This is a genomic window from Acetobacter oeni (assembly GCF_011516825.1).
In the GTDB taxonomy this organism is placed as follows: domain Bacteria; phylum Pseudomonadota; class Alphaproteobacteria; order Acetobacterales; family Acetobacteraceae; genus Acetobacter; species Acetobacter oeni.
Genome location: NZ_WOTA01000004.1, coordinates 57,172 through 172,514 on the forward strand (window position 1 = coordinate 57,172; position 115,343 = coordinate 172,514).

Annotated in this window: 104 protein-coding genes, 1 tRNA gene and 1 pseudogene (1 of these 106 running past the window's edge); 59 read left to right on the plus strand and 47 right to left on the minus strand. The window is 60.1% G+C overall.

The features are described 5' to 3' along the window. From GOB90_RS03820 to GOB90_RS03850, 7 genes are all read right to left on the minus strand, one after another. A protein-coding gene (locus GOB90_RS03820) for a class II aldolase/adducin family protein (protein WP_146885910.1) crosses the window boundary here: on the minus strand, positions 1-53 show its beginning. It extends 700 nt beyond the left edge of the window; only the first 53 of its 753 coding nucleotides appear in the window; it begins with the start codon at positions 51-53; its stop codon lies beyond the left edge, outside the window. After that, positions 50-1,102: an isopenicillin N synthase family dioxygenase gene (locus GOB90_RS03825; protein ID WP_146885912.1), complete on the minus strand. Its 1,053-nt coding sequence runs from the start codon at positions 1,100-1,102 to the stop codon at positions 50-52. The genes GOB90_RS03820 and GOB90_RS03825 overlap by 4 nt, the downstream gene beginning before the upstream one ends. Before the next feature lies 1 nt (position 1,103). Beyond that, positions 1,104-1,973, minus strand: coding sequence for a sugar phosphate isomerase/epimerase family protein (locus GOB90_RS03830; protein ID WP_146885914.1), 870 nt, complete (start codon positions 1,971-1,973; stop codon positions 1,104-1,106). A gap of 17 nt (positions 1,974-1,990) precedes the next feature. Beyond that, on the minus strand, positions 1,991-4,291 hold the full coding sequence (locus GOB90_RS03835) for a TonB-dependent receptor (protein WP_146885916.1): 2,301 nt from the start codon (positions 4,289-4,291) through the stop codon (positions 1,991-1,993). A gap of 119 nt (positions 4,292-4,410) precedes the next feature. Continuing rightward, entirely contained in the window at positions 4,411-5,169 is a 759-nt protein-coding gene (locus GOB90_RS03840; RefSeq protein WP_146885918.1) for an amino acid ABC transporter ATP-binding protein, read from the minus strand. Continuing rightward, positions 5,159-6,712 carry an ABC transporter substrate-binding protein/permease gene (locus GOB90_RS03845; protein ID WP_146885920.1) on the minus strand — a complete coding sequence of 518 codons (1,554 nt, stop codon included), beginning with the start codon at positions 6,710-6,712 and terminating at the stop codon, positions 5,159-5,161. Before GOB90_RS03845 ends, GOB90_RS03840 begins: the two co-directional genes overlap by 11 nt. Further along, positions 6,712-7,674, minus strand: coding sequence for a LysR family transcriptional regulator (locus GOB90_RS03850; RefSeq protein WP_242011773.1), 963 nt, complete (start codon positions 7,672-7,674; stop codon positions 6,712-6,714). Before GOB90_RS03850 ends, GOB90_RS03845 begins: the two co-directional genes overlap by 1 nt. A 206-nt stretch (positions 7,675-7,880) precedes the next feature. On the opposite strand from GOB90_RS03850, the gene GOB90_RS03855 reads away from it, so the two are divergent. From GOB90_RS03855 to gabT, 3 genes are read left to right on the plus strand one after another with little or no spacing between them, the layout of a single operon-like run. Continuing rightward, positions 7,881-8,753, plus strand: a complete 873-nt coding sequence (locus GOB90_RS03855) for a dimethylarginine dimethylaminohydrolase family protein (RefSeq protein ID WP_146885925.1) — start codon at positions 7,881-7,883, stop codon at positions 8,751-8,753. Positions 8,754-8,777: 24 nt separating this feature from the next. Beyond that, positions 8,778-9,719 (plus strand): 2-hydroxyacid dehydrogenase, encoded by a 942-nt coding sequence (locus GOB90_RS03860; RefSeq protein ID WP_146885927.1) that lies wholly within the window; start codon positions 8,778-8,780, stop codon positions 9,717-9,719. 49 nt (positions 9,720-9,768) lie between these two features. Continuing rightward, complete coding sequence (gene gabT, locus GOB90_RS03865) at positions 9,769-11,040, plus strand: 4-aminobutyrate--2-oxoglutarate transaminase (RefSeq protein WP_146885929.1); 1,272 nt, start codon at positions 9,769-9,771, stop codon at positions 11,038-11,040. Between the two features lie 255 nt (positions 11,041-11,295). On the opposite strand, the gene GOB90_RS03870 is transcribed toward gabT, so the two are convergent. Both GOB90_RS03870 and pdxH read right to left on the minus strand, forming a co-directional pair. Continuing rightward, positions 11,296-12,171, minus strand: a complete 876-nt coding sequence (locus tag GOB90_RS03870) for a universal stress protein (RefSeq protein WP_146885931.1) — start codon at positions 12,169-12,171, stop codon at positions 11,296-11,298. Between the two features lie 228 nt (positions 12,172-12,399). Continuing rightward, positions 12,400-13,026, minus strand: coding sequence for a pyridoxamine 5'-phosphate oxidase (gene pdxH / locus GOB90_RS03875; RefSeq protein WP_146885933.1), 627 nt, complete (start codon positions 13,024-13,026; stop codon positions 12,400-12,402). Positions 13,027-13,172: 146 nt separating this feature from the next. Here pdxH and fabI point away from each other — a divergent pair, with 146 nt between their 5' ends. The 5 genes from fabI (at position 13,173) to GOB90_RS03900 (ending at position 17,972) form a co-directional block, all read left to right on the plus strand. Further along, the gene (gene fabI, locus GOB90_RS03880) at positions 13,173-14,027 is read left to right on the plus strand and encodes an enoyl-ACP reductase FabI (protein ID WP_146885935.1); all 855 of its coding nucleotides are present in this window, start codon (positions 13,173-13,175) and stop codon (positions 14,025-14,027) included. Between the two features lie 35 nt (positions 14,028-14,062). Continuing rightward, complete coding sequence (gene aroC / locus GOB90_RS03885; RefSeq protein WP_146885937.1) at positions 14,063-15,133, plus strand: chorismate synthase; 1,071 nt, start codon at positions 14,063-14,065, stop codon at positions 15,131-15,133. Between the two features lie 90 nt (positions 15,134-15,223). Beyond that, a complete protein-coding gene (dcm, locus tag GOB90_RS03890; protein ID WP_146885940.1) occupies positions 15,224-16,285 on the plus strand; it encodes a DNA (cytosine-5-)-methyltransferase in 1,062 nt (353 codons plus the stop codon). Between the two features lie 2 nt (positions 16,286-16,287). Then, positions 16,288-16,740, plus strand: a complete 453-nt coding sequence (locus GOB90_RS03895) for a very short patch repair endonuclease (protein ID WP_146885942.1) — start codon at positions 16,288-16,290, stop codon at positions 16,738-16,740. 269 nt (positions 16,741-17,009) lie between these two features. Then, positions 17,010-17,972, plus strand: coding sequence for an aldo/keto reductase (locus tag GOB90_RS03900; RefSeq protein ID WP_146885945.1), 963 nt, complete (start codon positions 17,010-17,012; stop codon positions 17,970-17,972). A 19-nt stretch (positions 17,973-17,991) separates the two neighbouring features. Here the strand turns inward: GOB90_RS03900 and GOB90_RS03905 are convergent, their stop codons facing one another. From GOB90_RS03905 to GOB90_RS03920, 4 genes are all read right to left on the minus strand, one after another. Beyond that, the gene (locus tag GOB90_RS03905) at positions 17,992-18,381 is read right to left on the minus strand and encodes a hypothetical protein (protein WP_206752465.1); all 390 of its coding nucleotides are present in this window, start codon (positions 18,379-18,381) and stop codon (positions 17,992-17,994) included. Next, entirely contained in the window at positions 18,381-19,463 is a 1,083-nt protein-coding gene (locus tag GOB90_RS03910) for a glycosyltransferase family 4 protein (protein WP_146885949.1), read from the minus strand. Before GOB90_RS03910 ends, GOB90_RS03905 begins: the two co-directional genes overlap by 1 nt. Further along, positions 19,463-21,673, minus strand: coding sequence for a GumC family protein (locus GOB90_RS03915; RefSeq protein ID WP_146885951.1), 2,211 nt, complete (start codon positions 21,671-21,673; stop codon positions 19,463-19,465). The genes GOB90_RS03910 and GOB90_RS03915 overlap by 1 nt, the downstream gene beginning before the upstream one ends. Positions 21,674-21,777: 104 nt before the next feature. Further along, positions 21,778-22,446 (minus strand): sugar transferase, encoded by a 669-nt coding sequence (locus tag GOB90_RS03920; protein WP_146885953.1) that lies wholly within the window; start codon positions 22,444-22,446, stop codon positions 21,778-21,780. Between the two features lie 453 nt (positions 22,447-22,899). Between GOB90_RS03920 and GOB90_RS03925 the strand changes: the two genes are divergently transcribed. The 5 genes from GOB90_RS03925 (at position 22,900) to GOB90_RS03945 (ending at position 28,693) form a co-directional block, all read left to right on the plus strand. Continuing rightward, positions 22,900-24,228: an outer membrane beta-barrel protein gene (locus GOB90_RS03925; RefSeq protein WP_242011774.1), complete on the plus strand. Its 1,329-nt coding sequence runs from the start codon at positions 22,900-22,902 to the stop codon at positions 24,226-24,228. A 150-nt stretch (positions 24,229-24,378) separates the two neighbouring features. Further along, complete coding sequence (locus GOB90_RS03930) at positions 24,379-24,966, plus strand: polysaccharide biosynthesis/export family protein (protein ID WP_146885955.1); 588 nt, start codon at positions 24,379-24,381, stop codon at positions 24,964-24,966. 523 nt (positions 24,967-25,489) lie between these two features. After that, positions 25,490-26,674: a glycosyltransferase gene (locus tag GOB90_RS03935; protein WP_261765913.1), complete on the plus strand. Its 1,185-nt coding sequence runs from the start codon at positions 25,490-25,492 to the stop codon at positions 26,672-26,674. A gap of 28 nt (positions 26,675-26,702) precedes the next feature. After that, positions 26,703-28,121, plus strand: coding sequence for a hypothetical protein (locus tag GOB90_RS03940; protein ID WP_146885957.1), 1,419 nt, complete (start codon positions 26,703-26,705; stop codon positions 28,119-28,121). Further along, a complete protein-coding gene (locus GOB90_RS03945) occupies positions 28,118-28,693 on the plus strand; it encodes a phosphatase PAP2 family protein (RefSeq protein ID WP_146885959.1) in 576 nt (191 codons plus the stop codon). Before GOB90_RS03940 ends, GOB90_RS03945 begins: the two co-directional genes overlap by 4 nt. 25 nt (positions 28,694-28,718) lie before the next feature. Here GOB90_RS03945 and GOB90_RS03950 read toward each other — a convergent pair whose 3' ends face one another. Further along, on the minus strand, positions 28,719-30,218 hold the full coding sequence (locus GOB90_RS03950; protein ID WP_173571910.1) for a carboxypeptidase M32: 1,500 nt from the start codon (positions 30,216-30,218) through the stop codon (positions 28,719-28,721). A 36-nt stretch (positions 30,219-30,254) separates the two neighbouring features. Next, positions 30,255-31,991 carry a SulP family inorganic anion transporter gene (locus GOB90_RS03955; RefSeq protein ID WP_146885961.1) on the minus strand — a complete coding sequence of 579 codons (1,737 nt, stop codon included), beginning with the start codon at positions 31,989-31,991 and terminating at the stop codon, positions 30,255-30,257. Between the two features lie 48 nt (positions 31,992-32,039). Between GOB90_RS03955 and GOB90_RS03960 the strand changes: the two genes are divergently transcribed. Further along, complete coding sequence (locus GOB90_RS03960; RefSeq protein WP_146885963.1) at positions 32,040-32,507, plus strand: NUDIX hydrolase; 468 nt, start codon at positions 32,040-32,042, stop codon at positions 32,505-32,507. Positions 32,508-32,536: 29 nt separating this feature from the next. Beyond that, positions 32,537-33,394, plus strand: coding sequence for a nucleoside triphosphate pyrophosphohydrolase (gene mazG, locus GOB90_RS03965; protein WP_146885965.1), 858 nt, complete (start codon positions 32,537-32,539; stop codon positions 33,392-33,394). A 126-nt stretch (positions 33,395-33,520) separates the two neighbouring features. Here mazG and GOB90_RS03970 read toward each other — a convergent pair whose 3' ends face one another. Beyond that, the gene (locus GOB90_RS03970) at positions 33,521-34,300 is read right to left on the minus strand and encodes an SDR family NAD(P)-dependent oxidoreductase (RefSeq protein WP_146885967.1); all 780 of its coding nucleotides are present in this window, start codon (positions 34,298-34,300) and stop codon (positions 33,521-33,523) included. 119 nt (positions 34,301-34,419) lie between these two features. Here GOB90_RS03970 and GOB90_RS03975 point away from each other — a divergent pair, with 119 nt between their 5' ends. Then, entirely contained in the window at positions 34,420-35,142 is a 723-nt protein-coding gene (locus GOB90_RS03975) for a GNAT family N-acetyltransferase (RefSeq protein WP_146885969.1), read from the plus strand. An 8-nt stretch (positions 35,143-35,150) separates the two neighbouring features. On the opposite strand, the gene GOB90_RS03980 is transcribed toward GOB90_RS03975, so the two are convergent. Continuing rightward, positions 35,151-37,037 carry a tetratricopeptide repeat protein gene (locus GOB90_RS03980; RefSeq protein ID WP_242011789.1) on the minus strand — a complete coding sequence of 629 codons (1,887 nt, stop codon included), beginning with the start codon at positions 37,035-37,037 and terminating at the stop codon, positions 35,151-35,153. A gap of 126 nt (positions 37,038-37,163) precedes the next feature. Here GOB90_RS03980 and GOB90_RS03985 point away from each other — a divergent pair, with 126 nt between their 5' ends. Beyond that, the gene (locus GOB90_RS03985; protein ID WP_146885971.1) at positions 37,164-38,312 is read left to right on the plus strand and encodes an acyltransferase family protein; all 1,149 of its coding nucleotides are present in this window, start codon (positions 37,164-37,166) and stop codon (positions 38,310-38,312) included. Positions 38,313-38,389: 77 nt separating this feature from the next. Continuing rightward, on the plus strand, positions 38,390-40,060 hold the full coding sequence (locus GOB90_RS03990; RefSeq protein WP_146885973.1) for an NAD(P)/FAD-dependent oxidoreductase: 1,671 nt from the start codon (positions 38,390-38,392) through the stop codon (positions 40,058-40,060). Between the two features lie 13 nt (positions 40,061-40,073). Here the strand turns inward: GOB90_RS03990 and GOB90_RS03995 are convergent, their stop codons facing one another. The 4 genes from GOB90_RS03995 to GOB90_RS04010 form a co-directional block, all read right to left on the minus strand. Then, positions 40,074-41,105, minus strand: a complete 1,032-nt coding sequence (locus tag GOB90_RS03995) for an NAD(P)H-quinone oxidoreductase (RefSeq protein ID WP_242011775.1) — start codon at positions 41,103-41,105, stop codon at positions 40,074-40,076. Between the two features lie 194 nt (positions 41,106-41,299). After that, the gene (locus tag GOB90_RS04000; protein WP_146885975.1) at positions 41,300-42,454 is read right to left on the minus strand and encodes a 5-(carboxyamino)imidazole ribonucleotide synthase; all 1,155 of its coding nucleotides are present in this window, start codon (positions 42,452-42,454) and stop codon (positions 41,300-41,302) included. 10 nt (positions 42,455-42,464) lie between these two features. Continuing rightward, positions 42,465-43,016 (minus strand): 5-(carboxyamino)imidazole ribonucleotide mutase, encoded by a 552-nt coding sequence (gene purE, locus GOB90_RS04005; protein WP_146885978.1) that lies wholly within the window; start codon positions 43,014-43,016, stop codon positions 42,465-42,467. 76 nt (positions 43,017-43,092) lie between these two features. Then, on the minus strand, positions 43,093-43,293 hold the full coding sequence (locus GOB90_RS04010; RefSeq protein WP_146885980.1) for a YdcH family protein: 201 nt from the start codon (positions 43,291-43,293) through the stop codon (positions 43,093-43,095). 259 nt (positions 43,294-43,552) lie between these two features. Between GOB90_RS04010 and GOB90_RS04015 the strand changes: the two genes are divergently transcribed. After that, the gene (locus tag GOB90_RS04015) at positions 43,553-43,723 is read left to right on the plus strand and encodes a YdcH family protein (protein ID WP_146885982.1); all 171 of its coding nucleotides are present in this window, start codon (positions 43,553-43,555) and stop codon (positions 43,721-43,723) included. A gap of 55 nt (positions 43,724-43,778) precedes the next feature. On the opposite strand, the gene GOB90_RS04020 is transcribed toward GOB90_RS04015, so the two are convergent. Together GOB90_RS04020 and rpmE are read right to left on the minus strand one after the other, a co-directional pair. Beyond that, complete coding sequence (locus GOB90_RS04020; protein WP_146885984.1) at positions 43,779-44,354, minus strand: DUF1013 domain-containing protein; 576 nt, start codon at positions 44,352-44,354, stop codon at positions 43,779-43,781. Positions 44,355-44,606: 252 nt separating this feature from the next. Then, positions 44,607-44,837 carry a 50S ribosomal protein L31 gene (rpmE, locus tag GOB90_RS04025; RefSeq protein ID WP_146885987.1) on the minus strand — a complete coding sequence of 77 codons (231 nt, stop codon included), beginning with the start codon at positions 44,835-44,837 and terminating at the stop codon, positions 44,607-44,609. Between the two features lie 340 nt (positions 44,838-45,177). Here rpmE and mscL point away from each other — a divergent pair, with 340 nt between their 5' ends. From mscL to GOB90_RS04085, 12 genes are all read left to right on the plus strand, one after another. Beyond that, positions 45,178-45,642 carry a large-conductance mechanosensitive channel protein MscL gene (mscL, locus tag GOB90_RS04030; RefSeq protein ID WP_146885989.1) on the plus strand — a complete coding sequence of 155 codons (465 nt, stop codon included), beginning with the start codon at positions 45,178-45,180 and terminating at the stop codon, positions 45,640-45,642. A 281-nt stretch (positions 45,643-45,923) separates the two neighbouring features. Continuing rightward, the gene (locus GOB90_RS04035) at positions 45,924-48,560 is read left to right on the plus strand and encodes a TonB-dependent receptor plug domain-containing protein (RefSeq protein ID WP_146885991.1); all 2,637 of its coding nucleotides are present in this window, start codon (positions 45,924-45,926) and stop codon (positions 48,558-48,560) included. A 70-nt stretch (positions 48,561-48,630) separates the two neighbouring features. Then, complete coding sequence (locus GOB90_RS04040; protein WP_173571911.1) at positions 48,631-50,235, plus strand: flavin monoamine oxidase family protein; 1,605 nt, start codon at positions 48,631-48,633, stop codon at positions 50,233-50,235. Further along, positions 50,235-50,654 (plus strand): c-type cytochrome, encoded by a 420-nt coding sequence (locus tag GOB90_RS04045; RefSeq protein ID WP_146885994.1) that lies wholly within the window; start codon positions 50,235-50,237, stop codon positions 50,652-50,654. Before GOB90_RS04040 ends, GOB90_RS04045 begins: the two co-directional genes overlap by 1 nt. A 575-nt stretch (positions 50,655-51,229) precedes the next feature. Beyond that, positions 51,230-52,000 (plus strand): IclR family transcriptional regulator, encoded by a 771-nt coding sequence (locus GOB90_RS04050; RefSeq protein WP_146885996.1) that lies wholly within the window; start codon positions 51,230-51,232, stop codon positions 51,998-52,000. After that, the gene (locus GOB90_RS04055; RefSeq protein WP_242011776.1) at positions 51,990-52,946 is read left to right on the plus strand and encodes a 2-dehydro-3-deoxygalactonokinase; all 957 of its coding nucleotides are present in this window, start codon (positions 51,990-51,992) and stop codon (positions 52,944-52,946) included. The genes GOB90_RS04050 and GOB90_RS04055 overlap by 11 nt, the downstream gene beginning before the upstream one ends. Beyond that, positions 52,943-53,560 carry a 2-dehydro-3-deoxy-6-phosphogalactonate aldolase gene (locus tag GOB90_RS04060; RefSeq protein ID WP_146885999.1) on the plus strand — a complete coding sequence of 206 codons (618 nt, stop codon included), beginning with the start codon at positions 52,943-52,945 and terminating at the stop codon, positions 53,558-53,560. The genes GOB90_RS04055 and GOB90_RS04060 overlap by 4 nt, the downstream gene beginning before the upstream one ends. Before the next feature lie 35 nt (positions 53,561-53,595). Next, positions 53,596-54,744: a galactonate dehydratase gene (gene dgoD, locus GOB90_RS04065; protein ID WP_146886001.1), complete on the plus strand. Its 1,149-nt coding sequence runs from the start codon at positions 53,596-53,598 to the stop codon at positions 54,742-54,744. A 94-nt stretch (positions 54,745-54,838) separates the two neighbouring features. Further along, entirely contained in the window at positions 54,839-56,116 is a 1,278-nt protein-coding gene (locus GOB90_RS04070; protein WP_261765915.1) for an MFS transporter, read from the plus strand. Between the two features lie 5 nt (positions 56,117-56,121). Next, entirely contained in the window at positions 56,122-57,093 is a 972-nt protein-coding gene (locus GOB90_RS04075) for an SMP-30/gluconolactonase/LRE family protein (RefSeq protein WP_261765916.1), read from the plus strand. Between the two features lie 112 nt (positions 57,094-57,205). Further along, positions 57,206-58,348 carry a glycosyltransferase family 2 protein gene (locus tag GOB90_RS04080; RefSeq protein ID WP_173571912.1) on the plus strand — a complete coding sequence of 381 codons (1,143 nt, stop codon included), beginning with the start codon at positions 57,206-57,208 and terminating at the stop codon, positions 58,346-58,348. Between the two features lie 139 nt (positions 58,349-58,487). After that, on the plus strand, positions 58,488-59,270 hold the full coding sequence (locus tag GOB90_RS04085) for a meso-2,3-butanediol dehydrogenase (RefSeq protein ID WP_146886007.1): 783 nt from the start codon (positions 58,488-58,490) through the stop codon (positions 59,268-59,270). A gap of 76 nt (positions 59,271-59,346) precedes the next feature. On the opposite strand, the gene GOB90_RS04090 is transcribed toward GOB90_RS04085, so the two are convergent. Together GOB90_RS04090 and aceA are read right to left on the minus strand one after the other, a co-directional pair. Beyond that, entirely contained in the window at positions 59,347-61,566 is a 2,220-nt protein-coding gene (locus tag GOB90_RS04090; RefSeq protein ID WP_146886009.1) for a malate synthase G, read from the minus strand. A gap of 137 nt (positions 61,567-61,703) precedes the next feature. After that, complete coding sequence (gene aceA / locus GOB90_RS04095; RefSeq protein ID WP_146886011.1) at positions 61,704-63,014, minus strand: isocitrate lyase; 1,311 nt, start codon at positions 63,012-63,014, stop codon at positions 61,704-61,706. 134 nt (positions 63,015-63,148) lie between these two features. Here aceA and GOB90_RS04100 point away from each other — a divergent pair, with 134 nt between their 5' ends. Both GOB90_RS04100 and GOB90_RS04105 read left to right on the plus strand, forming a co-directional pair. Further along, positions 63,149-64,579 (plus strand): helix-turn-helix domain-containing protein, encoded by a 1,431-nt coding sequence (locus tag GOB90_RS04100; RefSeq protein WP_146886013.1) that lies wholly within the window; start codon positions 63,149-63,151, stop codon positions 64,577-64,579. A gap of 29 nt (positions 64,580-64,608) precedes the next feature. After that, positions 64,609-64,938, plus strand: coding sequence for a hypothetical protein (locus tag GOB90_RS04105; protein ID WP_261765917.1), 330 nt, complete (start codon positions 64,609-64,611; stop codon positions 64,936-64,938). Positions 64,939-64,967: 29 nt separating this feature from the next. On the opposite strand, the gene GOB90_RS04110 is transcribed toward GOB90_RS04105, so the two are convergent. Next, on the minus strand, positions 64,968-66,326 hold the full coding sequence (locus GOB90_RS04110; protein ID WP_146886016.1) for an FAD/NAD(P)-binding protein: 1,359 nt from the start codon (positions 66,324-66,326) through the stop codon (positions 64,968-64,970). 469 nt (positions 66,327-66,795) lie between these two features. On the opposite strand from GOB90_RS04110, the gene GOB90_RS04115 reads away from it, so the two are divergent. Further along, positions 66,796-67,197, plus strand: a complete 402-nt coding sequence (locus GOB90_RS04115) for a VOC family protein (RefSeq protein WP_146886019.1) — start codon at positions 66,796-66,798, stop codon at positions 67,195-67,197. Between the two features lie 95 nt (positions 67,198-67,292). Here GOB90_RS04115 and GOB90_RS04120 read toward each other — a convergent pair whose 3' ends face one another. From GOB90_RS04120 to GOB90_RS04140, 5 genes are all read right to left on the minus strand, one after another. Beyond that, positions 67,293-67,835, minus strand: a complete 543-nt coding sequence (locus GOB90_RS04120; protein WP_146886021.1) for a DUF3035 domain-containing protein — start codon at positions 67,833-67,835, stop codon at positions 67,293-67,295. Between the two features lie 11 nt (positions 67,836-67,846). Beyond that, positions 67,847-68,386, minus strand: coding sequence for a signal peptidase II (lspA, locus tag GOB90_RS04125; protein WP_173571913.1), 540 nt, complete (start codon positions 68,384-68,386; stop codon positions 67,847-67,849). Then, the gene (gene ileS, locus GOB90_RS04130; RefSeq protein WP_146886023.1) at positions 68,383-71,319 is read right to left on the minus strand and encodes an isoleucine--tRNA ligase; all 2,937 of its coding nucleotides are present in this window, start codon (positions 71,317-71,319) and stop codon (positions 68,383-68,385) included. The genes lspA and ileS overlap by 4 nt, the downstream gene beginning before the upstream one ends. Positions 71,320-71,514: 195 nt before the next feature. Further along, a complete protein-coding gene (locus GOB90_RS04135) occupies positions 71,515-71,757 on the minus strand; it encodes a GNAT family N-acetyltransferase (RefSeq protein ID WP_146886025.1) in 243 nt (80 codons plus the stop codon). Between the two features lie 24 nt (positions 71,758-71,781). Beyond that, positions 71,782-72,936, minus strand: coding sequence for a PepSY-associated TM helix domain-containing protein (locus tag GOB90_RS04140; RefSeq protein ID WP_146886028.1), 1,155 nt, complete (start codon positions 72,934-72,936; stop codon positions 71,782-71,784). Positions 72,937-73,420: 484 nt separating this feature from the next. Here GOB90_RS04140 and GOB90_RS04145 point away from each other — a divergent pair, with 484 nt between their 5' ends. Then, a complete protein-coding gene (locus tag GOB90_RS04145) occupies positions 73,421-73,561 on the plus strand; it encodes a hypothetical protein (protein ID WP_173571914.1) in 141 nt (46 codons plus the stop codon). A gap of 114 nt (positions 73,562-73,675) precedes the next feature. On the opposite strand, the gene GOB90_RS04150 is transcribed toward GOB90_RS04145, so the two are convergent. Continuing rightward, positions 73,676-73,885 (minus strand): TOBE domain-containing protein, encoded by a 210-nt coding sequence (locus GOB90_RS04150; protein ID WP_146886030.1) that lies wholly within the window; start codon positions 73,883-73,885, stop codon positions 73,676-73,678. A 41-nt stretch (positions 73,886-73,926) separates the two neighbouring features. Further along, complete coding sequence (locus tag GOB90_RS04155; RefSeq protein WP_146886032.1) at positions 73,927-74,517, minus strand: TlpA family protein disulfide reductase; 591 nt, start codon at positions 74,515-74,517, stop codon at positions 73,927-73,929. A gap of 3 nt (positions 74,518-74,520) precedes the next feature. Between GOB90_RS04155 and argH the strand changes: the two genes are divergently transcribed. Further along, positions 74,521-75,972: an argininosuccinate lyase gene (gene argH, locus GOB90_RS04160; RefSeq protein WP_146886035.1), complete on the plus strand. Its 1,452-nt coding sequence runs from the start codon at positions 74,521-74,523 to the stop codon at positions 75,970-75,972. Then, positions 75,969-76,106 (plus strand): hypothetical protein, encoded by a 138-nt coding sequence (locus GOB90_RS04165; protein ID WP_173571915.1) that lies wholly within the window; start codon positions 75,969-75,971, stop codon positions 76,104-76,106. Before argH ends, GOB90_RS04165 begins: the two co-directional genes overlap by 4 nt. 44 nt (positions 76,107-76,150) lie before the next feature. Here the strand turns inward: GOB90_RS04165 and GOB90_RS04170 are convergent, their stop codons facing one another. The 4 genes from GOB90_RS04170 to GOB90_RS04185 form a co-directional block, all read right to left on the minus strand. Continuing rightward, the gene (locus GOB90_RS04170; protein ID WP_173571916.1) at positions 76,151-77,719 is read right to left on the minus strand and encodes a methyl-accepting chemotaxis protein; all 1,569 of its coding nucleotides are present in this window, start codon (positions 77,717-77,719) and stop codon (positions 76,151-76,153) included. Between the two features lie 352 nt (positions 77,720-78,071). Further along, a tRNA-Met gene (locus GOB90_RS04175) sits at positions 78,072-78,146 on the minus strand. 61 nt (positions 78,147-78,207) lie between these two features. Next, positions 78,208-79,755, minus strand: coding sequence for an amino acid permease (locus GOB90_RS04180; RefSeq protein WP_146886039.1), 1,548 nt, complete (start codon positions 79,753-79,755; stop codon positions 78,208-78,210). Between the two features lie 234 nt (positions 79,756-79,989). Next, the gene (locus GOB90_RS04185; protein ID WP_146886041.1) at positions 79,990-80,856 is read right to left on the minus strand and encodes an undecaprenyl-diphosphate phosphatase; all 867 of its coding nucleotides are present in this window, start codon (positions 80,854-80,856) and stop codon (positions 79,990-79,992) included. 227 nt (positions 80,857-81,083) lie between these two features. Here GOB90_RS04185 and GOB90_RS04190 point away from each other — a divergent pair, with 227 nt between their 5' ends. Further along, positions 81,084-81,587, plus strand: coding sequence for an MlaD family protein (locus GOB90_RS04190; protein WP_242011777.1), 504 nt, complete (start codon positions 81,084-81,086; stop codon positions 81,585-81,587). Positions 81,588-81,610: 23 nt separating this feature from the next. Here the strand turns inward: GOB90_RS04190 and GOB90_RS04195 are convergent, their stop codons facing one another. Continuing rightward, positions 81,611-82,675 carry a D-alanine--D-alanine ligase gene (locus GOB90_RS04195; protein ID WP_146886080.1) on the minus strand — a complete coding sequence of 355 codons (1,065 nt, stop codon included), beginning with the start codon at positions 82,673-82,675 and terminating at the stop codon, positions 81,611-81,613. A 214-nt stretch (positions 82,676-82,889) separates the two neighbouring features. Beyond that, a complete protein-coding gene (locus GOB90_RS04200; RefSeq protein WP_173571917.1) occupies positions 82,890-83,495 on the minus strand; it encodes a DedA family protein in 606 nt (201 codons plus the stop codon). A 221-nt stretch (positions 83,496-83,716) separates the two neighbouring features. Here GOB90_RS04200 and GOB90_RS19095 point away from each other — a divergent pair, with 221 nt between their 5' ends. From GOB90_RS19095 to GOB90_RS04230, 6 genes are all read left to right on the plus strand, one after another. Then, positions 83,717-84,241 (plus strand): hypothetical protein, encoded by a 525-nt coding sequence (locus GOB90_RS19095; protein WP_242011778.1) that lies wholly within the window; start codon positions 83,717-83,719, stop codon positions 84,239-84,241. A 144-nt stretch (positions 84,242-84,385) separates the two neighbouring features. Further along, positions 84,386-85,381: a lytic murein transglycosylase gene (locus GOB90_RS04210; protein WP_146888110.1), complete on the plus strand. Its 996-nt coding sequence runs from the start codon at positions 84,386-84,388 to the stop codon at positions 85,379-85,381. Continuing rightward, complete coding sequence (locus tag GOB90_RS04215) at positions 85,378-86,265, plus strand: septal ring lytic transglycosylase RlpA family protein (RefSeq protein WP_146888082.1); 888 nt, start codon at positions 85,378-85,380, stop codon at positions 86,263-86,265. The genes GOB90_RS04210 and GOB90_RS04215 overlap by 4 nt, the downstream gene beginning before the upstream one ends. Positions 86,266-86,274: 9 nt before the next feature. After that, a complete protein-coding gene (locus tag GOB90_RS04220) occupies positions 86,275-87,636 on the plus strand; it encodes a D-alanyl-D-alanine carboxypeptidase family protein (RefSeq protein WP_146888080.1) in 1,362 nt (453 codons plus the stop codon). A gap of 103 nt (positions 87,637-87,739) precedes the next feature. Further along, entirely contained in the window at positions 87,740-88,420 is a 681-nt protein-coding gene (tmk, locus tag GOB90_RS04225) for a dTMP kinase (protein WP_146888078.1), read from the plus strand. A gap of 3 nt (positions 88,421-88,423) precedes the next feature. After that, positions 88,424-89,440, plus strand: coding sequence for a DNA polymerase III subunit delta' (locus tag GOB90_RS04230; protein WP_146888076.1), 1,017 nt, complete (start codon positions 88,424-88,426; stop codon positions 89,438-89,440). A 57-nt stretch (positions 89,441-89,497) separates the two neighbouring features. On the opposite strand, the gene GOB90_RS19755 is transcribed toward GOB90_RS04230, so the two are convergent. Further along, complete coding sequence (locus GOB90_RS19755; protein ID WP_375790356.1) at positions 89,498-90,079, minus strand: DUF4070 domain-containing protein; 582 nt, start codon at positions 90,077-90,079, stop codon at positions 89,498-89,500. A 33-nt stretch (positions 90,080-90,112) separates the two neighbouring features. Next, positions 90,113-91,096: pseudogene (locus GOB90_RS19760) on the minus strand (B12-binding domain-containing radical SAM protein); the annotation flags it as partial. Positions 91,097-91,567: 471 nt separating this feature from the next. Between GOB90_RS19760 and metG the strand changes: the two are divergent. The 7 genes from metG to GOB90_RS04270 all read left to right on the plus strand — a co-directional run bounded on the left by metG (position 91,568) and on the right by GOB90_RS04270 (position 101,620). Beyond that, the gene (metG, locus tag GOB90_RS04240) at positions 91,568-93,115 is read left to right on the plus strand and encodes a methionine--tRNA ligase (protein WP_146888108.1); all 1,548 of its coding nucleotides are present in this window, start codon (positions 91,568-91,570) and stop codon (positions 93,113-93,115) included. Next, a complete protein-coding gene (locus tag GOB90_RS04245; RefSeq protein ID WP_146888072.1) occupies positions 93,112-93,903 on the plus strand; it encodes a TatD family hydrolase in 792 nt (263 codons plus the stop codon). The genes metG and GOB90_RS04245 overlap by 4 nt, the downstream gene beginning before the upstream one ends. A gap of 33 nt (positions 93,904-93,936) precedes the next feature. After that, complete coding sequence (locus GOB90_RS04250; RefSeq protein ID WP_173571923.1) at positions 93,937-94,740, plus strand: MBL fold metallo-hydrolase; 804 nt, start codon at positions 93,937-93,939, stop codon at positions 94,738-94,740. Positions 94,741-95,212: 472 nt separating this feature from the next. Further along, positions 95,213-97,159 (plus strand): PrkA family serine protein kinase, encoded by a 1,947-nt coding sequence (locus GOB90_RS04255; RefSeq protein WP_146888070.1) that lies wholly within the window; start codon positions 95,213-95,215, stop codon positions 97,157-97,159. Between the two features lie 30 nt (positions 97,160-97,189). Beyond that, entirely contained in the window at positions 97,190-98,506 is a 1,317-nt protein-coding gene (locus GOB90_RS04260) for a YeaH/YhbH family protein (protein ID WP_146888068.1), read from the plus strand. Continuing rightward, on the plus strand, positions 98,503-100,062 hold the full coding sequence (locus tag GOB90_RS04265; protein WP_242011779.1) for a SpoVR family protein: 1,560 nt from the start codon (positions 98,503-98,505) through the stop codon (positions 100,060-100,062). Before GOB90_RS04260 ends, GOB90_RS04265 begins: the two co-directional genes overlap by 4 nt. Positions 100,063-100,462: 400 nt before the next feature. After that, complete coding sequence (locus tag GOB90_RS04270) at positions 100,463-101,620, plus strand: glycosyltransferase family 32 protein (RefSeq protein WP_194300839.1); 1,158 nt, start codon at positions 100,463-100,465, stop codon at positions 101,618-101,620. Positions 101,621-101,689: 69 nt separating this feature from the next. Here GOB90_RS04270 and GOB90_RS04275 read toward each other — a convergent pair whose 3' ends face one another. Continuing rightward, positions 101,690-102,496 (minus strand): transglutaminase-like domain-containing protein, encoded by an 807-nt coding sequence (locus GOB90_RS04275; protein ID WP_146888064.1) that lies wholly within the window; start codon positions 102,494-102,496, stop codon positions 101,690-101,692. A gap of 366 nt (positions 102,497-102,862) precedes the next feature. Between GOB90_RS04275 and GOB90_RS04280 the strand changes: the two genes are divergently transcribed. Genes GOB90_RS04280 through dnaQ form a run of 4 tightly spaced genes read left to right on the plus strand, consistent with a single transcriptional unit; the run spans position 102,863 to position 105,939 of the window. Beyond that, positions 102,863-103,696: an N-formylglutamate amidohydrolase gene (locus GOB90_RS04280; protein WP_146888062.1), complete on the plus strand. Its 834-nt coding sequence runs from the start codon at positions 102,863-102,865 to the stop codon at positions 103,694-103,696. Beyond that, the gene (locus GOB90_RS04285; RefSeq protein WP_146888060.1) at positions 103,693-104,598 is read left to right on the plus strand and encodes a shikimate dehydrogenase; all 906 of its coding nucleotides are present in this window, start codon (positions 103,693-103,695) and stop codon (positions 104,596-104,598) included. The genes GOB90_RS04280 and GOB90_RS04285 overlap by 4 nt, the downstream gene beginning before the upstream one ends. Before the next feature lie 7 nt (positions 104,599-104,605). Beyond that, the gene (gene coaE / locus GOB90_RS04290; protein WP_146888058.1) at positions 104,606-105,259 is read left to right on the plus strand and encodes a dephospho-CoA kinase; all 654 of its coding nucleotides are present in this window, start codon (positions 104,606-104,608) and stop codon (positions 105,257-105,259) included. After that, on the plus strand, positions 105,256-105,939 hold the full coding sequence (dnaQ, locus tag GOB90_RS04295) for a DNA polymerase III subunit epsilon (RefSeq protein WP_146888056.1): 684 nt from the start codon (positions 105,256-105,258) through the stop codon (positions 105,937-105,939). The genes coaE and dnaQ overlap by 4 nt, the downstream gene beginning before the upstream one ends. Positions 105,940-105,955: 16 nt before the next feature. Here the strand turns inward: dnaQ and GOB90_RS04300 are convergent, their stop codons facing one another. Together GOB90_RS04300 and GOB90_RS04305 are read right to left on the minus strand one after the other, a co-directional pair. Then, positions 105,956-107,545 (minus strand): sensor histidine kinase, encoded by a 1,590-nt coding sequence (locus GOB90_RS04300; RefSeq protein WP_146888054.1) that lies wholly within the window; start codon positions 107,543-107,545, stop codon positions 105,956-105,958. Positions 107,546-107,607: 62 nt separating this feature from the next. Continuing rightward, entirely contained in the window at positions 107,608-108,324 is a 717-nt protein-coding gene (locus GOB90_RS04305) for a response regulator (RefSeq protein ID WP_146888052.1), read from the minus strand. Positions 108,325-108,460: 136 nt separating this feature from the next. Between GOB90_RS04305 and GOB90_RS04310 the strand changes: the two genes are divergently transcribed. From GOB90_RS04310 to GOB90_RS04320, 3 genes are all read left to right on the plus strand, one after another. Next, entirely contained in the window at positions 108,461-109,309 is an 849-nt protein-coding gene (locus GOB90_RS04310; protein ID WP_173571920.1) for a PRC-barrel domain-containing protein, read from the plus strand. Positions 109,310-109,393: 84 nt separating this feature from the next. Further along, entirely contained in the window at positions 109,394-110,656 is a 1,263-nt protein-coding gene (locus GOB90_RS04315; protein WP_261765957.1) for an MFS transporter, read from the plus strand. 198 nt (positions 110,657-110,854) lie between these two features. After that, a complete protein-coding gene (locus GOB90_RS04320; RefSeq protein WP_146888046.1) occupies positions 110,855-111,010 on the plus strand; it encodes a DUF3309 family protein in 156 nt (51 codons plus the stop codon). A 134-nt stretch (positions 111,011-111,144) separates the two neighbouring features. Here GOB90_RS04320 and GOB90_RS04325 read toward each other — a convergent pair whose 3' ends face one another. Beyond that, positions 111,145-112,185, minus strand: a complete 1,041-nt coding sequence (locus GOB90_RS04325; RefSeq protein WP_146888102.1) for a cysteine synthase A — start codon at positions 112,183-112,185, stop codon at positions 111,145-111,147. A gap of 190 nt (positions 112,186-112,375) precedes the next feature. On the opposite strand from GOB90_RS04325, the gene GOB90_RS04330 reads away from it, so the two are divergent. Continuing rightward, entirely contained in the window at positions 112,376-112,783 is a 408-nt protein-coding gene (locus GOB90_RS04330) for a rhodanese-like domain-containing protein (RefSeq protein ID WP_146888044.1), read from the plus strand. 39 nt (positions 112,784-112,822) lie between these two features. On the opposite strand, the gene GOB90_RS04335 is transcribed toward GOB90_RS04330, so the two are convergent. Further along, positions 112,823-113,737, minus strand: coding sequence for a DUF2272 domain-containing protein (locus GOB90_RS04335; RefSeq protein WP_373322147.1), 915 nt, complete (start codon positions 113,735-113,737; stop codon positions 112,823-112,825). Positions 113,738-113,911: 174 nt separating this feature from the next. Next, positions 113,912-115,015, minus strand: a complete 1,104-nt coding sequence (mtnA, locus tag GOB90_RS04340; RefSeq protein ID WP_146888042.1) for an S-methyl-5-thioribose-1-phosphate isomerase — start codon at positions 115,013-115,015, stop codon at positions 113,912-113,914. Between the last annotated feature and the right edge of the window lie 328 nt (positions 115,016-115,343).

Below are 115,343 nucleotides of genomic sequence, written 5' to 3' on the forward strand. Positions count from 1 at the left end.
TCTTCGCGCAGGGACTGCTCATCCTGACCGTCATAGGGATAATCGGGACTCATGAATGCGGCGCCTTTCGTCTGAAATGCCCGAAGGTTGCCGTACCACGGGCACCGGAAGGGAGAGAAAGCTCGCCCGATTCCACTTTCTGCACAAGGTACTGGTAAGTTTGCAGAGCCTGCGACCACATATGGTCACCAATCCGGATCGTTTCATAGTCCTGACCGCCTTTGTCAAAGACGGCAAGCGGGCGGATCTGCGTATTATAATCGCAGGCATAAAACAGCGGGAATGAATAACGCTCTTCCCTGACACTACGGACACGATGCGCCGTGGCGACAAAGGTGCCGGCCGTCATGACCTCAAGCATATCCCCGATATTGACGACGAACGCACCCGGCAGAGGTGGCGCATCGATCCAGTCGCCGTTTCCGTTCATGACTTCAAGACCCGGCTGATCCGCGAGCAGAATAGTAAAACATTCATAATCGGTATGCGCGCCAATGCCTGGCGCATCCCGCACATCTTCGTCGAACGGGTAGTGAATCATCCGCAGCTTGGAAGGCGGAAATTGCGCCATATCGTCGAACGCATTTTCCGGCAGACCGAGCGCCAGGGCAAAGCCCTGAAAAAGCAGGCGTCCCAGTGAAAACACCGCCTGATAATAAGCCTCCGCCCGGTTCCGGAACTGCGGAATGTCCGGCCAGTTATTCGGGCCAAGCAGCGGCGTCCCGGCCTGCACGAGCGGATTGTCGGCCGGGACCTCAAATCCTATATCAAACGCCTCTTTATGATCGGGACGGCTCTTATTGTAGACTTCTTCGCCTTCCGGAACGAAACCCTTATGGGTTGCAGACGTGCCGATGTAATAGTCCATCTTCTGTTCGAACGGCATGGCGAAGAAGTCTTTTGCCGCTTCCCTGACGCCGTCGATCAGGTTCTGTGGAACGCGATGTCCTGAAATATAGAGAAACCCGACATCCCGGGCCGCTTCACCGAGTTTTTCAGCAACGGCCTGCCTGGCGGCCAGATCCGACGAATAAAGTCCGGAGATATCGACGACCGGTATCGCCGTGAATGTTTCGGCGGGCGTCTGTGTTTCTGTTGTCATGTCAGATACCTTCTGAGGTCGAAATCACGGCGCGTTGCTGCCAGGATGCGAAATGCCGCCGCTCATTATGACCGATCCATTGATTCAGCTCCCACAGATCGGCGACGGGCGCGTTTGTGAAGGGCAGGGTGTGGAGATAACCGTCCGGACCGCATTCGGGCGTGAGAGTTGTCACCTCGTAACCGCGAGTGCGTTGTGAAGCCCAGACTTTCTCCCAGAACTGCTGATGAAACAGCAGAGCATTCCGATACTCCGGCGCCGCGGGATGAGGTACCTGAGGTCCCTGGTCATAACCGATCCGGGCCTGGATATGATGAACACGCTCGATAAAGGCGCTGAAATCATCCAGCGGATCATCGGGGAGACGTTCACAGGTCACAACCCAGTGGCTGATATCCGTCGTAAATACGGCATCAGGGCACTGGCGAATAACGTCGAGCGTAATCCAGGGCGATGAAAGGATGCGCGACCGGTGCGTTTCAAAACTGCAAAGCAACCCGAAACGCCCGGACAACGTCTGCGCCTGATTGATGAAATCAGCCTGCTGAACGGTGCTCCAGCGATCATTGCCTCCCAGAACATTGACGAAGCGCGGCTCCATCACGGCTGCCCGTTGCAGGGCAGTTTCAAGATCGTTCAGATGGTCTGCAACACTCGCCGCCTGCCTGGGGATAACGCCACCACCTGTCATGGCGATCGCAATAAAAGGTAGATTTTCACGACGCAGAACCGCCACTTTGTTCTGTGCTTCGGCCACGGTTTCCGGAATCCGCGCCTCGATTCCGTCAAAAGCAGCAGCGCGGATGTCGGGAACAATATCCTCCCACGGACGCTGATCTCCCCACAATGTTTTAAAAACACTAAGACGCATCAGGTCTGTTTCCCGGATCAGAAATTGTAGCGCAGATCGCAGCCCACCCAGCGCGGTGTCTGGAGGTATTGCACCCGGCTGTTGTCGCTCCCGGTAAAAGAATAGGTGTCGCTGTGCTCGTTGAGCATGTTGTCGACATAAACGGCAGCTGTCCATTTTCCGGTTTTCGGGCCGACCTCCATTCGCAGCCCCATGGAACTGACCTTGCCTGTTTTCCCGTTCGGGTCTCCCAGAGCGACCAGCATGTTATCTTTCCACGTGTAACTCGCCTGCAATGCAACGCTGTAATCACGGCTGACATCGATGTTGTAGCGTGCGTAAGCGCTCCATGAGAAACGGGGCGCGAAGGGCAGGGCGGAATGACGATCGACAGTGCCAAGGATCGGCAGACCACCAATCGAAGAGACAGGTGATATGGTCTGTGCATCCAGATAGGCGAACGATCCGTGAACATCGAGATTTTGGATCAGGTTATGCAATGTACCAGACAGTTCGCCGCCACGGGTCCGGGCGCGGGGGATCGACCCAAGACTAAGTGACGTAATGCCCGCTGGCATTTCTGCCACAAACAGCGTCTGGCGATTATGATATTCGTAGTCGAACAGAGCGCCTTCAAGCTGAAGTTTATTGTGAAACAGGCTTGTTTTCGCACCGACTTCATAAGCAATCAGATTTTCTGGACGAACATAATCGAGTGCCTGAGGCGCCGTCACCGGAGCAGCGAAATAAGCTCCCGCCTTATAACCGTTTGAGATCGTGCCATACACAATCGTCCCGGGGGCAATTGTGTAACGCAGTCCCACGCGTCCCGTATAACGCTCATAAGTATGGTTCTGATTGACGTACGACAGAGAGCTGCCGGCAGTACCGGTCACAGCCCCTGAATCATCCCGGGTGCCACCGTTAAACCCACGCTCGTCATATGACAGACGGCCGGAGGCAATAAAATCCAGCCCTTTGACGATGTTGGTTACCGTATTGATATACAGGCCGGTCGAGAGATTCTGCTGGACGAAGTGATCCGTCAGATTGGCATTGGGCGCTCCGAGAATGAAACTGCGAAAACTCGTGTAAGCACCGTTGATCTTGTCGTAAGATTCATAAACACCGACGGTAAGATGCAGACGTTTCGCAAGGTTCATGCGGAGATGCATGTCATGGGACTGGACGATATAAGTGTCGTTCCAGTGATAATCGCCGACATGCACGGACTCACCGTCATAATTGTCGTAATCGTCACGACGATAGAAATCGATGCCAGTCGCCGACGTAAAGGTTCCGAAACTGAGGTCGCGTGTATAGTTGACCCCGACCCCGCCGCCGTTCTCCTTGCGACGCGCCTGATTATCACCCACGTTCACGGCATTGTATTTCGCGTTTGACCCGACCCCGATAGTGCGGTCGGGAAGACCGTTTACGGAATCGCCATTCGTGTCCTGCGGCGACATCGGCGTCCCGCGATCACGCGTATAATGCAGGTTCAGCATGACCGACGATTTGTCGTCGATCACGAACTGGGTGAGGTTACGCAGCGACAGAATATCCTGAGAGCCGTAAAGCTTTCCCGTATGAATGTCGTGCTGCCAGCCGTCACCCTTGATGTAACTGAAGGCGAACCTGTTATAAATATGGTCCGAGACCGGTGTATTGACGGCACCACGAGCCGTATTGGTGTTGTAACTGCTGTAGCCCCAGTTCAGATAGCCACCGAAATGATCGGCCGGTTTGACGGACTCGATATTCATCGTGCCGCCGGTTGTGCTGCGACCATACTCAAAACCCTGCGGACCTTTTTCAACGCTCACGGTCTGCACATCGAACATCTGCCCGTTGTAGAAAACCGGGTAGGGCGCAAAAACCCCGTCCATATAAATGCCGATACCACCCATATTCGTGCCGATGTAATCGTCCAGCCCGATGCCGCGTATGGAAAAAATCGGCGTGCTGCCCGATGTTGCATTAACAGCCGTCACGCCGGGAATGAAGGCCGCGATTTCTTTCGGGCTGACGATATGGAGCTGCTGTAATTCACGTCCGCTCAGGGTGTTGACCGTGTTCGCCATACTCCCGAAGCGGCGACTTCGCGCACTGGTCACGGTAATGGCTTCCAGAGCCGGAGGCGCTTTCGGACGTGCGTGCGGTCTGACAGATGCCTTTCCGGTTCTCGCGGTAAGCGGGGCGCTCTGTATCTTTTTTCCGTACACCGTGGCGGCATGGGCCGTCACGTTACCGGTGCCCGCCAGAAGGAGCGCCGTCAGCAGAACCGGACGATTCCGGGTTAGCGAAGCAGGGCGGAAAAAACCGATACGACTGGTCATGCTGGGAGCTCGCTTCGTTGCTGTCATTTCTATTCAAGAATGAAACGGCTCCGGTTTCGTTCGTAAGATGCCAAAGCTTACTTTGATAAAACTTTATATATCGATCAGCAGCCTTCCGCTCAGTACCGGATCATGCGGTCGAGAAAGTTTCGCGCACGGTCGGTTTTCGGGGACGTGAAGAAATCTTCGGGCGGAGCCACTTCAAGAATGGCGCCCCGGTCCATGAAGACAATCCGGTCCGCTATCCGTCGCGCAAACCCCATCTCATGTGTGACACAGACGGTAGTGATCTCCTGGGCTGCCAGATCGTCCATGATGCTGACAATGCCTGAAATTGCTTCAGGATCGAGCGCCGCCGTCGGTTCATCGAACAGAATAATTTCCGGATTCATGCAGAGAGCGCGCGCGATGGCGACACGCTGCTGTTGTCCTCCCGAAAGCTGGATCGGATATTTGTCAGCCTGTTCCGCAATGCCCACCTGCTCAAGATAACGCCGTGCGGCAGCGTCCGCTGCTTCACGTGCGGTGCCGCGCACAAGACGCGGCGCAAGTGTGCAGTTATCCACCGCACTGAGATGCGGAAACAGGTTGTAATTCTGAAACACCATTCCGACTGTTCCTCGCAGTTCAGTCAGATCGGTCTTTCCGTCGATGATTTTTCCGTCGATCATCAGCACGCCACTGTCATGTGGCTCAATACGGTTGAGGCAGCGGATCAGCGTCGATTTTCCTGAACCTGACGGCCCCAGAACAACAATTTTCTCACCTCTGGCGATATCGAGGCTGATACGGTCGAGTGCCAGAAAATCTTTGTAGAATTTGCTGAGATTCCGAATGGAGATCCTTGAGGCGGGATCGGGCAGGAGACTATGCGACATTGGCGGAGGCCTTGTTGCGATCGGCCCAGGCAAAACGGCGTTCAATCCGTTTTTGCAGATAAAGGAAGAAAAACACCATCGCGAGATAATAGATCAGCGCGGCAGAGTAATATTCGGTGAACTCGAATGTCCGGGCAACCTGGATCTGAGTGACGGCAAGAAGCTCCTGCAACGAAATGACGGAGGCCAGGGATGTTGTTTTCAGAAGACTGATGAACTCATTGATCGTCGGTGGCAGCGCGATACGCAGAGCCTGCGGGAAAATGACATGTCGATAGACCTGCGCAGATTTCATACCAAGCGCATCGGCGGCCAGGCGTTGACCCGGGTCTACGGCCCGCAGCGCGGCGCGGTTGATTTCCACCTGATAGGCGGATTCGTTGATGGAGAGCGAGAGCCAGGTCGCGAGAAAGGGCGTAAACCAGTGCTCGCGGAAGAAAGGCAGGAATTGCGGCAGGGCATTCCAGATGAAAAGAAGCTGAAGAAGCGTTGGCGCGCCGCGAAAAACAGCAACATACGCCGAGAGTATAAATTTCAGCGGCGAATCAGGCCCGTTGAGCCGCATGGCGATCGGGATCGAAATGACAATCGCCATCATATGCGAGAGCACCGCAATCGTCAGCGTAAGAGCAGCGCCTTTCAGGAAAGCCACGGACGTCAGCGCAGAGAAAAACGTCGCAAAATCGAAGCGGGCCGGTGCATTTTTTTCCGAGAAAACCTGCTCGTGCTCGCCTGAAACACCCCATTTCTTCTCAAGCCCGGCAATCTCGCCTCCCGATGTCAGATCGTCGATGGCTCGTTGCAGTTGCACCCTGTCTTCTGCGTTCTTACGAATATAAATCGCGAATTGTCGGTAATCCGGATAATCCGGCTTGAAAATGATGCTGACTTTTCCACCGAGCTGCTTCTGACGATAATACAGCTCAACGTCCTGACTGATAAAGGCATTTACCCGTCCGATCAGAACCTGCTGAACGACCTGATCTTCGGTCGGGTATTGCTGCACGATAATCGGCGTGCGCCCTTCAGCCCTGAGCGTGTCATTCTCTTTTTCAATCCGTGCGGCATAACTTGTGCCGGACTGAGTCGCGATCGTCTTGCCTGACAGATCCGTCATCGCGGTAAGCTTCGGGGCGCCGGCGCGGGCGACGACAACCAGCGCTGAGTCCGCATACGGAACCGCATCGTAGTTCTTCTCGCGTCCGCTCTGGCGCAGAACACCGCTGATTACCATCCCGCACCGCCGGGCCGCGAGACTGGGAAACATACCCTCGAAATCCATGGTGTCAGGAACGAAGGTTGCATGCCAGCGGGCCGCCAGCAGGCGGGCAAGATCGATGTCCATGCCCGCCAGGGCAGTCGTGTCGCTGCCGTTGACGAATGTCATCGGTGGCAGAGTCGGATTGGTACACAGCGTCAGCTGACCGTCCTGAATAAACCCGGGCGTTTCATCGGCCCGGGCGGCGGGATGATGCAGGACCAGCCCGGTCAGCGTGAACAACAGACACAACAACACGGACAGGCCGCGTGACCCCGGACTCATCAGCAGACCTCTTCGAGAATAGCGCGAAACGTCTCTGCCAGAAGGCCGTTTTCCGGGGTGGGACGCACAAGGAGATGGAATGTATTTGTCAGGTGCAGATCACTGAAATCGACATGACGCAGCTTATTTTCAGAAACCATTTGGCGGGCGAACAGCTCCGGCAGAAAGCCCAGATAGGACCCCGAAAGGATCAGCAGCGCCCGTGAGTCGACGTTTTCGGCGGTCGCGCAGAAATTTACCGTATCGCGGATCTCATCCCATCGGGGAGAACTGGAGGCATCCGATACTTCAATCATCCGTGCGGCCGCCAGGATTTCCGGCGTGATATTCGCCTCCGCACAGCCGAAGAGCGGGTGCCTGTGGCCGCAATACAGCCGCGAGCGCTCGTTAAAGAGCGCCGTCGTCTGCATCCCGGGCCGGTCCGGCGGATAGAGCGTAAGCCCCGCCGTCGCTGTTCCGTTCAGAACGGCGAATTCGACATCCCGCGTGGAAGCCGAACGCACCTCCATGTAGACATCCGGATGACGCGAGGTAAAGCAGCTCAGGGCGCGGACCAGAACCGTTTCCCCGTGAATCTGGATATTATCTGTAAGATACAGGCAGAAACGCCCTGAAAGATGGCCGCTGACCTGGTTGAGACGTTGCCGGAAGCCGTCGATATCCCGAAACAGCGTGCGTGTCGCATCCAGCACACCCTGTCCCTCCGGCGTCAGGCAGAAACCACCGCGACCACGCTGACAGAGAGACAGATTCAGACGTTTCTCAAGCGAGGAAATGTCGATGCTGATGGAGGATTTGCTCTTCCCCAGCATGATTTCAGCCGCCGCAAATCCACCCTGTTCCGCAACAGTCGTAAAAACCCGAAGCAGACGCAGATCAACTTCCGCGATCCTGCCCTGAAACCCGGTGCTGCGGATAACACGGCGCGGTGCCTGAGAACTGGTCTGCGGGCTGCGGGGCAAGCTGGCTCCTGGCACTGTTGAACATCGGACTTTTGTACACTTATCAGAACGATGTTCGCCGGTCCGGTCAACCTTATGTTGCAGTGTTTGCTTTGGCAGATTTGAAAGTGAACTCCAGCACATTCAAAACGTGCTGCCCTGGTCGCGCCGATACGTTATGAAGCAGAAACGGACCGGGACGCCCGGCAGGCTGAGGAATGTGTCGCATGAAACAGAACAGATGGTTCATTGACAGTGAAACCGGCGATCTCGCCGATGTTCTGCTTTGTCCTCCGGATTATTACTCGTGGATTCCAAGCAACGACATCGCCATCCAGACCATGGCCAATGGCGGAAAGATCGACCACACCGCCCTGAAAGCCCAGTTCGGCGAACTGGTGTCAGCCCTCCGGGGCGCCGATGTCAGTTGTCACTTCCTCAAAGCGCATGAAGGCATGCCCTACGAGGTCTATACCCGCGACAGTTCACAGACCACGCCGTTCGGCACCGTCGTCACAAAGCTGATGCGGAAGGAACGCGTCGCCGAGGAAGCCGAAATCCGCTCTTTCTACGCCGAAGACGAAATCTGGAGGACCTGCACGAAAGGCCATATCGAAGGCGGCGACATCCATATCATCCGCCCCGGCCTCGTCGCCGTCGGCGTGACCGGAGGCCGCACGGACGAGGCCGGGGCCAAGGAGTTTCTGAGCTGGTTCGAGGAAGCCGGCTGGACAACCCGTATGATCCGCTTCCCGGAACATTTCCTGCACCTGGACGTCATCTTCGCCATGGTTGCGGAAAACCTCGCCCTCGCCGCCGTCGATGTCCTGTCCGACGAGGATCTCGACTGGTTCCGTGCCCAGGGCATCCGCCTCCTGCCCGTGAGCTACAAGGAAGTCATGCGCGACATGGGCTGCAACGTGCTGGCTCTTGGCCGGGAGCGCGTCGTCAGCCCACATCACTCGACACGGATCAACGGAGTGCTCCGCACCGAAGGCCTGACGGTCATCGATCCTGAACTCAACCAGTTTTCTCAGGGCGGCGGCAGCGTGCATTGTATGACCATGCCACTGCGTCGTAAGTCTCTTCTGGCTGGCTGAAAACACGCAGATTCGGGGCATATCATGGTCAGACTCGTCATCAGTGCGGATGGAAAAGACGCTTACGAGGGCTGGCGTGCCAGCTTCGCGGAAATCGCGCCGGATATCGAAGTTTGCCCTTGGGCCGGCTCGAAAACCGATCTGGCAGGCGTCGATTACGCGCTGGTCTGGCAGCCCGGCCCCGGTGAACTGGCGAAAATGGGAAACCTGCGAGGCATCCTCTGCACCGGCGCCGGCATAAATCACCTGCTCCGCGATCCGGATTTCCCCCACCATGTTCCGCTGGTGCGTATGGGCGGCGAAGAGACCTGCACGCTCATGGCCGATTATGTGCAGTGGGCCGCCATCGGCCTCATCCGCGATGCCAGAACCTGGGCACGAAATCAGGCCACCGGCACCTGGCGAAACAATCCGGTTTTCCGCACAAGCGCGGCGACGCGGATCGGCATCATGGGCTACGGCAATCTCGGTTCGGCCGTTGCCCGGCACCTGGCGCGGACAGGATTTCAGGTATCGGCATGGTGCCGGACCCTGCGGGAAGCCGGGGAAACAGCCCTGTTTGCCGGACAGGACAGGCTGCCCGCCTTTCTGGGACAGACCGACATTCTCGTAAATCTTCTTCCCAGCACGCAGGAGACGCGAAACCTGATCGATTTTGCGTTCCTCTCCCTTCTGCCCCGTGGCACCGGACTGATTAACGTCGGCCGGGGCGATCAGGTGGTCGAGGTGGATTTACTCCGTGCCCTGGACGAAAACCAGCTCTCCGGAGCCGTGCTCGATGTTTTCGTTCAGGAACCACTGCCCGACACATCTCCGTTCTGGTCGCATCCGAAAATTACGGTTACACCGCATGTGGCGTCGGAAGCTTCCCGCCCGGCTCAGACAGAGTATGTGGCGAAGGCAATCCGTCAGATGGAGGCCGGAGAAACACCGCCTCTTTTGTACAAGCCCGGGCGCGGATACTGACTGCCGTTACCGGTTTATTTAATCGCACTGAGATAAAAGAGGTTCAGTGATGGCGTCCACTAATTCAGGCCTGTCCGAACGCCGCGCGGCGGCTGTCCCCGTCGGTGTAGGGTCCTCCACGACAATCCACGCAGATCGTGCTCAGGGCGCGGAACTCTGGGATGTCGAAGGACGCCGCTATGTCGATTTCGCGGCCGGTATCGCCGTGGTGAATGTCGGCCACCGGCATCCACGCATCATGGCCGCCGTCGAAGCGCAGATGCAGCGTTTCACGCATACATCTTTCCAGGTGGCGCCCTACGAAAGCTATATCGAACTGGCCGAACGGCTGAACGCTCTGGCCTTTGTCGAAGGCCCGGCAAAGAGTATTTTCTTCACCACCGGCGCTGAAGCGACCGAGAACGCCGTCAAGATCGCCCGCGCCGCAACAGGTCGTCCGGCTGTCATCGCCTTTACCGGCGGCTTCCACGGACGCACGCTTCTCGCCTCGGCGATGACGGGTAAGGTCAATCCATACAAAACGCAGTTCGGACCGATGCCCGGCGACATCTATCATGTGCCGTTTCCGGCAAGAGACGTTTCGGTCGAGGACAGCCTGCGTGCTCTGGATCTGATGTTTGCCGCAGATATCGATCCGTCACGTGTCGCCGCCATCATCATCGAACCTGTTCAGGGAGAGGGCGGTTTCCGTGTTTCCCCCTTCGCTTTGCTGAAGGGACTGAGAGAGCGTTGCGATCAGCACGGTATTCTCCTGGTCGCCGATGAGGTCCAGAGCGGATTTGCCCGTACCGGCAGACTCTTCGGTATCGAGCATTCAGGCGTAAAACCGGATCTCATCGCCGTCGCGAAAGCTCTCGGCGGCGGATTTCCGCTTTCGGGTGTCGTCGGCCGGGCCTCCGTCATGGACGCCGTGCGCCCGGGCGGCCTCGGGGGCACTTACGGCGGATCACCGCTCGCCTGCGTCGCGGCCCTCGCCGTGCTCGATGTGATTAACGAGGAAAAGCTGGTCGACCGCGCGCATCAGATCGGCGAACGGATTTCCAGCCGGATCAGAACGTGGAGCGGGCGCGATGACCTGATTCCGGTCGGCCAGCCACACGGCCTCGGCGCGATGACCGGCTTCGACATTCTCGAAACCTCCGGCGGCACGGTAAAAAAAGGCGGTGCCAGCGCAGTATGTGCGAAAGCAGCGGATCTGGGTCTGATCGTTCTGTCCTGCGGCGTCCACGGTGAAACCGTGAGGCTGCTGCCCCCACTGACCATCAGCGACGCGTTGCTGGACGAGGGGCTTGGTCTGCTTGAAAAAGCGTTGCAGGCATAGAAACAGACCCGGACAACAGTTCGCCCGGCACGGAAAAACAGAATTCCGCTGCCGGGCGATGCTCCGCAATAAACTGAAGCCATGAATACCATGAGCCGGCCCTGGCCGGTTCAGATAATACCCGCAGTCTGTCCTCACTGCACGAATAGCCAGCGCGCGTTTCCCCGCATGTTGGCGACAACACATACCCCATCGAAGCAAGCGATCTGTGGCGCCTGACTCCGGATGGTCCGGACAACCACGGATCGGACTACCTTACCGGCTCATGATAACAGGAAGCGTCGCTTCTTCCAGAACATGCCTCGTGACACCGCCCAGAATAAGCTGGCGCAGACGGGAGTGAGAATAGGCGCCCATCGCAAGCATATCGGCGCCGAAATCCTGACACGCTGTCAGAAGTCCGCGCCCCACATCGCGGTCAACAGGAGAAAACTCAACCCGGTCAGCCGTGATGTTGTGCATCGAGAGATAGTCCACCACTTCGCGGCCAGTCGGCCCCCGACGCTGATAGTCTCCACAATGGAGTACCCGAACCCGCTCGGCGGTGCTCGCCCAGGCCAGCACCCCGCGCAGCGCCGATGCAGCCTCGGCCGTGCCATTCCACGCAATAGCAACACGTTTTACCATATGGGTCATCGGCTCCCGTGGCGCGATGACAGCCGGACGACCACTGTCGAACAGGACAGCATGCAACGCCTCCGAGGATGAAATCTCGTCACCGCTGTCCGGATGCGGGACAAGCGTGAAATCCGACAGCCGCGCATGCCATGGCACAACTTCGCTTTCGGAACCCTTGATAATATTGAAGCTCATGCTCGCCTCTTCCTGCGGAAACGGGATTCGCGGCGCCACAACCGCAATTCCGCTCCGCTCCGCAAAGGCTTCGAACGCATGATGAACATCCCGCGTCCGCTTACTACCTTCGCGCTCGGCCGCCGACATCAGTTCCTCAACCATTCCGCCCGTAAGGCCTTCGCCCGCCAGCGGCGCAATGTCACGACCGTCCGGGCTGACATGAAGAACTGCCAGATGAGCATTAAAACGCCGCGCCATGTTGCGGCCCAGTATAAAAGCGGCCTCAACATTCCGGACACTGCTGATGGGGAGCAGTATTTTTCTGACTTCTTTCATGGCTCTCTCCTGACCGGCGTGATGACGAAACCCTGGCTTACGGGGAACAGGATCCAGACTGCCTTTTTTATACATCAATAACGCGCCGGCGTGCAGTTAGTTACATCAGTTACATCCGCGTGCCTCTGGCCCGGACATCCCTGTCGCAGAAAAGCCCTGACCGAAGCCGGAAAAACGGTTATCCCTCCGGCTTTCAGAGCAGAGTCTTTATTCCACTGAAACCTTTATTCACGGATAAAGGCGCGTAACATCCCACGCGTGTCTGCCGCGCATCACCCAGATCGCACGGTCATGCAGCCGGTAAGGCCGGTCCTGCCAGAACTCAAACCGCTCGGGCCGGACGCGAAATCCAGACCAGTTCGCCGGGCGCGGAACCGGCCTCCCCGCATATTCCGTTTCCACCTCTTCCAGGCGCTGCTCGAAAACAGCCCGGTTCGGCAACGGACGCGACTGGTCGGACGCAATGGCGCCAAGCTGAGACATGCGGCGCCGGCTGGCAAAGTAATCGTCGGCTTCCTGAGTGGTAACCGGAAAAACCGGCCCTTCGATGCGAATCTGCCGCCGAAGGCTCTTCCAGTGGAACAGAAGGGCGGCAACCGGCGTGGCCTCGAGTTCCAGCCCCTTGCGACTTTCGAGATTCGTGAAAAACGTAAACCCCTTACGATCCGCTCCCTTGAGCAGAACAATACGGGCATCCGGCCGCCCTTCCGGGCTGACAGTCGCCAGCGTCATGGCATTCGGGTCATTAGGTTCGCTGGCTTCGGCGTCCTTCATCCACGCATGGAAAAGATCGAACGGATCAGATGAAAGGTCGATAAGAGGCGATGTCACGGTTTCCGATGCTTTTGCTGTCATTGTTTTTCTTCCACTGTCTGTGATGCCAGCGCATGTCGCCTGCGCAATACGCTGCTCTGTCGCTCGTTTGCGGGGTTGTTCCGGTCGTCTGGTTGTGCAACGACCCGTGCCATATTGTCATCTCCCCAGCCAGTTGAGGTTTCTGCATGTCTGACGGCGCTGCCACTCCTTCCTCCGGTGATTACCCGGTGAAAGGTCATCTGATGCGCGGCAAAAAAGGCCTCGTCATGGGCGTCGCGAATGACCGCTCGATTGCGTGGGCGATTGCCCAGGCCGTGGCAGCCCAGGGAGGTGAGGTCGCATTCACCTACCAGGGCGAGGCTCTGGGCAAACGGGTCCGTCCCCTTGCCGAAAGTATCGGGTCCACGCTGGTACTGCCATGCGATGTCTCGGACGATGCCGCTATTGATGAAACATTCGCCGTTCTTGAGAAAGAGTGGGGAACGCTTGATTTCGTGGTTCACGCGATCGGATGGGCGGATAAGAAATACCTGCGCGGCCGTTATGTCGATACGCCGCGAGAGGCATTCCTGACGTCCATGGATATCTCGTGTTATTCGTTCACGGCCGTCGCCGCCCGCGCGTCAGCGCTCATGAAAAACGGCGGCTCGTTGCTGACCCTGTCCTATCTCGGCGCCGAACGCGTCATGCCCCATTATAACGTCATGGGCGTGGCCAAGGCCGCGCTTGAGGCCTCCGTGCGCTACATGGCGGCCGATCTCGGGCGGGACGGCATCCGGGTGAATGCAATTTCAGCCGGGCCGATCAAGACACTGGCCGCAAGCGGTATTGGTGACTTTCGTTATATTCTGAAGTGGAATCAGTATAATTCCCCGCTGGAACGTAATGTCGCGCTTGAAGAGGTCGGCGGCGCCGGGCTCTACATGCTGTCCGACCTGTCCAGAGGCGTCACGGGTGAAGTCCATCACGTCGATAGTGGGTACCATGTTGTAGGAATGAAAAATCCGCTGGCTCCGGATATTTCTGTTGCCGGGGACTGAACCGGCGAGCCACCGGACGGAAAAATAGGTGAAGGATGTCGCATAACAGTTTCGGTCATCTGTTTCGGGTGACCACCTGGGGCGAAAGCCACGGACCCGCAATCGGTTGTGTGATTGACGGCTGCCCGCCACGTATTCCTCTGAGCGTGGACGACATTCAGCCATTTCTGGATCAGCGGCGTCCCGGACAGTCCACGTTCACGACCCAACGTCGTGAACCGGACGAAGTGAGAATTGAATCCGGCGTCTTTGAAGGGCTGACAACCGGAACACCGATCTCACTGATCATCCAGAACACGGATCAGCGCTCGAAAGACTATGGCGAGATCGCCCATACCTTCCGGCCCGGCCATGCCGACCTCACCTACCAGATGAAATACGGCATTCGTGACTACCGTGGCGGCGGACGCTCCTCGGCGCGCGAGACAGCGATGCGCGTTGCCGCCGGTGCCGTGGCGCGGAAAGTCCTGGGGAACACGGTCAGCATTCGCGGCGCACTGGTCCAGGTCGGCCCGCACGGAATCAACCGGAGCCACTGGAACCAGGACGAGGTCCGCAACAACCCGTTCTTCTGCCCCGATCCCGAGGCTGTGCCACTATGGGAACAGTATCTGGGCGAAATCCGTAAGTCAGGCTCTTCAGTGGGCGCTGTGGTCGAAGTCGTGGCGGAAGGCGTCCCGCCAGGACTTGGCGCCCCGATTTACGCCAAACTCGATTCCGATATCGCAGCGGCGCTGATGAGCATCAATGCCGTGAAGGGTGTTGAAATCGGCGACGGATTTGCCACAGCCGCCTATACCGGCCCCGACAATGCGGACCCGATGCATATGGAAGGCTCCCGGATCGCCTTCGAATCAAATCATGCCGGCGGTATCCTGGGAGGCATTTCCACAGGTCAGCCCGTCGTGGCGCGATTTGCCGTGAAACCGACAAGTTCGATGCTGACACCTGTGCCGTCCGTAAACCTGGCCGGCGAAGACGTTCAGGTCGTCACGAAAGGGCGTCACGATCCCTGTGTCGGTATTCGCGCGGTCCCGGTCGGAGAGGCGATGCTGGCCTGCGTGCTGGCCGATCATCTGCTGCGGCACAGAGGACAGGTCGGATAACCGGGCGGCGACCTGCGTTACGTGGCCGCTGCGTCCCGCAAGAAAGCAGCCTCGCCCGCTGCCGCTGTCCAGGTCGGACCGGAGTGACGGATGATGTTTACATTCATTGATCTTTTCGCGGGCATCGGTGGCCTCCGGCGGGGATTCGAAGCAGCCGGCGGCCGTTGCGTCTTTACGTCGGAATGGAACAAATTCGCTCAGAAGACATACACAGCGAATTTTCACGATGGCCGGCCGCCTCAGGGAGACATCACCGCGACAGAAACATCCGACATTCCGGACCACGATGTGCTGGTCGCCGGTTTTCCATGTCAGCCGTTTTCCATCGCCGGCGTCTCCAAAAAGAACTCGCTGGGACGCCTTCACGGTTTTGCCTGCGAAACACAGGGCACGCTGTTTTTCGATGTCGCCCGAATTCTCAAGGATAAAAAACCAGCCGCGTTTCTTCTGGAAAATGTGAAAAATCTTCGAAGCCATGACAGCGGCCGCACATTCGACGTGATCCTCCGCACGTTACGTGACGAACTGGGCTATAATGTTTCTTATCGCGTCATTGATGCCGGACATTTTTTGCCACAACACCGGGAACGCATTGTCATCGTCGGGTTTCGCGAGCCTGTGCCATTCTCCTGGAACGATCTGAAGCTGCCCGAGAAGGGACAACGCCGCCTGAAAGACATCCTCCACCCCGAGGACGGGAGTGAGCCGGCGGAAGAGGCCTACACATCCGGTGCTGCGGGTACAGTAAACCCGAAATATACGCTGAGCGATAAACTATGGGCTTATCTGCAAACTTATGCGGCAAAGCATCAGGCCGCCGGCAATGGTTTCGGCTTTGGCCTTGTCGGCCCTGATGACGTGGCCCGAACACTTTCCGCCCGGTATTATAAAGATGGTTCGGAAATTCTGATAAGCCGGGGACCGGGGAAGAACCCCCGTCGCCTGACCCCGCGTGAATGCGCACGCCTGATGGGCTATCCCGATGATTTTCGCATCCCGGTCTCAGACACCCAGGCGTATAAACAGTTCGGCAACTCGGTGGCCGTTCCCGTTTTTGAGCATGTGGCGCGTATGATGCTGCCTTCCATCGAGACGCTTTTGTCAAAGAAGGCCTCCCCGGAACGAAATATTGAAATGGCGGAGGCTCTCTGATCTTGGCGGACGTCCACGATCAGATAACCCGCAGCCGGAATATGGCGGCCATCCGTGGCAGCCATACGAAACCGGAGCTTCTGATCAGAAAGCTTCTGCACGCAGCCGGTTTTCGTTTTCGCCTGCATGTCCGCGATCTTCCGGGAAAGCCGGATCTGGTTTTCCCTAAATATAGCGCCGTTATTTTTGTAAACGGTTGTTTCTGGCACCATCATGACTGCCATCTTTTCAAATGGCCGGCGACGCGCGAGGCGTTCTGGCGCGAAAAGATCGGACGCAATGTGGAAAACGATCGCAAAGCCAGCGAGCGTCTGCGCGAAGCCGGCTGGCGGGTCGCCACAGTGTGGGAATGTGCGCTCAAGGGCCGAACGCGGCTCGCTCCGGCGATGGTGGGAGAACGTCTGGGAACCTGGCTGCGCTCAGATAACCCGACTTTGTCGCTTCGTGGCGAATAAAGCTCCTTATATAATACGACGGAACGAAACGTAGCCGGGAGCCAGACCGCTTTTCACCACAAATCATTCCCGAAAATCCATTGCGCCGGGCATGAGAAAACCTCGCGTCGCCGACGAACTTCTCCGACAGACAGAACTCTCCCTCATCCACGCTGCCCTCTTTCCATGATAAGATTACAAATCGTACCCTTCGGCACCGGCTGGCGGGAACACCTGGCCCGCCACATTCGTTACTGCGAAAAACGATTGCAGACAGGAGATCCGACATCATGAAAAAGCGTGCGCTCGGTAAAACCGGTTTCGATATTGCCCCCATCGTGTTCGGCGGCAATGTCTTCGGCTGGACAATCGACAAAAAGACCGGCTTCGAGGTCCTCGACGCCTTTGTCGCCAACGGTTTCAATGCCATCGACACGGCTGACGTCTATTCCGTCTGGGTTCCCGGCAACAAAGGCGGCGAGTCTGAGACCATTATCGGGCAATGGCTGAAAGCCCGGCCAGGCACGCGCGACCGTGTAAAGATTTTCACAAAAGTCGGCATGGATATGAAGCAACCCGGCAAAAATGGCCTGTCGGAAAAATACATCCTCCAGGAAGTCGACGACTCCCTTTCCAGACTCGGAATCGAACGGATCGATCTGTATTTCTCACATCGTTTCGATCCGGACGTGCCCCAGGAAGAAACCCTCGGTGCTTACGATAAACTCCTGAAGGCCGGAAAAATCCGTGCGATCGGCGCCTCCAACTTCAATGCCACCCAGCTTGAAGATGCTCTCACCATCGCGCGCAAAAACAGTCTGCCCGTCTATCAGGTGCTTCAGCCGGAATACAATCTCTGCGACCGTGAGGCCTATGACGGCGCCCTCCGCGACCTTTGCCTGCGTGAAGGTCTTGGCGTTGTGCCTTATTATTCGCTTGCCTCCGGGTTCCTGTCCGGAAAATACCGCGACAAAGACGACCTCGCCGGCAGTAAACGTGGCACAAAAGTTGAGAGCTATCTCAATCCGCGCGGCATAAAAATTCTCGAAGCCCTGGATAAAGTCGCAGACCGCCACAATGCGAAAGATGCCGAGGTGGCACTCGCCTGGCTGATTGAACGTAAGGGCGTCACAGCCCCCATTGCCAGCGCAACAAAGGTTTCGCAGGTCGAAAGCTTTGCAAAAGCAGCCAGCCTGTCACTCTCGGCAGAAGATATGGAGATTCTGGAACAGGCCGGCGCTGTCGCCGCGTAACACCACGCGGGAAGTCCGGTCAGAAAATACCCGGGTCGCGAATCCTCAGAGCATCTTTCGATGCCCTGGTCACCAGCGCGGCCCGGGCCGCTTCCGACGCCGCGGCATTCCGAAACACCCTGCAATGAGGCGCGCTCATGATCAGATGCGTGCCAAACCGCGCATTCACTGTCTGCGCGAAATGCCCGCTGAGCGAACCGACCACAGCAGGGGAGGCACTGTGTAGCGTGCGCGGCGCGGTCAGATAAAACTCGCCACGCTCACCGTTCGAGGCCGAACACCACGCCGTTATCCCGGCAGAAGGCGTTTCCATCACATCGTCCGAAAAATCCTGGGCGACGACAGGACGTGAAACACAAAGCAGGATGAGAGCAGCGGCACCGCCCCACAGACAAACGCGACGTCTCATCATGCAACTCCGGCCCCTTCTGTCAGCGCCAGCAAAGCCCGTGCCGCCCTGTCCCATGTATACAGTGCGGCACGGGCAAACCCCTGCTCGCGAAGCTGCGCGCTCAGACCCGGCTCATCAAGAACGCGCTGCACACCAGCCATAATGTCGTTCTCATCCGCCGGATCTGCGTAGCACGCCGCGTCGCCACAAACTTCCTGCAAAGCCGGAATCGACGATGCCACAACCGGACATCCGCAGGCCATGGCTTCCAGAGCAGGCAACCCAAATCCTTCGTAAAGAGAAGGAAAAACAAAGCACGATGCTGCCTGATACAGCGCATGCAACTGCCCGTCCGTGACCCGTCCGACATACAGCGCCGGGTGCGGAAGCACAGCCGCCGCCCCGAAAACAGACGGATTGGCGCCGCCGCTGATCACAAGGGGAATCCCACGCTCATCCAGCGCCCTGGCCAGCGTGGACAATGCCCGAAGATTCTTGTGCGGCGCCAGATTCCCGACCGCGAGAACAAACCGCTGCCCTGTCAGATGATGCTGATCCAGAATCGACGTATCAGCCGGTGTCTGCCGGATATGCTCCCCGCCCTCGGGAATAACGCTGATCCGGTCAGCACTGATGCCGAGATGGCGGGCGATCTCACGTTGAGAAAACCTCGAAACAGTGACAAAGCGCGCCCCTGTCCGGCAGAGCACCATCTGCAAAATCTTATACCACAGACGGAACTTCCACGAATAACCCTGCGGCTGAGCGAAGACAGCCGCGTCATGCAGCACAACAAACTGCCTGCGCACGAAAAGCGGCGCTGTATTCCCAAGGTTAAGCAGAACGCGCTTTCCGGCCAGTCGCGGCAGATCGATCTGCTCCCAGAGCTGCCCCTTCAGCCGCCCGGCCTGCTCCACAGCAAACCCGAATCCATCGCTTTCCGTAAGCCGGCCCGGCGGGGCCAGGAGGCGAGGGGAGGGGGCGCCTTCCGGCCATATCCGCGCCAGCGCACGGGTGATTTCACCGGCAAAGCGCTGAACCCCACTGAGCGACTGCACAGTAAAACGTCCGTTGATGACCAGGCCGGAAGAGGTCGTCATCAGGAGGCCAGTAACCCATAATGCTGATAAATCTGAATCGGACGGGCTGAAACACCGTCCGGCCCGCGCAGCGGGGCCTGCGTCAGCACACCGCCCAGAACACGCGCATCATACGTTTCCATCTGCCGCATGGCTTCTTTCATTGCTGCGACCGTGGTCACTCCCCACTTCGCGACAAGCACGACACCATCCGTCTCATGTGACAGAACCGCCGCATCGGGAAAGGCCAGCACAGGGGGGGTATCAAGCACGATCATATCGTAATGCGGACTTAGTTCAGTCAGAATGAGCTGGATCACCGAGGGCGACACCATCCGGTCAGTCGGTGATTTCCATCCCGCAATGGTCAGAACATCCACCCCGGGCAGAACGTCACGCGCGAGCTGGTTTTCATCAAAGGTCACCGGAAGACGGCTTTCCCGGTCGCGCCCAGGTGTCCGGTTGAGCACTTCCAGCGCCGAAGGACCTCGTGTGTCACAATCAATTACAAGAGCTTTTTTGCCCGCCCGTCCCGTATTTCCGGCCAGCGACAGCGCAAAGATCGTTTTACCTTCATCAGGACCGGGTGATGTGACCACAACGGTCTTCGCCCTGAACCGGTTCTGACCAAATGAGAGAATCGTCCGGATCGACTCGACCATTTCAAGATAAATGGACTGCGCCGGAATCCGATAGAGATTTATCAGTCTCCCGGTGAAGACCGGCAGCAGCCCGAGTGTATGAAGCCCCGGCACCGAATCCATTTCGGAGGGGCTGCGAATCCCCTGCCGCGTGCGATCAAGCATCAGAGCGGTCCCAACGCCGACAACCCCCGCAAACAGCAACGCGATCGCCATGTACTGCGTGCGGGGAGGCCCTGAAACACCGAGCGGCGACTCCGCCCGGGCGATCAGCTCCGCATCCGGTTCCTGAAGAGTCGCCTCGGTGGAGGTCTGCGCAAAGCGGCCAAGATAGTCCTGATAGACCGCCCGGGCCGCGTTCGCTTCGCTCTCAAGCTGTTTCAGCGTGACATTCGCCTCATTTTCCTGGCCGACCCGGGTCTCAAGACGGGCTACCTCCGCAGTCAGTTCCGCAACACGGGTTTCAGCGCTTTGAAGGTCTTTGTCGCTGCTGCTTGAAATCCGGCCCATGGTAATGGCGATCTGCTGATGCACATGAGCCGCCGCGGCACGCGCCGCGAGGAGCTCCGGATTTGCGTCCCCCGCGGTGCTGGCGATACTGGCCACATGCGCATTCAGCTGCGCTTCCTGAGCCTGAAGCTGTTGAATAACAGGAGAGGACAGAGCATTGGTCGTGCTGGCTGCTCCGCCCTGTTCCCGCATCTGACTCGCACGGGAGCGCTTCTCATCCAGATCTGCCTGAGCCCGGATCAGTTCCCGGTTCGTTTCCACCAGCTGCTGGTCAGCGACCGTGATACCACCATCCTGCGTGCTCGATGATCCCGAATGCTCCATCTGCGCGGAAATAAGGCCGTTTTTCTCCCGATATTCCTCAGCCGCCTGCTCAGCTTTGCGAAGCCTTTCCTTCAATGGAATGATCTGTTCATCAAGCAGCCCGTTTGCACGCCATGTGGCGTCAATTTTCATATGCCGTTTGAAATCCAGAAAGACATCCGCATAGGTGTTCGCAATCGCCTGACTAAGTTCAGGGCGATTGGTCCGGGCCGTGATCGTGATGATGTAAGAGCGACCGTCATTGAGTATGGTCACGTGATTCATCAGGATATCCCGCGCAACCTGGAGACGCTCGGCCGGCGTAAGCGGCTTCGTCGCAGGCAGGCTGCCCAGTTTTGCCTGAAACCACCTGATAATGCGGGCTTTGAGCGGCACAGAATCCGTAAGCCTGCGGATATACGGGTCGTTCACGAGATCAAGACGCCCGGCCACGGAAATCGCAGTCGCCGGACTTTTCAGGATGCCAACTTCGGTATTGACCGCAACCGTATCGACATCCAGCGAGGACTGCGTCGCCTGCAGGTCCCGAAACTGAGCCTGATGCGTCCCGACAATCAGCGAGGCGGACGAGTCATAATAGGGCGTCATCATCACTATGCCGGCACATGCCGGCACACCTGCGACGAGAAATACAATCAGGACCGCAAGCCAGTGCCTGCGCACAACCGCAAAAATTTTCCATGGCGAGACGTGTGACGGATCCTGACTCTCCTGCTGGGGAGGGCCGTTGAACGCAGACAACTGAACGGCATTCATCAGAAAATTTCCATACGACAGACAGTGATGAAGGGGATCATATCTCCGGATGTCGTATCACGATGAAAAAAGACAACCACACAGTCTCTCCCGCAGGAGGCCCTTTATCTGGCACCTCTCTGCGAAAGAACAGCAGGCAGCGTACGAACCAGGATAACCAGATCCAGCCACAGACTCCATTCGCGCACATAACGCGTATCAAGGGCTACCCTGTCATCGTAACTGGTGTCGCTTCTGCCACTGATCTGCCACAGACCGGTAATTCCCGGACGCACAGTTTCATAATAATACAAATTCTGTCCGTAATATCTAAGTTCTTCCTGAACAACAGGGCGAGGTCCGACAAGACTCATTTCGGCACACAAAACATTCAGAAGCTGAGGCAGTTCGTCAAGACTTGTGCGTCTCAGGAATTTGCCAATCCGTGTGACCCTCGGATCTCTGGTCAGCTTTCTGGAAGCAAGCCATTCCCTGGCCGCTTCCGGGTTCGAAGCAAGATGTTCGGCGAGCACCTGATCAGAATTTGACAACATTGTCCGAAATTTGAGACAAGAGAAAGGAACGCCATGCTGGCCGATCCGGCGGTGCTTATAAAAACCGGGACCACCATCGTGGCGAACCAGAAGCCATATGATTGCGAAGACAGGGAAAGTGACGAAAATCAGCAGCGCCGCGCTCGTAACATCCAGGATCGTTTTTACAAGATGCGCTTTGCCTGACACGAACACCGGCTTCAGTGGCTCTGCCTCGCCTGCAGCAGAAAGATTTTCCATGGATAAGCAGGGCTCCGGGGTTGCCTGTCTGCTTCCGAATACAGACGGTTCAACCGGCACGCCCCTTTTTACTGCCCCGGACAATGATGCACGCATTAACTAACCTCCGGACGCAGATAGCGCAGTCCATAGATTTAAATAGATCGAAAATACCGTATTTCCAGCAAATCTGATGCCGATATTGCCATTCGCAGGGCTCTCAGAAGTCTGATCGCGCCTTAACCACTGCCCTGCAAAACCTGACAATGATCTCATACGCCGAAGCTTTAACATGAAAATGCCAGAATACACAATTAATGCTTTGACGTGCCTAAAATAGTTAAAATACCATTAATTTACGCGACTCTCGTTTTGTAATGGACTCCCGGTCAGACGCTGCGCTAATCCGGCGGCTGCCGCATTACTCAGGAATAATCCCGGCCTGTGACTGAATTAAAAGGAGACCGGCCCGGCATGACTGGACGCATGTCAATATTCTGCCGGGTTGTCGGGGTAACAGCACTGTCATTTCCCCTGAGCGCTTATGCTCAGGTCGTGGACCAGTATTTACCGGCGATGGGGACGGGAGCCGGAGAACTGAGCGAAGAGCCCGCTCAGGTTCGCGCGCTTGAATCATATCAGCCTCTCGGCGCACGATGGGGACCTCTCTCTGTGCAGGCCGACGGCGGTGAAAGCATCGGCTACAGCAGTAATGTCGATCTGCTGCCTCAAAACCGACACGCCAGCCCGACTGTGGAGACAACCGGGCATGTCGGAGCTGTCGCGCTTTTCGAACACAATAATCAGGTACATGCTGATCTCAGCGTGGACGATACGCGCTATACATCACGCTCGCTCCAGAACAGAACGAACTGGACCGGAAGCGCGGGCACGACGCATTATTTCGGACGCGATGAACTGGGAGTCGCATTCACTCATCTGACTCTTGTTCAGATGCCGACCGAATCGGGCGCGCTCATTCTGGTCGGACCGGTTCCCTATAATCTCGACGACGGGCGGATCAGCTATCTCGTGCGCACGCACGGACGATTGAGTTTCCTGCCGGAATTCAATGTCCAGCATTATTACTTTGGAAAACCGACTTACACTGGCGGCGTATCGCCATTTCAAGATCAGTCATACCGGGATCGCGTTATTATAAATGAAGAGCTCACCGCCCGTTATGAGCTTCTGAAAAACAGTAACCTGCTGCTGCTCGGAAGAGGCACAGAAATCCGGTACAGTAATGACAATCAGGGATATCCAACCCGAAACTCCAACGGTTTTTCAGTTCTTGGCGGGTACGATTCCAATGAGGCCGGTCCGATCAGATTTCGCGCTGTCGTCGGCTATCAGCTACGAACCTATGCTGCGGCACTATATCCAAAGGTCACATCGCCGATTGCCGAAGCATCGCTGCGATGGGAGCCGACACGTCTGACCTCTGCGGTCCTGAGCGTGACACACGGCATTGAAGACTCGGCGTTCGATGCCGTGCTCGGTTACACCAACACGCAGGCAAAGCTCGTCGTGACCCATGCGTTCGCGCGAAATATCGTATTCGGATTTCATGGCGTGGTGATGCAGGCAAATTATCCTTCGACCTCATCCGCTCTGGCCGGAACATCGATTGCTCAGCAGGCCCACGAACAGGATATGTACGGGTTCGGAATTAACGGGACGATGTACCTGAATCGCCACCTGTCTCTCAGCCTGGCATATGACTATTCCAGTGAGAGCGCCTATCTTGGCCCGATGTTTCCGGTGCATTACGTACAGGTCGGGGTTCACTTTGCGCTATAGAACTGTAGCCACGACACCTGTAACAGCGCTGCCAGCTTTCCGAAGCACAGCCAGAAAAAGCAGACAGTCGGCTTTCAGCCTCTCCCCGATGACGTGGCAGTCAGGTAAAGCGGGCAGATCGTTATTAACGCCGGGGACAGGATTTTAAGTATGGCGTCGTCGCATTTCAGTTTTCGCCGGATGGCGCGCCCGACAGCGCTTATGGGCTGCCTGGCGCTCTCTCTCGCCGCCTGCGCGGACGGGTCAGGCCTCAGCCCGGTTCCGCCTTACGATCCAGGACAGTATAAGCTCGGCATTGATGACCAGCTCCGCGTCATGACCTACGGGCAGGACCAGCTGACGTCTGATTTTCGCATCGACAGCAATGGCAAGGTTGCCTTTCCGCTGACAGACGGCCTCCAGGCCGCAGGCCTGACGACAAAGGAATTTGCTGACGAAGTCCGCGAGGCTCTTGAAAAATCTCGCATGCTGCGTGATCCGAAAGTGTCCGTGGAAATCACGGCCTATCGAATGATCTCAGTTCTCGGCGAAGTCGCCCGTCCGGGCGAGTATCCTTATCAGCCCGGCATGACAATGCTGACCGCGATTGCTGCAGCCGGCGGGTTTACATATCGCTCATTGGAAAGTCGTGCCTACGTCGTTCGCCAGGAAGGCGACCACACAGTTGTCGGTAAGCTGAAACCTCAGGATTACGTAAAGCCTGGTGACGTTTTGAAAATCTATGAGCGCCACTTTTAAGAAAGCGTCGGTTCAGGAAAATACACTCAGGTCCGCAAATACAGTAAAACTGCGCGGACCAGTATTGATCTCCGAATCCCGTCCGCCTGTGAAGCCGTTGTGTTCACCGGATTCCGTTAAAGGGTTATCATCGAAAAACACTGATACCGGCAGCAATGACGGAAGCCCATATCGCAGCCCCCAGAGCGGCAGCCAGCATGATGCCACGTGCCGGGCCCGCAGGATTGTCCGCTATAACAGGGGTAACCCTGTCAGGAGTGCTGTCCTGAGAGAGAGGGCATACCGGATTCATTGCGCGCATAACGTGAACACTTCTCTGGTGGTTTCCTGGATTGTCGGCAATAATCGTTAATAGCGTCCTAACAGATATGTGTTTGCCGGAACCGAAGCCGTGAAACACCACGCGTATCCGGCCGGGGTCGCCATGACACTCAGGCTGCCGATCAGCGACGAGAGTTACTGCATGTCAATGCAGGTCATGACGCAGGTGAAAAATTGCGGAAAGCCGCGGGAGAGTAATTGAGTGAAAGCGGAAACGGCCGGCAGGGAACTGAAAGTCGCCATCGCCCATGAATGGCTTGAGCATTACGCAGGGTCAGAACGAGTCGTGGGTGAACTACTGAAGATTTTTCCGCAGGCAAAGGTCTTCGCTGTCGTCGATTTCCTGCCGAAGTCCGATAGAGCCTTTCTCGGCGGCCGCAAAGTCACGACAACGTTTATCCAGAAACTTCCCTTCGCGCGACGTTATTTCCGGCACTACCTCGGGCTTATGCCGTTCGCTGTCGAGCAACTGGATCTGGCAGGGTTCGATGTGGTCTTTTCCAGCCATCACGCCGTGGCAAAAGGGATCATCACCGGGCCTGACCAGCTTCATATCAGCTATGTTCATTCCCCCATGCGCTACGCCTGGGACATGCAGTCATCCTATCTCCGGCAGAGTGGCCTTGAAACCGGGCTGAAAGGATTGCTCGCCCGCTGGCAGCTGCACCGGCTTCGTAACTGGGACGTGCGCACAGCCGCCGGTGTCGACGCATTCATCGCGAATTCCGCTTATATCGCCCGCCGTATCCGCAAAGTGTATCGGCGCGACGCCACCGTCATTCACCCGCCCGTGGACGTTCACACATTTTTCCCCGCGCAAAATGCCCCGGAACGCAGTTGCTACGTGATCGTCGCGCGACAGGTGCCTTACAAGCGTGTCGATCTGGTCGTGGAGGCTTTCCGGCGCATGCCCGACCGCAAGCTCATCGTCGCCGGCGATGGCCCGGAACATGAAAAAATCGTCGCACTCGCAGCAGACGCTCCCAACATCACGCTGCGCGGCAAAGTCTCCGATTCTGAATTTCTGACGCTGATGCAGCAGGCAAGAGCGTTCGTGTTTGCCGCCGAAGAAGATTTCGGCATTACCCTCGTTGAAGCGCAGGCCTGCGGCACACCGCTCATAGTCTACGGACGCGGCGGCGCCCTGGACATCGTGCGCGGAAAAAACCATACCGATGAGCCAACCGGCGTGCTGTTCGGAGAACAGAGTGCCACCTCCATCATCGAAGCAGTCAACCGCTTCGAAACAATCCGGGATCGGATAACGCCGGAGAACTGCCGTGCCAATGCAATGAGATTTTCCGAAGAGGCCTTTCAGAACCGTATCGAAGGCCTCGTCACGCGTCTGCTCGAAGAGGAAATCCCGGAAGCAGAGCTACAGGCATGATACGAAGGCCGGCAGAAAGGCGGAACTGATGTCACTTCCGCTCATGGGCATCATTCTGTTTCCGCTCTGTCTCATCTTCTGGATGAAACCCGCCCGTCTTCTTGAAATCCTGCTCATCGCCGGCATTTTTCCGGCCGCCTCGGCCCTTACACTCGGCGGACTGGCCGTCCAGCCCTCTCTCGTCCCCGGACTGGCCTTCCTGTCCTACTTCTTCCTGCAAAAACTGCTCGGAGCAAAATATCCAGGCGAGACAGACGTCATGCGCTTATGCATGCCGATGATTTTCGCCACCGCCTGGGCGCTTTTCGGCTCAATTGCGATGCCACGCCTGTTTCACAATCAGGTCCTTGTCTGGCCGCAAAAACAGGACGCTGTCGGCGCACAGACTCTCCTCGCCCCCAGCTTCGGCAACATCACCCAGGACATCTATCTTTTCCTGAACGTGCTTTTAATGGTGTGTGCGGCACAATATCTCACGCGATACCAGGTCAGGCTCTCCCGACTGTATTACGCCTACCTGATCGCCGGCTGGATGGTCGTCTTTCTCTGCGTCTGGCAGTTCGCCTCCCGTACCGCAGGCGTTCCGTTCCCGAAAACCTTCCTCTACTCCAATACCGGGTGGGCCGTCCTCGACAGCCAGGTCGCCGGTCCCGTACCCAGAATCAATGCCAGTTTTTCAGAACCTGCAGCCTGCGCTACCTATCTCGTCGGTGTGCTGTTCTCCACAGTGTGGGTCACGCTCAAGGGATATCGGGTCCCCCGCATGAAACCGCTGATCGCCGCCTCCGCACTGAGCATTTGCCTCACCACGTCTACTACAGGATTCGCCACCGTCGCTGCCGGCGCCCTGCTGCTTCCCATCATGGTCATCGTCACCGGCGCATCGCGACTGCTCGGGCGCCTCGGACAACTGGGCATGATCGCCGCCGTGCTGCTCGGCATCGGAGGCCTCGTCGTGGCAACTTTCGTGCCGAAAGTCGTGACCGCCGCTCAGAACGTCGCTGCCGGAACCGCCGAAAAGAAAGACAGCGCCTCTTATAAGGAGCGCAGTCAGGCCGATGCCGACTCCCTCACCGAATTTTTCCAGACCTACGGGCTCGGCGTCGGCTGGGGAAGCAACAGATCATCGAGCCTCATTCCCGGCCTCCTCGCCACCGTAGGCATTATCGGCGTGGCGGGGCTGATGATGTTCGACTGGCGGGTCGTTCGCGCCGCCGGGCAGGCCATGCAAATGGCCCCGGGCTCAGCCGACTGCCTCGTCATCGAAGGTATGCTGGCAGCCGTGCTCGGACGCCTGATCGCCGCCATCATGTCGGCGCCGACAATCGGAATGCCTGATTTTTACGTCATGATCGGTACCGTGATCGCCGCCATCACACGTATCCGCCTGGCAGCCCGCAACACGCGCCAGAGCACCGCGCCATCCGCCGGACCCACCGCCGTATGATCGGAACGTTTACTGACTTCGCCGATCAGAGCATCCTGCTTCCCATCGAAATCGTGGTTTTCCTCTCCCTCTCGCTCTCTGGCCGCAAACGCGACGCTGCTGCCTGGGGGCTGGCCATGCTCTCAGGGTGCGTGGCCATCGTCTGCCTGAAACTCTGGTTCGAACGCTGCGGAATCCCGCATCATCACCGCTTCCTCTACAGCCCGAGCGGACATTCCATGGGCGGAACCATGGTCTATGGCGGCCTGCTCGCCCTGTTCTGTCGCCGGACGGCCCTGTTCCTCGCCGGAACCGTCGCCCTCGCCGTCGCCTTCTCCGCCTCGCGGGTTCTGCTGGGCGCGCATACGATGCCCGAAGTGATCACAGGCGCAACCGTGGGATTCTGCGTTGCCTGCGCCCTCAGATTCGCGCTCGGCCCCCGGCAGACCATCGGACTGCGAACACACACCACTCTGATCACACTGGCGCTCGTCTGCGCCATCGGGTTCGGCCTGCACGGATATCGTCTCGGTTGTGAAGTCTGGATTCAGGAGGCCGCCCGCCGGATGCTCGGCTCAGTTCTCTGCCACTAATCAGCCTCTGAATCCCGGCAGGACTTCAGCCCGCATCCTCCAGATAACGCCGGCGCACATGCGCCAGATAACTCTCCGCGCCCAGCGGACGGCCCGTCGCATCCTCCACAATCCGCACCGTCGAAGCACTGCTCGCCCGCTGATGCACAGCCTGCCGTAGCCACGTCACCAGCGGGCCGAAATCACCCTGCCTGATCGTCCCGGCAAGCCCCGGAACCGCCGCTCCCGCCGCCTCGAAGAACTGCGCCGCTGCCAGCGCCCCCAGCGCGTAACAGGGAAAATAACCCCACAGACCAAGCGGCCAGTGAATATCCTGCAAACATCCCCGCCGGTCATCCGGAACGTCCAGACCCAGCAGATCCTTCACACGGGCATTGAACGCCTCGGGCAGATCCCGCAACGAAAGCCGTCCTTCGATCATCGCGGTCTCAAGCTCATAACGCGTGATGATATGCGCCGGATACGTCACCTCATCGGCATCCACCCGGATAAAGCCCGGCTCAACCCGCGTCATATGACGATAAAGAGCCCCGGAACTCCAGTCCCCGCCATCATCGAACGCACCCGCCATCACCGGCGCCGCATACTCCGCAAACGCCCGCGACCGCACCACCTGCATCTCGATCAGCAGCGACTGACTCTCGTGCAACGTCATCCCGCGCGCCCGTCCCACCGGCTGATTCAGCCACGCCGCAGGCAATCCCTGCTCGTAAAGCGCATGCCCCGTTTCATGCATGACGCCCAGAAACGCCGGCAAAAAATCGCTCTCATCATAGCGCGTCGTAATCCGGACATCGTTCGTCGCCCCGCCACAGAACGGATGCGCGCTCACATCCAGCCGACCCCGCATCATATCGAACCCGGCGCGCCCCATCATCATGCGGCCCAGCCCTTCCTGCCGGGCAACAGGGAAGGGGCCTCTGCCGACAGAAGCCGGAACGGCCCCGGATGCCTGCCGCTCAAGCACCTGCGTCAGAAGCGGCGGCAGGTCCCGCGCCAGCGTCGCAAAAACCGGCGCAATGGTCGCCTGCCGCATCCCCGGATCAAATCCGTCCAGCAGCGCATCGTAAGGTGACAGCCCGAGTACCCCGCCAACCGCCTGTGCGCTCTCGCGCGTCAGATCCAGCACCACCTGAAGATCAGGACGCAGTGCCGCGAAATCGCTCTCTTCCCGCGCGGCCCGCCATGCCATCTCCGACCGTGAACACGCCTTCGACAGCGCCTCGACCAGAGCACCCGGAACCGCGACCGCCCGCATGTGAAGACGCCGCATCTCAGCAAGATTCGCCTCCCGCCACAGATCGCCCCCGGCATCCGCCTCTGCCAGCAGATCCGCCACCGCCGGTGCCGTCAGCAACTCATGCCGCAGCCCCTCCAGTGTCGCCACCCCGCTGCCACGCCGGTCAACCGCGCCAGAAGGCATCATCACATCCCGGTCCCAGGACAGAATGCCCAGCGCATCGTCCAGCGCGGATAACCGGCTGAAAAGACGTTCAGCAGTGTCATAGGCGGTCAGTGCGGTCATGATCGGTCCTGTAAAGCCGGAGAATGAAAAACGAGCTTACCCGACAGAAGGGGGCGGCGGGAGTGGCGGCTGATGCGTCCCGTTAATCACCGCCCGCGCCGCGTTCACCGCCTTGTGCAGCGTCGGAAAAAAATGCTGCGGCTCCAGCACCGTCGTAATCCGATGCCGCGTCATATCCGCCATCAGATAAGGACTGACCCGCCCGAACCAGACCGAAATGCCCCGGTCCTTCAGGCCGGACAGCAGCCCCCGCAACGCCTCCGCCGCCGAATAATCGATGTCCGTCATCGCACTGGCATCCACAACAATGCAGCGGACCGGGTCAGGCGCATGGTCGATCAGCGTGGTAATATCCGCTTCAAACCGTATGCAGTTCGCATAAAAAAGATCAGCGCTGAAACGATAGATCAGAAGCCCGGGCTCCGTCTCCTCGCCTGGGGCAACCGGATCGGCTTCAAACCCGCGCGAATCCTGTTCCTGACGCAGAACCGTCGTATGCGGCTCATAGCTGTGCCGCACATGCCGGAACAGCGACAGAGCAATGGCCAGAAAAATCCCCTGCTGAACCCCGATCCCCACAACCGCCGCCGCCGTGACAAGCGCCAGCCGGAACTCACCGGGACTCTCCGGACGAATCGCCCGGATCGTCCGCACATCAATCATATCGACCGCTACCAGAAAGACGACCGCCGACAGAACGCAGCGCGGCAGATACTCCAGCGGCCCGGTCAGAAACAGCAGCACCCCGAAAGCCACCGCCGCGAACGTCACCTGTGCAAGCTGACTCCGCGCCCCGGATCGCACCGCCATCGCCGTCTGCGTCGGGCTGCCGTTCACCGTGAACGTGCCGCTGACCGCCGCCGCCAGATTGGCCGCGCTCAGCCCGAGAATATCCGCGTTCGCATCGGTTTTCTCATGAAACACACCGGCAAAACTGCGCGATGTCGCAATGCTCTGCGCAATGATCACAAACACGCACGACGCCGCCGCCGGCAACAGCACCACCGTCTTGTCCCAGCCGATAAACGGAAGATGAATATCCGGCAGTCCGCCCGCCACCGGCCCGATCGTCGCAACGCCCTGAGAGCCGAGATAGAGCACCCGGCTCGCAATAATCGACGCCACAACAACCAGTAACGGCACCGGCACCCGCGGCAGAAAACGACGCCCCGCCACAAGACTCAGCACCGTCAGCAGAGCAATCCCCGCCGTCAGCTCATGCAGATGCGTGACGTTCTTCAGCATCTCAAACAGAATCACCACCGGATTGCGGGACGCCGTGGCAATCCCCAGCATCTCCGGCAGCATCGTCACCGAAACCTGAATTCCGACCCCGGCCAGAAACCCGGCCAGAACTGTCCGCGACAGAAAATCAGCCAGAAACCCCAGCCGGAACAGCCGTCCGACCAGCAGAAACGCCGCGCAGAGCAACGCCACCACACTGACCATCTGCACATATTGCGGCGATCCGGGAGCCGCCAGCGGCGCCAGCGCACTCGCCAGAATGGCCGCCGTGGCGGAATCGGCGGCCACGACAAGATGTTTCGAAGACCCGAGCAGCGCAAAGGCGAGGGGAGGGAGCAGAACCGTATAAAGCCCCGTCACCGCTGGCATGCCGGCAATCCGCGTGTAACCCAGAACCTGCGGGATGTTGACGGAAGCCAGCGTAATCCCTGCCAGAACGTCCCGGCAGACTGCCGTCACTGACCGGCGTGGTGATGCAGGCGGGGTGGTCACGCGGGCAGGCCTCGTTTTAAGTTGCGGATGTGGCATCCGGTCACAGTGTAACGAAACAAACATAAAAGTCCGAACGGCAGGTTCATGACCGAACGTATCATCCGCATTGCAACAGCCCTGATCCGCGATGCAGACGGAAAAATACTGCTCGTCCGCAAACGCGGCACGCGGGCCTTCATGCAGCCCGGCGGCAAAATCGATCCCGGCGAAACCCCGCTCCAGGCCCTGCTGCGCGAACTGCAGGAAGAAATCGCCCTGCACCTGAAACCCGCCGACCTCGTCGATCTCGGAACCTTCGCTGCCCCGGCCGCGAATGAGCCCGGCTTTACCGTCGAAGCCGCCCTGTTCGCCGTCACCCGCACCGTCAGCCCCTCCGTTCAGGCCGAAATCGAGGAAGCAGCCTGGGTCGATCCCGCCGATCCCGGAACCATCGTGCTCGCCCCGCTGACCCGCGACTACGTGCTCCCGCTCTGCGCGGCCCTGAACGCGGAAGGCCCGATGGCCGAAACCGACTGCGGCGACGTCCTGACCCGCCTGCAAAACCCGCTGTAAATCCCGCCACCTGCTCCGGAGTCCGCCCGATGACCTTCCCCGCGACACCCACCGACGAACTCAGCAACGCCGCCGCCGAAGAGGCCGCGCGCGAACTCGTCCGTCTCATCGACGTCATGGCCAGACTCCGCGATCCTGAAACCGGCTGCCCCTGGGACCGCGAACAGACACCCGAAACCATAGCGCCATACGCCATCGAGGAAGCCTATGAAGTCGCCGACGCCATCGACCGCGGCGCATGGGATGACGTCGCCGACGAACTCGGAGACCTCCTGCTCCAGGTTGTCTATCAGGCCCGTATGGCCGAAGAAGAAGGCCGCTTCGCCTTCGCCACCGTCGCCCGTATGATCGCCGACAAGATGATCCGCCGCCACCCGCACGTCTTCGCCGACGAAACCCGCACAACCAGCGGCAGCGCCGGCATGCTGCAACAATGGGAAGCCCGTAAGGAACAGGAACGCATCGCCCGCGCCGAAAGCGGCGCCCTCGCCGGCGTGCCCCGCTCCCTGCCAGCCCTGCTGCGCGCCCGGAAAATAGCCGCCCGCGCCGCCCGCGTGGGCTTCGACTGGCCGGATGTCGAAGGCGTCGTCGAAAAAGTCCGTGAAGAACTCAGCGAAGTCGAAGCCGAAATCCGGTCCGGAGACCGCGCCGCCCTGCAGGACGAAATGGGCGATCTCCTCTTCTCCGTCGCCACCCTGGCCCGCCGCCTCGACCTCGACCCCGAAGCCTGCCTGAGACAGGCGACCGACAAATTCACCCGCCGCTTCAATGCCCTTGAAGCCATCCTCGCCTCGCGTGGCTTCACTCCCTCCGATCAGTCCGTCGAAGAACTCGATCAGGTCTGGCGGGACGTGAAAAAACGTGATGCAAAATCAAAGGGTCTCTGAAACTCAGGAACAGGACGCAACCATCGCCCGTCCGGCGGGGATCACAAATCACCCGCGTGCCCCGCCGGCAGAAAAGCCAGCGCGTCTGTTTATCAAAACCGCCGTCAAAACCACGAACCACCCCGATCACATCGTCGAATTAAACGCCCCGCCATCCAGCAGCACATTCTGCGCCACCATAAACCCGGCATGCTCGCTGCACAGAAACGCCGCCGTCGCGCCAAAATCCCCCGGTCGCCCGATATGCCCGGCCGGAACACTCTTCGCGAGTTCCCGCTCCGCTTCCTCCACACTGATCCCGAGCCGGTCTGCGTCCTTCCCGATCCGCCCTTTCAGACGATCCGTCTTATGCATCCCGGGCAACAGATTATTGATAATCACCCCATCCGACGCCGCCTGTCGCGCCGTCCCCGCCACAAATCCCGTCAGCCCGCAACGCGCCGCGTTGGAAAGACCAAGATCCGGAATAGGGTTTTTCACCGCCGCCGACGTAATGTTGACGACCCGCCCCCATTTCCGCCCGATCATCCCCGGCAGCACACTCTTCATCATCATAATCGGCGTCAGCATGTTCCCGTTGATCGCCGCCAGCCAGTCCGCTTCATCCCAGTCCGACCACACACCGGAAGGCGGCCCGCCCGCATTGTTGATGAGAATATCAGGCGCCGGCTCCGCTTCCAGCACCGCCTGGCGCCCCTCCCGCGTGGTGATGTCCGCCGCCACAACTTTCACCTCAACGCCATAACAGATCGTCAGACGGTCCGCCGCATCCTGCAATACCTCCGCATTACGGGCATTGATCGTCAGATGAACACCCGCCGCCGCAAGATGCTCCGCAACGGCATAGCCAAGGCCCTTCGAGGCAGCGCACACAATCGCCCTGCGATCGGCAATTCCAAGATCCATCGAAAATCTCCCGTTTTTCTCATAACGATACCGGCGCGGCAGAGTTGACCCGAACCATGTCCGACGCAAGGATCGACGTCAGTGCGAGCCAGCCAGATTCACAGGACATCCCCACGCCGATGACTGAAAGAAACGATACCCCCGGTCACCCGCTGGATCGCCCCGTCTGGTTCGCACTCAACGGATGCCAGGCCGGACTCGCCATCCATGCACCGGGCGCCCTGCGCTTCGATCCCGCGATCAGCCCGCTCGCAGCGGCAAAAAATGCCGCATCGCTGACCGGACTCCGCAATCTTGCCTGTGAGAACGAGGAGCTCTGGCAACTGGAAAAAGATCCCGGACCCGTTCCTCCGGGTATGAGCCTGGTCCGCGAAGCCATCTGCGTGCAGATGACGGCTCACACCCTGACCGCCTCCACAAAGTCGTTCCACGCCACCCCGCTCGGCGCGGACGACGCTGAAGACATGTTGGCCCTCGCAACCCTCACAGCCCCCGGCCCGTTCCGAAAAGATACTTACCGAATCGGCAGGTTTATCGGCATCCGCGAGAACGGCCGACTTATCGCCATGGCCGGCGAGCGCACAAAGCCAGACCATTTCACAGAAATCAGCGGCGTCTGCACCCATCCCGCTTTCCGGGGACGCGGCTATGCCGGGTTTCTGATGCGCGAAGTCGCGTCAGCCATCCTGGCCCGGGGCAAAACGCCGTTCCTGCATTGTTACGCCAGCAATCACGGCGCAATCGCTCTTTATGAATCCCTGGGATTCCGCACATTCCAGTCCGTCACCGCCCGAATCATCCGTCGCGACACAGACCCGGTTCCCGTTCCGGAAGAACCATAACCCGCATTTCACCCCAGACCCGTCGCCCGAAGCGCCTCCGCAACATCCCCGATCGGCGCCGCCCACGCCACATCCGGCAGGTCCGGCGCCCGCTGATCGAACAGCCTGACTCCCGGATACCAGAGACTGCGCGGCTCACCACCCGGCCCGGAGCACCGGTTTCCCGACGTCCAGCGCCAGTCTCCCCCGAAACGGTTCAGAAGCCACACCGGCCGCCCCACAGCGCCCGCCAGATGAGCCATCGCCGTATCGACACTGATAATCAGATCAAGCTCCGCCATCACCCCGGCCGTCGTCGCCATGTCGCCATCCGGTAAAGGCTCGAACCCGTCAGGCGTTTTCCCGGGTTGCAGCGAAACCCACCGGATACCCGGCACCTCCAGAACCGGCGCGAAAGCATCAAGCGGCACCGACCGCCGCCGGTCGAAACGATACGTCGCACTCCCCGCATAACAGAGCCCCACCCGGAGCCCCGGATGAAGCCGGTTCGCCACACCCGCTTCCCGTGACCGAAGATACGGCGCGAAAGAGGGCGGAGCCGCATCCCCAAGCAAAAAAGGCAGACTAAGAAGTGATGCTTTTGCACCGCATCCGTCCGCCGCATCACTTTCGGTCACGATCAGCCGCCCGGATCGGAAATAGTCTTTCCACACAGGAAGACTCTGCGATTCTACAACCAGACGGGCGAGGGAAGGCGGCACAACAAGACACACCGGAGCCCGTTCCGCCACAAACGGCACATAACGCAGAAACTGAATGAAATCGCCAAGACCCTGCTCGCCGCAAAGCAGAACACGTCCCTCCGCCTCCCGGCCGTCCCAGTCCGGCAGATCCGCCCGCGGCAACGGCCCGAGCACCGCCCGCCGCGCCTCGAAATCCCGCCACCCGTCCGCGAACCGCCCTTCCGCCAGCGCAACCGTCCCCCGGTTGAACCGCGCCCGCTCCGCATCCATCGTTCCCGGCGCCACCGCTATTACCCGATCAAACAACGTCTCCGCAGCCCGTCGCCGGCCAAGCTCGTTCAGCAGCGTCCCGCGATTCAGCGCCACCCGCGCATCATCCGGCCGAAGCCGCGCCGCCTCAGAAAATGCCAGATCAGCACGCGTCAGATCGCCAAGAGCCATCTCCGTCAGACCCAGATTATTCAGCGTCTCCGCCGTCGGCGCCCCCAGCAGAACCGCCCGGTCCAGCTCCGTCTTCGCCTCATCCAGCCGCCCGTCGCCGAACAGAACCGCCCCGTGATTGGCCGCCGCCGCAGGATCGTCCGGCAGAATGTCCCGGATCTCAGCCGAATGACGCACCGCTTCGTCAACTGCCCCGACACGCGCCAGAAGCCCCACCTGGTGCTGTCGCAGAACGACATCGTCCTTCGCCGCCAGCCGCCGCCCGTCCGCCAGCACCTTCAGCGCCTCTTCAATCCGGCCCCGTCGCTCAAGAAACCGGGCCAGAACCAGCCGTAATCCGGCCTCAAGCGGCCGTAGCCGGGTCGCCTCCCGCAATTCCGCTTCTGCCTCATCACATCGTCCCAGAGCCTCCAGCGCCTCACCATACGCCAGCCGCGCCTCCGGCAGATCCGGCGCCCCGAGCACCGCGACATGCAACGCGCCCCTAGCCGGTTCCGCATGACCCAGCGCCAGAAGCGACAGCCCCAGCGTGATATGAAACTCCGGACGCGGATCGGACCGGGCCGCCTGACCGGCAAACCCCGCAGCAAGATCGTACCGCCCCAGCGCATGCGCCGCCCGGGCCAGCGCATGCAGCACCACCGGATCGTCCGGTGCCCCGGCACGCAGCGCGAGCAGGTCCGCGAAAGCCGCCTGCGCCTCGCCACGCTCCAGCCGGCCCAGCGCGTCCAGCACACGCGCTTTCATGCCATTTCCACCCGACCGTGTCATCACGATATCTCCCGCTTCGCAGCCATGGTCATAAGAGGCGAGGGGCCATCCGCAAAGTTCCCGGCGCCACAGTCCGGCCCGATTTTCAATGCACTAAAAGAATGAAAACCATTTTCCGGAGCCCGCATGATGACGATGTCAGCCACCCCCGGACGCAACGCCGGCATCGATGTCCTGCGCGGCCTGTCCATCGTCCTCGTGGTCATCCATCATATGGCCATCCGCATCCCGCTGGCCCGGACCGGCCTCGCGGATATCCTGCCGCTTCCCGTGCTGAACGCCCTTGCCCGGAACGGTCAGACAGCCGTCACCATGTTCTTCGTGATCTCCGGCTTCCTCATTACCGGCACAACCCTCCGCCGATGGGGGAGCCTGTCCGCCGTCAGCCCCGTCGCCTTCTCGCGCCGCCGCGCCGCGCGGATCATGCCCTGTCTGCTCGTCCTCATCGTTCTGCTGAGCATCCTGGATCTGCTCCACATCCCGGATTACACCATCACCCACAAGGACCAGACGCTTCCCCGCGCCATCTTTTCCGCCTTCGCCATGCACCTCAACTGGTACGAAGCGCGAACCGGTTATCTCCCGGGCGGCTGGGACGTGCTCTGGTCCCTGTCCATCGAAGAACTGTTTTACTGCCTCTTCCCCGTCGCCTGCCTCACCGGCGCCTGGTTCCCGCGTCTGCTGCCCGCCTTCTGCGCCGCTCTCGCCCTGTCCCTTCCGATCCTTCTGAACAGCCTCAGCTCCGCCTCCGAAATCTGGCAGGACAAAGCTTATCTTCCCGGCATGGCCACCATCGCCACCGGCATCTGCGCCGCCCTCATCGCCAGCAGAATGTCCCCGGAAACAGGGCGCCAGCTCCGGGCGCCCCTCGGCATCATCGGCTCACTCACCCTCGCCGTCTGCCTGATCTGGCATCACACTCTCTGGGTTGCCCTGGGCAACAGCATCTCCCTGCTGCTGACTTTCTCCGTCGCCGCCCTGCTCATCGCCTTCCATCAGGGGTGGGTCGAAAACCGCATCGGACGCGGAACCGGCTGGCTCCGCTCGTTCGGAAAAATGAGCTACGAAGTCTATCTCTCTCACATGTTCATCGTGTTTCCGGCCATTGCCCTGTTTCATCGCACGGGAGGCGACATACGCACAGGCTGGCTCTGGTTCATCCCGGTTCTGGCGCTCTCCTGGTGCCTCGGGCGCGCTGTGTATCTCGGCTTGTCCCGTCCCGCCGATAAATGGTTTCTGAAACAGGCCCGTCCGGTCATCCACGCGCCTGCCTGAGCCGCCATGCCGGGTCGCGGTGACCGCTCCGGCATGATATGCAGCGGCCGCCCACGGACGACTTCAAGGACCACGTCATGATCCGACTGACAGAACTCAGACTGCCTCTGGATCATGTCCCGGAGGCGCTCCCCGAAGCCATTGCCACCCGTCTCGGCATCCCACCCGAAAATCTGCGCGGCTTTACAATCGCCCGACGCGGCTACGACGCCCGCAAACGCGGACGGATCAGCCTGGTCTACAATGTGGACTGCGATGTCACGGACGAAGCCGCGCTCCTCGCCCGCTGCGCCGGCGATCAGCGTATTCGCCCCACACCCGACACCACCTACCGTTTCCCCGGCGCCGATGGCTCTGTCCTGGCCCGCTCACCCGGCTTCATCCGTCCGGTCGTGATCGGCGCCGGCCCCTGCGGCCTGATGGCGGCCCTCATCCTCGCACAGGCCGGTCTCCGTCCCCTGATCCTGGAACGCGGCAAGGAAGTCCGCGAACGCACCGTCGATACCTTCGCCCTCTGGCGCAAATCCATCCTCACCCCGGAGAGCAATGTCCAGTTCGGAGAAGGCGGGGCAGGGACCTTCTCAGACGGAAAACTCTACAGCCAGGTCAGCGACCCCCGACACCTGGGCCGAAAAGTGCTGGAGGAATTTGTCCGGGCCGGCGCCCCCGAAGAAATCCTCTACGTCTCCAAACCCCATATCGGCACCTTCCGGCTCGTCTCCATGGTCGAGCATATCCGGCGCGAAATCGAAGCCGCCGGCGGCGAATACCGCTTCGGCGCCCGCGTGGAAGACCTCCTGCTCGACAGCGCCCGCCACGTCCGGGGCGTCCGCCTCGCTTCCGGAGAGGACATCGCCGCCTCTCACGTCATCCTCGCCGTCGGCCACAGCGCCCGCGATACCTTCGCCACACTCCATGACCAGGGCGTCGCCATGCAGCCCAAACCCTTCTCGATCGGCGTCCGCATCGAACACCCGCAATCCCTGATCGATGCCGAACGCTTCGGCCCGCAGGCAGGAACCGAAATCCTCGGCGCGGCGGATTACAAACTCGTCCACCACGCCACAAACGGACGCGGCGTCTACTCTTTCTGCATGTGCCCCGGCGGCACCGTCGTCGCCGCCACCTCCGAAACCGGACAGGTCGTCACCAATGGTATGAGCCAGTATTCCCGCGCCGAACGAAACGCGAATGCCGGCATCGTCGTCGAACTGAGGCCCGGCGAGGACTATCCGAACACCCCCCTCGGTGGCATCGCCTTCCAGCGCCACTGGGAACGACAGGCCTTTCTTGCAGGCGGCAGCATCTATAACGCCCCCGCCCAGCGTGTCGGAGATTTCCTCGCGGGCCGCCCCTCAACCCATCTCGGCGACGTCCTCCCGTCCTACCGCCCCGGCGTCACCCCCACGGACCTCGCAACCTGCCTGCCGGATTTCGTCACCGAGGCCATCCGCGAGGCCCTTCCTGCCTTCGCACGAAAACTTCACGCCTTCGCTCTCGAAGACGCCGTCCTCACAGGTGTCGAAACCCGCACCTCGTCGCCACTCCGCATCGCCCGCGAACCCGATGGCGCAAGCCCGAACACTCCCGGCCTCTACCCGGCAGGCGAGGGAGCCGGATACGCGGGCGGCATCCTGTCCGCCGCCATCGATGGCATCCGTATAGCCGAAGCCGTCGCCCTCTCCCTGTCCGGCCAGAAAGCAACCGGCCTCCTGCGCGGCTCAGCAGGGCTCGAACAGGCCGGCTGAAGACGCCCGTCTGTCAGCCGGCGGTCTGAGCGTGAGACAGAACGATCTTCCCCGAATGCGATCCGGATTCCATCATCTCATGGGCCGCCACAACCTCACCAAACGAAAAAACCTTGTGAATTAAAGGTGAGATTTCCCCGGACGCCAGCTTCGGCCAGACATGCTCCAGAAGCTCCGCCGCAACCCGCGCCTTATACGCCGAGCTCTGCGGACGAAGCGTCGTCCCTTTTATCGTAAGATTTCGCGTCAGAATGCGGGCGACATTCACATCCTTCGCCTTAGCGCCGGATTGCAGCGCGATAACGATCAGACGCCCTTTTACGGCAAGACACCGGAGATTCCGGTCCAGATAATCTCCGCCCAGAATGTCGAGAACAACCTCCACACCGTTTCCGCCCGTCAACTCCTTCACTCTTTCGACAAAATCTTCCTCGCGATAATCAATCGCTGTCGCCCCGAGCTTCTCACAAAGCTGACATTTCTCCGGACTTCCCGCCGTGGCGTAAGGCACCGCCCCGAACACCTTCGCCAGCTGGATCGCCGCCGTTCCTATCCCTCCGGCCCCGCCGTGAATAAGAACCCGCTCTCCGGATTGCAGCCCCGCCGCGATAAACAGGTTCGACCAGACCGTGAAAAAGGTCTCCGGCAACGCCGCCGCCCGAACTGCGTCAAAACCCTCCGGCCACGGAAGACACTGACCGGCCGGTACCGCGCAATACTCCGCATAGCCGCCACCATTCGTCAGAGCGCAGACCCGCGACCCCACCGCCGGAAACCGCACGCCCGCAACCGCCGGCCCCGCCGCAACAACTGTTCCCGCAACCTCAAGACCCAGTAACGGGCTCGCCCCAGGCGGCGGCGGATACAGCCCCTTGCGCTGCATGAGATCAGGCCGGTTTACTCCGCTCGCGGCAACCCGGATGAGAACCTCTCCCGCCTGCGGCGACGGAACCGGAACCGGTGCCAGATGCAGCACGGAAGGCGCTCCGGGTTCGTCAAAAACCACAGCCTGCATGACCAAAGGTAAAGCCGTTTGTTCCGACATCTCAGTCATCCTCCCCGCCACCCGGTCCGGCGCAACTCCAGGCCGCACGCGCAATACGATGTGATTCAGAGACCACGCGAACATCTCTCAGATGCCCGGACGTCTCCGTTGCGTGGCATAGCCTATCTCACTTTATTCAAAGACCACGATCAAAGAAAAATGACCGGAGGCACCCGCCGGAAAAACGCAGCGGTTCAGTCAGCCTTACAGGACACAAGATCCGCAACAGGCTCGGCCAGAGGACCAAGAGCCGCACGCATCCCGAACTCACCCGGCAGCGCTCCACGCGCAAACAGCACATTCACATGCCCCATTTTACGCCCTTTCCGGGCTTCCCGCTTACCGTAAAGATGTGGAATCAGCCCCGGCGCGCCGGTAATCTCCGGCCACAGCGCCATATCGTCCGGCCCGACCAGATTCTTCATCACCGCATCCGAATGCCGCACAGGCTCCGGCAGGGGCAGCCCCGCCACCGCCCGGATATGCATCTCAAACTGGTCAAAAGGACAGGCATCCATCGTCCAGTGCCCGGAATTGTGAGGGCGTGGCGCAATCTCGTTCACGAGAACCTCGCCACCGCGCCCGATAAACATCTCCACACCCAGAATCCCGATCAGATCCAGCCCCACAGCAATACGCCGCGCGGTTTCCCGTGCCTTTGCGGCAAGCGCCGGCTCAATCCGGGCCGGCGCAAAACTCAGATCCAGAATCCCGTCCCGGTGACGGTTCTCGGTGACATCGAAACAGCGCACCGTCCCGTCCTGCCCGCGCGCCACCATCACGCTGACTTCCATGCCGAAATCAACCAGCGCCTCCGCAACCAGCGGCTTCGGCGCCAGCGCCTCAAACGCAGCTTCAAGCCCGGCAGCCCCGGTCACGCGCCGCTGCCCCTTGCCGTCATAGCCCAGCCGCGTGGTCTTCAGAATAAACGGATACCCGAGCGCATCGGCCGCTTTCCCGAGACTCTCCCGGTCCGTCACCAGCCGCCACGGCGCGACATCAACCCCGATCGATTCCAGAAAAGTCTTTTCCTGCTCACGATCCTGACTGATCCGCAGAACATGGCCCGACGGATGCACCGGGCGCAGCTCCGAAAGAAGATCAAGCCCCTCAGCCGGAATATTCTCAAACTCAAAGGTGATAACGTCCACGGCTTCGGCAAAGCGCCTCAGAACAGCAGGGTCGTTATACGCACCCACCGTCACCGCGTGCGAAACCTGCGCCCCCGGATCATCCGGCCCGTGCGCCAGAATATGCGACCGGAAGCCCAGCCGCGCCGCCGCCATGGCCGACATGCGACCAAGCTGCCCGCCACCGACAATGCCGATCACTGCATTGGGTGAAAGCATGCCGCCGTCCTTATTCTTCCGGTTCATCGCGCACGGAGGCCGTCTGAAGAGCGCGCCACGTATCAAGCCGGGCCGCCAGATCCGCATCAGTCAGCGCCAGGATCGACGCCGCAAGAAGAGCCGCGTTGATCGCCCCGGCTTTCCCGATCGCAAGCGTCCCCACAGGCACGCCGCCCGGCATCTGAACGATCGAAAGCAGGCTGTCCATGCCCTTCAGCGCCTTCGATTCAACCGGCACACCCAGCACCGGCAGCCGCGTCCAGGCCGCACACATGCCCGGCAAATGCGCGGCCCCGCCAGCCCCGGCGATAATCACCGACAGTCCGCGCTCGACAGCCGTCCTCGCATACTCAGCCAGCCGGTCCGGCGTGCGATGCGCCGAAACGATCCGCGCCTCGAACGAAACCTCCAGCGTGGTCAGCATGTCAGTCGCATGACGCATGGTTTCCCAGTCCGACTGGCTGCCCATAATCACGCCGACACGGGCCGAGCCTCTGTCTTCGGCAGCGGCTTCCACATCGCCATTCGGTGCGGTCAGAGGCGCGTTTTCAATATCATTCATTACTCAGCGGTTCCCCCGAAAGCTCGCCGAGCTCCCGGGCCTTTCAGGTTTCATCAGGCCCCGACTCACAGCCCGGTCAGGCAATGCTGTCCGGAATGAGGTGACTCTCAATCCAGGAAATCTCATCTTTCAACAGAAGTTTTCGCTTTTTCAGTCGCTGGAGATGGAGCTGATCCATCGGTTCAAGGGCCAGACGGTCAATGACCGTATCCAGGTCCCGGTGTTCGCTCCGCAACTCATGTAGCTTGCGCAGCATACTGTCCCGGTCACGCAGCATTGCACCTCCGGCCTCGCAAGGCGATCTCAGTCAAGGGTCCGTGGCCTCCCGCCTTAATCGTCCATCGTTCACGCATACGACATCCCGGCCACGTTATGATACGAAGCGCCGTTGCGCCAGTATCCCGCATGCATGGCTTAACGGAAGAAGCCGGCAACGCAGTCCCGCTTATGTCAAACATGAGCAAATTTTCATGAAAAACCGGCGAAAGACGCGTTAGCGTCATTTTATCGCAGCCACAGACTGAAGGAGCGAGACCATGAGCAAACAGTCCCGGATCGAAAGCCTGCACCGCCGGCACTCAACCCTCGACGCGAAAATCCACGACGAAGGACACCGGCCGATGCCGGATCAGCGCGTGCTCATGTCTCTCAAACTGCAGAAACTTCGCGTAAAAGAAGAAATGGACAGACTGCGCACAACCCTCTGATCCATAATCCGTCGTCGCGGCCCGCCGGAAAGGCAGGCCGAGCGACAGCGGAAACTCAGTCTTCCTCGCTGATTTCAACCCGGGGAGGAACTTCCCGGCCTTCACGAACCAGACGATCATTGCCGGCCGTTACGGCAGCATTGAGGTCCGTCTGGCTGCACAGACCCAGCGTAACCGGATCGCGGGGCTTGATGTTCGGGCTGTTCCAGTGCTGCTTGTCCCGCACCTTGGCAATCGTGTCCTTGGTCGTGCCCAGCAGCTTGGCAACCTGCTGGTCCTGCAACTGCGGGAAATTGCGGAGAAGAAAGGCAATCCCGTCCGGACGGTCATTGCGCCGCGCAACCGGCGTATAGCGGGCACCTTTTGCCCGACGCTTCACCGGGTTGCTGGCTGCAAGAATTTTGAGACGCGCGTTAGTATCTTTTTCGCAACGGTTGATTTCCGCCTGCGTCACCTGATGATTCGCAACCGGGTCGTAACCCACAATGCCCTGAGCGACTTCACCATCCGCGATGGCCTGCACCTCAAGCGGATGCATGCCGCAGAATTCAGCCACCTGCTGGAACGTCAGAGCGGTTTTCTCGATCAGCCAGACGGCCGTCGCTTTTGGCATTAAGGGAAGCGTCGTCATCGATCGGTCCTGTTGCTGCGTGGTCGTTCGGCGCTCACGCAGGCACCGGGTCCGGTCTTCGGGACGAAGCGAGGCTCCGGCCCTGCGTGCCTGCCGGCGCGCTCTTGGGGGACGGTAATGGCCGCGACCCGCCTTCGGGTCAAGCCAAAATCACCGTCACCAGAGACAGGCAGACCATCATAAAAAAAACCCTGTTCCCGGTATGTTGCCGGAAACAGGGCTTTTCGGGCGCTTCCCGACGGGATCGCGCAATCAGTCTTCCTTGCGCTTGCCAATACCCGCAAAACGCTTGTTGAACTTTGCCACCTGGCCGCCCGTATCAAGCATGCGCTGCACGCCGGTCCACGCCGGATGAGATTTCGGATCGATGTCCAGACGCAGCGTGTGACCGGGCGTGCCGGCGCAGGAACGGGTCTTGAACTCGGTGCCGTCTGTCATGACGACATTGATTTCGTGATACTCAGGATGGATACCGGACTTCATGTCAGAAAAATCTTTCGATGGAGAGAGTCCCGATGCCGACCGGGACAGACTGGCGCCTGCTATACGGATATCATTCGCGCGTTGCAATGCCCCTGTGGAAGAGAAAACTGCCGCCTGGCAGTCAGTTTGCCACCAGATAACGCCGCTGTTTATCCCGTAATGTAAGTGCCCGTTACGACTATGCTGGACCTGAAACGCATTGTCGCATGAATATCTGTGAAATATACGATAATAATCTGAATATGTCAGCAATATGTTGCGAATGGTTTAACATTACTGTTGTAAAATGGCCGGAAAAGCCGGATAACACCTGCCCAACATTAAATTTTCTGAGGGTCCAATGGCCGAGACTAAGCTGAAAGTACATACTCCGGGTTGGGTTGCCGACTTCAGAGCCTTCATTATGCGTGGCAACGTGGTCGATATGGCCGTCGGTGTGATCATCGGCGCGGCATTCACCGCCATCGTCAACAGCCTGGTGAAAGACGTCTTCAATCCGTTCCTCGGACTGCTCATCGGCGGTATAGATTTCAGCAACCTCTTCGTGACCCTGAAAGGCCCGGTCGAGCCAACCCTCGCGGAGGCCCAGAAAGCCGGTTCCGTCACAATCAATTACGGCGTGTTCCTCAACGCGGTCATCCAGTTCCTGATCGTCGCAATGGTCATCTTCTGGGTCGTGCGCCTGCTGAGCAAAATGCACACGACAAAAGACGATGCCCCCGCCGCGCCGCCTCCGCCAACCAAGAGCGAAATTCTGCTGCAGGACATTCGCGATCTGCTCGTAAAGCAGCAGACACACGGCTGATTCTCTCAGTTACAGTTCAGACCGGAAAAAGGGAGGCTTCGGCCTCCCTTTTTTTATGCTGCGTTCTCTCGGCGCCACATCTTTATCATCGGACTGATGTGTCCGCCCCGCACGATTTCAGGGCCGGTTAACCCCATCGTTCAGTTCAGCATGTGTCGAAGCGGCAACAAACCGGCAGCTTTAATGTTTCGTAATCAAAATTATATTGAAACAAAAATAAATTTAGCGTTACTTCGCGAAGTTGCCCAATCGTAACGGTTCTGCGGAGAAGACCCAATTTCATGAAGCTAAGAACAAAGCTCATCGCAGCGACAATTCTGGCAATGCCGTCTGCAATCACGACGTCTGAAGCCGCCTCCACCGTCGTCAGACATCATACCGGGCTGAAAGGAAAAACCACCCGGCCAGCAACAGCACAATCCGTCACCACAAAATCACAGGCACGGACCCCAACAGCCACGCAGCAACCCTATGTCGCATCCGCCGATTCCGGCGAAGCCGTCATCGTGACGGGAACGCACGCCACCAATCGCCATGCACGGCAAAGCTCATCCCCGGTCACCGTCGTCTCCGCCGCCACCCTGGCCCGTTCCGGGCAGGTCAATCTGGCGGACGCCCTGACGCGGACCTACGCCTCAATCAACGTCGTTGCGATGGGCGCCGATTCAGCAGCCCTGACATCATCCATCCAGATGCGCGGCCTGGGACCAAACGAAGTCCTCGTCCTTATCGATGGCAAACGCAGGCACTCCACAGCCAATATCGTCGCGGATTCAGGCCCGCAGTTCGGCTCGACAGGCGCGGATCTCAACATGATCCCCGCCAACATGATCGACCACATCGAAGTACTGGAAGACGGCGCGGCGGCCATGTACGGCTCGGACGCCATCGCCGGCGTGGTCAACATCATCACGAAGAAAACAAATCACGGCGTCAACATGAGCGCCCAGACCGGCGCAAACGCCTATAACGGCGACGGCTGGCAATACCAGCTCAATGCCGATGGTGGCGTCAAATGGGGCGATAACGGCTTCCTGCACCTCAGCGGCCAGATGTACCACACCGACCACATGACCGTCGGCGCCAAAGATCATCGCCTGCTCGGTTACTGGCCGGAAGGCGCCTCAACGAGCGCCTATTACACAGGTGTTCAGTCAAACACGATCAATGTCCCGGCTAACTCTAACAAGATCCTCGGTCGCCCTGAAGAAACCCGCGAAAATTTCGGCATGGAGTGGGGTAAGGACATTATCAATGACCGCCTGCAGTTCTACGGAAACCTGACCTACGCTCACCGCCACGGCGAAGCCTATGAGAATTACCGTATCCCGAGCAGCGCACCTGGCATGTATCCTTACGGTTACTCACCGCTCGAAACCAACGAAGAAAACGATTATGCCGTAACAATGGGCCTGAAAGGCGACAAACTGTTCGGAAGCTGGGACTGGGACGCCAGCTCAACCTACGGCGCCGACGGCACCAAAATCGGCAACAAAAACACAGCCAACACCGGCATGCTGGCCTCCACCTGCTCAACCAGTCCGTCCAGCGCCTATTATTCAACGGACGGATGCGGCTGGTCGCCCTCGTCAACCCGCGCCGAAACGTATCGCATGGCGCAGTGGACGAATAATCTGGATTTCCGCCACCACTTCAACATCGCCCATGCCGTGCCGATGACCCTCGCGGTCGGCGGCGAACACCGGCTGGAAACCTACCAGATCCTGGCCGGCAACCCGAACTCCTACCAGCTCGGCGGCACGCAGGGTTATGCCGGCCTCGGCCCGCAAAGCGCCGGCAACTGGCATCGCGATATCTTTGCAGCCTATATCGACGGCGATTTCCGTCTCCTGAAGAACTGGGACCTGGACTTCGCCGGCCGCTTCGAACACTACACCGATGTCGGCAACGCCCAGAACGGCAAGATCTCCACACGCTATGATATCACAAAACGCATCGCGGTTCGCGGCACGATCAGCACCGGCTTTCGGGCGCCAACACTCGCTGAACAGCACTACAGCGCCATGAACGTCGGTCCGTCCAGCGCCTCCGGTATGCTCGCGGTCGATTCAGCCGCCGCACGCTCCCTCGGCGCCTCGAAGCTGAAGCCCGAACAGTCCGTCAGCGCCAGCGGCGGCATCGTCCTGGAACCCGTCAACGGCTTCCATGTCGAGGCGGACGTTTACCAGATCAATCTCCGTGACCGCATCGTCGGCGGCGGCACCGTCAACGGTCAGGCCGCGGTGAACGCCATCGAGGCCATGGGCTATACCCTTGCCGGCCCGGCACTCACCGATACCTCGCAGGACAGCGCCTATTATCTGACCAACGGCGCCAGCACCCGCACACAGGGGCTCGATATCAAGGCCGATTACACCTTCCGCATGCATCGCTACGGCAATCTGATGCTGACAATGGCGCTCGATCTGAACCGCACCCGCCTGCACCATAACGGACTGGATTCAACCGGGAATCCCATTCTGAACGCACAGAATATCGGCTATATCACCACCGCCTATCCACGCAGCAAAATCATCCTCAACGCCTATTACACCGTCGGTAAATGGGACGTGAACGTGCGCCAGACACGTTACGGCGAAACCACCGACATGCTCGAATATCAGGACTGGACCAACGGCGCTCTGACCTGCGGCGCGGACGGAAAAGCTCTTCGCTACTCGAACAGCTGCTTCATGCAGTTCAAAAACACGCCGCGCTGGCTGACAGATCTCGAAATCGGTTACCGGTTCAACCAGCACTTTCACCTCGCCGTCGGCGCGAACGACATCTTCAACGTCCGCCCCCGCAAAGTGCCCCAGGTCGCCAACGCTTACGGCGCACAGGTCTACGATCAGTTTTCGCTCCAGGTGCCCGTCACCGGCGGGTATTATTACGGCCGCCTGAACGTTACCTTCTGAATCAGAAAACAGGCGGAGAACACTCAAACCTCCGTCTGCCCTGTTTGCCGAAACCACCTGAGGACAGATTATGACGACGGAGTCCCGCTATCCGGCACAGACACGCAGACAACTGCTGACCCGGATCGGTATCCTCGCCGGCAGCGCCGGCCTCTATCAGGCCATGACCAGCCTGGGCCACGCCATGGGGACCGACTTCAAAGGCCCTCCACACCTCACCGGAGCCAGACCCGGAACCACCGTCCTCGTCCTGGGCGCCGGCCTCTCCGGCATGCTCGCCGCTTACGAACTCCGCCGCGCCGGTTACAGCGTGCGTATCCTCGAATTCCAGAACCGGGCCGGCGGTCGCAACATCACCCTTCGCGGCGGCGACACCCTCACCGAACTCGGCGGCGCGACGCAGAAAGTTGGTTTCGCACCCGGTAACTATATCAATCCAGGCCCCTGGCGTATCCCTTACCATCACCAGGGCCTGCTCCATTACTGCCGCGAATTCAGGATCGCCCTCGAACCCTTCGTGCAGCTCAATCACAACGCCTGGCTGCATTCTTCCTCAACATTTGGCGGCAAACCTGTCCGCTACCGTGAGCTCGCCTCGGACATAAACGGCTACACCGGTGAACTGCTCGCCAAAGCCATCGACCAGCACAAGCTCGATGACCTCGTCATGCCGGAAGAGCGCGAACATGTCCTCAGCACCGTTCGTGGCTGGGCCGGTCTCAGCGACAAAGGCACATGGGCCTCCGGCGCCCGCTCATCGCTCCGTCGCGGCTACGACAAAATGCCTTCCGCCGGTATCGACGGCGCGCCGACCTACTCCACGCCATTCCCCCGCGCCGAAGTGATGAAATCCGGCCTCTGGCAATGGATGGCCTTCCCCGAAGCTCTGGATATGCAGACAACCATGTTCCAGCCCGTCGGCGGCATGGACAATATCGGCAAAGGATTTGCCAGCAGGGTCCACGACCTCATCACGCTCGGCTGTGCGGTCACGTCCATCCACCAGGACGATCACGGCGTCAAAGTTACCTACAAAGACACAGCTCACGGCAACGCCATCCGCGAAGCCGCCGCCGATTACTGCGTCTGCACCATCCCGCTGCCCGTCCTGTCGCAACTCGATATCCAGGTCAGCGGCCCCCTGAAATCAGCCATCGCCGCTGTTCCTTATGCTTCCTCCGTGAAACTCGCCTTCGAGTTCAAACGACGCTTCTGGGAGGAAGACGACCAGATCTACGGCGGCATCAGCTTCACCGACCAGCCTATCAGCCAGATCTCCTACCCCGGTCACGGCGCCCTCTCAAAAGGCCCGGCCGTCCTGCTCGGTGGCTACATGTTCGGCCCCGCCGCTTACGATTTCGCCGGCATGACCCCGGCGCAACGCGTCGAGGAAGGGCTCCGGCAGGGTTCGGTTTTCCACCCGAAACAATACCGAAGCGAATTTCTCAACGGAATCGGCGTCGCCTGGAGCCGCATGCCCTGGACCCTTGGTTGCTGCAGCATGTGGTCAGAACAGGCCCGTAAAGCCCACTACAAAACACTGGTCTCCATGGATAACCGCATCGTTCTCGCCGGCGAACACGCCTCCTATGTCGGCTGCTGGCAGGAAGGCGCCATCCTCTCCTCACTCGCCGCCGCTACCCAACTGCACAAACGCGCGACAGGAGCCGCCTGATGCGCCGTTTTCTTCTGCTCCTCGCAATCCTCCTCGCCGGGACCGTCCTGCCACACACTGCGTGCGCCGACACCGCCAGCGGCGAGGCCGGCAGCCTGCAACCCATGGCAACAGGCGAAGCCGTCTACCACCACGTCTGCCAAGCCTGCCACATGCCGGACGGCAAAGGCGCGCGAAACATTGCAGGAGCCGGTTTCCCCGCGCTCGCCGGTAACGCCAGACTTCAGGACCCCGGTTATCCCATCTACATGGTTCTCAATGGCCGCGGCGGTATGCCCTGGTTCTCTGGCCTCCTCAACGACAAACAGATCGCCGATGTCGTCAATTATGTCCGCACCCATTTCGGCAATCACTGGCAGGATGCCGCAAAGCCGGAAGCCGTCAGCGAAATGCGTCCGGACATCAAACTGGAAGAATAAGAAACGCAGAATCCATAATCTCCCGCGCCATCGGACTCAGCGGGCGCGAACAGCCTTTCCTGACACCGATGACCCAACTCTCTGCCGGATATCCAATTCCTGCATCAGATCGGAGACGAAGCAGGCATGTTTCTGCTATTCGACAGTATCGCAGTGGTAAATGTTCTCCATCGTTCCAAAGCGAGCCGGTCATTCAGAGACACCGTCGAAGAGTAACCGCTCAGTATTTGCACGCGGCAAAACTCTCAAAAGATCAGACCCGCCGCTTTTATCCGGAACTCCGCACAACACGTCCGGAATCCTCCCACATAAACCATTCCGCAACAGGGCAGGGGCCACCACTCACACAAACGCAGCAACACACCCTCAGCCCGCCATCCCGATCACAAACACGATACCCCGGCCAGAACAGACCGCACAGAATTACCGCACGGAGACCGGCAAACAGCGCCCCGTCAGCATCCCGCGCCGGAAACCAAAAACCCATTATGTGGGCACAAAAAACTACATATTGAATTTCCGAAAAGCCCGCCCTACTGATTCCGGTCACTGACCCGAACCGGAAACCAATAACAATGAACAAGGTAAGTCAGATCTGGCCGGACGGCACACAGACCCTCGGGAGAGGGCTGACACTTATGGTCGCCGTCAGCGCCGGACACACCACAATCCCGGCCCTGATGGCACATCTCACCCTGTCCCGAAGCACGACACAGCGCCTGGCCTCCGCCCTCGTCCAGACCGGCTGGCTCGTCCAGAACAGCGACCATACCTACGCTCTCGGTCCCTGCCTGCTGGAGCTCGCTTCAGGACAGGAGGAAAACCCGCTCCGCGACCTCGCGAAACCCCTGTTGCGCAACCTCGGAGACCGCACACGCGACACCGTGCATCTCGGCATCCGCTCCGGCGATGACGTACTCTATCTCGATAAAGTCTACGGCCAGCGTGGCCTGGAAATGCGCTCCCGCACAGGCCTGCGTCTGCCGCTGGCACTGACCGGCATCGGACGCGCCCTCATCCTCGACGACACCCCCATGGAGTGGGAACGTCTCTACCACCTCGCCGGAGGACAGCCGGAAAAATTCGCCTCCTGGCTCACACGGATGCGCGGCTATCAGAAGTCCCGCCACGTCTTCGATCTGGAAGACAACGAACCGGGTATCCACTGCGTCGCGGCCCCCGTCTGCGACAGCAACGGCCAGATCACGGCAGCCCTTAGCGTCGCCAGCGCCTCGCCCTATCTGCCCAGACGCCGCATGGAAGAACTGGCCCCGATGGTCCGGCACACAGCCGAAGCCCTGTCCCGTCAGCTCGGCTGGAAAGGCGAACGCTCCGATGCAGCCTGAACCTGTCCCGTCACCCGTCCTGATCGGGCTCGACTGGGGCACCTCCTCGCTCAGAGCCTGGCTGTTCGACAGCACCGGACAGACGCAGGAAGAAAAAATCCTTCCGCACGGCATCCTCAACCTGCCGGAAGGCGGCTTTAACGCCGTGCTGGAAAAAATCTGCACCCCCTGGCCAGACCTCCCTTTGATCGCCTGCGGCATGATCGGCAGCGCAAACGGCCTGCGTAACGTCGCCTACCTGCCATGCCCCGGTTCCATCGCCGGCCTGGCGGATAAACTCGAAATCCACCCGACCCCCCGTGGCCCGCTCCATATCGTGCCCGGTCTCATGCAGCGCGGCGCCATGCCCGACGTCATGCGCGGCGAGGAAACCCAGATCGCGGGCGTCCTCGCTCAACACCCCGGCACGACATCGCACACCACCATCGTGCTCCCCGGCACCCACTCAAAATGGGCCATCGTCAAAGAGGGCGCCCTGACAGAATTCCGAACCTTCATGACAGGCGAACTCTACGCCGTGCTGTCAAAACACAGCATTCTTGGCCGCCTGTCCTCCACGGAACCGACCACCCCCGACAACCGCGCAGCCGCATTCAGACAGGGCGTCCTGTCCGCGAAGACCGGCATTCCCCTGTCCGCCCGCCTGTTCTCGGACCGCGCCCTGGTGCTCGCCGGAAACCTCGCCGCCAGTTGCGCCCCGGATTATCTCTCCGGTCTGCTGATCGGCGATGAGATCCAGGCCGGCATCCACCTCCAGCCCCGCGAAACCCCGCCGGTCATCGCCGGTGAAGACACCCTCTGCGAACACTACCGGACAGCCTTCCGTATTCTCGGCTATCCGGAGCCGGAACTGATCGGCAACACCGCCGCCGCCGGACTGTTTCTCATCGCCCGGAAAGCCGGGCTCGTCCCCGATCCCCGTTCCGAAAAAGGACCGCTCGTATGAATGCTTTTTCCAGAGCCATGGCCCGATGTCCGCTGATCGCCATCCTGCGTGGCGTCAGACCCGATGAAGCCGTCGCTATCGGGCAGGCCCTCGTCGATGCCGGATTTACCATCATCGAGGTGCCGATGAACTCCCCCGACCCCCTGAAAAGCATCGCCCTGCTTCAGGAAACCTTCGGAGATAAAGTTCTGGTCGGGGCAGGGACCGTCACCTCGGTTGGAATGGCATCCGATGTCGCAAAAGCCGGCGGCAAACTGATCGTCATGCCGCACGCGGATACCGCCGTCATCACCCGCGCCGTGCAGGAAGGCATGATCTGCACCCCCGGTGTCTGCACCCCCACCGAAGGCTTCGCGGCGCTGAATGCCGGCGCCACCGCCCTCAAGATGTTCCCCGCCGAACAGCTCGGCCCGAAAATCCTCGCCGCCTGGAAAAGCGTCTTTCCGAAAGACACCGCCTTCATCCCCGTCGGCGGCATCACCCCCGACACCATGCAGGATTACTTCAGCGCCGGAGCCGCCGGCTTCGGTCTCGGCTCCGCGCTCTACAAGGCCGGCAGAACCCCCGAAGACGTCTCCGCCGCCGCCGGCGCCTTTATCCGGGCTCTCCCATAACCCCGGACCTCATAAACAATAAAAAGAAAATCAGCATGAAAATCACCGCGCTCAAAACATACCTCGTTCCTCCCCGCTGGCTGTTCCTGAAAATCGAAACGGACGAGGGCGTCAGCGGCTGGGGTGAGCCGGTCGTGGAAGGTCGCGCGGAGACCGTCGCCACCATGGTCGCCGAACTCTCGGACTACCTGATCGGAAAAGATCCCGCCCTGATTGAAGACCACTGGAACGTCATGTATCGCGGCGGCTTCTATCGCGGCGGCGCCATCCATATGAGCGCCATCGCCGGCATCGATCAGGCCCTGTGGGATATCAAAGGCAAAACCCTCGGCGTGCCCGTCTGGCAGCTTCTCGGTGGAAAATGCCGTGACCGCATCAGGGTCTATTCCTGGATCGGCGGCGACCGCCCCGCCGACACGGCCAAAGCCGCCATCGCCGCGAAAGAACGCGGCTTCACCGCCGTCAAGATGAACGCCACCGAAGAACTGCAATTCGTCGACAGCCACGAGAAAGTCGATGCCGCCATCGCCCGTGTCGCCGCCATCCGCGAGGCCGTCGGCCCGCATTTCGGCATCGGCGTGGATTTCCACGGCCGCGTCCACCGCCCGATGGCGAAAATCCTCGTGCGCGAACTCCAGCCTTACGACCTGATGTTCATCGAGGAACCCGTTCTCAGCGAAAATTACGACGCCCTGCCCGAAATCACCGCCCAGACCTCCACCCCCATCGCCCTGGGAGAGCGCCTGTTCTCACGCTGGGATTTCAAAAACATCCTGAAGCAGGGCTGCGTCGACATCATCCAGCCCGACCCCTCCCACTCCGGCGGCATCACCGAAACCCGGAAAATCGCCGCCATGGCCGAAGCCTACGATGTCGCCCTCGCGCTCCATTGCCCGCTCGGCCCGATCGCTCTCGCCGCCAACCTGCAACTCGATGCCGTCTGCTACAACGCCTTCATCCAGGAGCAGAGCCTCGGCATCCACTACAACGCCACGAACGATCTCCTCGATTACCTGTCCGACCCCAACGTCTTTTCCTATGTGGATGGCTTCGTCGCGATCCCCGACGCCCCCGGCCTCGGCATCGAGGTCAATGAAGACTACGTGCAGGAAAAGGCGAGGGAAGGTCACCGCTGGCGCAACCCGGTCTGGCGCCATGCGGACGGCTCATTCGCCGAGTGGTAAAATATCCGTCCGGAGAAACAGAATTCCGTCCCACACAAAATAAAGACGGATAACACCAGCCCGTGCAGCCTGCATGCACAGGGGAGAAGAAGAAGTGGCGCAGCAATCCACCCTCTCCCTGCCCGGCGCCACGCCGCAGCAGGATCATGACGACACCGGCGCTTTCACCGCGCTGAAACCCTACTGGCGCGTCACCATCGCCGCCTTCCTCGGATGGTTCATGGACGCCTTCGATCAGGTGGCGCTCCTGCTCTGCCTGCCCGATATCGGCCACTCGCTCGGAGCCGGTCTGACGGCAATGGGATTCGTCATCACCGCCCAGAGCATCGGCCGCGTCATCGGCAATACGAGCTGGGGCTGGCTGTCGGACAAACACGGCCGTAAAATCACCTTCATGCTCGGCGTCATGTGGTTCGCGGCCTTCTCCGGCCTCACCGCCGTCACATGGACCTACGCCGGCATGGTCGCCGTGCAGTTCCTGTTCGGCATCGGCTTCGGCGGCGAATGGACAGCCTCCGCCGCTCTCCTGATGGAAAGTGTGCCGGCCCGGTCCCGCTCCCTGGCCTCGGCCATCATGATGGCCGGATACGAATGCGGCTTCCTTGCCGCCGCCGCCATACAGCCCTTCGTGCTGCCACACTGGGGCTGGCGCGGCCTGTTCGTCATCGGCGTGCTGCCCGCCGTGCTGGCCGTGTTCATCCGGCGCGGCGTGCCGGAAAGCCCCGTCTGGCTGAAAACACAGGAAACAGCCCGACAGAACACCAGACCCGTCAGTCCGCCAAAACTGAAACTCACCGGCGCCGCCATTCAGGCTTTCATCTTCATGGCGGTGCTCCAGTTCCAGAACGCGGCCATCTACAGCTTCTACCCGACCGTCCTGCGGGAAGTGCAGAAACTCTCGCCCGGCGCGATCTTTCCCCTGATCGCCGCCTACTGCGTCGGCTCGCTGGCGGGAAAACCAGTATGCGGCCTGCTCGCCGCCCGGATCGGGGAGCGGCCCGTCTTTGTCGGTTACTTCCTCATCACACTGCTGGATATCTGGCCGTTCGTGTCAGGGCAGAGCGACGCCATCCTCCTGCCAGCCGCCCTCGTCATGGGCCTGTTCGGTAACGCCGTCTTCGCCCTCGTGCCGCATTACCTTTCACAGCGTTTTCCATCCTCTTCCCGCTCGTTCGGAATGGGATGCAGTTACGCTCTGGCCGCGCTGGGGCAGGGGATCGCAGGATTTTTCGTGCCATGGCTCGGCAGCCGCTACGGACTGCCCGTCGCCATCAGCACCTCAGTCATTATCGGCACGCTGGCCGTCACCGCTGCCGTGTTTTATCGTCCGCCCACGCTGCCCGGCGCGCATATGGAAGGCGAGGAGGCCTGATAAACGTGATCCCATCCTTCGCAACCGGTCTGAGCGACGCGGCAGCCCCCGATTTCCTGCCGCGTGACCGGTTTGCCGCCACCTGCTTCGATCCGGAATTCCGAAATGTCATCCCGACTCTTTCCGATACCGAACGACTGGTGACCGGAACCGCCTGGGCGGAAGGCCCCGTCTGGTTCGGAGACGGCCGCTACCTGCTCTGGAGCGATATCCCGAACAACCGCATCCTGCGCTGGTCCGAGGAAACGCGCCGCTCCTCCGTCTTCCGCGCCCCCTCGTACCACGCAAACGGCAACACGCGCGACAATCAGGGTCGCCTCATCACCTGCGAACACGAAACACGACGCGTCACGCGCACGGAATATAACGGCACAATCACCGTGCTGGCAGACCGCTTCAACGGAAAACGCCTCAATTCACCCAATGATATCGTTACCGGACCAGAGGGCTCCATCTGGTTCACCGATCCCGATTACGGTCTCCTCAGCCCGTATGAAGGAGGCGGGGGCGAGCCTGAACTGCCAGCGGCGCTCTACAGAACAGACCCGTCCGGAACCGTGCATCTCGCCGATGACGGCTTCATCAATCCCAACGGCCTCTGCTTCTCACCCGACCGGCGAATATTATACGTCATCGACACAGGTGCGCAGCCAAACCTCATCTGGGCCTGCACCCTCAATGAGACCCGAACGCGCATCACGAGCCGGAACATTCTGATCACCGCGCCACGGGACGAAGCCGGAGACGGCTTCCGCTGCGACACGGCCGGCAATCTCTGGTGCGGCTGGGGCGGCCAGCCGGAGCAGAACGGCGTGAAAATCTTCGGCCCGGACGGCGCCCTGCGCGCCTTCATCCCGCTTCCCGAACGCTGCGCCAATCTCTGCTTTGGCGGCATCAAACGAAACCGCCTGTTCATGGCGGCCTCCCACGGGCTGTATGCCCTCTATGTCGATCAGCAGGGCGATACCAGGATCTGAAACAGCGGACCGGCACAGTTTTACACCGGAAACGAAGCCGGCGGCACGCCCCGGATTTTACAAACGGGCCAGCCCGGGTAAAACCCGTCCCACGCAGATCGGGACAGCCCGCATGAACATAAACACGTCCGAGCCCATCCATCCGACGAGACCACAACAGGGTTACGTCGCGGTCATCATGCGCACAAAAGACCGCCCGCTGCTGCTGCCCCGCGCCCTGGGCAGCGTCCGCCTGCAATCCTTCCCCGACTGGCACCTCTATCTGGTGAACGACGGCGGCGACAGAGAAGCCCTGGAAAACCAGCTCGCCCTGTATCGCACCGTCTTCGGAGACCAGCTCACCGTCATCCACCATGAAACGAGCCTGGGCATGGAGGCCGCCTCCAACGCCGCCCTGGCAGCGGGAGAGGAAGAATTCGTCGTCGTTCACGATGACGACGACACCTGGGATGTCGATTTCCTCCGCGAAACAGTCTGCTTTCTCAACAGCCCGAAAAATACTCACTGCCCCGGCGTCGCCACGGACTGCGTTGTCATCAACGAGGAGATCGAAGAAGGAACAGTCCGCGAAACCAGAAGACATATCTGGAAACATGACGATGGCGTCGTCGATTACGGGAAAATGCTCTATCACAATCCCTTTGCGCCGATCTGCTTCCTCTTCCGCCGCTCCGTCCTCGCACAGATCGGCACATTCGATGCTGAACTGCCGGTTCTCGGAGACTGGGATTTCAATATCCGCCTGATCCAGGAAGGCGACATAGGATTCATTCACCAGCCGCTGGCCAGTTATCACCTTCGTCAGACGGACGGAACTTCGATCTACAGCAACTCCATCATCGGGTCCGTATCGGACCACCGGCTACAAAATGTCCTGCTGCGAAACCGCCTCCTGCGCGAGATGCTCGATAAACAGCCGGAACTCCTCGGCCTCCTCGCTGCTCTCGTAAGACCCGTCGAAGACATACGCGAGAAAATTGCCGAACAGGAAAATACAAATGCCGAACTGCGGCGACAGATGTCCCGGCTCGAAATTCAGCTCGATGAGCTGAAAATCAGCCGCCACGAACTCCGTCCCGTTCTTGACGCCAACCAGCAGGAACTGCGCCACCTTCTGCATGTCGCGCTCAGCGATCTCGACCAGATTCGGATCGTCGCCACCTGGCAGAAAAAACTGATGGCGCCGGTCTATCTGGGCTGGCGTCTCGCTCTGCCCGCACGACGCCTGATTGCAAAGCTGAGAGGCCGCACCTGACACAGACTTTTATTCATAGAATACAGGAATTTAACTTAAACCAATACTGCATTATTACAAAGAGACCGACCAGAAACATCGTGAACCATCTCCCGGTCCGGCTCGTTTTGTCCTGAAGAACAGCAGACAGGACAGAAGAATGACTCACAAAAACACCCACCGCTTTCATGGAAAAGTCGCCATCATCATGGGCGCGGCAAACGGCATCGGCGAAGCTACCGCAAAACGACTGGCCGATGAAGGCGCATCCGTTATGCTCACCGACCTGTCGGAAGACGGCCTGAAAAAACTCGCCTCATCTCTGCCGTCAGACCGCACCGCCACCCGAACAGCCGATATCTCGAAAAAAGACCAGGTCAATGCCGTCATCGACGAAACCGTAAACCGCTTCGGACGGATCGATATCCTGATCAGTAACGCCGGTGTCTCAAAGATCGGCACACTGGAGGAAACCGATGTCGATGACTGGAAGACAATCTGCGCCACCAATGTCGACGGCAGCATTTTCGCCGCCAAAGCTGCTTTGCCGCATCTGAAAAAGAGCCGTGGAAACATCGTTTTTACAGCTTCCATTTCCGGTACGGCCGGCGACCGGAATACGTTTTTCTACGATGTCTCAAAAGGCGCCGTCGTACAGATGACAAGGGCGCTGGCCGTTGAACTCGGTCAGTACGGCATCCGCGTCAACGCAATCGGACCGGCCGTAACCAGAACCGGCATGACGGAAGAACTGCTGAACAACAAAGACTATGTCAGCCGCCTGATCGCAGCCATCCCGCTCGGCAGATACGGCGAAACAGAGGACATGGCCGCAGCCATGCTCTTTCTCGCCAGCGAGGACGCCGGCTTCATCAGCGGCCATGTCCTGATGGTCGATGGCGGCCTGTCAGCCTGGAACGGTCAGCCGGCATTTCCGAAATAACCAGCCCCGTCAATAACGGGCGCCACTACCGGTGTTCCGGCCGCATCGCCCGACCGGAACACCGCAAACCTCCTCTTCAGCCAGCCACCAGCTCCGGCTCGAAATGCGAAACCTCCTCGATATCATGACGGATTTTCGCTTCCCGCCGACGCCTGTGCAAAATAGTCTCGGTATAGCCGGACGCCTGGAGCGCGCCGGTGAACACCAGATCATGGGCCGCCATGAACGCCGGCCCGTCCTGATGCGTCGAGAGCGGCACATAACCCGGCTCATCCCGGTTCTGCTCGTCCACAACCCGCGCCATCCGTGCCAGAGACATCTCAACCTGCGCCTCGGTGACAATCCCGTGCATCAGCCAGTTCGCAATATGCTGTGACGAAATCCTCAGCGTGGCACGATCCTCCATCAGACCGACATTATTCAGATCCGGCACCTTCGAACAGCCAATCCCCATATCCACCCAGCGTGACACATAACCGAGAATGCTCTGCAAAGACGTGTCCAGTTCCAGAGCGATCTCCTGCTCCGACCAGTTCTCACCACACGCCAGAGGCATCGTCAGCAGATCGTCCAGAGGTACCGGAGCCCGATGGCCGAGATCACGCTGAACAGCCACCACATCTGTCATGTGATAGTGCAGCGCATGAAGCGTCGCAGCGGTCGGGGAGGGAACCCATGCCGTGCTCGCCCCGGCCCGCAACTGAGCGCCCTTCTGCTCAACCATGTCGGCCATCCGGTCCGGCATCGCCCACATACCCTTGCCGATCTGCCCATGCCCGTCCGGCCCGGTCCTCAGCCCGGCCTCAAGCCCGATCGCAACATTCCTCTGCTCATAAGCCCTGATCCAGGACGTGTTCTTCATGTCGCCCTTGCGAACCACCGGCCCCGCCTTCATGCAGGTGTGAATCTCATCGCCCGTCCGGTCGAGAAACCCGGTGTTGATGAAGAACACCCGCTCCCGCGCCGCGTGAATACATGCCGCAAGATTGACGCTCGTGCGCCGCTCCTCATCCATGATCCCCATGCGGATCGTGTTGCGCTCAAGCGAAAGCATGTCCTCGATCCGCGCAAAAATCGCATCGGACAGCGCAACCTCCTTCGAACCATGCATCTTGGGCCGGACAATATAGATCGACCCCGTCCGGCTGTTCCGCACAGCGCCATTGCCCTGAAGATCATGCAGCGCCGCCAGCGACAGAACCGCCGCGTCCAGCAGGCCTTCCGGAATGTCCCGCCCGTCCTGATCCAGCACCGCATCCGTGAACATGTGATGCCCGACCGTCCGCACCAACAGCAGACTCCGCCCCGGCAACGTCACAGATCCCCCGTCCGGCGCCGTATAACGCCGGTCCTTCGCCAGCTGCCGCGTCATCACCATCCCGTCCCGCGGAATCGCCGCCGTCAGTGTGCCCCGCATCAGACCGAGCCAGTTGCGATAAACAAGAATCTTGTCGGTCACATCCACCGCCGCAACACTGTCCTCGCAATCCATGATCGTACTGAGCGCGGATTCCATCAGCACATCGCTGATCCCCGCCAGATCGCCACTCCCGACAGCACTCTCCCGGTCAAAACGCAGCTCGATATACAGCCCGCGATTGCTCAGCAGCACCGTTCGCGGCGCGCGCGGCGCCCCCTGGAAACCGGCAAACTGCGTCGGATGCCGCAGCCCCGTCGTGCGACCACATTCCAGAGCCGCATGCAACTCACCATGATGAACATAATACTGCACGACATCGGCATGACTGCCGAGCAGAAGCGGCACGGTCTCATCCAGAAACTGCCGCACGCGCCGCACCACCGCATGCCCGCGCATCGCATTGTAGCGCGGACCCGGCGCAAACGGCTCAACCTGCGAAATCGCATCCGTGCCATACAGCGCGTCATACAGGCTGCCCCAGCGCGCATTCGCCGCATTCAGCGCATAACGGGCATTATTCACCGGCACGACAAGCTGCGGCCCCGCAACCTGCGTGATCTCCGCATCCACACCGGACGAGGTCACGCAGAACGGAGGCGGCGCGTCCTCGATGTAACCAATGTCCCGCAGAAACCGCGTCCGGGTCTCCGCATCGGAATTCCCGTTCTCAAGCAGAAAACCATCAATCGCCGTCTGCAACCGGTTCCGCTGCTGCAAAGCATGCCCGATCTGCGGGCCGAACTCATCGACCAGCGCCGAAAGCCCCTCCCAGAATGTCTCCTGCGGAATACCGGTCCCCGGCAGAACCTCGGCGTTGATGAACTGATGAAACGCGCGATCGACGCTGATTGTCTCAATCCGGATACGCGATGTCATGTCGTGTCTCCCCGAACCGGAACGCCGTAACAACGCCCGGTCCTCATGTGTTTTTCAGAAACGGAAAACGGCGTCCGGCCTGCCCGGAAGCAGACCGGCACACGGATGCTCAGAGAAGATGAAGCCTGACGAAAAATTCAGACCGGAACTTTTTCTTTCTCAAACGAAATGCTCCTGTCATGGAACTGATCGTGCTCCGTCGAACCATGCATCGCCGTCGTCGAGGACTGACCGCCACTCGCAATCGACGCCACCGCGTCGAACCAGCCCGTGCCAACCTCCCGCTGATGCCGCGTTGCCGTGTAGCCATCCGCTTCCGCCGCAAACTCCGCCTGCTGCAACTCGGAATAGGCCGCCATGCCCCGTTCGGCATAGCCGTGAGCAAGCCTGAACATCGAGTAGTTCAGCGCATGGAACCCCGCCAGCGTGACAAACTGGAACTTGTAGCCAAGCTCACCAAGTTTCTGCTGATACGTCGCAATTTCCGACTCAGACAGCTTCTTCTTCCAGTTGAAGGACGGCGAGCAATTATACGCCAGCAGCTTGCCCGGAAACTCCCTGTGAATGGCCTCGGCAAACTGCGTTGCCTCCGCCAGATTCGGCTCGGACGTCTCCCACCACAAAAGATCGGCATACGGCGCATAAGCCAGAGAACGCGCAATCGCATACTCCACGCCCAGACCTTCCTTAATCCGGAAGAACCCCTCCGAAGTCCGCTCACCGGACAGAAACGGACGATCCCGCTCATCCACATCCGCCGTCAGCAGCTGCGCCGAATGCGCGTCCGTGCGACAGACCAGAATCGTCGAAACCCCCTCGACATCCGCCGCCAGCCGCGCCGCGTTCAGCGAGCGGATATGCTGAGAAATCGGAATCAGAACCTTGCCGCCCAGGTGCCCGCACTTTTTCTCGGACGCGAGCTGGTCCTCAAAATGAACCCCCGCCGCGCCCGCCGCGATCATCGCCCGCATCAGCTCGAATACATTGAGCGATCCGCCGAAACCAGCCTCCGCATCCGCCACGATCGGCGCCATCCAGTACTGGTTCCGATCCCCCTCAAGCGTCGCAATCTCGTCACAGCGACGCAGTGCATTGTTGATCCGGCGCACAACATTCGGCACCGAGTTCGCCGGATAAAGCGACTGATCCGGATACATCTCACCCGCCAGATTCGCATCCGCCGCAACCTGCCAGCCAGACAGATAAATCGCCTTCAGCCCCGCCTTGACCTGTTGCATCGCCTGGTTGCCCGTCAGCGCGCCCAGCGAATTGATGTAAGGCTCCTCATGCAAAAGCTTCCACAGACGATCGGAACCCATCCGTGCAATGGTGTGTTCAATCGGAAACGAACCGGCAAGACGGGCCACGTCACGCGCCGTATAGTCGCGACGGATGCCGGCAAAGCGGTTCTGGTCGGTCATGCGATCTTCAATGGCCTGAACTGACATGATGAAGTCTCCTTCTGATTCGGTATGTTTTCAGTTAAGATGACCAGCGCGATTACTTCCACTGAAAAGGCAATAACCAGAATGAATGTTGTAAATCGCTTCACAAAAATTTCTCTGTATTTGTAAATCCTGTCATGACCGGCTCACCCGCCACCCGGATCGGTCGCATCGTCCGCAGACTCCGGCAGGAACGCGACCTCTCCCAGCAGGCCCTCGCCGCCAGGCTCGGAATCTCCGCGAGCTACCTGAACCTGATCGAGCACGACCAGCGCGCCGTCACCGCCACCCTGCTCATCAAATTCACCCGCGCACTCGATGTCAGCATCGAAACCCTCTCCGGAACCGAGGAGCAGAAACTCGAAGCCCAGCTGCGCGAAGCCCTGTCCGAACCCGAACTCGGAACGGATATGGAAAATGCCGCCCACGAAGTGTCCGTCCTCGCCGCGCAGCCCGCCATCGCCCGCGCCGTGCTGACCCTGCACCAGGCCTGGCGCGCCGCCCGGCACGACGCCGAAGGGATGGCTCTGCCAGGAGGACGACGCATCATCCTGCCCAAGGAGGAAGTCCGCCGCATCTACGACGAGCGGATGAACTATTTTCCCGGTCTTGAAGAGGTCGCCGAAACCATCCGCCACAATCTGGCAACCGACGCCGGACTGCGCCCGGACGAAAAACTGCCACAGTCAGAAATCAACCACGCCATCGCCACCCGCCTCAGACAGCGTCACGGCATTATCGTGCAGGTTCTGCCGGTGGACGACGTATTACGGCGTTACGATCCATCCCTGAAAACACTCGTGCTTTCCAGTCTGCTCCCCCGCGAAAGCCGGGGATTCCAGATGGCTTTCCAGCTCATGCTGCTCGAAGCCCGGGACACCATCGAAGATCTCATCCGGGAGGATGCGCCCAGTTCGGAAGAAGCCCGGACCTTTCTCCATATCGGCCTGACCAACTACGCCGCCGCCGCCCTCCTCATGCCCTACACAGCCTTCCTGAACGTGGCCACATCATGCCGCTACGATCTGGAAATCCTTAGCCTGCGTTTCGGCGTTTCCTTCCAGCAGGCCGCACAGCGTCTCGCCAGCCTCCAGAGACCGGGCGCCAGAGGCGTCCCGTTCTTCTTCGTCCGGAGCGATCCCGCCGGCAACATCACCAAAAGCTTCTCGTCCTGCGGATTTCCCATTCCGAGACAGGGCAACCCATGCCCGCAATGGAACGCCTGCACCGCTTTCTCCACCCCCGGCGAAGTCCGCACGCAGATCGTCGCCTTCACAAGCGGCATGACCTTCCTGTCCGTCGCCCGCACCCTGACCGGCACCGTCTCGCACTGGGGCGATCCCCGCCCGGTGCAGGCCGTCACCATCGGATGCGACATCAGCAGGGCAGGGGAGGTCATCTACGCCGACCACCTCAACCTCGCCGCCCGCCCCACGCCGGTCGGCATCTCCTGCCACCTCTGCGACTGGACCGACTGTCGCTCCCGTGCGTTTCCGCCCGTATCGCACCGCCTGACACCGGATATAAATCAGAAAGTCGCCAGACCCATCCCGTTCGAAGATGTGTAAATTCGCGAAATACGAGGGAGTATAACTCAGTGAATCCAGCCGAAACCGAAGACATGATGGAACAGCAGCGCGACAGACGCCTCGAACTCCTGATCCGCCGCCTGCCCGGCAAAGCCGCTGCCACGATCCGCTGGCTCCGCCACCCCGAAGCGCGCCTGGCAAGACTCCCCGCCGGAATCCTCCTGATCCTCGGCGGCCTGCTCTCCATCCTGCCGGTCCTGGGCCTCTGGATGCTCCCTCTCGGCTTCTTCCTTCTCTCCGAAGACGTGCCGGCCCTCAGACGCCTGAGCAACCGCCTCCTGCACCGGATCGAACACAAACATCCGAAATGGATGGGACTGCCGGAAAACAACGGATAACCCGGCCCGAACGAAGTCCCCGACGCGGATTACGCGCTCAGAAAGCGGCGATCAGACCCGTAATCCGCCGCCACAAGCGCAGCCAGATCAGACGCCTGCTGCCTGATCTCGGGGATGGCCGTCGTCTCGAACAGAGCCCCCGCACGCATCGGTCCGATGGCATAAAGCGACGGATGCGGCACGCCGGATGCATCCATAACCCGCCCGTCAGAATCGAGTGCCAGGGCAACCCCCAGATCACCCTCGCGTGCCAGTCCATTATCGAACAACCCCGACAGCAACGGCGAGACAACACGGCGATACTGCGTATCAGGGCCGGTGCAGTTAATCACCCGCCCGAAATCAGCACACGCGGTTCCGCCACCTGTCCGCAGCGTGAGCACAGCGCCGTCCCGGCCGCGCATCACCGACTGCACATACCCCCGCCGAACCTTCAGTCGCCCGTCCGCCAGTTCCATCCGGATCGTCGCGGCAATCCCCGGCGCCATCCGATGGCGCGATACGCTCCAGTAGTGAAAAAGGTGCCGACGGAACAAATACTTTTCTCGAAAAGACAGTTTTTCCCACAATGCGCAGGACACACTCCGCAGACTGTCCGTGGCGGCTCTCCAGTCACACCCCTCGCGCAGAGCTTTCCGAAACGTCTTGAAATAAGCCAGCGTTTCCGGCTGTGTCGTCAAAGGAAGCACCGGAGCGGAAAGCGGCTCAAAAGGCGCATGACCCCGACTCAGCAGTCCATGCCGGGAGATCATCGTAATCTCCCCCCGATGACCGCTCCCCCGCAGACTCAGCAACATGTCGATCGACGTCAGCCCGGTCCCGATCAGCGCAACCGCCAGATCCGGACGCAGATCCGGAGCGGGCAGAGGCCCGGCACCGCCCCACGGATCACGCCGGTAAGCTCCGGCTTCCACCACCCCGGCGCCGACCTCGGGAACATCGACCGGCGGAAAATGCCCCAGCGCCAGAACAGTTTGCGCGGCACGCAGCTTTTCCCCGCTGGCAAGTTCCACAACAGCCCCGGACGGATCGGGCCGTATGGCCGTCACCGTTCCCCGGATATGACGCACGCCTGAAACCCCGAACAACTCGCTCAGATAACGCCCGTAAGCCATCCTCGGCGCAAACGTCTCCGGTGTCGCTTCAGCATGTTCACCCTGCTTCAGCCATTCGAGAAAATGAGCGGGCAGCTCCGGAAACGCACTCATATTCCTGGCAGGAACATTGAGCAGATGACACGGACACGTCGTGGAATAAGCAATCCCGACACCCGCGACCGGGCGCGGCTCGATAACGGTAACCTGCGAACTTCCGATCAGCCGGCTCAGATGAACCGCAAGAAGCGCCCCGCTGGCGCCCCCGCCAACGATAACGACGGGCTGATTCATCTGCGTCCCTCTCCAGGCCCCGCGTTCCAGGCTCCGGGCATCAGAAAGCCCATGCCACGCGATCAGTCTCTCTGGTAGGGCAAATTCTCCCTCGCGCCATGATTTGCGCTGTTAAATATTGTAATATCCATCAGCCGGTTTCACAGAGCTATGCTGTTTCCCGTGTCAGCCCGGAACCGCTGTTCAGCCCTCCGGATGCAAACGCTTCAGACATGGCGCCCCGACAGCCCCGAAACGGATTACCAGTGCATAAAACCAGATCTTCCGCGTGCTTCCGTTCGCGTTAAGTGTTGCTGCGTTTCTCAGAGTTTTGCCCTGAAACTCACCAAAGGCCGGGGATCTTTGAAAACCGGTTTGCTGAGCAGGAAACCGGGGCAGGGGACGCAGGTCCCGCCAGACTCGGACAGAGCCTTACACGTTATGGCCGCGCCCGCTAAAAAGCGGCCAGACAGCAAGAGGAAAACACCCCATGGCAAAGATGATTCATTCCATGATCCGCGTCCGGGACGAACAGGCATCCCTGGCTTTCTACGAAAAGGCGTTCGGCCTCAGAATCGCCGATCGCATCGCATTCGATACCTTCACGCTGGTCTATCTCGCCAACGACGAACAGACCTTCGAACTCGAACTGACAATCAATAACGACCGCGACCGCCCCTACGACCTGGGTGACGGCTACGGACACCTCGCCGTCTCGACAGATAACCTCACAGCCGAACATGCCCGCTTCGAACGGGAAGGCCTGAACCCGCAGCCAGTCAAAGAACTCGCCCGCGAAGGCCGCGTGATCGGCCGGTTCTTCTTCGTGTCCGATCCGGACGGCTATAAAATCGAAGTCCTCCAGCGCGGCGCACCGGGCCGCTTTCTCTGAACGAGCCCAAAACAAAACGCGCCCCCCAAAGAGGGCGCGTTTCCAGAACCGGGAAAACCAGACCTCTCCCGATCAGAGCGTGAAGAAAACCGGCCTCAGAAGACGCCCAGAACCTTAGATTTTTTCGCCTTGACCGTCGGCGTCGCACCTTTCGTCGGCGAGTTACCAAGCGCCGCATTCGCCTTCAGACGACGATTCTCCGCATCGCCATCCACAACCGTGCCAGCCCCGCCGCCTTTCCAGAACAGCAGCGCATCGACATAACCCTCGCCAGCTCTGCCCAGTTCACCCTGATCCGGCTCCGCCGCCGCCTCGGAAGCCTCAGTAATCAGCATGTTCTGCGCCGCACTGCCCGAACCGGCCGTGCCATGCAGCGCCACATCCGGCGAGAGCGTCTCCAGCGCCTGCATCCGCTGGCTCTCATTCTCGGCAATCGGCGTCGTCGCCCCCGACTGCGGCTCAACAAGCTCAGAGGATGGCGGCATGGACAGCGGCGCTCTGGTCGTCACAGTGTACTCATCCGGCACACTGCGCTGGAGCCCGAACGCACGGGACACTTCCGCGCCGGAACACGCCGTCAGAAGAGCACTCAGGCTCACTCCAATCGCAACATGCCGAATTCCGACAATCACTCGCATTCTTTCCGCCTCTACCTGTCCCCGGCATCCGTTCCGACCACACCGGAAGCGCCCTGCGCTCCACGCTGACGGTCATGATACAGACTGTCCAGTATCAACCCGATTACACTACACACTATCGCAGCATCGGCCACGTTGAACACATACCACGACCAGCCGAAAGCGTGAGCATGGATAAAATCAACCACCGCGCCATATTTCAGCCGGTCCAGCACATTCCCCACCGCGCCGCCCGTGATCGCGCCGATCAGCATCGCTATCATCACGCGCCGCGCCTGCGCCATCCATACGAGCAGCCCCGCGACAATGGCAAGCGACACCGCGGAAAAGATAACACGCCCCGCCGCTCCGGCCCCGCCAAGCATCCCGAAGGTAATGGCGTGATTCCATACCATGGTGAAATTCAGCCCCGGAAAGACGGCAACCGAACCTTTTTCCGGCAGATCGAAATCATACAGGATCCAGTATTTCGTCAACTGGTCGAGCAGAAAGATCACACAGGCGCTGAGCAGCCCCAGACTCAGCGACCGGTACTGCAATTTCAGCTTCATTCGGAAACCGGCGCGCAGGTCAGACCCTTTTCAACAACATCGGCACAGCGCAGGCAAAGCGTTGCATAAGCCGCGTTCGTCCCGACCTCGGGCAGAACACGCCAGCAACGATCACATTTTTCGCCCGGCGCAACAGTCACCATCGGCAGGCCACACGGCAGAGCCACATCAACTCCGCCTGCTGCACTTTCCGGCACTGGCACGGTCGCCGGGATCACACTCAGTTCCGCCTGCGAGACAATAGCCAGCTCCGCCCAGTCCACACCGGCAACCAGCCCGGCCTGATCCTCAAAAACCGGCAGATCGATGGCAGCCTGAAGAGACGACCCGATATTGCCTGACCGCCGCGCCGTCTCGATCTCCGTCGTAATGATCCGCCTGACCGCCCGCAGCGTCACCCAGCGCTCCCCAAGCGCGGCATCGTGCCACGCATCCGGCAGTTTCGGAAACGCCTGAAGATGCACCGACGTCTCCTCGCCAAACCGCGCCGTCCAGGCATCGTCTGCCGTGAAAACCAGCACCGGCGCCAGCCAGATCGTCAGACAGCGATGCAGATGGTCCAGAACCGTCCGCGCAGCCCGCCGCTTCAGACTGTCCGCGCCATCGCAGTAAATCGTGTCCTTGCGCACATCGAAATAAAACGCCGAAAGATCCGTCGTGCAGAACCCGTGCAGGGCAGGGTAAACCCCAACCCACTCATGCGTCTCCACGGCATCGGAGATCAGCCGCCCGAATTCGGTCAGACGATGCAGAACCCACTTTTCCAGCTCCGGCAGGTCCTCATAAGGAACGGCCTCCTCCGGCGTGAACCCGTCCAGCGCGCCAAGCAGCCACCGCAGCGTGTTCCGCAGCCGGCGATAAAGCTCGCCCTGCTGTCTGAGAATCTCCTTACCGATCCGCAGATCCTCACTGGTATCGGAATTCATCACCCACAGACGCAGAATGTCCGCGCCCAAGGTGTCATTCACATCCTGCGGCGCAATCACATTGCCCAGCGACTTGGACATCTTCCGCCCGGCTTCATCCATGACAAAACCATTGGTGACCAGCGTCTTATACGGCGCCACGCCCCGCGTGCCGACACTCTCCAGCAACGAGGACTGGAACCATCCGCGATGCTGGTCCGACCCTTCCAGATACAGATCCGCCGGAAAGCGCAAGCCCGGCTGGCCGAGCACGAATGCATGGGTCGAACCGCTCTCGAACCACACATCCACAACATCGAAAACCTGCTCGTAGTCAGCGGCCTCATAAGCGTTCCCGAGGAAACGCGACGGATCGCTGTCATACCAGGCATCCGCGCTCTCATCGCGGAACACATCGACAATCCGCTGCATCACCTCCGGATCGCGCAGAACCTCGCCGGTCTCCTTGTGCACGAACACCGCAATCGGCACGCCCCAGGCCCGCTGCCGCGAAATGCACCAGTCCGGCCGCCCCGCAACCATCGAAGTCAGACGGTTCCGCGACTGCGCAGGCACAAAGGTCACGTCATCAAGCGCCGTCAGCGCCTTGTCGCGAATATGGTTGCCATCGTCCATCGCAATGAACCACTGCGGTGTGGCCCGATAAATGATCGGCTTCCGGGACCGCCAGGAATGGGGATAGGAGTGAACGATCGAACTGCGCGACACCAGACCCGCCGGCGCGCTCCCGTCCGCAATACTCCGCTCCATCGCCCCGGTCAGCGCCTCACAGACCGGTTCAGCCGCCTTGAACACATGCGTCCCGCCAAACAGCGGCACCCGGTCGAAATACTTCCCGTCATCCGCGACCAGCTCCGGCACCTCGATCCCGTTCGCCCGCCCGACGGCAAAATCATCCTCGCCATGCGACGGCGCGATATGCACCAGCCCGGTGCCCGCATCCGCCGTCACAAATTCGGCCGCAAGAAGCGGTACGTCGAAATCATACCCCTGACCGCGCAGCGGATGCGCTGCCACGGTCCCGGCCAGCGCGGACCCCGGCATCGTGCACAGAACATGATGCGCCAGCACCCCGCTGTCCCGGCACACCGTCTCAATCAGCGAGTCCGCCACCAGGATCTTCGCCCCCGGCGCCAGCAGCGCCTCCGGACCCGTCTCATCGACACGCACCACCGCATAGGTGATCTCAGGATTGAAGGCGATCGCCCGGTTCGCCGGAATGGTCCACGGCGTCGTGGTCCAGATCACAGCGGAAACCCCGTCCAGCCCATGATCCGGGGTCGGGTCCTTAACAAACGGAAACGCCACATAAATCGTCGTGGACGTATGATCGTGATACTCGATCTCGGCTTCAGCCAGCGCCGTCTTCTCAACCGGGCTCCACATCACCGGCCGCAGACCGCGATACAGACTGCCGTTCAGCAGAAACCGCCCGATCTCCTCAGCAATCGCGGCTTCCGAGCTGTAATCCATCGTCGAATACCGATGCGACCACTCACCCTGCACACCCAGACGCTGAAACTCGCCCATCTGTACATCGAGCCACCGCCCCGCCCAGGCCCGGCATTCGCCACGAAACTGCAAAACCGGAATGGAATCCTTGTCCCGCTTCGCCTTGCGGAACTCCTCCTCAACCTTCCATTCGATCGGCAGCCCGTGACAGTCCCAGCCCGGAACGTAATGCACCGCATAACCCGACATGCGATGGCTGCGATTGATCACGTCCTTGAGGATCTTGTTCAGCGCATGCCCGATGTGAAGATGCCCGTTCGCATAGGGAGGTCCGTCATGCAGAACGAAAAGCGGCCTGCCCTCCGCCGCATCCCTGATCTTCCCGTCCACATCCAGCGCCGCCCAGCGCGCCAGCAGTTCCGGCTCGCGCTTCGGCAGATTGCCCCGCATCGGAAAAGACGTCTTCGGCAGAAACACCGTGTCGCGATAACCGTCAGCCGCGGTATTCTTCTGTCCGGCAGGAGCACCGGGCTTGCTGTTTTCCGATCCGGTCATCGTAATCTCGGCCACCCTCTGCGAAAGAAATTCGGGGTGGTGTTATGCGGAGGACCAGGCCGCAAGGTCAAGGCTCCTGACCGCCTTGATAAACCCGAACCGAAAAGCCTCCCCTGAAAACACCAGAACTGAAAACATCTGTGCCCGGCATCCAGCCCCTGCCACATCAAAACCGGCATCTCACCACCCGCCACATCAGCCGGGGGCCCACTCGTCCCGGAGTATCCCCGTCAGAGCAAGATACCACCGGGCCGCACCCACTTTCGACGCCGACCGCCGGATACCCTCATGCCGAAACCCGACCCGCGCATAAGCGCGGATCGCCGCGCCCCACTGCACCACATCTTCCTCAGAGGTAAACCAGCCCGCCAGCGTAGAAAAATGCTCCGGCAGAAAACGAATGAAGATCAGCCCGCGATCAGATGAACCATCCTTCATGGCAGCAGAAAGCCCCCGCGACCATCAATCCGCGCCGGCGCCCTGCCTCGCGGTCGCCTCGGAAATCCCCGCCCTCCTGCGAGCCGTATCCCGACGTCGCAGACTCCACATTATAAACCCGGACAGCGGGAAGAACACCAGCGCAATCCCCGTCAGAAAAACCGCAAACTTCCACAGCGGCGCAATGATCGCCGGCCCGGCCAGCTTCGCCTCGTGAAGCTGATGCAGCCACTGGAACATCCATTCCCCTATCCGCTGCACCCCGGGATCGCGCGTCACACGAAGCACATCCCCATGCGGATCATACTGCACAGCGGCAGGCCGGTTCGGCCCGTAGGCCGGCAGTGCAACCTCCAGAGACTGCTGCATCGAACTTCCGCCAAGCCTCACATCCATCAGAACCGCATCAGGCATTTTCGTGCGCAAGGCCGCCAGAGCCGCGTCCAGCCCCTGTTCTCCCGGCAGCCCGGGTCCGGCGCCATGATGCGCATGCCCTCCGCCCTGGTCCGGACGCTGAATGCCAAAAAGCGCTTTCCCGAACGGAAAGGCCATAACGGACCCGCTCACCGCGAGAAACAGCAGCATGCCGGATACCCAGAACCCAATGCTGACATGCGCCTCGCGCCAGAGACGCAGCCCCCGCGCGCGACGGGAAATCATCACGGTCCTGCGCCACTTTCCCGACCTCCACAAAGATGGATGCGGCCACCAGATCAGCAGCCCGGTCACAGCCAGCCCGATGAGGAACACTCCCATAAACCCGGTCGCCCAGTGCCCGAATGGCAGAAGAAACATCTCCTCGTGCAGAGTGTGCAGAAAGCGGAATGATGCCGGAATAATATGCGTGCGGATGACAGACGGTTTCGTCGGATCAACCAGAACCTCGAATGTCGGATGCCGCTCGCCCGGCGGCCCGAAAGTCACGAGCGCGCTGTCACCCGCCCACCGTACCGGATCGAACCGCAGCGGGATCATTCCCTGAGGCGCGGCAGTCCGCGCCGCCGCGATTATCGCTTCCACCCCGGGCGCGGAACCGGTCGCCACCGCGTCCGGCACGGCAACGGAAGGCCGCGCCGGCATAAAATAGGGGAACAGAATCAGAACCGTGCCGGTCAGGCCCTGGAGCGCGAATGGAAGCACCAGAATAAGCCCGATCCACCGATGGATTTTGCGCAGCACGCCCGACACCCTGTTTGTTGAGAAAGGTTCTCATCTCTATAGAAACGCGAATATGCTATCAAGCCCTCGTTACGAAATCGAAGCGTCACATCGCTTCCGCCCGGAAGCAAAGCCATGCGCAGATAAAACACCTGATATCACACAGGCAATATAGAAGCCGCGCTCCACGAAAATTACGTCATCCGTCCAACGAAATGTAACGGTATAAGCAGCCCCGCTTCCTGAAGCCGACACCGCTCTCAGCCCCGGCATACCGCCACCGGAGCCAGGTGCGGACAATCGCAAATCGCCGGAAACCACGATTGTTAAGATCGGCTTTCCCCAAGCCCCAGGCCGTCCGCATGCAGCAGGCATCGCTCGTTTGTGAAGACAGGGCAGGGGAACATTTCCGCTCCCCGTCTATTAAATTCAGCAGAGGCAGCCAGCCTGCCCGCACGGCATCAGGCCGTCACGGAATTCGTATTTTTCGAAAAGGAGTGTCTTCATGAGTTCGGATCGGAATGACAAACCTAAGGAAAAACCGACAAAGAGAGAGAGCGACAAAGACCTCGATACCTCTCTCGACGAAAGTTTCCCCGCCAGCGACCCGCCATCCCAGACAGATGTTGTCCGTCCAGAAAAATAGCCGGTGAAGAATAATCCGCTCTGACAGAAAAAGCCCGGTCTGAAACCGGGCTTTTTTGCGTCTGATCAGGCAGGGCAGGGCGCCCGGCTCAGACCCGGCCTGTCCGAAACAGTCTCAGTCGTCCGTGCCAACCATAACATCCGACGCCTTGATCACGGCATACGCCGTCTCACCAACAGCCAGTTTCAGATCCGCCACCGCCTCATTGGTGATCGCCGCCATGATCGTCGTTCCCCCCACGTCAATGCTGACATGAGACGTCGTAGCGCCCTTCGTAATGTTCGTGATCTTCCCTTTAATCTGATTCCGTGCGCTGAGTTTCATCAATTGTCTCCCTGTCAGTCCGGTGAATACGTCCGCCGGCCTTACGCCAGCAAACGCCGCAGACTCGCCACGGCATCCGGATCGTCCCAGCGGACAGGCCCGGCATGGCGGCCAACCTCCTGCATGTCATGATTGAGCAGCAGCGTAAAAGGAAGCGACTGCTCCTCCAGAGCCGCCGAAATACCTGCCCGCGTGTCGTAGAACGACGTAAAATCGCGAAGATTCAGACGAGCCAGAAAAGGCGGAACCTTCTGCGGCCCCAGATGATCGACCGCAACAGGGATCACCACAATCCCGCTTTTCTGCAACGAAGGCGCCAGAGCGGCGAGGGCAGGGAGTTCCGTCACGCACGGCCCGCACCAGGTCGCCCAAAGATGCAGAATGGCCGGCTGCCCCCGGAAACTGATCAGATCCCGCTCATCGCCACTGCTATCAGTAAAAGTGAGCGTCGGCAGAATCTGCGGCGCATGAACCGCAATCTGCCAAGGCGCGACCGGTGCATCGTCAACAGTCGCTGCACGAAGCGGTTTGCGCCCCGCAAGGGCTGCCATTAGGGTGCCCGCCATGGTGAGAACGGTGCGCCGACGCAGCGATGGCGCTGTCTGTTGGATGCGGATGTCACGTTGAGGCATGAGATGAGTTTGAACGAGCAGAACGGAGCAGGCAAGCCGGATAAGGCAACCGCCAATGCGCAGTGGGGCGGGCGATTTGCCGGCGGCCCCTCCGCGATCATGCGTGAGATCAACGTTTCCATCGGCTTCGACAAAGTCATGTGGCGCCAGGATATCGCCGGCTCCCTCGCTCACGCCGCCATGCTGGCAAAAACCGGCATCATCAGCGCGGAAGACGAACAGGCCATCCGCAAAGGCCTCACAGAGATCGGCCACGAAATCGAGGCCGGAACCTTCGTGTTCGAGGACGCGCTCGAAGACATCCACATGAACATCGAAGCCCGGCTGAGCGAGCGGATCGGCGAGCCCGGCAAACGCCTGCACACCGCCCGCTCGCGCAACGACCAGGTCGCAACGGATTTCCGCCTGTGGGTCCGCGACGCAATCGACGGCATCTCCGCCCAGGTCACCGCCCTGATGCACTCGCTGGCAACACGCGCCCTGGAATACGCCGACACGGTCATGCCCGGCTTCACGCATCTTCAGACCGCCCAGCCCGTCACGTTCGGCCACCACCTGCTCGCCTATGTGGAAATGCTATCCCGCGATCACGGACGCCTCGCGGACGCCCGGAAACGCCTCAACGAATGCCCGCTCGGCTCAGCCGCTCTCGCCGGAACCTCATTCCCGATCGACCGGAAAATGACAGCCGCCGCCCTCGGCTTCGACCGCCCGACCGCCAACTCGCTGGACGCCGTGTCGGACCGCGATTTCGCGCTGGAATATCTCTCCGCCCTGTCCATCATGGCGATGCACCTCTCGCGCCTCGCCGAAGAAATCGTCATCTGGTGCTCTGCCCCGTTCAGCTTCATCCGGCTGTCCGACGCCTTCACAACCGGCTCTTCGATCATGCCGCAGAAACGCAACCCGGACGCCGCCGAACTCGCGCGCGCCAAAGTCGGACGCATAACCGGAGCTCTGATCAGCCTGCTGACCGTGATGAAAGGCCTCCCGCTGGCCTACGCAAAGGATATGCAGGAAGACAAAGTGCCCGTGTTCGGGGCAACCGAAGCCATAGCGCTGACACTCGCCGCCTGCGACGGAATGGTGCGTGACCTGACCGCCAGTAAATCACAGATGCAGCTCTTCGCCGGATCGGGCTTTTCAACCGCAACCGACCTCGCCGACTGGCTCGTCCGCGTTCTGAAACTCCCGTTCCGCACCGCCCACCACGTCACCGGACGCATCGTCGCACTCGCCGAGGCAAAAGGCGTCGATCTGAGCCAGCTCAGCCTGAGCGATATGCAGTCAGTGGAACCCGGCATCACCGCGGATATATTCTCGGTCCTCTCCGTCGAAGCCTCGGTCGCCTCCCGAACCAGCGAAGGTGGCACGGCAGCATCGAACGTGAAGCAGCAGGCCACATCGTGGCTCAAAAAGACCGCCGCTCACCCGTTCTCAGGAGAGCCGGCATGAACCGCCTTATCGTTCTCCTGACACTCTGCGTCATGCTGCTGCCACTGGCCGCCTGCGGCAAAAAAGGCTCACCCAGCGCCCCGGGCCCTTCAAACGAGGTCACCTTTCCACGCACTTATCCGCAACCCGACTGACATCGGCGCATATCAACGGCAGCCAGACGTGCCCGTCACAACCCTCAATACGTCGCCGCCACAACCTTTTCCGGCAAAGCCCGTTCCTGTCCGGCATCCGGCCAGTTGCCCGATGACGCCGTCTGCCAGGGCGTCCGGGCCGTGTACTGATCGATCCTGAAATTGCTCACCAGTCTCGTCAGTTCGAGCGAACTGGCATCCATCGCCTGACCCTTCCGTGCCGTCTGATGCACGGCACCGGCATTCCTGCGCGTCTCCTGTTCAAGTCTGGTCACATGCTTGCTGATCTCATCAGCGCGCGACGACTGAATGTTCGTGGCTTCGTCGATCTGCTGCGCCAGCGTCCCCACCGCCCCGATCGACTTTCTTATGCTGGCAATGGCAACCCCGGCGGAGTTCGCCAGTTCAACGCCCTCTTCCACTTCCCGCGCGCTGCGATCAATCAGGGATCTGATCTGTTTTGTGGCCTCGGCGGAACGAACGGCCAGATTGCGGACTTCCTGCGCCACCACGGCAAATCCCTTGCCCGCATCGCCAGCCCTGGCCGCCTCGACACCGGCATTCAGCGCCAGCAGATTGGTCTGAAGCGAGAGCTCGTTGATAAGACCGACAATCTGGGAAATTTCATTCGATGAGCGGGAAATTTTCTCAATCGCATCCGTCACGTCCGACACGGTCTTTTCGCCGTGCGTGGCGCCAACCTCACACTCCGCGACGCTGTTGTTCACATCCGCCGTCTGTCCGGCAATCAGTTTCGTGGCATCAGCAATGTTCTCAATAGTCCGCGAGAGATTTTCAAGGTCATTGACCTGAACATCCATCACGGATGCCACTCCCTGACTCTCACGGTTAATCATGCGGGCATCCTGCTCAACACGTTCCGCATTCTCACGGACAGAGCAGATAATCCCCGTCAGACCGCTGATCAGTGTCTCAAACGCCATCGCAAGACGTGGCGATTTATCGCGTAGCTTCGCGTCCACCTGAACGGAAAGGTTGCCTTCCGCCACCTGCTCAAGCGCTCCGGCAAGCATGTCCAGAGCCTTTTCCTGCTCGATCGCTTCAGCCTGCCTCTGATCTTCCGCCGTATCCAGAGCCGAGGTCACGGCCAGTTCCATGTCCAGCATCGTCGCCTTGATGAGCAGACCAACCCGCGTGACCAGGTCATCGCGCGGCCTGACATCATCTGGCGTCCTGGAACCGAACAGAGACGATGTCCTGTTTTCCGGCCATGATTTTCTGATCAGATCACCGATGATCGCTTCAATGAGAAGCGAATTCCCCGCGATATACCAGCGCGTCGGCAGACCAATCCGCGCATGCGTCGCTCCGATTTTTTCAACCCGCCGGAGGTAGTCCGCCCGGAAACGATCCGTAACGATCGAATGCCAGTGCTTCATCTGCTCCGTGCGGGCATGGGTAATCTGCGCCTTGCACGAAAAAAACGATGAAAGATCAGGCGTTTTTTCAATTCTGGCGTAAAATTCATCAAGCGCGCGGGGAAGTGTTGCCGCGATATCGCCACTCGTGCTCTGAAGAACATCAAGCTGTCTCGGGCCAATGTTGAGAAATTTTACGCGTCCCTCGATGTCGAAAGGTTCTCTGTTTGTCACGACCAGCGTCTTTTCATTCTGGGGAGAGGGAATGCGCCGCAAAGGTAACGGAAAACTGGTTAATCAGCCCTGAATGCCACACGGAAACCCGGCGGAATCACGATCATTTCTAAAAAGTATATTCCGGCTAACGCCTGTCCTGAAAAAAAGCGCTGATTTCATTCCGGTATAATTACGCCGGCGCAAAACCCCCGGCTTCATAATCCCGTTGCAGCAGCCCGCTTCAGAACGTCCCGATCAAGCATTGCGACAATTGCCGGAGATATGAACATCCGGCCCGCACAGCCAGTCTCGCCGCGAAAAGCAGAACCCGGAAAGACTGAAAACCAGCACTGTCTGAAAACCCGGCAGATGGTAGCGGCGGACGGATTTGAACCGCCGACCAAGGGATTATGATTCCCCTGCTCTACCGCTGAGCTACGCCGCCATCGTGCCGGTGGCGTTCAGGTATCCGCGCCGGGCTTTCAAGTCAAGCCGGCTTCTGAAGCTCATCCGACAATGCGCGCCGATGCATCAGACGCAACCGCAGCCGCAAGACGCGAATGAATACGACCGTAAAAGCGATAAATTGCGGCACCGACCGCAAAATAACTGAAAAGCAGAGCCGCCGGAGTGGGATTGCCCGAAAACAGATCCCGGACCACATCAATGAACAGCGGCGCGGCCATCACAATACAGAACAGAATCCCAAGAGCCGGCGCGATTCCAATCCAGAATCCCCGGATGCGTATCCCGCCAAGCGGCACCCTGAACGGACGCACCGCATCCGGACGCGCATTCCGATCCCAGATGACCGTAAAACACACCACCCCGAAAGCCGTCGCCGTGCCGATACTTACAAGATCGCTGATGATATCGATCGGGAGCAGGGCCGTCGCCGCGGCAACCGCCACCCCAAGAATAATGGCCCCCATCCAGGGCGTGCTGTAACGCGGATGCAGCGCGCTGAAGACCGGCGGCAACAGCCCGTCCCGCGAAATGGTGAAAAAAATCCGGCTCTGCCCGTAGAGCAGCCCGAACAGAACCGAACACAGCCCGATCACCGCGCCAAGCTTGACCAGCAGCGCCAGCAGAGGCCAGCCGATTGCATCCACCGCAAGCGCCAGAGGATCGGCAACATCAAGCGTGCGCCACGGAACGACACCGATCAGCACCGCCGCCACGCACATATAAACAACAGTGCAGATCAGAAGAGACCCGATAATGCCGATCGGAATATCCCGGCGCGGATTTCTCGCTTCAGACGACGCCGTGGAAACGGCCTCAAATCCCACATAAGCAAAGAAAATAATCGAAGCCGCCCGAAAAATCCCCGGTACACCGTAGCGAAACGAACCTTGAGACGGCGGAATAAAAGGATGCCAGTACTCCATATGGATGGAACGCAGCCCGACAATCATGAAGACAAACAACACGCCAACCTTCAGCATCACAATCGCCGTGTTGATCTTCACCGATTCCTGCACGCCCACGACAAGAAAAACCGTCACAAACAACACCGAAACCGCGCCGACCAGATCGATATGCGGCCCGATCGACGCATCCATCCCGTGTGGCGTCATCGTCGTCCGGATCAATGTCTCACACAGAAACCGCGGCACGATCACGCCAAAATCATGCAGCAGACTCACCGCATAACCGGAAAATCCCGCCGCCACACCGGCACAGGAAATCCCGTATTCAAGCAGCAGAAGCCAGCCAACCCACCACGCCGCCCGCTCCCCGAGCGATACATAGGCATAACTGTAAGCAGATCCAGAAACCGGCATGGCCGACGCAAGCTCGCCATAGGACAAAGCCGTAAACAGACAGGCAAGTCCGGCAATAACAAACGAGAGAATAATGGCCGGACCGGCATAATTGGCCGCCGCTGTGCCGGTCATGACATAAATCCCGGCCCCGATGGTCGATCCCACACCGAGCATCGTCAGCTGAACCGCACCAAGAGAGCGCTTCAGGCCACTGTTCTCATTCTCCTTCTCAATATGCTCGATAGTCTTGCGAAGCGGCCGGGCTCCGGTCAGGGGACGGGTCATGACAGCGGTATGGTCTCCTTATCGGTCCGGAACACAAGCCGGACAGCGTCCTGCAAACCGGTAATCCGTGTCTCTCAGTCAAAAACGTTACAGCAAGAGAACGTTCCATGAAATGGAATTCCGGCAGGAAAATCCATAGCAGGCATGAATCCGGCATGCGAGCCCCGTCGGGCCGTCTTCAGCCCGGCAGACTCACACGCAGCCACCCGGAACACAGGCCGCCACAGAGAAGATTCAGAGGACGCCTCCGAGCACAACCAGCGAGCCAAGCCCGAACGCAATACAGTAATAGGCAAAAGGAGCCAGCGCCCAGTTATCGTGATTGCGGAAATAACGCATCAGAATACCCGTGCTGATCAGCGCCGTAATGCCGGAAACAACAGCCGCGATCAGCCCGATATGAATCTGGTCATGCGTGATTGTCATATGACGCATCTTCATCATCTGATGCGCCGTCGCCGCCAGAATGATCGGCTCGGCCATAAGAAAGGAAAAGCGTGCCGCCACATCATGATGCAGCCCGCGCAGCAGGCCACCCGCAATAGTCGCGCCTGACCGTGACAACCCCGGAAAAAGCGCCAGGCACTGAAAGCAGCCAATGAAAAGCGCATCCCTGGCCGTCAGACTGGCTACCGGGCGGGACGCTTCCGGCACGCCCGTCGTCGCCGGCCCGAAACGCCCGCGCAAACGCTCCACCGCAAGCAGCAGCAGCCCGTTCACCACAAGAAGCCCGGCAACAGGAAGCGGCGAACCGAACAGATGCCGCAGAATATGCTCCAGAGCCGCACCCACGATCACCGCCGGAAGCGTCGCAATCGCAAGCAGCCAGAGAATTTTGAAACTCTCAACCCGATACCGGCTGCCATGAATCCCAAGCGCCCCGGTAATGATCGCCGCCCAGTCGCGCCAGAAAAATATAAACAGCGCAACCGATGTCCCAAGATGAAGCATCACGAGAAAAGGCAGGAAAATCTCATCGCTCTCGTTGAACGGCCAGTGCAGCAGCGCCGGAAGGAGAACAGCATGACCAAGGCTGCTGACGGGGAAAAGTTCGGTCGCTCCCTGCAGAATTGCAATGATAAGAGCTTGCAGCAGCGTCATGGGCGGACCCTGTTTCAATAATGAACACCCCGGAGCGGATGTGACTCGCGCCGGAAGAGTCGGGGGCTGAAAAAAATTATGCGGACCTTAACGCGGTCCGCGAAGCGGCGATACCGCCTCCGTCACGGAATATGCGGATACCGGGCGGATTAAACCCCGACAACCCGCCCATACCCGGCCGCGCTTGACGACATACGGCTCGCACCGGCTTATTGCGGCAGAGCAGAATGGCAGGGGCACAGGCCCCCGTCGGTCATGAGGATGCGCTAATGGGTCACAGCCGCGAAGCCGGCACAATCGTGTTCAGTTTTGCCGTGCTGGCCGTAACGGCAGGGTTTACCCTGTACGCACGCAGCACGCAGACGGATCACGGCGCCCCGCGCTATCCGCTCTCGGCGGAATTCGTTTCAGCCAACGGCCTGAAACGCGGCGCGGATGTGGATATCGGCGGCGTGCCGGTCGGACGTGTGTCAGATATTCACCTGGATACAAAAACAGCCATGGCCGTCGTCCGTTTCGAAGTGAACGACACGCTGCATTTCCCGACGGACAGCATACTTTCCGTCGGCAGCGCCACAATGTCGGGCGACAACGCCCTCATGATCGAACCCGGCACCTCGCAACAACTCACAAAAGCAGGAGACGTTCTGGCCAACACCCGCGAGCCGACAAGCCTGGAGCAGCAGGTCAGCAACTACATCTTCGGCAATGGCGGCCTGCCACCGGAATAAACCCCGGTCACTCCACACGCCGCTCAGTCGTTGAGCGGATAGGACCGCATCAGTCGGCGCTGTTCACGCCATAGCCGGATACCGTAAAACAGCCGGGTCGATTTCCAGCCCCGCCTGCGATTCTCAGCCCCGATACGAAACGCCTCGCCATAATGGTGAAACTGCGTCGCATAGGCTTCTCGCAGAGTCGTCCGCGAATCCCAGATATGCGTGGCCTCCGAGCCAACCCCGTTGATCTCGATGATCTCGAAATCTTTCCCCGCGCGAAGCGCCTCGACAGAGCGGAATTTCAGATCAACCCGCCCGAAATGAAATTCAGGAATATCACGCATAATCCGGTCAACCGCCGCCGTCAGCTCCGGAGTCACATCATCCGCGCCATTGCGAAAGACCGATCCCTTGCAGTGATTCCCCGTAAAAACGAGCGGAAGCTGCTCGCCCGCCGGCAGAACGTCATTGAGCCGCCCGGCTAGCCGGGGCCGGTAGATCTGCGGCACCAGACGCGTCCGCGGATCGGCCAGCAGAAGCTCGTCCACCGTCGATTTTCCATCCCCGGTCAGTGCCGGAACATCCTTGTAGGTCACCGAAGAAATGCGGCCGCACGCCTCATTCGCATGGCGAATATAGAACAGCCCGGCCTCATGTTCCCATGGAATCAGCCGCTGAATGACAAGCCGGACCCCGCGCGGAAAAGACGCCAGCGCGGCCGCCAGCGCCCCGGCCGTCTCCGTGAGCTTCACACCCGTCCCGTTGCACCCGATATCGGGCTTCACCACAACCGGCAGAGCAATCCCCGCCGCCGACAACGCCGCCCGGGCGCGCGCCAGATCGTCAGTATCCGTGTCCAGAACGATGTAAGGTGCGATCGCCTCCCGCGCCACGGGACCGGCCATATCCAGAATGGCGCTCTTACTCTCACAACACAGACCACCGGTCGTGATCTTCGGATTGGCCGCCGTCGGCATCCCGAAATCGCGATACCAGATCCCGAGCGCAATCCAGTAAGCAACGATCGGCGTGTAAAACAGCCAGCCGGGCCAGAACTCGAAAAAGCTGACCGGCTCCTTCTCTTCATCGCGCTTCAGCAGACCGGACACCGCCCCGAGCGGCCCCGCGCCCCGCCACGCCCCGGAACCGGCAGGCCCCTCATTGCGTCGCGGCAAAGGCGGAAACCCGGCGGAAGGACCGGGAGAAGACAGACCGGAAACCGCCGGCCGGTTATCTGAAGCGGAAGAGAGGCTGTCACCGGCGGCCATAAGCGACTCTGTGTTCTGTAGCTGATCCATTGTCGTTCTGAACCTGTCAGTTTCGGGAATGCATGCGGGCGACATGACGCCCGACGAGAATAATTGACATAACAAAGCCAACGATGCCGACCCACCGCCAGGCGCCCAGACTGTCGAGCAGAACCTGACCGAGACGGAGCGATAGCGCAAACAGCGCCGTTGTCCAGATCAGCGTCGCAATAGCAGTAGCCAGAATGAAAACGCGGAAGCCCGCGCCGAAAAATCCGGACGCCGTGTAAATGGGCAGCCTTGTACCCGGAATGAACCGGCAGATGAACACAACGCGAAACAGCGCCGGCCCGGTCCACCAGCCCCCGGCCGGGGGCGCCGGCGTGCCGTCCCGGCGCGTGGCAGCCGGCGCCCAGCGCCGGGCGGCAGGCCACAGCGCCGCCAGCCGTCCAAGGCCATAAAGCCCCGCATCGCCCACAATAATACCAACGTAAAGCGCAGGCAGAGCCACCACCATCGACACCAGACCACTCCCGACCGCAATGGCCGTCAGCGCGGTCGCGCCGTCTTCCAGAATGAAAGTACCAAGCAGAATGGCCAGAACCTGTGCGAAAGGATCATGCGCGGCAGCGGTCAGCCACGCAGTCAGAGACCCGGACGAAGTGAGAGACATGGCGCTGCTCTTCGCACGGTCCGACGCGATCTCCAATTCCGTGCATGCGGTGCGGTCACGCGCCGCGCGTCTGAGTGCCGGCGGTCGCATGTCAGACAACACTCTGATAGAATGATCGTAACAGCCCCAACCGGGCCTCTTACAGCGGAAACCCGCGCCGGATCTCCCGGACCGGGAACGTGAAAAGAGACTGCCCCGACCGCGAAACGGAATTGCAGATCTTGAAAGAGAAACTGGTCTCGATCGAAGAGATGGCACAAAGCCTTCCCCGCCTGCCGGCTTCCGGCATCAAGAGGCTGACCGCCCTCCGGGCCGCCTTCGCCAACAGACCGGCCCCGGCGGCGCTGGGCGTCCGTCCCAATCGGGCAGGATACCATCTTGCCCCCCTGGAAGTGCGGATCGCGGAAGTCGAGGCCATCGCGGCAACACGTCCCGAACCCGTCAAAACCCGGGTCCAGGCGCTGCCTCCGCTTTCGGAAGAGGAAGCACGCGGGATTCCGACGGAAGCCCTGTATTTCGACCGTGACTGGTACGTGCGGACCTACCCCGATGTCGCACAGTCCGGAATCGATCCCGCAACGCATTTCCGCGAGTGCGGCGACAGGGAAGGGCGCAACCCCAATCCGCACTTCAACTCGCGACTCTACCTGGCCGCCAACCCGGACGTGGCGCACGCGGATCTCGGTCCGTTCGAGCATTTCATCATGTACGGCATCGAGGAACGTCGCCGGCTCCGGCCCGACTGAAGCTCCCGGACAGACCTCATCCCGCCACGCAAAGCCGCCCCCTGAGCCGACCTCTGGATGCCGGTCCGGGAAAGCCCTAATGAGACTTCAGAATCGTATTCCTCAGAGTCGCAGTTGTTCCGGGAGAGACATAGAATGGTTCGCCTGATCGGTCGTCGGACCGCCCTTCGTGGTCTCGCTCTCACCGGAGCCGGTCCGATGCTGATAAAACCAGCCTCCTCATCGGCCGCGACAAAAACCACGGGCAGCTACGCCTCCTTCCTCGCCGAAATCCGCAGCCAGGCCACGGAGCAGGGCGTCTCCGCCGAGATCGTCAGCGAAGCTCTGGCCCTGACCCGCGAGCCCAACGCAAAAGTCCTCAAGCTGGACCGTCATCAGCCGGAATTCACTCTGACCTGGGCCCAGTATCGCACCCGCGTCATCTCCCAGGGAAAGATCGACGCCGGCAAAGCCGCCCTGGCCGCAAACGAAGTCGCCCTGGCGCAGGTCGAATCGCGTTCAGGCGTCGAGCGTCAGCCCATCATGGGAATCTGGGGCCTCGAATCGTTCTACGGTCGCCTGACCGGCAGCTTCAACGTCGTCGATGCCCTCGCCACCCTGGCCTATGACGGTCGCCGCGCCGCATTCTTCCGCGCCGAACTGCTGAAATCCCTGAAAATCCTCAACGAACGCCGTATCACCCCGGCAGGCATGACCGGCAGCTACGCCGGCGCCATGGGCCAGCCGCAGTTCATGCCGAGCGCCTACCTGCAATACGCTAAAGCCTTCGACGGCTCACCCCGCGCGGATATCTGGAAATCCGTCCCCGACGTGATGATGTCGATTGCAAACTACCTCGCACGCTCCGGCTGGCGCACCGGCGAACCCTCCGCCCAGGAAATCCGCGTGCCGGATTCCCTGCCACAGGCCGAACTCGGCCGCGAACACACACGCACCCTCGCACAGTGGATGCAGGCGGGCGTCCGCCGCGATGACGGCTCCTCTTTCACCCGGAGCAACGTGGAAGGGGCCGTCGTCCGCCCCGACGGACCGGGCGGACAGGCCTTCATGGTCTATCACAACTTCAGCGTGATCCGGCGCTACAACCCTTCCGATTACTACGCGCTCGGCGTCGGCCTGATGGGCGGCCTGACAACATGACCTCCATTGCCTGGCGACGGCTCAGCGTCGTCCCCGCCGCGATACTGGCGGGCTGCCACCCCACAGGCCCCGCCGTGACCCCGCTGCCGCATGTGCATTACGAAGTCGGCGCGCCCTGGGTCGCAAACGGAGTGTGGCATTACCCGCATCAGGAGTTTGCCTACAGGGAAACAGGCCTCGCCGTTATCGACGCGCCGGCTCAAGCGCCACGCCTCACGGCCGATGGCGAACTCTACGACCCGATGGTCATGGCCGGCGCCCACCCGACCCTCCAGCTCCCGGTCATGGTCTCCGTCCGGAACATGGAAAACGGCCGAACCATCACAATCCGCCTGAATGATCGCGGCCCGGCCAATCGCGGCAGACTCGTCTCCCTGACACCCCAGGCCGCCGCCGCGCTCGCCATCGCACACGAGCCCGCGCAGGTCGAAATCACCGAGCTGGAACTGCCAAGCCGCACCTACGCCGAAACCCTGCCCGGCGGCCCGCTGCTGGACATGCAGGCGGCCCCCGTGGCCGACGTCCGGCAGGAGACCCTCGATTCGGCCGGACAGCGCACGGCCGTCCCAACCGCAAGCCCATCCGGCGGGGCAGGGACCACGGCATCGTCCACCCCGACCGCGCTTCCGGCGTTGCCGGTCACCGTAACCCAGGGCTGGGCAACCCCCGGTTCCCTGTGGGTGGAAGCCGGACGTTTCACCGAACGGCGCTACGCCGCACTGGCCGCAACCCGCGCCGGAGGAACGGTCTGGCACCCCTCCGAAAGCAACGGACCGGCCTGGGTTGTCCGCGTCGGACCCTTCACGCGAGCGGAAGATGCGGACGCAGCACTGGACCGTGCCCTGAATGACGGGTTAACGGGTGCTCAGATCATCGTCGAATAGGGATTCAAAGTGCAGACCCGACGGATTCTTCTTGCCAGCGGCGCAGCCGCTTTTGCCGGTGGTGCTGGTGTTCTGAGCGGGACTGCCCTGCCGGAAACAGCGCTGGCGCGGCCACGTCATCACGCGGCGCGTAAAGCATCCGCCGCAAACCCTGACGAAGGCGGCGCCGATTCAGCAGCCTCCGCCGCGTCACCCGCCACCACGCCCATCGGTCCGGTGGATACGGTCGCGCGCTGGGCCTGCATCGTCGATTTCGCCAGCGGCATGGTCCTGCTCGAAAAAGCCGCTGACGAGCGGATGCCGCCCTCCTCGCTGACCAAGATGATGACCGCCTACGTCGTCTTCGCCATGCTTCAGGCCGGACGCCTGAAACTCGACCAGATGCTGCCGGTCAGCGAGCGCGCCTGGCGGATGCAGGGCTCTAAAATGTTCGTGCCCCTCGGCGAAAGCATCGCCGTGCAGGAACTCATCCAGGGCATGCTGATCCAGTCCGGCAACGACGCCTGCATCGTGCTGGCGGAAGGCATCGCCGGTTCGGAAGAACAGTTCGTCGCACTGATGAACGACACAGCCGCAAAACTCGGCATGACGAACTCGCACTTCGTGAATTCAACCGGCTGGCCAGCGGAAGGGCACTATATGTCCGCCCGCGACGTCGCCACGATTGCGGTCCACCTGATCCGCGACTACCCGCAATATTACCATTTCTTTTCCGAGACCGAGTTCAAATTCAACAAGATCAGCCAGGGCAACCGCAACGTCCTGGTCGATAAAGGTCTCGCAGACGGCCTGAAAACCGGCCACACGGATGCAGGCGGCTTCGGCCTCTGCGCCTCGTCACAGCGCGAGGGCAGGCGGGTCGTCATGGCGCTGAACGGCATGCCCTCCTCCAATGTCCGCGCCCACGAGGGAGAGCGCCTCCTCGCCTGGTCCTTCGCCAATTTCGAACTCGCAACAATCGTGAGAAAAGGCCAGGTCCTGGATCAGGCCCCCGTCTGGATGGGCGAGGCCCCGACTGTTCCCGTCGTCGTGGCCCGGGATGTCTCCCTCGTCCTGCCTCACGGCTGGCAGTCGAAAGTCCGCGTCTCGCTCGATTACGCCTCGCCCGTCGTGGCGCCCGTCACGGCAGGACAGGCGCTCGGCCAGCTTACCATCACACTCCCCGGAGCCCCGGCCGCAAACATAGCTCCACCGCCTCTGCCGCCTGTCGCGCCCGTTGCCCCCGGCCAGCCTCCGGCCGTCATGCCTCCCGCGCCACCGGCACCCCCGGCTGACCGCACCATGACCGTCGCCGTACAGGCCGGAAACGCCGTGGCAAAACTCGGCTTCGGGGGCCGTATCGCCGCGCGCCTCGGCATGAAACATCACTGAAACCCGTCAGAGGCCGGAGATTTTTGAAAACGACCCGTTGGTTATCAACAAATCCATTCGTCTCCGCGATGGCTGGGCATAAGAACACAAGCGGAGCACGCGCATGACACGCCTTTCCCCGAGCGGCGCGTTCATCACCTTCGAAGGCGGTGAGGGCGCCGGAAAGTCCACCCAGCTCCGCGCCGTGGCCCCCCGCCTCAGAGAGCTGGGTCACGACGTCATCGCCACCCGTGAGCCCGGCGGCTCACCCGGCGCCGAAGCCCTGCGCGATCTCCTCCTCTTCGGTGAGCACGACCTGTCCGCCCGCGCCGAAATCATGACCCATTTCGCCGCCCGCTGTGACCATGTGGACCGCGTGATCCGCCCGGCACTCGCCGCCGGAAAAATCGTCCTGTGCGACCGGTTTTTCGATTCAACCATGGCCTATCAGGGCTACGGTCGCGGTAACGGCGATCCGGACCTGCTGGCCCTCATTCATTCGCTCCGTAATCTGACCGGCCTCACCCCCGACCTCACCATCCTGTTCGAGGTCGGCCTGGAAACAGGCCGCAAACGAATCACGGCCCGCACCGCCGTCAACGACGCCGCACGGCCCGCGCCAGGCGCCACCGACCGCTACGAAAGCGCCGATATGGCCTTCCACGCCCGGGTCGCCCAGGGATTCGAGGCCATCGCCCGGGAGGAGCCGGCCCGCTTCATCCGTGTCTCATCGGAAACCTCCGGGGTCGAGACCATCACAAACCAGGTCGTGTCCCGGATCGAAGCCTTCCTGAAAGCCCGCTGACTGATGGCCCCGCGTAAAGGCGGCGCCCGCTCCGCCACGACCGAACCCGAAACCACCGCTGTCACCCCGCTCGACACCGCGCGCCGCGCTTCCCTCGATGTCATCGGCCACGACATCGAATTCGCCACCTTCCGTCGTGCCGCCGCATCGGGTCGCCTGCATCACGCCTGGCTGCTCACCGGCCCGGAAGGAATCGGAAAAGCTCCCCTCGCGTTCCGCATGGCCCGCAGCCTGCTCAACGCCGAAGATCCGACCACCCCCGCCGCCCGGCAGATCACCGCCGGTTCCCACCCGGACCTCCTGGCCATCGGCCGAACCTTCGACGAAAAACGCCAGAAATTCCGAAACGAAATCGTCGCCGACGAAATCCGCCCCATCAACGCCTTCATGCACCGCACCGCCGCGGAAGGCGGCTGGCGCGTCGTCATCATCGACACCGCCGAAGCCATGAACCGCAACGCCGCCAACGCATTGCTGAAAGTCCTCGAAGAACCGCCCGCCCGCGCCATCCTCCTGCTCACCTGCGCCACACCCGGCATGCTGCTGCCCACCATCCGCAGCCGCGTCAGAAGCCTCCCGGTCGCCCCCCTGAGCAACGCTGAAATCCACGCCGTCCTCACCCGCACGGCCCCTGAAACATCCCCCGAAGAACTCGCGCGCGTCGTTCCCCTCGCACAGGGCTCACCCGGCCGCGCCATGACCCTGCTCGCCGACACAGGCGGTACAATCGACGCCATCGCCCACGAAGCGATCAAAGGCATGACCACCGCCCGTATGCTCAACGTCGCCGACGCCATCGGCCGCAGCGATACCGGCTTCGACCTGTTCTTCACCCTGCTCGGCAGCGCCATGGTTCAGACAACCCGCGGCATCCCCCCCCCGGACCTGTCCCGGAGCGTAAAACTCGCCGAAGCCTGGGAAAAGGTGATGACCATCCGCAAGCAGACCGAACAGTTCAATCTCGATAAACAGGAAGCCATGATCGAAGCCATGTCCGTCGCCGGAACCGCTCACGCATAGCGGCCCGATCCCGACACAGGTCTGCTTTTTCCGCCAGCCGCTTTTCCGCAGCCGCGATCAGACAGCCAGAAGCTCTGCCTCCACAGGCCGTTCGACCGGAGGCGCCTGCCAGCGCCCGGAATCCACGTCACTGATCTCCCGGTCAATCTCCCCGACAACCTGTCGCGCAAACGGCCCGAGATGCAGATACAGCGCGCTGACCATCACCACATAAGGCAACGCTTTCGGATTATGCACGGCACAGTCCAGAAGCATGCGCCAGAACTGCCCCCCCGCCCCGGGGCCGGCCCGGTGAATACGAAAAAGCAGCCGGACGAAACTGCGAAGATCACCCCGGATCATCCGATGGGCTCTCTCACGTTTCAGCATCCGCCCCAGCCGGCGCACACGGCCGAAATAAGCGGCCGGCTCATAAATCGCTTCCAGCACCGTCCTGTAGTCACTCAGCACATCGCGACGCGGCCGCTTCGTCTCGAAGTTCAGCCCGGCAGTGCACTGATCCCCCGACTGCGTCTGCTCGCCGCCGGAGAAAAGACGCCCCTCCGCCAGCAGACGCCGCGTAAGTTGCGTCGTCGGCAGCGCATAAAGCAGCCCGACCATACAAACCGGAATCGACGTATCCTCGATACATTCGATCATACCAGCGGCAACATGGCCCTTTTCACTGTCAAACCCGACAATAAAGCCTGCATTCACGAAAATCCCGGCGCCGTGAATTTTAGCGATGCTCTGTTGCAGACTGCGCCGTGTATTCTGCTTCTTCTGCGCCATGACAAGAGTATCCGTATCCGGACTCTCAATCCCGACAAACACTGCGAAGAAATTCGTCTCAGCCAGGGAACGCAGAAGGTCATCATCGTCAGCAAGATTGACCGACGCCTCGGTGGAAAACTCAAACGGAAATTTATTCCTGTTCTGCCAGCTCTTCAGCTCCGGCAGAAATTTCTTGAGCGCCTTTTTGTTGCCGATCAGATTGTCGTCAACAAAATCCACATGCCCGCGATAACCAAGAGCATACAGGGCATCAAGCTCAGCCAGCACCTGCCCGTTCGTCTTGGTCCGCGGCACCCGGCCATACAGCTCGATAATGTCGCAGAACTCACAGCTGAACGGACACCCGCGCGAGAACTGAATGCCAACATGCAGATACTGATCCAGCTTCAGCAGATCGAAGCGGGGCAGGGGACTCTTCGTAACGTCCGTCTTTCCCATAGGCGCCTCGAAAACACCCTGCCGCGCGCCACTGCGCCAGACAGAGACGAAATCGCCCATGATCTCCTCGGCCTCCCCAAGCACCTGAAAATTCGCGGCGCTGTAGAAAGCCGGGGTGGATGTCACATCCGGCCCTCCGACCGCCACCGGCTTGTCACAGGCACGGCACATTTCGATGAGATGCAGAGCATCGTTCCGCTGAGGCAGCATCCCTCCGGTCATCACCAGATCGGCCCACTCAAAATCTTCATCCGTCAGAAGCTCTGTGTTGCGATTGATCAGCCTGATCTCCCAGCTCTCCGGAAGCAGAGCGGCAACGGTAATCAGACCAAGCGGCGCCGCCGGATAGCGCGCACCCGCAAGCTCACAGGCCTCCCTGTAGTTCCAGAACGAACCCGCGTTGAAGAGCGGGAAGATCATCAGAACCTTACATCTGTCGGTCATCAGGAAAAGACCCTTCGGTTCAACAACGGGTTATGATTGAAACGGACGATCTTTCGCCCCCTTCGGGAGCGCGCCGGTTCAGGAAGAACCCGGCCAGACGTTATGAGGGACATGCCGCGAACGCCTTTATATAATAATGTCGGATCAGCCGGTCCCGGACAACAAAAGTCTCCTTTACGGGCTCCCCGACCGGAAACGAGGAGCACGCGGACGGACTGACCCACCTCTGGCAAAATGGAAATATCCCGGTGAACGATCGTCTTCCCGATCCTTCATCCAGACGAACTGATGTTCATACGCCCAATGCGCCAATAGCGATAGATCAGCATCTGCGACACCACACCCCATACCCCCGCCGCTGCCCCCGGCGCACAAAACTCTCCCGTCATGGGGCAGGCATCCCGCCCCGGCTGTGCTATCCTTGCTAGCATCATGATGACCGACACCGCTACCAGGGATACCACGCGCGATATGACCGGCCGCTTCTACGTCACAACCCCCATCTACTACGTGAACGGCGCCCCCCATATCGGGCATGCCTACACCTCGATCGCCGCCGATATCGTCGCCCGTTTCAACCGGCTCTCCGGGAAAGACGTCTTCTTCCTGACCGGAACGGATGAGCACGGCCAGAAAGTCGAGCAGGCCGCGCAGGCCGCGGGCGAGGCCCCCCAGGCCTTCACCGATCGCATCTCAGCCGATTTCCGCTCCGTCGCGGACGCGATGAACATCTCCTACGACGACTTCATCCGCACCACCGATCCCCGTCACAAAGCCGGCGCCCAGGCCCTGTGGGAAAAAGTCGCGGCCAACGGCGATATCTACCTCGGCGCGTACGAAGGCTGGTACGCCCTGCGTGACGAAGCCTTCTATAGCGAGGACGAAATCACCACCCGCCCCGACGGCACCAAAGTCGCCCCGACAGGCGCGCCTGTCGAATGGATGCAGGAGCCATCCTACTTCTTCAAACTCTCCGCCTACCAGGACCGCCTGCTCGAACTCTACGAAACGCACCCCGAATTCATCGGTCCCGCCGGCAGCCGCAACGAAATCGTCAGCTTCGTTAAGCAGGGCCTGCGCGACCTCTCCGTCAGCCGCACCAGCTTCCGCTGGGGTGTCCCGGTCCCCGGCGATTCCGACCATGTGATGTATGTCTGGTTCGATGCCCTGGCCAACTACCTGACCGCCCTCGGCTACCCCGATCAGAATGCCCCGCGCATGGCTTTCTGGCCCGCGAATCTGCACATGGTCGGCAAGGATATCGCCCGCTTCCACGCCGTCTACTGGCCCGCTTTCCTCATGGCCGCCGGCATCGACGTGCCCGCCAGAATTTTCTCCAACGGCTGGTGGACCGTCGAAGGCGAGAAGATGAGCAAGTCGGTCGGCAACGTCATCGACCCGCGCGATCTCGTCGCTGAATTCGGCCTCGATCCCGTCCGCTTCTTCCTCATCCGCGAAGTCCCGTTCGGCGGCGATTCCGATCTTTCCCGCCGTTCGCTGATCAACCGCATGAACGTCGAACTCGCCAACGATCTCGGCAATCTCGGCCAGCGCACACTGTCGCTCATCGCCCGTAACTGCGGCGGCGCACTCCCGGCACAGGGCGCCCGCACCGCAGAAGATAATCACCTGCTGGCCCAGGCCTCGCTCCTGCCCGACATCATGACACAGCAGATCAGCCGCGTGGCGCTGACCGAGGCGCTTGAGGAAGTCTGGAAGCTGATCCGTGCCTGCAATGCCTATATCGATCATCAGGCCCCCTGGGCTCTCAAAAAGACCGATCCCGAGCGGATGGCCGCCGTCCTGCGTGTTCTGGCGGACGCCCTGCGCATCATCGCCACCGTGCTTCAGCCCTATATGCCCGGCAGCATGGACCGCATGCTGACCCAGCTCGGCGTCGAACCCGGCGAACGACATTTCGCCGCTCTGGATACACCACTCCCGGCAGGCCGTGCCTTACCGAAACCGGAAGGCATTTTCCCCCGCTTCGTCGAACCGGAAGCGGAGACCGCAAAATGACCGGACTGATCGACACCCACTGCCATCTTGATCACTTCTCCACCGAAGAAATGCCGGCTCTGCTCGACCGCGCCCGCGAATTCGGCCTGGACGGCATGGTCACCATCGGCACACGACTGTCACGTCAGACCGAACAGAAGGCCCTGACGAAATATGCGCGACCGGATCTTGCGATCTGGTGCGCAATCGGCACCCACCCCGATCATGTGGACGAAGAAGGCATCCCGGAAGCTGAAACCATCGCGGCGCTTACGGAAGAACCGGAAGTAATCGCCATCGGCGAATCAGGACTGGACTACTTTCACGGCGCCGAAGAGATTCGTCCGACACAGCAGGCCAGCTTCCGCGCTCATATCCACGCCGCAAGACTGACCGGCCTGCCACTCGCCATCCACGCCCGTCAGGCCGACGAAGACATCGCCGCGATCCTGACGGAAGAAACGGAAGAACGCGGCGCGTTCCCGTTCCTGCTGCACTGCTTTGCCTCCGGCCCCGATCTGGCAAAAGCAGCGCTGGAACTCGGTGGCTATCTCAGCTTTTCCGGCATTGTGACCTTCCCGCGTTCCACAGAACTGCGTGAAATCGCCGCCAGCGTGCCGAAAGATCGCCTGCTCGTGGAAACAGACTCGCCTTTTCTCGCGCCGGTTCCGCGCCGGGGCAAACGGAATGAACCGGGCTACACCGCCTACACTGCCGGCGTTGTCGCGGACCTGCACGGCCTCGAACCGGCGGCGTTCGCGGAGATGACAACCGCCAACTTCCACCGCCTGTTCACAAAAGCCGCGTAAGAAAAACCAATGAACGCTGTGTCAAACGGAATGCTGGAAGTCACCGTGCTTGGCTGCGGCGGCTCTTCCGGCGTGCCGCAGATCGGTGGCCCGGACGGACGAGGGGAGTGGGGCGCGTGTGACCCGCACGAGCCGCGCAACCGTCGCTCACGTGCTTCCATTGTCATTCAGGCGCCGGACGGACAACGCCTGCTGGTCGATACCGGTCCCGATCTTCGCGAGCAGTTAATTGCAAACGGCATCGCCTGTGCCGACGCCATTTTCTACACCCACTCCCATGCCGACCATATCGCGGGCCTCGACGATGTTCGTCCTTTCAACTGGGCACTGAAACATCCGATTCCGGCCTACGGGACAGGCGATACGTTGACCGACATCAGAGCCCGCTTCGATTACGCATTCCGCCCCTGGACCGAAAAAGACTTTTTCCGTCCCGGCGTCGAGGCCAGGACCATTCTGCCCGGTGAACGGCTCCATACTGCGGGACTCGCGCTCGACGTTTTCGAACAGGACCATGGCCGCATCACATCGCTCGGTTTCCGCTGCGGCGGCTTTGCCTACTGCACCGATGTCGTCGCTCTGTCCGACGAAACCCTCGAACTCCTCAACGGCGTCGATACATGGATGGTCGATTGTCTGCAGTACAAGCCCCATTCGGCTCATGCCTGGCTGGACCGGGTTCTCGAATGGGTTCAGCGGATCGGTGCCCGAAGGACTATTCTGACCCATATGGGCCCAGCCATGGACTGGGCCACGATGAAACGTACCCTGCCGGCAAATGTGGAACCCGCTTACGACGGACTGAAATTTCAGACTTCCGGCAGTCTGGCGCGTTAAATCCGCATCCCCGATTCTGCCACATCACCCGGCACTGTGCGCCGCTGCGCGGACAAGCCCATGACGAAATCCGGATTTTCCGGACAGGGCTTTTTCCTGTGACGAGAATCAGGCCGGCTTCGACACGAAGCGGCTGATTAAAAAAAGAAAATATTAGTGAAAACCCTGTTTCGAACAAACAGGAAATGCGATTTCTCTTGAAATCGCCATTGGAACTTCGATAGCCTGCTTGCATCGGGTTCACTTGAACCGCGCTGTTTGCCCGTTTTCTTCCGGAAAGGCAAGCCTTAATGTGCCATCAGGCTGTTTCTTTCATAGTTCGGTGCGGGCTCTCCGCATATTTCAGACCTGGCACATTCAGGGGACAGGCAGACTCAGAGAAAAATACGCACCGTTTGCCTCCGTCCGGATGCAGGGAGACCACAGAATATACCGTCTGACAGACTGCTAATATTTTCGGAGAATCGTATTGATGGCTTCCGTCTCTGACGTCTTTTCCCTGGCAACCGCGATGCGTGACCGGCATCGCGAGACTGAAATGAGCCTTGCGGAGTATCTTGAAGCCTGCCGCGCCAGCCCGTCCTGCTACGCCAGCGCCGCCGAGCGGATGCTGAAATCCATCGGTGAGCCCGTCCTCGTCGATACATCCCGTGATCCGCGCCTTTCACGTATTTTCATGAACCGCACAATGCGGATCTATCCCGCCTTCGAAGACTTCTACGGCATGGAGGAAACGGTCGAGCAGATCGTGGGCTTTTTCCGCCACGCCGCCCAGGGTCTCGAGGAACGAAAGCAGATCCTCTACCTGCTCGGCCCCGTCGGAGGCGGTAAATCGTCCCTCGGCGAACGTCTTAAAACACTCATGGAACGCGAACCTGTTTATGTGCTCAAAGCCGGCCGCCATCTCAGCCCGGTCTTCGAAAGCCCGCTCGGCCTGTTCGATCCCGTCACCATGAGCGCCGCCCTGGAGCGCGATTACGGCATCCCGCGCCGGGTGCTGACAGGCATCGCAAGTCCCTGGGCTCTGAAACGGCTGGAAGAGTTCGACGGCGATATCTCCCGCTTCTCCGTCGTAAAACTCCATCCGTCAAAGCTGAAACAGATCGCCATCGCCAAGACCGAACCGGGCGATGACAACAATCAGGATGTCTCGGCTCTTGTCGGTAAGGTCGATATCCGTCAGCTCGAACATTTCAGCCAGAGCGACCCGGATGCCTACAGCTTCTCGGGCGGGCTGAACCGCGCCAACCAGGGCATCCTCGAATTTGTCGAGATGTTCAAAGCACCGATCAAAATGCTGCATCCGCTCCTGACCGCAACCCAGGAAGGCAACTATGTCGGCACGGAAAATATCGGTTCGATCCCGTTCACAGGCGTCATCCTGGCGCACTCAAACGAAGCCGAGTGGCAGAGCTTCCGCAACAACCGCACCAACGAAGCCTTCCTCGACCGCGTCTGCGTGATCAAGGTACCTTACTGCCTGCGCGTCACCGAAGAAGCCAAAATCTACGAAAAGCTGATCGCGGGTTCAGCCCTGAAAGACGCGGCGCTTGCGCCAAACACCATGGACATGCTGGCCCGCTTTGCCGTGCTGTCGCGCCTGAAACCGCACCCCAACTCCACCCAGTATGCAAAACTGCGGGTCTATGACGGCGAAAATATCCGCGAAACCGACCCCAAAGCCCGGACAATGCAGGAGTATCGTGATTCCGCCGGTGTCGATGAAGGCATGGACGGTATTTCAACCCGCTTCGCCTATAAAATCCTGTCGGCGACGTTCAACCACGATTCCGCCGAGGTCTCAGCCGACCCGGTCCATCTCATGTACGTGCTCGAGCAGGCCGTCCGGCGTGAACAGTTTCCTCCGGAAGTCGAGGCAAACTATCTCGCTGTCCTGAAAACCGAACTGGCAGGTCGTTATGCCGAGTTTCTCGGGCATGAGATTCAGAAAGCCTATCTGGAGAGCTATAACGATTACGGCCAGAATCTGTTTGATCGCTATCTCGATTATGCCGATGCCTGGATCGAGGATCAGGATTTCAAGGACCCCGATACAGGGCAGATGCTGAACCGTGATCTGCTGAATGCGGAACTGACCAAAATCGAAAAACCCGCCGGAATCGCAAATCCGAAGGATTTCCGCAACGAAGTCGTCAAGTTCTCTCTTCGTGCCCGCGCGAATAACGGGGGCCATAACCCCTCATGGACCTCGTACGAGAAAATTCGCGATGTCATCGAAAAACGGATGTTCAGCCAGGTGGAAGATCTGCTTCCCGTCATCAGCTTCGGTTCGAAAAAGGACGGAGAAACCGAGCGCAAACATGATGACTTTGTCGAGCGCATGATGGAGCGAGGCTATACGGAACGTCAGGTCCGCAGACTCGTTGAATGGTATATGCGCGTGAAACAGTCCGCATAAACGAACACCAGAAGCCTGAGGTGTCGCGCTTTGGACATTATTGACAGACGCTCAAATCCGCATGGCAAAAATCTTGAAAACCGCAGACGTGCTCTGGGAAGAGCACGCGATGCAGTCCAGGAAGCCGTGCGCGAAGCCGTAGCAAACGGAAAACTCCGCGAGGCAGGGCAGGGGAACGCGGTCTCCATCCCGGCGGATGCACTGCACGAACCCGGATTTCATCGTGTGTTCAGCACCGGTGAGCGCCACATCGTTCTCTCCGGCAACCACGAGTTTTCACGGGGAGACCGCCTGCGGCGCCCGCCCGGCGGAGGCGAAGGCAGCGGTGGCGGCGGAAGCGGTCAGGCCAGCGATGAAGGCGGCGGAGAGGACAGCTACCGTTTCCTGCTTTCCCGCGATGAGTTCCTTGATCTTTTCTTCGGAGATCTCGAACTTCCCGATCTGGTGAAACGCGAAATCGCAGCCACCGAAACCACGGCACCAAGCCGCGCGGGCCTGAGTAACGATGGCTCTCCGTCGCAGCTCGATATGGGCCGGACCATGCGTTACTCGATGGCGCGTCGCATCGGACTCGGTCGCCCCAAACCGACTGAACTGAAGGAAATCGAAGCCCGGATCGCCGAACTGGAAGATACCCGCCCTCTCCTGGACGCGGATGCGGAAGAACTGGAAGCCCTGCGCGAACGGCGTCGCGCCATGCGGCAACGGCTGAACCGTATTCCCTGGGTCGATCCGGTCGATCTGCGTTACCGGCGGTTCGCTCCCACTCCGAAGCCTTCAACCCGTGCCGTGATGTTCTGCATCATGGACGTGTCCGGCTCAATGACGGAACGGATGAAGGACCTGGCCAAACAGTTTTTCCTGCTGCTCCATGTTTTTCTTGAAAAACGCTACAAAACCCTGGACGTCGTCTTCATTCGTCACGCCGAAACGGCTGAAGAGGTGGACGAAGAAACGTTCTTCACAGATCCCCGCACCGGAGGCACCGTCGTCTCCACCGCCCTGACCGAAATGCTGCGGGTCCAGCGCGCGCGCTATCCGGTGCAGCAGTGGAACATCTACGTCGCTCAGGCGTCCGATGGCGACAATTCTCCGTCCGATACGCCCCGAACGGCAGAACTGCTTGAATCCGAAATTCTGCCGCTGGTGCAGTATTACGCCTATATCGAAGTCATGGGGTCCGGCGCCGTGATCCGCGGAGATACAGATCTCTGGCGTGTTTATCGCGAAATTGCAGAACGTCAGTCCCAGCTCGCTATCCGGCAGGTCAGCGACCGCAAGGAAATTTTCCCGGTCTTTCGTGAGCTTTTCGCACGCAGAACAGCAGAAAAGGCGGGCAGGGTATGACAGGATCTGCAATGACAGGCGCCTCCGTCCAGGCGGGAAAAGGTCTTCTCTATCAGGGTGCTGACTGGAACTTCCACATCATCCGGGACTGCTACGCCGCGATCGGGGAAATCGCGGAAAAAGAACTCGGGCTCAACGTTTTCCCCAACCGCATCGAAGTCATCACCTCCGAACAGATGCTCGACGTCTACACAACCAACGGTATGCCCGTCAGCTACAGTCACTGGTCTTACGGCAAGCGTTTTGCCGGCCACGAAAATGCCTATCGTCGTGGCCTGATGGGCCTCGCCTATGAGGTCGTCATCAACTCCAATCCCTGCATCAGCTATCTGATGGAGGAAAACAGCGCCACCATGCAGGCGCTGGTGATCGCTCATGCCGCCTTCGGTCACAATCATTTTTTCAAAAACAACCGGCTTTTTCAGGAATGGACCGACCCGTCCCAGATCCTGAACTATCTCGAATTTGCCCGCGGCTATATTTCCCGCTGCGAGGAAACCTATGGCCAGGAAGCCGTCGAGCGTGTTCTCGATGCCGCCCATGCCCTCCAGGGGCAGGGCGTCAACCGTCACAGCGGCTCCCGACGTATCGATCTGCACGGCGAACAGGAACGCGCACGGGAAAGACGCGCCTGGGAAGATCAGTCCTTCAACGATCTCTGGCGCACCCTTCCGCCCGTCAGCGACCCGGAACCTCTGGCGAACGGAGAGAAAAGCGCCCTCAGGCGAAAATTCGGCCTGCCCGAAGAAAATATCCTCTATTTCCTGGAAAAACATGCCCCGCGCCTGGCCCCGTGGGAACGCGAAGTCATCCGCATCGTCCGTCTCATCGCCCAGTATTTCTACCCGCAGCCCCAGCTCAAACTGATGAACGAAGGCTGCGCCACCTGGGTCCACGACCGTATCATGACCCGCCTGCACGAACTGGGGCGCATCGACGACGCCGCGTATATGGAGACCATCCACTCCACAACCAACGTCATCGCCCAGTTCGGCTACGATCAGGGCTCGACCAGCTTCAATCCTTACGCACTCGGCTTTGCTATGATGAAGGACATCGCGCGGATCTGCTCGGACCCGACAGAGGAAGACCGGCGCTGGAGTCCCGATATCGCCGGCAACAACGACCCTCTCGGCACGCTCCGGCACGCATGGGCGGAATACCGTGACGAAAGCTTCGTGCTTCAGTTCCTCTCGCCCCGCGTCATGCGGGACTTCCGGATGTTCCGTCTGCTCGATGACACGCGCGACCCCTATCTGCTCGTCGATGCCATTCATGACGAGGCGGGCTACCGGGATATCCGCCGCACCGTCGCGGCCTCCTACGATCCCTCGGCCTGGTACGCCGAAATCGAAGTGGTCGATGTCGATATCTACGGGGACCGCACGTTGCGCCTCGAACACCGGACACGACAGGGGCAGTTACTGGCCGAGAATGATATGAAAATGACCCTGAAAGGACTGGCCGATCTCTGGGGCTACAGGGTCGTCCTGCAGGAAGTGGACAGCCTGAGCGGAAAGCTGCTGGCGTCGCATGAATCACTCGCCACCGCATAAAAAATTCATGCCCGGCGGAGGCCTGTCACGAACGGCAGGCACCCGGCAGCCAGGAGACACTGTCATTATCCGTCATGAGATTCTGAAAGCCTGCCTGGTTCCGTTTCGAAAGCAAAATCCCGGTCAGAAACGCGCTGTCTCCTGCCTTGCTCCCCGGGGAGCCATCGGTTATTCAGCAAAGAATAACTGAAGCTGCGAGGGTTATCCGGCAACAAAGAATGTCGACGTTAATAATTCATAAAAAGGATCTGCTGAATTATTGTTGTTGTCGGAATTCTGAACGGAATACAGAGGCAATTCCATTATTACGCCGGTCCGGAATATAGTCAGATAAACGCAAAATAAAGGCTCATACTCGAAAGATGGAGAATATGAGTGATGTAACGGGGAGAGCATATCCATGAGCGACACGCTGGTTGCGGAAGAACCTGATATCGAAACAGGCCCGAAAACCGTCACGGAATACGACATCCGGCAGATCGAAGCCGATCCGGGCGCTCTGAACTATTATCAGCAGCACGGCGCCAGCACGCTTCACGATGCCTTCGCCATTGCGAATATCCTCCACACGGACAAATACGTCCGGGAGGCCGCCTCCATCTACGGCCTGGCTTTCCGCCTCCATTCGGAAAGTAACTCCGCCTACCCGATGCCGCACTCACTCCTGCAGGCCCGGCTGCTCTGCCTGCTGAAAAGCGGCACAACCCCGCCGCAGCGTGAAGTCGATATTCTCCGCTCGCTCAATATCCCGCTCGCAAATTATATCGAGGGCGTCGAACTCGCCTGGCACCGGCAGGATTTCAAAGGTGCCATAGCCAGAATCGGCAACGCCTACGAAGAATTTCATACCGGAGAGGAAATCGACGCCGTTCTCCTCGAAATAGCCCTGAACTCTTCCCTCGACCTGTTTTCTGCCTCTCCCGTCTCGGATAAACGCATCCCGCGCCGCCTGTTCATGTACTGGGATCAGAACCCGCCGGAAGAAATCCGGAATAACTTCGATTACCATAAGAATATCGAAGGTTTTGAATGCAGAATTTTCGATAAGCACGAAGCTGCCGAATGGCTGTACGATAACTACGGCATCGAAGCCCGCTCCCTGTTTCTCGGAGCACGGCACCCGGCGGAAGCCGCGGATTTTTTACGCGTGCATGTGACCCAGATGTACGGAGGCTGGTGGCTTGATGCCGATATCCGCGTCCGCGACACCGCGGCCGTGAACTTCCTGGCAACGCAGACCGATCAGAATGTTATCGTCCTGACAAATAACTGTGTCGTCCATAACGATTTTTACGGAACGATAGCAAACAGCACCGTGGGCGCAGACTGCCTGCTGTCCCTCTACAGAAACTGCTATCTGCATACCGGCCTGTTCATCGCGTACAAAACCGGCCCCGGTGTCTTCAACCGGGCGCTCAGCCGCAGAATACATCGCTCTTACGAGGGCGTTAAATCTCCGGATTCAATCAGAATTTACCGTAGCGACGTTTTTGACCGCGTCATTCATCAGTTCGACACGCCTTATAAGACTGTCCTGCCTTCCTGGCATTCAGTCTGACAAAGCGATACCCGGACAGCACGAGAGCCCTGTCCGGGTATCGAAAAAAACCCTGGAATCCGAAGATCTTCAGGTGATCTCATAAGTCGTGACGTTAAAAGACGTCAGAAGATGCGGACCAAACGACGTCGAAATCGCAACATCCGCCGCGTCACGCCCGCGCGCAATCACAATACGTCCGATACGCGGCACATTATGACGGGCATCAAACGTATACCAGTTACCATCCAGCCAGACTTCGAACCATGCGGAAAAATCCATCGGGTCAGGCAGGAGAGGGACGCCAATATCCCCCAGATACCCCGTGCAGTATCGCGCCGGAATGTTCATGCAGCGGCAAAGCGTCACCGCAAGATGAGCAAAGTCCCGACACACGCCGATGCGCTCATTCCAGCCTTCCCACGCCGTCCGGGTGTTTCGCGCATTGGCATAACTGAATGTGAGGTGATTGTGCACATAGTCCACAATCGACTGCACCCGCGCCCAGCCATGCGGCGTATTGCCGAATATCGACCAGGCAAACTCTGAAAGAAGATCCGTCTCGCAATAGCGGCTGCCAAGCAGAAAAACGAGAACATCGGACGGCAGATCCTGAACCGGAGTCTGCCGTGCGTCATAGACGTGCCGCTCATGCCTGCCGCTGTCATAAACAGTGAATTCAGCCGATGTGCGAAACACGCCGGCCGGTGCCACAAGCCTCGTGCAGCGATTGCCAAATCCGTCGATATAACGCTGCACCGGAACCAGAGGCTCAAAAACAGGGCGTTGCGGCGTAATAAGATCCGGCTCCCGTTCCGGACGGATATCAAGCATCAGGATAAGCGGCGTCGGTGCCAGAAATTCAATTGAAATGTCGTAACCGGCGCGAATTTCCATAAATTATGTCTCCCTGCGTCCCCAAAATCATCCTGCCGATCCAGACGGCGGAAAGAGACGATATTCAGTAAGTTCCGAAAGGTCCCCCGGATCATGAACGGGACAACGGGAACATTTCCCGATGCACGGAGCACAGTTTTAACGAGCAGGGGACCGGCGTGGTTCCACCAGATCGTTACGATTATGATATTTGTACGGAACCGGCACGGATAAGCAACAGCTTAACGGCCATGCGCCCGGGCACAGTCTCAAATCACGACAAACAGCCTTGATACCGGTCGCCAACTATGTGACTCCGGTCAGGACTAAAATCACGACCGTCACATAAATGTGCCGGGTCACACGTGCGTCAGGCGAGAGAACAGGATGACAACGACCGGAAGCAAACACAACGAGCCGACGACGCTCCTTCGTGCAGGAGACCCGGAACCCGTTCGCGTCCATGGCAGCGCCGGTTCTCAGTCACCGTTTCTGCTGGTCAGTGACCACGCCGGGCGCGCCATCCCGACCGCGCTGGCAACTCTCGGCGTCCCGGAGAAGGACCTCTCCCGCCACATCGGATGGGATATCGGCATCGACGGCCTGGGCCGGCTTCTGGCCCGGCAACTCGGCGCATTGCTGATCGAACAGACCTATTCCCGCCTCGTCATCGACTGTAACCGCGCACCGGGCCATCCCACGGCCATCGTCACCGTCAGCGATGGCACCCCGGTTCCGGCCAACGCCGATCTGCCAGCCGGGGCCGCCTCCATGAGAACCCTGGAAATTTTCGAGCCCTATCACACCCGCATCGGCGAGGAACTCGACCGGCGCACGGAGGCCGGTCTCGAAACATTTCTCGTGGCATTACACAGCTTCACCCCGGAAATGCACGGCCTGAAGCGTCCCTGGCAGGCAGGCGTGCTGCACAATCATGATCCGAGATTCGGACGGCTGCTCATCGACATACTGCTCGAAGAGGGACTCGTAACCGGCGACAACGAACCCTATGAGCTGACCGATACCAGCGACTACACCGTCCCCGTGCATGGTGAACGCCGGCGCATCCCCCATGTCGAGCTGGAAATCCGTCAGGATCTGATCGCATCGGAAGCCGGACAGGCCGAATGGGCCAGCCGGCTCGCAAAAGCCCTGAACGAGGCCCGCGCCCGCTACCACACTCAGTACGGAAAACACCCCGATCAGGAGAGCCAGCCGTGAAAAGGGGCAGAATAACCGGTCAGGCAAAACTCGCCGGCGTCCTCGGTCACCCGGTCTCTCACTCCCTGTCGCCCGTCCTGCACAATTACTGGCTCGAACAGCGGAATATCGACGGCGCCTATGTTCCGCTCCCCGTCCGCCCGGAGCAGTTCGCCATCGCCGTGCGTGGCCTCCAGGCCGCCGGTTTCCGAGGCGCAAACGTCACGATCCCGCACAAGGAAGCCGCCTTCGCACTCGTCGATGAGCCTGACCTCGCGGCCCGCCTCTCCGGTTCCGTGAACACGCTTGTCTTCAGCGAGGACGGACGCATTCAGGGCTCCTCCACGGATGGTTTCGGCTTCCTCGAAAGTCTGACAGCAGATGGCGTCGATCTCACGCATCTCAGACAGCAAGGCCCGGCCCTCCTGTTCGGAGCCGGCGGCGCCGCGCGATCCATTGCAACAGCCCTGCTGGAACAGGGTTTTTCCGTCATCATCAGCAACCGGACGGAACCCCGTGCCCACGCCCTGGTCAAAGACCTCTCCCAGGCATGGGAGGAACACACCGGCAACAGCGCGCCAGACCTGTCTGTCCAGCCCTGGGCAACCCCGGAGAGCGTTTCCGGCGACATCTCCCTGCTTGTCAACACCACATCGCTCGGCATGTCCGGTGGCCCGGATACCGCATGGATGCCGGATCTCGCCCATGCGTCTGAAAATCTCGTTGTCTGCGATATCGTCTACATCCCGCGCGAGACCCCGCTGCTAAAAGCGGCCACCCAACGCGGACTGGTCGCGGTCGGCGGCCTCGGTATGCTCCTCCATCAGGCCCGCCCGGGCTTCCGCGCCTGGTTCGGCACCGAAACCACGGTCGATGCCGCAACCATTGATTACGTCTCGGACGCCCTGAAGTGCCGCGCCTGACCTGCCCATGAAAATCCTCGGCCTGACCGGCGGCATCGGGATGGGCAAAACAACCGTCGCCCGTATGCTGAAACAGGCCGGCTTCCCTGTCTTTGATTCGGATGCCGAAGTCCATCGCCTGCAAGGCCCGGGCGGAGAGGCGGTGCAGGCCGTAGGCCACCTGATCCCATCCGCGCTTATCCCCGGCACAGACCCCGGATTACGGAAACACCCTTCGGGCGCCAGCCTCAGCCGAACGGCATTACGCCAGGCCATCATGGCCGATCCGTCTCTGATCCGCTCACTGGAGAAAATACTTCATCCCATGGTGTTCGCCGCCCGTGACCGCTTCCTGCGCCGATGCCGTTACAGGGGCGTGCACTGGGCCGTCATCGACGTGCCGCTCCTGTTCGAAACCGGCACTGACCGCCGCTGCAACCGTGTGGCCGTCGTCTCGGCTCCACATGCCACTCAGGTCAGACGGATCGCGCAGCGCCGCAGCATGAGCAGGACCGAAGCCGCCCGCATGATTGCGCTTCAGATGCCGGACTGCGAAAAGCGCCGACGGGCAGATGTCGTCATCCGCACCGGACTGTCCATGGCCGATACCCGCGCGCAGGTGAGGGCGCTCATCCGGCAGCTGCGGTCAGACAACACCAGAGAAAAGGAAACACAATTATGAAACGGTCAGTCCTTTTCGATACGGAAACAACCGGTCTGGAAGCCACCGGAGGCGACCGCATCATCGAAATCGCCGCCCTAGAACTGCTGGGCGATCTCCCGACCGGGCGCGCCTTCCACGTTCTGATCGATCCCGAGCGGGACGTCCCGCCCGAGGCCGCCCGCGTCCACGGCTTCACCCGGGAAGATCTGGAAGGAAAACCGAAATTCGCCGAAATCGCGGACGATTTTCTGGCCTTTATCGGCAATGACGAACTGATTGCCCATAACGCAACCTTCGATTTCGGCTTCATCAACGCGGAACTGGACCGCATTGGAAAACCGCCGCTCGACGACGAACGCAAGGTCGATACCCTCCTGCTGGCCCGCGACCGGTTCCCCGGCATGCCCAACAACCTCGACGCCCTCTGCCGGCGTTACGGCATCGACCTCTCCGAGCGCACGACACACAACGCGCTGCTCGACTGCAAACTCCTGTCCGAAGTCTATATCGAACTGATGGGAGGCCGTCAGCACGGCCTCGGCCTCGGCGGCGAAGACGGCGAAGACACCCTCCAGTCCGTCCGCTACAAACGACAGGAAACACCGCGCAGACCAATCCTCATCGTTCCGGATGAAACCGCGCTGGCAGCGCACGCCGCCTTTGTCGACGCCATGAAAGACCCCGTCTGGCGACGTTAAACCCAAAGACGGGATTTTACGCGACCAGTATCACTCTGACCGCCAGCCCGTGCGGCACCCGGTTGTAAAGCTTCACATCGCCACCCTGACCCAGAATGATCGTCCGGGTAATCGACAGCCCCAGACCCGTGCCGCCAGTCTCGCGATTCCGGCTTTCCTCCGCCCGGACAAACGGCTCAAACATCCTCTCAAGGTCCTCAGGCAGCAATCCCGGCCCCTCATCCTCAACAAGGACCACCACATGTCCGTCTTCCGGTTTTGAAACCGTGACCGTCGCACTCCCGCCATAAATGATCGCGTTGTTCACGACGTTGGTAAAAGCGCGTTTCAGGGCAAGCGGCCGGCCTCTGATAATCACCGGCGGAGGATCACCGGCCAGAATGATTTTGTCCGCATCGGCAGGACGACTTTCCCCGACATCATCGACAACAGTGGCCAGCAGGGCCGTCAGATCAAGCGCCGTCATCGCCTCGCGGGTCGAACTGTCACGTCCGAAAGCAAGCGTCGATTCCACCATCGCCGAAAGCTCGTTCAGATCCGTGAGAACCTTCTCCCGCATCTCATCATCTTCAATAAACTCGGCACGAAGTTTCAGCCGCGTAATCGGCGTGCGCAGATCATGCCCGATCGCCGTCAGCAGATGGGTCCGCTCCGAAACAAACCGCCCGACGCGATCCGCCATGGCGTTAAAGGCCGCCGCGGCCCGCGCGATCTCTGTCGGCCCGTTCTGCGGCAGCGGCGGCGTACCCGCGTCAGGCACAAAAGCCTCGGCGGCGGCGGCCAGCGTGCCCACAGGCGCAATCATTCGCCGCATACCCCACAAAATGAGAATACAGCCGCCCGCCGTCATCAGGCCGAACGCAATGGGAAAAGCCGGCGAACTGAACGGCGTCGGAACCGGAAGACGATAATGAATGACAAGCCAGCGCGTATCATTGGGCAGAAGCAACGCGATACCCTGCCTTCGTGTGTGCCGGTCAGGCACCGTAAACACACGTTGCGGACGCCAGCGTGAAGGAAGCACCGGAAAACGGTGCCCGTCCACTCTGGGATCACATTGCTGACCCTGAAAAGCCGGATGCGGCCCCCCCTGATCCGGCGAACGACCTTCATCCGGCCCGTGATCACGCATCGAAAAAGCAGAAGGCGGCCCGCCATGAAACATCCCCGGGCCACCCATATCGTCAGGTCCATGCGGCGGCCCTCCGCCATCCGGAAAACCCGGATTGCCACCCTGTCCTCCGGGAAATCCTCCCGGAATGAAAAGCAGCCGGCGAAAATCGGCCGCCGATACTTCCAGTGTCATATCCGGATCAGGTCTGGAGGCGAGCGTTACGTTAAAATTCGCAGGCAGTTGCAGATCATCGACCGCGCTTACCCGGTCTTCCGGGCTGGTTTCAGCCACCGTCCGGTAAGCCATGATGGCATGCGTCACCGCCTGGTGAGAGGCCAGCCGATCATCAAATGCAATGCGATCCAGCGTCTCGATCGTCAGTCCGACGATCTCGAGCAAGGCAAAACCGACAATGAGCAGAAGGCTCGTGCGCGCCACAAGAGAAGAGGGCAGGGGCGAGTGCCGGACAAGCCAGTCTGAGAGACGTTTCATGACGATTTCAGTGCCTCAGACCACAAAGGCCGGCTGTCACAGGACAGATATATGAAAAAACCTCAGCGGCGCTCGACATCCGCCGCCAGAACATAACCGCCGCCGCGAACCGTCTTGATGAGTTGCGCGTTCCGACCGTCATCCTCCAGCTTCCGGCGCAGACGGCTGACAGCAACGTCAATCGCCCGGTCAAACGGCCCGGCCTGACGTCCGCGCAGCAGATCCAGCAGCATGTCACGCGTCAGCACACGGTTCGCACGCTCCAGCAGAGCAAGGAGCAGATCGTATTCACCACCCGTCAGAGGCACTTCCACGCCCTCGGGATTCAACAGTCGCCTGCGGGCAATCTCCAGCGTCCAGCCGGCAAAGATAATCTCGCGAACCTCACCGTTGCCCTGCTCCTGGGTCTCCGTGGCCCGCCGCAACACCGCGCGGATACGCGCCAGAAGCTCCCTGGGATTGAACGGCTTTGCCACATAATCATCGGCGCCAAGCTCCAGCCCGATGATCCGGTCCGTGTCATCGCCCATCGCGGTGAGCATGATGATCGGAATATTGGTCTGGGATCGCAGCCAGCGCGCGACATCAAGCCCCGATTCGCCGGGAAGCATGAGATCGAGCACGACAAGGTGGTAATGCCCCTGACTCCATACGCGGCGTGCCTCGCGCCCGTCACGGGCACTGGTAACCCGCATCTGATTGCGCTCAAGAAATTTCGACAGAAGATCACGAATTTCACGATCGTCATCGATGACCAGTATATGCGGTGTTTGCTCCATGGTGCATGTATAAAACAGGAATCGACCGTTGTGCAGATCGTGTTTCATTCCGTTTCACTTCGGGATGTGCCGAAGAAATAATTGTCACTCTGCGGTAAACTACCGTTTTTGAAGGTCCCGGAGACGTTGAATGGGCGTGGCTGATTCTTCCCTGGTAACACCCCGCCTCGGCGCGGTGTGTCTCGCCCTGTTCGTCGCAGTTATCTCAGGCCCCGAAGCCTATGCGGGCGACGCCGATTCTCCTCCCGCCCCGGTCGTTAATCCGTCTCTCATCAGCCCGGCCGGCACTCAGGACAATCAGCATACCGCCACACAGGGCGCTCCTCCTCCCGCGCTACCCGCCATCGATCCGTCCCGTGACGAGCCGACCGGCGATAACCCCGAGCAGTCCATCGCTCTCACCCCGCAGGAAAACGCGGCGGCCGGACCCGCGAAAAAAGACAGTCAGCCGGTCGCCGAGATCGCGTCGCTGCCTCTCGGCGGTTTGCTGGACCGGCAGGTGAGGGGAACGGATCACGGAACTCTCGGACACATCGTCGATGTCCTTATCGGCGCGGATGGACAGATCAAGGCAATCGTCGTGGATATCGGCGGGTTTCTCGGCGTCGGAAACCGGCGCGTCGCGATCGCCTGGTCTCTCCTGTCCCTGGAAGATGCCGATCCGAAATATCCGATCACCGTCCTCGCGCCGTCCGGCGTCATCAGATCAGCTCCTGCATACAATCCGGGCGAGAAGACCACGCAGATCCTCACCGGCCCCCGCACCACAGCCCCCGCGGCGGATGCGGATAAAGAAAATGAACAGAAATCCGCGTCCCCCGATACATCGCCGGATGGCCCCGTCATCGCCCCGATACGGATGACAGCGCCCCCCACGCAGGAGAAATCCTCGCCGGATTCAGGAAACCCGGAGCAGAACAAGGACACGACGCAACCGGATGCTCAGGGTCAGACACGGCCTCCGGCACACGAACACGACCGATAACCGGATCATGAAACATATTTCAGCCCGGATGACCGCCAACTCCGTCCGGAAACGCGCTCTGTCGCACCACTCATGGGCGTCGCCGTGCTGAAGAAAATACCCCGCAACAGCACATACGGCCTGGATGGTGTCAGCTTTTTCGTCGCGAACCTTCAGGCCGCCTTTGGTCCCTTCGTCGCGGTCTACCTGACCGGCGAACAATGGACCCAGGGTGAAATCGGCGTCGCGCTCAGCATCGGCTCCGTCACTGCGATGGCCTGCCAGGTTCCGGCCGGAGCCATAGTCGATGCCTTGCGTAACAAGCGCATGGTGGCGGAATTCTCAATCGTCGCGATCATCATTTCCTGCCTGATCATGGCCCTCATGCCGCAACGCCTGCCCGTCGCCATCGCGGAAATCCTGCACGGCCTGGCAAGCTGCACCCTGAATCCGGCCATCAGCGCCCTCACTCTCGCCGTCGTCGCCTCCTGGATCACGCTCAACCCGGACAAGGCAACAGGCGCACTCGGCGCGCGCTTTGGCCGCAACGCCAGTTTTGCCGCCGTAGGAAACGCCATCTCAGCCGGGCTGATGGGCGCCGTGGGCTACTGGTCATCCGCCCGCGCGACATTCTTTCTCGGTGCGATCATGGCCGCCCCGGGCCTGATCGCGCTGCGTATGATCGAGACCGTCGGAACACCCCCCGATGAGAGAGCCTCAGCCCTGGCGGAAGGTGAAACACCGCAAAAAGCACGCGGCGCCTCTCTGCTGAAACTCCTGCGTGAACCCGGCCTGTTCGCCTTCGCCCTCTGCGTCGTGTTTTTCCACCTTTCCAGCGCCGCCATGCTCCCGCTCGCCGCCGGACAGGTGACAAAAGACGCCGGACGTGCTTCCGAAATCGTCATCGCCGCCTGCATCCTGGCTCCGCAACTGCTGGGCGCTGTGCTGTCGCCCTGGATCGGACGCTGGGCCGAAACAATCGGGCGTCGTCCGGTGATGCTGGTCAGCTTCGCAGCCCTGCCTCTGCGAGGTGTCCTCCTCAGCCTGACATCCGACCCGTGGCTGATCGTGCCTGTCCAGATGCTCGACGGCATAAGCTCAGCCGCCTTCGGCGTCATGCTGCCCCTGGTCGCCGCCGATCTCACACGCCGCAGCGGCCATTTCAATCTCTGCATGGGCGTTCTCGGGCTCGCCATGGGCCTGGGAGCCAGCTTCAGCACAACGCTCGCCGGCCTCGTTGCTGACCGCTCACTGAGAGACGCCTTCCTGCTTCTGGCCGCCGCGGGCGGCTGCTGTGTCCTGCTGGTAGCACTCCTCATGGGCGAAACCCGTGAGCCCCGGAATAACGACACCCCGGCCTCCGCCTGATCAGACCTGAGAGTTATGCAGTCAGAACGTAACCAGCGCGTAGCCATGCTCCACCCGTATGGCTGAGAAAATTTCCAGCAACACTTTGAATCTGCGGGACAACTTTACCCGCCATTCCATCGTTACGAAGAGACGTCGCTGGACGGGGAAAGGACGCAAGCCTGACCCAGAGTAAAGTCAACACCGGAGATATAAACTATGCTCGGCACAATCCTTATAATTGTTCTGATTCTGATGCTCGTCGGAGCGTTGCCGAACTGGGGTTACAGCTCCGGCTGGGGATACTTCCCATCAGGTACACTGGGCACCGTTCTCATCATCGTCATCATTCTCGTGCTTCTCGGACGCCTGTAAATAAATTACTTTAAAATCAACATAGCGCATGGCTTTTCTAAGTATTTACCTCAGAAATCCGGCACTCCGCAGCATGACCCCATCATGCTGCGGAATATTTTTTAAAATCAATATCCTGTCCGAATATCCTGAACCTATCTGTCAAGCCAGGCCGGCACAGGCAGATCCTTGCTCCGCAGAAATTCAGGATTAAACAGTTTCGACTGATAGCGCGCTCCGCCGTCACACAGGATCGTCGCAATGCGATGCCCCGGGCCAAGCGTCCGCGCAACGCGAATGGCCGCCGCAACATTGATGCCGGATGAGCCGCCGACAGAAAGCCCTTCATGAATCAGCAGGCTGTAGATCTGCTCCAGAGCCTCCGGATCGGCAATGCGCTCCGCATCGTCAATAATGGCCCCTTCAAGATTGGCCGTAACCCGTGACTGACCAATCCCCTCCGTAATCGAAGACCCGCTGACAGACAGATCGCCCGACTTCACCCAGCCATACAGCCCCGAACCTTCCGGATCAGCCAGAACGATCTTCGGACGGGCGACACCAGCCGCCTCCGCCGCATCGTTAAGTCCGAACCCGATCCCCGCCAGAGTGCCCCCGGTGCCGCAGGCGCAGGTAAACGCATCGACTTTCCCGCCCATCTGCTCCCAGATTTCCGGGCCGGTCGTCAGACGATGCCCTTCGCGGTTCGCAACGTTGTCGAACTGATTGGCCCACAGCCAGCCATTTTCCTCGGAAAGACGCCGCGAGACATGCACATAGTTTCCCTGATCGCGGTAAGGCTTCGCCGGAACAAGCCGAAGATCAGCGCCGATCATACGCAGAAAATCGATTTTTTCCTGACTCTGCGTCTCCGGCATGACAATGACACTTTTGTAGCCGCGCGCATTGGCAACAAGCGTAATGCCGATCCCGGTATTTCCCGCCGTGCCTTCCACGATCGTTCCGCCCGGCTTCAGAACCCCGCGCTTCTCCGCATCCTCTATGATGGCCAGTGCCGCGCGATCCTTCACCGAACCGCCCGGGTTCATGAATTCCGCCTTACCGAAAATGTCGCACCCGGTCGCGTCGGACGCCCTGCTGAGACGGATCAGCGGCGTCCCCCCGACAGCCGCCGGCATGTCAGCCGAGGTCGTCGTCCAGCCATTGCGCGGGAGAGAGTCAGGTTCCGATGTCATCATGTCTGCCTTTCGTCCTGTTCCGTCCGGGCTAGCGCGAGTTGAGCCGGTGTGCAATTGGCCAGCTTCGTAACGCATAATCTGTATTATACGACACGGAGCGCGTAAGCTTTCATCCGGACAACAAAAACCACCGGCTGAAGACCGGCCTGCCCCGGTCGGGAACAGGTCAGAAAGGAGAAATAAAACGATGATCGAGGATGTGTCGCCGCAGGCCACATGGCTGGCTCTGGAAGAAAATCCGGACGCACAACTGATCGACGTGCGCACACAGGCCGAATGGTTCTTTGTCGGCATCCCCGAACTCTCGCGGTTAAACCGGGAACTGCACCTCGTGAGCTGGCAACTGCCCGGCGGCCTGATCAACGGACAGTTTCTTGAAGACCTGTCAGCAGCGGGTCTTACCGCAGGCCAGCCGCTCTATTTTATCTGCCGGTCAGGCGCCCGAAGCCGCGCCGCCGCCCAGGCCGTCACGGAGGCCGGTCTGGGACCAGCCTTTAACGTCGCCGACGGATTTGAAGGCCCGCTCGACGCCAGCTCGCATCGCGGTATCGCCGCCGGCTGGAAAGCATCAGGTCTGCCCTGGCGACAGAGCTGATCCGGTCCCGACCGGAACTCCGGCTCGCTTCGGGGCAGATTACTGCCCCGCGTCCGGCTCGACCTCGGCGTCATAGATCACTTCAAGCACCGCGCACCAGGGATACCGGGAATCATAGCTTCTGCCGTCAGCTGAGGCGATAGCGCCGTTCGCATCCGTCGGCACATGCGTCAGCGTCACCGCATCGTCGATATTCCCGCCAATGATGCTGAGCTGATGCCCGAACGGCGACCCGTTCTGCCCGGTTGCAACAACAAACCCGCAATGAGCCGGAAAACCATAGCGTGTCGGCAAACTCGAGAACCGCACCGACTTGCTGCCACCACGACCGGTGCAGATCAGATCCCCCAGGCGCGGAATATAGGCACCGGGATCATGCGCCCGCAGCCCCGTCGCCTGCCCGGATGCCGCAGCATTGATATAGGTCGAGTGATTGGGAGAATAGGGGAAGCGATCGTTCGCCCCGGCAACACGCATTACATAGGAAATAAACGCCGCCGACCAGGCGTAGTGCCCGTCATGAATCAGATTGAACAGGCGGCCATCCGCATCATATTTCCCGCTCCACGAAACCTCGGTCTCCTGAGGGTCCTGTCCGATCCACCAGTATTCGCCGACACGCTGCCACAAACCCGGCGCCCGCTCCGGTTTGACGCTGCCAGTCACTGGCTCCGGCCGCAGCTCAGGGTCGTCGTCATCCACCGGCATGCCAAAAAGCCGCCACTCACGCATCGCGATCGCAACGACATCCTGCCGGTTAAACGGAACGAAATTACGTGTGGCAAAATCCGGGACATGGGTGTCCCAGCCGACCGGCCCGGAGCCGGCACGATATTGCGCCATCGGCGTCTCAGCCGGGTGCTGACTGGCCAGAGGATGTGGAGCACATGCGGCGACACTGAGAGCGAGAAAAAGAACGGCAGGCTTGCGAAACACCAGATTGTCCATCCACATGGCCGGCATATGGTTCCGGCTCCACAACGTCAAGAAAGGGACACGACCGCGCGGAACGTGAATCGTGCCTTAACAACCCCTTTACCGTGTTGATATTCGGATCGAAAGAGGCGGCGCTCGCGGCGACAGGCTAAATCGCGGCGCACACAGCCGGAATACCCGGAAGTCGCTGGTTTACCGGCCTGCTTTTTCAGGAAACAGCGACCGCAGCCCTGCCGCGCTCGCCGCGCAACGCCCGCGTTCCGTAATAAGCCCCGTCACCAGCCGCGCCGGTGTCACATCGAACGCCGGATTGGCCGCCGCACTCTCACGCGGCGTAATTCTGACGGTTTCAATGCGTCCGTCAGCCGTCTGCCCCGTAACATTCGTAACTTCCAGCCCGGACCGCTCCTCGATCGGTATCTCCCGAACACCATCATTCACAGACCAGTCAATCGTCGTGGAAGGGAGCGCCACCCAGAACGGAACGTCATTATCTCTCGCCGCCAGTGCCTTGAGATAGGTACCGATCTTATTGGCAACATCTCCCCGCGCCGTCACGCGATCCGTCCCGACAATCACCAGATCAGCCATGCCATGCTGCATAAGATGACCACCCGCATTATCGACAATAACCGTATGCGGCACACCATGACTGCCAAGTTCCCAGGCCGTCAGCGCAGCACCCTGATTGCGCGGACGTGTCTCATCCACCCACACATGAACATCATAGCCCGCATCATGCGCCATATAGATCGGAGCGAGCGCCGTGCCCCAGTCAACAGTCGCGATCCAGCCGGCATTGCAATGTGTCAGAATGTTAATCCTGCCTGATTTATTCTTCTTTTTTTCAATCTTTTCAATCAGATCCAGACCATGTCGGCCAATCGCCTCGTTCTGCGCCACATCCTCATCGCAGATACGCGCCGCCTCGGCATAAGCCGCCGCAACGCGATCTTCCGGTGTAAGCGGGCGTAGTTTCGCAAGCATGCGATCAATCGCCCAGCGCAGATTGACCGCCGTGGGCCGTGTCGCCGCAAGCATGGCTGCATCGCGCTCCATGGCGGTATTCTCTGAATCCACCCGCAATGCCAGCGCGAGTCCATAAGCCGCGACAGCACCGATCAGCGGAGCCCCCCGGACCTGCATCGAGGTAGTGGCATGCGCGACCTGAGCGCATTCAGTCAGACGCAGAGTCTCAAGCGAAAATGGAAGCTTCGTCTGATCGAAAATAAGAACGTCCGTGTTGTTTTCAGGATCAACCTGAACACTTCTGTGCTGAACCCCGTTGATTTTCATGATGTCCGCACCTGTTTCTGAAAATGGATTTCCTACAATGTTAGCGTGACAGGACGATTATCGCCATAACGATGATCACACCCGCCCGCAGACAGAAGCCTGTATGAAAATGTTACGTTACAATATAAAGAAGTGTGCGCCCCTTGCATGGCGCCCGGTATTTTTATGCAGCCTTATGCGAAAATCAGGCATTTATCCGCCGACCGTCAAATAAAATAATTTCTATAATATGCTTACATACAATCGAATTTTCTAAATTTCGAATTGATATTTATCGTAATAATTACGTAGCATTCCAGTGACGCAGCTGTCGGTTTCTGTATAAGAA

Bases quoted from the DNA above. Each gene is read 5' to 3' on its own strand.
- GOB90_RS04120 (WP_146886021.1), bottom strand. From the start codon at position 67,835: ATGCGAGTGATTGTCGGAATTCGGCATGTTGCGATTGGAGTGAGCCTG.
- GOB90_RS03840 (WP_146885918.1), bottom strand. From the start codon at position 5,169: ATGTCGCATAGTCTCCTGCCCGATCCCGCCTCAAGGATCTCCATTCGG.
- GOB90_RS04015 (WP_146885982.1), top strand. From the start codon at position 43,553: ATGAGCAAACAGTCCCGGATCGAAAGCCTGCACCGCCGGCACTCAACC.
- GOB90_RS04085 (WP_146886007.1), top strand. From the start codon at position 58,488: ATGACTCACAAAAACACCCACCGCTTTCATGGAAAAGTCGCCATCATC.
- GOB90_RS04050 (WP_146885996.1), top strand. From the start codon at position 51,230: ATGAACAAGGTAAGTCAGATCTGGCCGGACGGCACACAGACCCTCGGG.
- GOB90_RS03915 (WP_146885951.1), bottom strand. From the start codon at position 21,673: ATGAATGCCGTTCAGTTGTCTGCGTTCAACGGCCCTCCCCAGCAGGAG.
- GOB90_RS03830 (WP_146885914.1), bottom strand. From the start codon at position 1,973: ATGCGTCTTAGTGTTTTTAAAACATTGTGGGGAGATCAGCGTCCGTGG.
- coaE (WP_146888058.1), top strand. From the start codon at position 104,606: ATGAAAATCCTCGGCCTGACCGGCGGCATCGGGATGGGCAAAACAACC.
- GOB90_RS04270 (WP_194300839.1), top strand. From the start codon at position 100,463: ATGAGCGACACGCTGGTTGCGGAAGAACCTGATATCGAAACAGGCCCG.
- GOB90_RS04185 (WP_146886041.1), bottom strand. From the start codon at position 80,856: ATGACGCTGCTGCAAGCTCTTATCATTGCAATTCTGCAGGGAGCGACC.
- GOB90_RS04110 (WP_146886016.1), bottom strand. From the start codon at position 66,326: ATGAATCAGCCCGTCGTTATCGTTGGCGGGGGCGCCAGCGGGGCGCTT.
- GOB90_RS04010 (WP_146885980.1), bottom strand. From the start codon at position 43,293: ATGCTGCGTGACCGGGACAGTATGCTGCGCAAGCTACATGAGTTGCGG.
- GOB90_RS04090 (WP_146886009.1), bottom strand. From the start codon at position 61,566: ATGACATCGCGTATCCGGATTGAGACAATCAGCGTCGATCGCGCGTTT.
- GOB90_RS04265 (WP_242011779.1), top strand. From the start codon at position 98,503: ATGACAGGATCTGCAATGACAGGCGCCTCCGTCCAGGCGGGAAAAGGT.
- GOB90_RS04280 (WP_146888062.1), top strand. From the start codon at position 102,863: ATGACAACGACCGGAAGCAAACACAACGAGCCGACGACGCTCCTTCGT.
- GOB90_RS04020 (WP_146885984.1), bottom strand. From the start codon at position 44,354: ATGACGACGCTTCCCTTAATGCCAAAAGCGACGGCCGTCTGGCTGATC.
- rpmE (WP_146885987.1), bottom strand. From the start codon at position 44,837: ATGAAGTCCGGTATCCATCCTGAGTATCACGAAATCAATGTCGTCATG.
- GOB90_RS03955 (WP_146885961.1), bottom strand. From the start codon at position 31,991: ATGCCACATCCGCAACTTAAAACGAGGCCTGCCCGCGTGACCACCCCG.
- GOB90_RS03960 (WP_146885963.1), top strand. From the start codon at position 32,040: ATGACCGAACGTATCATCCGCATTGCAACAGCCCTGATCCGCGATGCA.
- ileS (WP_146886023.1), bottom strand. From the start codon at position 71,319: ATGACCGGATCGGAAAACAGCAAGCCCGGTGCTCCTGCCGGACAGAAG.
- GOB90_RS04080 (WP_173571912.1), top strand. From the start codon at position 57,206: ATGAACATAAACACGTCCGAGCCCATCCATCCGACGAGACCACAACAG.
- GOB90_RS03945 (WP_146885959.1), top strand. From the start codon at position 28,118: ATGATCGGAACGTTTACTGACTTCGCCGATCAGAGCATCCTGCTTCCC.
- GOB90_RS03930 (WP_146885955.1), top strand. From the start codon at position 24,379: ATGGCGTCGTCGCATTTCAGTTTTCGCCGGATGGCGCGCCCGACAGCG.
- GOB90_RS04230 (WP_146888076.1), top strand. From the start codon at position 88,424: ATGGCCCCGCGTAAAGGCGGCGCCCGCTCCGCCACGACCGAACCCGAA.
- GOB90_RS03985 (WP_146885971.1), top strand. From the start codon at position 37,164: ATGATGACGATGTCAGCCACCCCCGGACGCAACGCCGGCATCGATGTC.
- dcm (WP_146885940.1), top strand. From the start codon at position 15,224: ATGATGTTTACATTCATTGATCTTTTCGCGGGCATCGGTGGCCTCCGG.
- GOB90_RS03900 (WP_146885945.1), top strand. From the start codon at position 17,010: ATGAAAAAGCGTGCGCTCGGTAAAACCGGTTTCGATATTGCCCCCATC.
- GOB90_RS04045 (WP_146885994.1), top strand. From the start codon at position 50,235: ATGCGCCGTTTTCTTCTGCTCCTCGCAATCCTCCTCGCCGGGACCGTC.
- aceA (WP_146886011.1), bottom strand. From the start codon at position 63,014: ATGTCAGTTCAGGCCATTGAAGATCGCATGACCGACCAGAACCGCTTT.
- GOB90_RS04060 (WP_146885999.1), top strand. From the start codon at position 52,943: ATGAATGCTTTTTCCAGAGCCATGGCCCGATGTCCGCTGATCGCCATC.
- mazG (WP_146885965.1), top strand. From the start codon at position 32,537: ATGACCTTCCCCGCGACACCCACCGACGAACTCAGCAACGCCGCCGCC.
- GOB90_RS04255 (WP_146888070.1), top strand. From the start codon at position 95,213: ATGGCTTCCGTCTCTGACGTCTTTTCCCTGGCAACCGCGATGCGTGAC.
- GOB90_RS04300 (WP_146888054.1), bottom strand. From the start codon at position 107,545: ATGAAACGTCTCTCAGACTGGCTTGTCCGGCACTCGCCCCTGCCCTCT.
- GOB90_RS03940 (WP_146885957.1), top strand. From the start codon at position 26,703: ATGTCACTTCCGCTCATGGGCATCATTCTGTTTCCGCTCTGTCTCATC.
- GOB90_RS04040 (WP_173571911.1), top strand. From the start codon at position 48,631: ATGACGACGGAGTCCCGCTATCCGGCACAGACACGCAGACAACTGCTG.
- GOB90_RS04165 (WP_173571915.1), top strand. From the start codon at position 75,969: ATGAACCGCCTTATCGTTCTCCTGACACTCTGCGTCATGCTGCTGCCA.
- aroC (WP_146885937.1), top strand. From the start codon at position 14,063: ATGTCGCATAACAGTTTCGGTCATCTGTTTCGGGTGACCACCTGGGGC.
- GOB90_RS03825 (WP_146885912.1), bottom strand. From the start codon at position 1,102: ATGACAACAGAAACACAGACGCCCGCCGAAACATTCACGGCGATACCG.
- GOB90_RS04035 (WP_146885991.1), top strand. From the start codon at position 45,924: ATGAAGCTAAGAACAAAGCTCATCGCAGCGACAATTCTGGCAATGCCG.
- GOB90_RS03980 (WP_242011789.1), bottom strand. From the start codon at position 37,037: ATGACACGGTCGGGTGGAAATGGCATGAAAGCGCGTGTGCTGGACGCG.
- gabT (WP_146885929.1), top strand. From the start codon at position 9,769: ATGGCGTCCACTAATTCAGGCCTGTCCGAACGCCGCGCGGCGGCTGTC.
- fabI (WP_146885935.1), top strand. From the start codon at position 13,173: ATGTCTGACGGCGCTGCCACTCCTTCCTCCGGTGATTACCCGGTGAAA.
- mtnA (WP_146888042.1), bottom strand. From the start codon at position 115,015: ATGAAAATCAACGGGGTTCAGCACAGAAGTGTTCAGGTTGATCCTGAA.
- GOB90_RS03990 (WP_146885973.1), top strand. From the start codon at position 38,390: ATGATCCGACTGACAGAACTCAGACTGCCTCTGGATCATGTCCCGGAG.
- GOB90_RS04325 (WP_146888102.1), bottom strand. From the start codon at position 112,185: ATGACATCGGAACCTGACTCTCTCCCGCGCAATGGCTGGACGACGACC.
- GOB90_RS03845 (WP_146885920.1), bottom strand. From the start codon at position 6,712: ATGAGTCCGGGGTCACGCGGCCTGTCCGTGTTGTTGTGTCTGTTGTTC.
- GOB90_RS04100 (WP_146886013.1), top strand. From the start codon at position 63,149: ATGACCGGCTCACCCGCCACCCGGATCGGTCGCATCGTCCGCAGACTC.
- dgoD (WP_146886001.1), top strand. From the start codon at position 53,596: ATGAAAATCACCGCGCTCAAAACATACCTCGTTCCTCCCCGCTGGCTG.
- lspA (WP_173571913.1), bottom strand. From the start codon at position 68,386: ATGAAGCTGAAATTGCAGTACCGGTCGCTGAGTCTGGGGCTGCTCAGC.
- tmk (WP_146888078.1), top strand. From the start codon at position 87,740: ATGACACGCCTTTCCCCGAGCGGCGCGTTCATCACCTTCGAAGGCGGT.
- GOB90_RS04275 (WP_146888064.1), bottom strand. From the start codon at position 102,496: ATGGAAATTCGCGCCGGTTACGACATTTCAATTGAATTTCTGGCACCG.
- GOB90_RS04200 (WP_173571917.1), bottom strand. From the start codon at position 83,495: ATGTCTCTCACTTCGTCCGGGTCTCTGACTGCGTGGCTGACCGCTGCC.
- GOB90_RS04000 (WP_146885975.1), bottom strand. From the start codon at position 42,454: ATGCTTTCACCCAATGCAGTGATCGGCATTGTCGGTGGCGGGCAGCTT.
- GOB90_RS04335 (WP_373322147.1), bottom strand. From the start codon at position 113,737: ATGTGGATGGACAATCTGGTGTTTCGCAAGCCTGCCGTTCTTTTTCTC.
- GOB90_RS03835 (WP_146885916.1), bottom strand. From the start codon at position 4,291: ATGACCAGTCGTATCGGTTTTTTCCGCCCTGCTTCGCTAACCCGGAAT.
- GOB90_RS03925 (WP_242011774.1), top strand. From the start codon at position 22,900: ATGACTGGACGCATGTCAATATTCTGCCGGGTTGTCGGGGTAACAGCA.
- GOB90_RS03970 (WP_146885967.1), bottom strand. From the start codon at position 34,300: ATGGATCTTGGAATTGCCGATCGCAGGGCGATTGTGTGCGCTGCCTCG.
- GOB90_RS04190 (WP_242011777.1), top strand. From the start codon at position 81,084: ATGGCAGGGGCACAGGCCCCCGTCGGTCATGAGGATGCGCTAATGGGT.
- GOB90_RS04305 (WP_146888052.1), bottom strand. From the start codon at position 108,324: ATGGAGCAAACACCGCATATACTGGTCATCGATGACGATCGTGAAATT.
- GOB90_RS04320 (WP_146888046.1), top strand. From the start codon at position 110,855: ATGCTCGGCACAATCCTTATAATTGTTCTGATTCTGATGCTCGTCGGA.
- purE (WP_146885978.1), bottom strand. From the start codon at position 43,016: ATGAATGATATTGAAAACGCGCCTCTGACCGCACCGAATGGCGATGTG.
- GOB90_RS03920 (WP_146885953.1), bottom strand. From the start codon at position 22,446: ATGGAAAATCTTTCTGCTGCAGGCGAGGCAGAGCCACTGAAGCCGGTG.
- GOB90_RS03870 (WP_146885931.1), bottom strand. From the start codon at position 12,171: ATGAAAGAAGTCAGAAAAATACTGCTCCCCATCAGCAGTGTCCGGAAT.
- GOB90_RS04245 (WP_146888072.1), top strand. From the start codon at position 93,112: ATGACCGGACTGATCGACACCCACTGCCATCTTGATCACTTCTCCACC.
- GOB90_RS04135 (WP_146886025.1), bottom strand. From the start codon at position 71,757: ATGAAGGATGGTTCATCTGATCGCGGGCTGATCTTCATTCGTTTTCTG.
- metG (WP_146888108.1), top strand. From the start codon at position 91,568: ATGACCGGCCGCTTCTACGTCACAACCCCCATCTACTACGTGAACGGC.
- GOB90_RS03860 (WP_146885927.1), top strand. From the start codon at position 8,778: ATGGTCAGACTCGTCATCAGTGCGGATGGAAAAGACGCTTACGAGGGC.
- dnaQ (WP_146888056.1), top strand. From the start codon at position 105,256: ATGAAACGGTCAGTCCTTTTCGATACGGAAACAACCGGTCTGGAAGCC.
- GOB90_RS04150 (WP_146886030.1), bottom strand. From the start codon at position 73,885: ATGAAACTCAGCGCACGGAATCAGATTAAAGGGAAGATCACGAACATT.
- GOB90_RS03905 (WP_206752465.1), bottom strand. From the start codon at position 18,381: ATGAGACGTCGCGTTTGTCTGTGGGGCGGTGCCGCTGCTCTCATCCTG.
- GOB90_RS04055 (WP_242011776.1), top strand. From the start codon at position 51,990: ATGCAGCCTGAACCTGTCCCGTCACCCGTCCTGATCGGGCTCGACTGG.
- GOB90_RS03975 (WP_146885969.1), top strand. From the start codon at position 34,420: ATGACTGAAAGAAACGATACCCCCGGTCACCCGCTGGATCGCCCCGTC.
- GOB90_RS04115 (WP_146886019.1), top strand. From the start codon at position 66,796: ATGGCAAAGATGATTCATTCCATGATCCGCGTCCGGGACGAACAGGCA.
- GOB90_RS03950 (WP_173571910.1), bottom strand. From the start codon at position 30,218: ATGACCGCACTGACCGCCTATGACACTGCTGAACGTCTTTTCAGCCGG.
- mscL (WP_146885989.1), top strand. From the start codon at position 45,178: ATGGCCGAGACTAAGCTGAAAGTACATACTCCGGGTTGGGTTGCCGAC.
- GOB90_RS19755 (WP_375790356.1), bottom strand. From the start codon at position 90,079: ATGATCGAATGTATCGAGGATACGTCGATTCCGGTTTGTATGGTCGGG.
- GOB90_RS03910 (WP_146885949.1), bottom strand. From the start codon at position 19,463: ATGACGACCTCTTCCGGCCTGGTCATCAACGGACGTTTTACTGTGCAG.
- GOB90_RS04155 (WP_146886032.1), bottom strand. From the start codon at position 74,517: ATGCCTCAACGTGACATCCGCATCCAACAGACAGCGCCATCGCTGCGT.
- argH (WP_146886035.1), top strand. From the start codon at position 74,521: ATGAGTTTGAACGAGCAGAACGGAGCAGGCAAGCCGGATAAGGCAACC.
- GOB90_RS04145 (WP_173571914.1), top strand. From the start codon at position 73,421: ATGAGTTCGGATCGGAATGACAAACCTAAGGAAAAACCGACAAAGAGA.
- GOB90_RS04180 (WP_146886039.1), bottom strand. From the start codon at position 79,755: ATGACCCGTCCCCTGACCGGAGCCCGGCCGCTTCGCAAGACTATCGAG.
- GOB90_RS03855 (WP_146885925.1), top strand. From the start codon at position 7,881: ATGAAACAGAACAGATGGTTCATTGACAGTGAAACCGGCGATCTCGCC.
- GOB90_RS04215 (WP_146888082.1), top strand. From the start codon at position 85,378: ATGACCTCCATTGCCTGGCGACGGCTCAGCGTCGTCCCCGCCGCGATA.
- pdxH (WP_146885933.1), bottom strand. From the start codon at position 13,026: ATGACAGCAAAAGCATCGGAAACCGTGACATCGCCTCTTATCGACCTT.
- GOB90_RS03995 (WP_242011775.1), bottom strand. From the start codon at position 41,105: ATGTCGGAACAAACGGCTTTACCTTTGGTCATGCAGGCTGTGGTTTTT.
- GOB90_RS04330 (WP_146888044.1), top strand. From the start codon at position 112,376: ATGATCGAGGATGTGTCGCCGCAGGCCACATGGCTGGCTCTGGAAGAA.